Here is a 114,698-nt window from a genome sequence, read left to right as displayed (position 1 = left end):
GCCGAGGCGGCTGCCGGGCCCGGCGCGGTCTGGCTCTCCCGATCCCCGGCAGAAGGCGCCTCGATCCGGCCCTGGAACAGACGGAACAGGCCATCGAGCGCGGGGCGGGCGGTTTCGGGCCACTTCGCGGTGCACTCCTGGATCAGCGCCAACGCGGACAGCGTCCGTTCCAGCGGCTTGCCCGACAGGCCACTGACACGGTCGAGACGGCCCGTGAACGTATCCCCTGCCAGCCACTCCAGCGCGGCCTTGCGGCGCTCCGGCCGCGCCGGCAGCAATTGCTCGCCGAACCGCTCGACCAGCGCCGACAACAGCTCGAATGCCTCGGCCACGCCCTCCGCAACGTCCCGCCGCATCCGGCCGTAGGCGTAGTAGGCGGCCACCCGCGCGTCCTTGGCCGTCGATCTGAGCAGGCGCTGTGACAGATCGATGATCCGCGCGTCATCGACGTCCGACAGCTTCGCCACTTCGTCCTTGACGGCAAGGAAGTCGTCGTCGTAGGCCGGGTCGCTACCCACCGGCGCGTCGGCGCGGATCGGCTGCAGCCACGGTTCCCACCGGGCATGCCCCGCCCGCGCCAGCGCCGATGGGCTGTGTCCGCCAAACAGCGCCTTCAGGAGCTTCTGGAACATGCTATGGCTCCCGCCGCTGCGTCGCTGGCCGGGCAGGCGCCGGTACCGTCCTGCCCGCGAAGATCCGCTCGGGCATGCGCAGACCGCGCAGTTCAAGCAGTTCCAGCGGCCCTTTGCCGACCTCGGCGCGCAACTGGTACCGGATCGGATAAGGCGCCGCCGCCTCCCAGGTCAGCTGGAACGTGGCGCTGTCGAGCGGCTCGACGCGCGCACGTTCGAGCATGCGGACCAGGCCCCAGCGCCCCTTGAACTCAAGGGCGGCGCTCGTGCCTGCCTTCTCTGTCTGCCATTGCAGCAGCGTACCGGGCTCCTGCAGGTTGTCTGCTGGCCATGTCATCGTCTGCCAGGATTCCTTGTGGTTGAAGTAGTGCAGGCTCTGGTGATCGAGCCTGAGCACGGTGCCGGTCAACCCGGGCGTGGGGATCGGCTTCAGCTCGAAGCGATAGCGGGCATCGCCCTCGGACAACAGGTGCGCGCCCACACGCTGCAGTGTTTCGAGCGTGCGCAGGAACGCAGGATCGAAAGTAAGTCCCTGCTGTGACGTTACCGGCACCCACCGGTCCCCCCGCTGTTCGAGCACACCCGTCAGTTGTGCCTGCAGGAACATGTCGATCGTGCCGATGCGCGGCCGCAGATAGCGCGCCAGTTCGGCGACCGAGGCATCGTTGGCCGTGCTGGCGAAGGGATAGCGCCCCGCGAACGCCTGGTTCCAGGGCAGCGCGATCGCCTGCCGCCATGCCTCGTCGAGGCTGGCCTGCGCGGGTTGCAGCACGGTATGCGTCGCCTGCGCGATCGGCCGTACGAACAGGGCGTCGCCCATGCCGGCCCATTCGGCTCCAAGGCTCGCCGACATCAGTTGCGCGTAGCTCTGCGTCTCGGCCAGATCCGAACCCTTGCCCTGGAACAGCGCCAGCGCGATCTGCCTTGCCTGGGCGTCGGCGTCCGGGCTGTTGACCATCTGTTGCAGCCGCAGCCGCACCGCCGTGACGCGGTCCAGATACCGCTGCAGGCTCAATTCGCCGCTGGTCGCACCCGCCTGTTCCGACGCGCCGACCAGCCGCAGCACCGGGCCAAACGCCGCGCCAAGCGGTCCGGCGGGGTCCGGCTGCACCGCACCGGGCGCACCGTCGTCCTTGCCGATCAGCGTCTGTGCCCTGGCCACCAAAGCGTCCGACAGCGACCGCTTCCGAACACCGGCACCGCTCTGGTACGCCATCGACTTCATCAACGCGATGACGGGAGACTGGCGCGCATCGGCCATCAGCTTGAGTTGGTCGACCACGGCGGGCATGGTGGCCGCCGGCTCCCATTGCAGCCCGTTGGCGAACTGCTGCCAATGCTCGGCATAGTCGGCGAAGTACCGCTCGGCCAGCGCCTCGCGGAGCGCATCGACCGAGGCATCAGGGGCCATGCCGGGCTGCCCGGTCTGCCCCGCATGTCCATCGGCCAGTACCCAGTCGGACGCCACATCCTGCTGCCGTGACGCCTTCTCGATGGCCGCCTCCACGTAACCCTCGTACGCCTGACGGGTGAACACTCCATCCACGCCCCCTTGCGCCCGCATCAGCCCGCGCGGATCGGTACCCGCCGTCAGCGCAGCCAGCGACAGCGCCGGATAGCGCTCGCCCGCCCCGTCGAGCAGCGCCTGATAGATCGTGTCGACGGCATTGCGCTGGCCGATCACCGCCAGCAGGGTCTGGCGCGCACCAGCCACCAGGTCCGCTTTCGCGGCGATCCTCCACTCTGGATGAAACGTCAGCCGGTCGGCGTAGAAGCGCGCGAATCGCTCGGCCATGTCCAGCTTCTGCCCCGGCGTTACCCGCGCCGCGGTAGACCAGTGCTCCGCCAGTTGCCGTGCGAGCAGGTCGGACTCGACACGTTCGGGATGCGCCAGCATCAGGTAGGCGGTCAGCGCGTCGCGGCCGGACATCGCCCACTGGCCGGCCTCGCCGCCGACCTTGTCCGCCGGTAGCTGCGCGAGCGCCGCGAGCCGGGATTCGAGGGCTTCCATGGCCGGCTCGACCAGCATCGCGCGGCTTGACCGGGCATAGGGGGTCCACAGCGCCGCCAGCAGGTCGGCATCCCGATTGAGGCCGAAGCGCGTGTGCAGCGGCGACCGATGCTCGACGCGATACGCGTAGCGCTGGATCTGTTGCTGCAGCGAATCCAGCGCCTGCAACCGCGCGATGCCGTCCGGTGCGGACTGGAGCGCACTCGCGGCCTTGCTGACGGCGCGGATCTCGTGGGCGTTCGATAGCGCCGAGACCAGCATGCCAGCCGTCCAGAGGCCGGTCGCCGCCAACGCGACGCCGGTGCCGATCGCCAGCGGATGCGCGGGCGTCCGGCGGCCGGGCATCCGCCGCGCCGCATCGCCAAGGTAGCGCCACAAGGCATTGGCGCCCGGATCATCAGCGGCTGACAGGGCGGGCGTGAAGACGATGCCACGTACCGGCAGCCGGCCTCCCATGGCGCGCCTCAGCGTGGCCCACCGCTCGGCCAGAACGTGGCTGTCAGCGTCGAGACGCCGGGACAACTCGCCAAGATAGCGCTCGCGCGCTGTCAGGGGTAGCTGCGCAAGGCAGGCCGTCAGCAGCCGGTCACGCAGCGCCAGCAGCGCCGACACGATCCCGGCCGCCCTCGCGTCGGGCGCGATATCGCATCCCACCACGGGCACCTCGGGAATGGACATGGCCCAGGCTGGCATCGAGACATCCGCCACGAAGACGGGTGCGGACCAGTGCAGCTTTCCGGCTAGCTGGGCCAGCATCGCGGCAAACGGCAGCGGGCCGGCGCCCTGACCTGCGTCTGTCGCGGCCCCGACCACCTGCACCACGGCGTCGGCCGGCCCGCGCCGGCGCAGCCGGGCCAACTGTTTCAGCCACGCGTTATCGAGCCGGCCATCTTCGCCAGTCCTGGCCCACAGCACCACGGCGTCCGCCGTGAGCAGCCAGCAGGTCTCGCCCGCGTCAGGAAACAGGCGGGCGATGGCTGCATCGTCGCCAATCAGCAGCAACCAGGGCTGCCGATAGCGCCAACGCAGGCCGTAGCGCAACCGCAGCGTGGCCCTGAGCGTATCCAATTCGCCGGGCGCTTGCGGTCTTGCAGTTGCACGGGAGAGCATCCCCTGGGTTGTCGGCGCCGCCCGCTCCTGCCGCGCCAGCTTCCGCCACAGTCCGCGCATGACTTCGGACCAGCCGAGAAACCTGTCCAGCGACAGCAGCAGCGCTACCGCCAGCGTGCCGAGAGCGAGCCCGGACAGCCACCTGCCTTTCGCCTGTTCGGTGTCGATGCCGATCCTTTCGCCCCAGATGAGAATGCCGCTGGCCACCAGCAACGCCAGCGCCAGCAGGGCAACGATCTCGAGACGCACCTTGCTCATCGCGACGCTCCTCGGGACTGCGCAGGCGGGGACGCCCGGCACCGGGTGTCAGACATCCACATAGGACTCGAACTGTGAAGCCACCAGAAGCGGACGCCGTTCGCAGCGGCAGACACACCAATCCTCGCTGAGCGCCGCTTCCCGGCCGTCGGACCCCTTTGCCGGGATGCGCGGGCCGGTGCAGACGATCTTGCCCATCGACTTGCAGCCAGGGCACCACACCGGGTCATTTTCGAACGCCTGTGGGCGGCCGCCGATGATGTCGCGGGCGCTGCCGCCCTCGACGATGCCGCCGGCGGTCGTCCGGTCCCCTCTTCGTATGTCATAGCGTCTGACCAATTTGCTCTCCCTCTGGATTCAGGCCGGGCGTCGGCCGGGCCGTGCCACTTCGCACCACGCCTGCCACGGTGGCGCCCTCTTCTGCTGCCAGAACCACCTGGCACCCCCCGGGCACCGCGTCGATGGCGCACGCCAGCGCCAGCCACGGCGCTGCCATACCCGCATCCCCGGCCGTGTGGTCCAGGCAGGCGCTCTCCGCCGCGATGCCGAGCGACTGTCCGGCGATTCGGTAGCCCGAGGCCAGTACCACCAATGGCCGGGAGGCGGCGGCAAACACCGTCTCGCTGTACGCGCGGGCAGTTTCCGCGTACATATTCCGCCCCTCATAGTGGCTGTATCGACGCAAGACCACGAACAGCGCGACCATGACCGGCAGGAAGCCGACAGTCCACCAAAACTTCAGCGAGTCCTTCGGCTCGTCCTCCGGCCATGCCAGCACCCCGACGAGCGCGATCCCCGACACCATGGCGACGAACGCGACCGACCAGCGCACGGCGCTGGGACGCGGGATGTCTTCGACATCGGTGGAAGGAAGGAGAGAGAAATCGACTGCCATCTCAGGCGCGTGAACGCTCCGATGGCCATCGCCCGAAGCGGTGCCGCTTCTCGTTGGGCGATGGAAACACTTCGGTCGTAAGGTAATGCATGGCCTGCGCCACGGTCATCACCGGCCTTGATGCGGCAAGCGGCCCAGGCACCATCGATGCGATCGGCAATGCGCCGAGCGCCAGTAGCCAGCGACGTCTGGAAATCTTGTTCACACCGCCCCCGGTCGCAGTCGAATCGAATCAATCACGGCGTCCCACAGTGCCAGCGCCTCTTCGTCGCTGGCGAAAGACTCCGCGTTGGTGGTGTAGGCGCTCTCGCCCACCCGCAAGGAGACGTTGATCTGGGGCTCCGCCAACGATCTGGCCTTCCCCGGAGCTTCCCATTTGAAGCCATAGCCACGCTTGCCATCTTGTGTACTCGCCAGCAGGATTTCATCGCCTTCGATCGATCCGACTGGCCGCCGGCGGTTGCGCAAGCGCGACAATCCCGTTACCGATCCCAGCAGGCCGGCAAGGACGCCACCCGCACGCTCGCGCAGGCCCGGCTCCACGTCATACTGGACGAACGATTGGAGGATGAGCCAGACATCGGGCTTGCCGGCCAGGCGAATCGACATCCGCCAGCTTTCCGGGTTCATGTCGTTATCGGCAAGGATGGTGTCGTCTACGACGAAGCCGATGCCCGTCGGAATCTCTCCATCTGGAATCTGGCGCCATCTGTCGGCAAGCTCTTCAACGGTCGCCAAGGCGCTCGATCTACGATCTACCGTCACACCACCGGCATAGCTCACTATCCGGTCACCGGCACGGAAATAGGAATCAAAGAAGTATGAAAGCTGGCTGTATGTCGTCTTCCACGATATCAGGGTGACCGACCCCTTTGCATGGGCGACGCGCTCGACAAACATGCTGTCACCCCGTTCATTCCGGGCGGCGCTCAGCGAAAGTTCCCTTTCTGAAAGAAGCTTCTCGTAGGCCGCAGAGGAATCGATCTCCCCCAACACCTTGATTTTCACTTTGTTGAAAGAGTGTTCCTCGATCGCGATGGCATCCCTCGGCAAGTCCACCAGATGCCGCCCAATTGCGCGCGTTCGCATGTCCAAGTTCATGCCTTCTCCCGTCGATGCCAGTTGGCCCGCATGGCCGCTTCGTGTCGCAACTGCGCCTCCCACTGCGCACCATCGGCGTCCAGATGGTGCGTGCCGAAGGCGTATGGCTGGCCGTAGTTTCCGCGCTCCTGACGGGCAACGTTCGCCTCGGCCGTCAGACGTTCGAATGCGTGGGCCGGGTTGTAGTCCGCAACCAGGAACGATTCCGGAACGGCGCAGGCGTGGGTTTCCAGCGCGAAGACCGCCGCGCTGCCGGCGTCCAGCCCGGCGCGCTGCCGGTATGGCACACGCAGCTCGGGCTTATATAGATAGTGATCGATATCGTCCGCGACGGTGAACACGTCGCCGAACTGTGCCCCGAACTGTCCCGGCGTGAAGTAGCTGTACATCCCCTCCTGCTCCATCAGCAGGCGGACATAGTCCCAGTCCGTCATCTGGTACTGGAGACGGAACTTGTGCTCCGGGTACGCGCGGCGCAGCCTGAACGCAAACTGATGCCCTGCCAGGTCGTGACGCCGCAGGATCGACTCAATGATCTGCGGTGCGGTCTTGTCCAGGTACACGCGGCTGCTCCGGACCAGCTTCAAACGGGCCACCTTGGGGCACAGTTCCACCGTGTACGCCCGGAAATCCCGGGTCTCTCCGGTTTTCGAGAACCGGAAAATGCTTCCCGCGAACTGGCGGGGCGGGGTGCCGTCGCCCGGATCGATCACGAACGAAGCGTCCTTCTGCAGGAAATCGGAGCGCGGCAGGTTCTCCGGATGTGTCAGGCGCACCGTGACCCGATAAGGCTCACCGAGCCGCTCGACGGCGTCGAAGGACGCCACCGAGAGCCCGGATGCTCCCGCAGCGCCCGGGACTTCGAGAAAGTATGACTGCCTGCCCGGCAGCCAGGCGCGTGTCGACTCACCACCGGTCGCGCCCGATCCTGTATCCGGTCCAGCCTCGATTCCTCCGACATCGCGTACAGCCACAACAGACTCCCGAACGGTCCTTCACGTGACGACGAATTCCGCATTGCGCGTGGCACGTTACTCCATTCATGAGCGGTTTGAAATATCCGAAAAGCTATTTAAATAAACCACTATCCCCGCGATGAAGTAACCAAAATTTTTTAATAAATAAGAGAAATCCGATTCTTATAGCGGCCGCTTTCTGGCCCACTACATGCCGTGCACGCGACGGCCCGTTTGGAGCATGTCGTGGTGGCGAGATATCGAATCATTTAACTCAAGGTTAAAGGAAATTGAAGATGTCCGAGAGCTTCCAGAATGAAGTGCCCAAGGCGCGGGTCAACATCAAACTCGACCTCCACACCGGCGGCGCCCAGAAGAAGGTCGAGCTGCCGCTGAAGCTGCTGGTGATGGGCGACTTCGGCAACGGGCAGGACACGCGGGCGCTGGCGGAGCGCGACAAGGTTTCCATCAACAAGAACAACTTCGATGCCGTCCTCGGCAGCTTTCACCCGAAGGCGCGCATCGCCGTCGAGAACACGCTGGCCGGCGATGGCTCCGAGCTACCGGTCGACCTCGAGTTCACATCGATGGACGACTTCAAGCCCGAAACGGTGGCCAGCCGCGTACCGGAGCTGCGGGCCCTCATGGCGGCACGCAACCTGCTGCGCGACCTCAAGTCCAATCTGCTGGACAACGCCCGTTTCCGCCGCGAGCTGGAGAAGATCCTCAAGGACCCCGCCCTTTCCGACCGGCTCCGCGCCGATCTGCAGAAGATCGGCGGCAGCACCGCCACCGCCGAATAACGGAACTCCAGAGGAACGAACACCATGGACAAGCACGAGATCACTGCACGCGAGCATGAAGGCGGCCAGGCCGTCGTGATGGACGCACCGGGCAAGAGCGTCTACGAATCCCTTTGCGAGAAGATCAACCTGACACCGGTCACGCACACGCGGCCGGTGGAGTCGTTCCAGAGCGCCGATGCGCTGGCGGAATCGTCGCTGGACGAGCGCGTCGCACAGGCCATGCACGTGTTCCTGAAGATGATCCAGTCATCGTCGCAGCAGGTGGACCGCCTCGACAAGAGCCTGCTGGACTTCCACATCGAGCATCTGGACCAGCAGATCAGCCGGCAGCTCGACGCCGTGATGCACCATGAGACGTTCCAGGAGATCGAGTCAGCCTGGCGCGGCCTCAAGTTCCTGGTCGACCGCACGGATTTCCGCAAGAACGTGCGGATCGAACTGCTCGATGTCTCCAAGGAAGCGCTTCGACAGGATTTCGAGGACACGCCCGAGGTGATCCAGAGCGGGCTGTATCGCCACACCTATATCCAGGAGTACGACACACCGGGCGGCGAGCCGATTGGCTCGATCGTCTCCAACTATGCGTTCGACCGCAGTGCGCAGGACATTGCGCTGCTGCGCAATATCGCCAAGGTGTCGGCGGCGGCCCACATGCCGTTCGTCGGAGCCGTCTCCCCGCAGTTCTTCGGCAAGGACTCGATGGAGGAGGTGGCGAGCATCCGCGACATCGGCAACTATTTCGACCGTGCCGAGTATCTCAAATGGAAGAGCTTCCGCCAGTCGGATGACGCCCGCTACATCGGCCTGACGCTGCCGCGCTTCCTGGCGCGCCTGCCGTACGGTCCCGACACCGTGCCGGTGCGCGCGTTCAACTACACCGAAGCAGTCAAGGGCCCCGACCACCAGCGCTACCTGTGGGCCAATGCCTCGTTCGCATTCGCGGCCAACATGGTGCAGAGCTTCATCAAGAACGGCTGGTGCGTGCAGATCCGTGGTCCGCAGGCGGGCGGCCTCGTTGAGGACCTGCCGATCCACCTGTACGACCTGGGCACCGGCAACCAGGCCAAGATTCCCACCGAGGTGCTGATCCCGGAGACCCGCGAGTTCGAGTTTGCCAACCTCGGCTTCATCCCGCTCTCGTACTACAAGAACCACGATTTTGCGTGCTTCTTCTCCGCGCACTCGGCCCAGCAGCCCGCGCTGTATGACACCCGGGAGGCCACCGCCAACAGCCGCGTCAACGCGCGCCTGCCGTACATCTTCCTGCTGTCGCGCATTGCGCACTACCTGAAGCTGATCCAGCGCGAGAACATCGGCACGACCAAGGATCGCCGCGTGCTCGAACTCGAACTGAACACCTGGATCAAGACGCTGGTCACCGAGATGACCGATCCGGACGACGAACTTCAGGCGTCGCACCCATTGCGCGAGGCCCGCGTGGTCGTGGAGGACATCGAGGACAACCCCGGCTTCTTCCGCGTCAAGCTGTTCATCGTGCCGCACTTCCAGATCGAGGGAATGGACGTCAACCTGTCGCTGGTGTCGCAGATGCCGAAGGCCAAGAACTGAGCGCCGCGCCGACGCATCGACAACCATGAAAATCACGAGACCGCTGTGGGCCCAGGGCATCTTCATGACGCCGCAGCACTTCCAGCAGCAGGCGCTCTGGGAGCGGCACGCCGAGGCACTGGTGGCCCGCATGGCCTGCGCGGAGCCATGGGGCACGCTGCGGGTGGCGCTCAACGCGCAAGCGCTGTCGGTTGGCCGGCTGGCGCTCGATGCCCTGGCCGTGCGGCTGCCTGACGGCACCCTCATCGATACCGAAGTGGCAGACCGCTCGCCCGCCGCGCGCGATCTGGGCGACGTGCCGGCGCATGCCGACCGGGTCACGGTGCTGGTGGGCTTGCCGCTTATCGACGCGCAGGGCGGCAATTGCATCGAGGAAGGCGAGCAGCCCGCGCGGCCGCGCCGTTACCTGCGCGAGTACCGCGAGGTGGCCGACCTGCACGGCGAGGGCAAGGAGGAGATCAGCGTCGAACGGCATGCGCTGGCGCTGCTGTTCGATTTCGAGCAGCACGCGGATTATGTGACCTGCCCGATCGCGCGACTGGTTCGCACGTCGCAGGGGCGTTTCGAGGCCGATCCGACGTTCGTGCCGCCCTGCCTGCTGCTCTCGGCCAGCGCGCGCCTGCTGGACCGCATGCAGCGGCTGTCCGGCATTCTCGCCGCCAAGAGTGCAAGCCTGGCGGTACGCCGCCGCGAGCGCTCGGACCAGATCGCTGATTTCGCGGTGGCCGACGTGGCGCTGTTCTGGCTGCTGCACAGCGTCAACAGCAACTGGCCGGAACTGGCCCGCCTTTGCGCGGCCCCGGACCAGCACCCCGACCGCCTCTACGGAGTCATGGCCCGGCTCGCCGGCGCGCTGTTGACGTTCTCGACCACTGATTCCCTGCAGGCGATTCCGCCCTATGACCATCTGGCGCCCGAGCCGGCTTTTGCGGAACTGGAGGCGCTGATACGTGCCTTGCTCGATACCGTGATCCCGTCGCGCGTGGTGCCAGTCGAGCTGGAGCGGGTACGGCCCACCGTCTGGCGCGGCCAGTTGCACGACCAGCGTCTGGTGGAAGGTGCCGATTTCTATCTGTCGGTGCAGGCCGGCATCGCCGCGCACGCGTTGCTGGACCAGTTGCCGCGGCTCTGCAAGGCCGGCGCACCCGACGAGGTCGAGCAGATCGTCAATTCGGCGCTGCCCGGCATTCCGCTGCGCGCGATGTCGCGGCTGCCGGCCGCCATCCCGGTGCGGATCGAGAACCAGTACTTCGCGCTCGATGGCGCCCACCCCGCGTTTGCGCGCATGCTGGCGGCACGGACGTGCCAGTTCTATGTGCCGGCATCGATGCCAGACGTCTCCCTTGAACTGTTCGCGGTGTTGCCATCATGACAGGTTCCCATCCGATCGCTCCGCTGGCGCTGCGCGACACCGCGCTGATCGTGTCCGAACTGGCCGACGGCGCCACGACGGCGCAAGGGTTTTCCAGCTTCAGGCAGACCTGCCAGGGGTTGCTGGCACGGCTGCGCGAGGAAATGGCGGCGGCCGGTCACCCGGCCGCGGTTGTCCAGGACGCCGCGTATGCGCAATGCGCGCTGCTCGACGAGGTGGCGCTACAGCGGCTGGCCGGCGCCGACCGCGACGCCTGGGAGCGCGAGCCGCTCCAGGTGGCCGAGTTCAACACGCATCAGGCCGGCGAGGAACTGGTGGCGCGGATCGAGACGCGGCTGGCCGAACCCCAGCCCGTACTTCCGCTGCTCGTTGTATTCCAGACCGTACTGGGGCTCGGCTTCCAGGGACGCTTTGCACGCGACGGTGCCGGCGCACGCGAGGCGCTGATGCGCGCACTCGACGCACGTCTGGCTCCGGCCGATCATGCCGCCGACGCGCACGCCATCGTCGTGCCGTATGCCAGGGCGCGCGGCCTGCCGCAGGCCTCGCCGCTGGCCTGGGTGGTGGGATCGCTGGCGGGCGCGGGGCTGGTCTATCTGGCGCTCGACCGTTGGCTCGCGGCGTCGATCGCGCAGCTGGCTGGCTGACGGGGCGATCGTGTCGGCCTATCCCTATCGCTCCATGCTGGCCTGGATGGCCGCGCTCTCGCTGGGCTGGCTCGCGTTGAGCTCACCGCTGGACACCACCTGGAACTGGCTGTTCGCGGGATGCGTGGTGACCGCCGTCGCGGTGGCCATCGTGCTCGTGGGGCGACGCGCCAGAGCACGGCGCGATGCCGCGGCGGCCGTGCTCGCGGCCATCGACGCGTCGCTGGCCGCCCTGCCCGGCGACATCCGCAGCAATACGGCGTTGGTGCTGGTATTGGGCGACAGCCCGGACACACTCACCCGAGCCTTTGGCGATGCCGTGGTACGGATTACCGACGCCGCAATCTGGGTGCGCATCGACGCGTCGGATCGGCTGGCCGAAGTGGCTGCCGTATTGAAGCAATGGCGGCTCGGGCAAGGCCCGGAGGCGGTCGCTTGCCTGGTCAGCGCCGATCAGGCAGAGGTGTCGTCAACCGTGTCTCCGGCCCCCTCGCCAGCCCTGTCGCCAGCGATGGCGACCACGCTGTGGCAGTGGCGATCGACGATCGGGGCCGCCAGCCGCGCGGTCGGCTACCCGCTGCCAGCCTGCCTCGCGATCCAGACGGCCGAAGCCGATGGTCCGTCCGACGACTGTCCGTGGTTCCAGATTGCCACCACGCCCCAGGGCGGAGACATGCTCGACGCGCTGGCGCTTCAGTTGGCCAGCTACGCGGCCCAGGTGCAACCAGCAGACCGCGCGGCGCGGATGTACCGCGGCGCCCGGCTGGCAGCACTGGCCCGATGGACCATCGACACGGTGCTGCCGGCACTACAGCAGGATCAGCCGGACCGCCGCCACGCGGGACCGCCGCTTTCGCTCTGGGCCTGCGCCGTCATCGCTACCGCCGGCGCGCCCGTGGCCGGTTCGCGCCTGACGATGTATGTCACACGCCAGACCAGCCTTGCCCCGCAGACCCGGGACGGACGGCGCGCCGCGTTTCCGCTGCCTGACGCGCTTGCGCGTGGCCTTGCCGTCCGGCATGCGCAGTCCGTGCTGCCTCGCGCCCTGGCCCATGGATTCGCATGGCTCTGCGTGGCGTTCTGCGCCGCAGCGGCCGCTTCGGCCTGGCAGAACCGTGCGCTCGTGGCTCGGGTCATGGCTGACATGGCGCACTACGAGACGCTGACGGTCGAGCGGGATGCGGCGCGGCGTGACGCGCTGGCGGTCCTGCGGCGCGACCGCGAGGAACTCGACCGTCATGCGCGAAACGGCGTCCCGGTTCGGCTGGCGCTTGGCTTCTATCGCGGCGGCACGCTGCGCGAGCCGCTGGCGCGGCTGATCGACGGCTACCAGCCGCCCCCACCGCCGCCGGCCACGATCGAACTCGACAGCCTGTCGCTGTTCCGCAGCGGCAGCGCCACGCTGAATCCAGGCTCCAACCGCGTGCTGATCGGTGCGCTCGACATGATCAAGGCGCATCCCGACAAGCGCGTGCTCGTGGCCGGCCACACCGACTCCACCGGCAACGCGCAGGCCAATGTCAGGCTGTCCGAGGCGCGCGCCGCATCGGTGCGGGACTGGCTCGCCGACGCCGCCGCGTTGCCGCTCACCCACTTCGCGGTGCAGGGCTATGGCGCCACGCGTCCCAAGGCTTCGAACGACACGGTGGCGGGCCGCGCGGCCAACCGCCGCGTCGAGATCACGCTTGTGCCGGACTGCCGCGACGCACGTGGCGGCGATCCGGCTACCCCTGGCCACCCGGCCTGTTCATTCCCATCGAAGGAGTAAGACACCATGGCAATTCCCGCATACATGTGGATCAAGGACGATGGCGGCGCCGATATCAAGGGCTCCGTGACCGTATCGGGCCGCGAGGGCAGCGTGGAACTGGTGGCGTTCGAACACGGCGTCAACATTCCGACCGATTCGAACACCGGCAAGCTGACCGGCACGCGCGTGCACCGGCCCATCCTGTTCACGAAGGAAACCGATGCGTCGTCGCCGTACCTCTACAAGGCCGTCACGAGCGGCCAGACGCTGAAGTCGATCGAAATCAAGTGGTACCGGATCGACGATGCCGGCAAGGAGAAGGAGTACTTCAACACCAAGCTCGAAAACGTGAAGGTGGTGGGCGTCACGCCGCGCATGCTCGACATCAAGAACCCGGCGTTCGAGAAGCACAACCACCTCGAAGACATCGAACTGCGTTACGAAAAGATCACCTGGGCTTACAAGGACGGCAACATCATCCACGCGGACAGCTGGAACGAACGCTCCTGATCCGCAGGTAGCCAACGGGCGCCCGTCTGTCGCGCGGACGTGACGGGCTGCCCGCTTCCTTCGGCTTCCCCGCTGCCTCCCTGGCCACCGCTTCCTCCCTCCTTGCCTCCCCAGCCGCTGCCGATCGCCCATGAAAGCCCGAGACTACGCACCGCTCCTCCGCCGCCTCAACGCGCATTGCGCGCATGCGCTGGCCGAAGCCGCCAGCCTCTGCGAGACGCGGGCGCACCGCGATATCGAGGTGGAGCACTGGCTCATCAAGCTGCTGGAACCCGGGGACGGCGACCTGCACGCGATCCTGCGCCGCCATGACATCGATGTCGACGCCATCTGGACCGGGCTGCTGGCCGCCATCGAACACCTGCCGCATGACCTGCGCGGCAAACCGGGGCTGTCGCCGCGCGTGGGCCAATGGCTGGAAGCCGCGTGGCTCAAGGCATCGCTGGACGCCACGGCACCTGCGGGATCGATCCGCTCCGCGCACCTGCTGGCCGCGCTGGCCGATACCCCGGGTCTGCTGCGCGCGCCCGAAGCCTGGCCGCTGCTGAGCATTCCGTCGGCACAGGTACTGCAGGAGCTTTGCGAACTCGACGGCATCTCGGGCGAGCGCGATGCCGGGCCACCCGATTCCTCGCCGTCGCTACCGGCCGCCGCCGATTACGGCGTGCTGGCACGCTTCACGACCGACCTCACTGCCAAGGCCCGCGAAGGACGCATCGACCCCGTGTTCGGCCGCGAGGTGGAAATCCGGCAGATGGTCGATATCCTCGCGCGGCGCCGCAAGAACAATCCCATCCTCGTGGGCGAGCCCGGCGTCGGCAAGACGGCGCTGGTAGAAGGGCTGGCGCTGATGATCGCCGAGGGCGACGTGCCGGCGGTGATCCGCGACGTGGCCGTGCTGACACTCGATCTCGGGCTGCTGCAAGCCGGCGCGGGGGTCAAGGGCGAGTTCGAGCAACGGCTCCGGAACGTGATCGAGGCCGTGCAGCAGTCGCCCACGCCGATCCTGCTGTTCATCGACGAGGCGCACACGCTGATCGGCGCGGGCAACAGCGCTGGCGGCGCTGACGCCGCCAACCTGCTCAAGCCGGCGCTGGCACGCGGTGAACTGCGCACCATCGCGGCTACCACGTGGTCGGAGTACAAGCGCTACTTCGAGCGCGACGCGGCGCTGGAGCGGCGCTTCCAGATGGTCAAGGTCGATGAGCCCGACGACGCGGGCGCCTGCCTGATGCTGCGTGGCCTGAAGGACCGCTATGCGCAGCACCACGGCGTGCATGTGACCGATGCCGCCGTGGCCGCGGCCGTGCGCCTCTCGCGCCGCTATCTCACGGGACGCCAGTTGCCGGACAAGGCCGTGGACCTGCTCGACACCGCAGCGGCGCGCGTGCGCATGAGCCAGCAAACCCGGCCGATTGCGCTGCGCACGTGCGAGGCCCGGCAGGCCGCGCTGCAACGCGAGCGCCAAGCGCTCGAACATGACCAGTGCGTGACCGGCACACGCCAGGGCGAGCGGCTGGCATCGATCGACGCCGAACTGGCCGTGCTGGAAAGCGAGCGGCAACGGCTGGAAGCCGCGTTCGCCATGCAGCAGTCGGCCGTCGATGAACTGGTGACACTGCGTGAACGCTGGCAGGCGGCTGACGGGCCCGAGGCACGCGCAGCGCTGGAGACGACGATCGCGGCAAGGCACGCAACCCTCGCGGTCCCCGGCGAGGCGGCGCTGGTGCACGCGGAGATCGGCGAAAGCGCGGTGGCGCAGGTGATTGCAGACTGGACCGGGGTACCGGTCGACAGCCTGCTGGCCAACGAACTGGCCACGATACTCGAACTCGAAGCCCGGCTCGGCCAGGCCGTGGTGGGCCAGGACGACGCGCTGTCCGCCATCGCCATGCGGCTGCGCGCGGCCAAGGCCGGGCTCAATGGCGAGGAATCGCCGCTCGGCGTCTTCCTGTTGACCGGACCCTCGGGCACGGGCAAGACCGAAACGGCGCGCGCGCTGGCCGACGCGATGTTCGGCGGCGATCGCTCGCTGATCACCATCAATCTGTCCGAGTATCAGGAGGCGCATACCGTCTCGCAACTCAAGGGGTCGCCGCCGGGCTATGTCGGCTATGGCGAGGGCGGTATCCTGACCGAAGCCGTGCGCCAGCGGCCCTACAGCGTGGTGCTGCTCGACGAGGTCGAGAAGGCGCACCGCGACGTACTGAGCCTGTTCTATCAGGTGTTCGACCGCGGCTTCATGCGCGACGGCGAGGGGCGCGTGATCGATTTCCGCAATACGGTCATCGTCATGACGTCGAACCTGGGAGCCGGCGAAATCCTCGCGGCCAGCGAGGCCATGGAACAGGCGGGCGGCCGGACCACGCCCGCGATGCTGATGGAGGCCATCCGGCCCCGGCTGGCGGACCATTTCCAGCCGGCCCTGCTGGCGCGCTTCCAGACCGTGGTGTTCCAGCCGCTGGGCGCCGACGCCATGGCGACGATCGTCCGAATGAAGCTCTCCAAGGTGGAGGGGCGCATCGCGCGCCGGTTCGGCGTGCCGCTGGAATGCGACGACGCGCTGGTGACGGAGCTTGCGCGGGCCTGCCTGCTGCCCGATACGGGCGCGCGCAACATCGACAGCCTGCTCGACCAGCAGATCCTGCCGGTGCTGTCACGCGAACTGCTGGTGCGTGCCGGCCGGGGCGAAGCGCCCGGCGCGATCCGCCTGTCCTTCTCCGAGGCTGACGGCATCGGCGTCGAGTTTGCGGCGGAGGGCCGCTGATGCGCGGCGGGCCGGGGCTGTTCGAGGCCGTGACGGGCTACTTTGCCGATGGCGTGGCGATTGACGAATTCGATGCGGCCACGCAGACCTTCCTTTCCGTGCGCGACAACATCCAGCGCATCCTGAACAGCCGGCGCGGCGCTCTGGCCCATTTGCCGGATTACGGTCTGGGCGATCTGTCGCGGATTTATCGGCACCTGCCGGCATCCGCCCACACGCTCAAGCGCGAGATAGAAACCACGTTGCTGCGATACGAGCCGCGCCTCAAGGCGATCGACATCGTGATCGACGCGACCGAGCCCGGCATGCTGCTGAGCTTCACGATGAGTTGCCACCTGCATCAGGCCGGGCTGGTGCGTTTCGGCACCCATTTCACGCCTGATGGCAAGACCCGCCTGACGCTGCGCCGCGCGCAGCAAGACCGGCTCTGACCCTTCCAAGAGTAGGGACATTACGTTTTGTAGCGATCGATCTATAATCGCTCGCATGGTTTCATACCGATCGATACAAAACAAGGACCGCCATGGCTCGCCCCCGGCAGTTTGATGCGCAGACGGCACTGGCCGCCGCCCAGGAAACCTTCTGGGCCAAGGGCTACCAGGCCACCTCGACCCGCGAGCTGACGCAGGCCATGGGCCTGACGCAGCCCAGCCTTTACAACGCCTTTGGCGACAAGCGCCAGTTGTTCCTGCAGGCGCTCGATGACTACCTGAACCGCTCGCTGCGCGAACGCATGCTCCGGATCGAGGCGGGCTATCCGCCTGCGCAGGCGCTGGAGCAGTTTTTCGCCGAGAGCATCGAACGTGGCGCCCGCGAACTGCCCCATCGTGGCTGCATGCTGATCAATACGGCGCTCGAAGCCTCGCCCGACGATCCCGAGATGCAGGCGGCGGTGGCCACGGAACTGGCGATGCTGCGCGATTTCTTCGCGCGGCTGGTAACCGCCGCACAGGCCGACGGCAGTATCGCTCCCAGCCATGACGCCGACGACGTCGCGTCGATGCTGCTGTCCCTGCAGGTGGGCATGCGCGTGCTGTCGCGCGTGATGCCGGACCGGGCGCTGCTGGAAGCCACGGTGCGGCCCGCGCTGGCCGTGCTGAAACTGCGCGCCACGCATCACGGACCGGGCTGAAGCCCTTCTTCCTCCGTTGAATCCCTGACACCCGACACGCGGCCCGCGCCGCGTGGGGGTGCCGCTCGTCCCGCGCAAACAGAAGAATCGAGGACCGCCCCATGTCACAAGACGCCACTGTCAACACTTCCGGCGCACCCGCCCCGGCCGCCGCTGCCGAGACGCTCGACCGCCAGGCGCTGCACGCCGCGCTGGCCGGTCTCTGCGCGAGCCTGGTCGCCATCGGCCTGGCCCGCTTTGCCTACACGCCGCTGATTCCCGCACTGATCCAGGCGCACTGGTTCAGCGCATCCGACGCCGTGATGCTCGGCGCCGCCAACTTCGCCGGTTATCTTGCCGGCGCGTTGCTGGGACGGCCACTGGCCGCGCGGATGTCGAACCGCCACGCGCTGCGCTGGCTCATGGTGGCCGCCACGGCCGCGTTCTTCGCCTGCGCGGTGCCGCTTTCGGTCGGCTGGTTCTTCTTCTGGCGCTTTCTGTCGGGGCTGGCGGGCGGCGCGATCATGGTGCTGGTTGCCACGGCCATCCTGCCGCACATCGCACCGGCACGCCGCGCGTTCGTCAGCGGACTCATCTTTCTGGGGCTGGGGCTCGGCATCGCCGCGTCCGGCACGCTGGTGCCGGAGCTGCTCCGGCTCGGCCTGCAGGCCACATGGATCGGGCTCGGTGTCGTCTCACTGGTCCTGACCGCCGCGAGCTGGCCTGGCTGGCCGGCCAGCGACACGCCGCCCGGCATGCCGGCACCGTCGGCCACCGGCCACCACGCGGCGGACGGCGCGCTGGCCGCGCACCGCAATGCGCTGCGCGTGATCTACGTCCAGTACGCGGCCAATGCGCTCGGCCTGGTGCCGGCCATGGTGCTGCTGGTCGACTACGTGGCGCGCGGGCTGGGGCAAGGCGCGTCGGTAGGTGCCGGTTATTGGGTGCTGTATGGGCTGGCCGCCATCAGCGGGCCGCTGGTGAGCAGTTGGCTCGGCGCACGTGTGGGGTACCGCATCGGCTACCGCATCGCCATGGTGCTGCAGGGGCTGGCCGTGGGCTTGCTGGCCGTGTCCCACCATACGGCGGCGTTGTGGGCGGCCACGATCGTGCTGGGCGCGTTCACGCCCGGTATCGTGCCGATGGTACTGGGGCGGCTGCAGGACATGATGCCGCACGATCCCACCGCGCAGCGCGCCGCGTGGAGCCGCGCCACCGCGTCGTTCGCACTGTTCCAGGCGCTCGGCGGCTACGGTTACGCATGGCTGTTCTCGCATACGCACGAGAACTACGCGCTGATCTTCACCTGCGGCGCCGTGGCGATGGCCGTGGCGTTCGCGGCCGACTTCGTGGTGCCGCGGCGCGGCTGAGCGGCCTCTACTCGCCGTCGGCGAACTTCTGCAGCAGCCGCAGCAGTTCACGCAACTCATCGGACGAGAAATGCCGCAGGCGATGGTTCAGCACCTGCGGCGCGATCTCGGGAATGTTGCAGGCCACGGTGCGGCCCTTGTCGGTCAGGATCAGGTGCACCACGCGCCGGTCTTCGTCGCTGCGATGGCGCTGGAGCAGGCCCTTGTTTTCGAGCTTGTCCAGCATCCGCGTCATCAGGCCGGTGTCGATGCTCAGCGCGCGGCTGATTTCGAGTGGAGTACCGACCGAACCGCTCTTCAGCGACATCAGGATACCCATCTGCTGCCCGGTGATATCGAGCGGCCGCAGCGCCGCGTCCATCTCCATCAGCAGGCTGTTGCGGGCCCGGTTCAGATGGAACCCCACACTCTGCGTCGGTTGGAAGTTCTCGCGTGTGTAGTGTTTCACGGCAATTCAGACGAATCGGAACACCTCAATGTATCTGATCCATCAATAATTGCAAAGACCGAGATCAATCAGACGCGCGATGCCGCCGCACGCTGGCCATTTAGTACCGCCGTGACCTCCCTGGCCACGGCATCGCCCACGCGGCGGGCTTCGCCGCTGACGCTGTCGCGGCTCACGCCCGTGGCGCCGTGCACGCCGGCATCGGCCGCGGCGGACACCGCCACATGGCCGGCCAGCGCACCCACGCCGGCCGTTTCGGCCATGCCGGGCAGATGGCCGCTGTCGGCGTGCGTCTCGAACAGGGCCAGCGGCACGGCCTGGCCGTTGGCGGGCTGGTAGGAGACCTGCACGGCCGCCGTCACGTCGCTCTTGCCGGCGCCGAGGCCGATCAGCAGGCGGCGGCGCTGCTTGCCTTCGTCGATGGTCTCGAAGCGGCCTTCCACGACGAGGGCATTGGCGTCGGCCGGCACCGGGCCGTCGAGGCGCACCGCGTTCAGGCCCTGGGCCTGCAACTGCTTCACGATCTCGTCGGCGGCGGCGTTACGGGCATCCTGCGAATCCTTGTCCTGGCCGCTGGCCGTGCTGCCGCTGGCCATCGCGGCAATCCTCTTCATCATGCCGGTGTCCACCTTCACGTTGGCGTCGGCGGCGTCGAAGCCGCGCACGTAGATCACGTCGGGATGGATTGCCTGGGCCGACACGGGCGGCATCGGCTCCGAGATCATCGTCGTGGCGGAGGCGCAGCCGGACATCATCATCGACGAGGCAGCCAGGGCGGCAACGGCGGTCAGCTTGAGGCGGCGCGAGAGGGTCTTGAGGGTGGCGTGCATGATCGGGTCCTTTGGGTGTGGTCTGGTTTGGCACCGGACATCGGTGCCGGGCAGGACCCAGTATTGGAGATGGCCGGGCAACAAGCCAGGCAGGAACTATGTCGGGAAATGTCACGGCCGCAGGTCGCACCCGACAGGTCAGGCGGGCAGCGAGACCACGACCTCCAGGCCGCCCCCCTGGCGGGCACGGAATGCCAGCTCGCCGCCGTGCAGGCGCGCGATGCGCTCGACGATGGCCAGCCCGAGCCCCGTGCCGCTCGACCCGCGCGTGTTGCTGCCCCGGCTGAACGGCGCGCGCAACTGTTCGAGTTCGTCGAGGCCGATGCCGCTGCCGCGATCACAGATCGCCACGTGCACGGTGCCGCCCGCCTGCCAAGTGCGCACCAGCAGGCCGGTCTTGCCGTAGTGGATGGCGTTCTGCATCAGGTTCATCAGCATCCGCAGCATGCTCGTGGGACGGTATGGCACCGGCGGCAGCGGCTGCAGGTCGAGATCGAACACATGGCCCAGGCCCGCGAAATCGGCCGCCAGCTGCCCGACCAGCGCGTTGAGGTCGCCCGGCACCGGGACCTCGCGTTCGCCGCTGCCGGCGTAGTCCATGAACTGTTGGAGAATCGTGTCGATATGGTCGAGATAGCCTTCCACCGAGGCCACGAAGGCATCGTCGGCGCCACGCGGCAGCGCCATCGCCATGGCCAGCCGCAGCTTGGTCAGCGGCGTGCGGATGTCGTGCGAGACACCCGCCAGCATCAGCGCGCGGGTTTTCTCGGCCTGCCGGAGCGCCTCGGTCATGTCGTTGAACGCCTGGCTGACCGTGGCGATCTCGGTGGGCCCGTCCACCGGCAGCGGCTCCGGCAGCTCTCCCGCGTGGATCTTGCGCGCGGCGCGTTCCAGCTCGCGCAGCGGACGGTTCAGGTGCCGCTGCAGCAGGTAGCCGGCCAGCGCCGCCAGCAGGCCAAGCCCGGCCGAGAGCCCGATGGCCGCGCTGATGCCGCTGGCCTGCGAATCGGCGGTCATCGGCAGCGCGATCCACGCCGGCGCGCCGGCCACGTGGACGCTGATCCAGAGCTTTTCGTGATCGGCACTGCCCTGCCAGCGCACCTCGGTCTCGCGCGACAGGTCGCGTCGCAGCGCGCGCATGAAGGTGTCGCGCTGCCACGTGCGGAACGGGTGCGCGGCGTCGGCGCCGGCCGGCTCGTCGGGGGGCGGCTCGAACTGGCCGCCGATGCGCGCCAGCGCAGCCCGGCCGGCCTCGGGCGGCAGACCGGCCAGCGCGCTGTCCATCAGCGCGACGTAATGGGAGAACACGCCCGCCGCGCGCTCTACGCGCGGGCGCTGCACGAAGTGCAGCAGCACGAACAGCGAGCACGCCTGCGTGACGAACACCAGCATCACGAGCAGCGCGATATTGCGCGCCAGCAGCGAGCGGGGCATGAGCGCGCGGATCATCCCTCCACGCCCGCCACGAGCATGTAGCCCACCCCCCACACGGTCTTGATGAAACGCGGCTTGGACGGGTCTTCCTCGACGATCTGGCGCAGCCGGAGGATCTGCACGTCGATGCTGCGGTCCAGCGCTTCGTGGTCGCGGCCCCGGGCGCGCGCCAGCAGGTTCTCGCGGCTGACCGCGCGATTCGGCGAGGAACCCAGCGCGTGCAGCAGCAGCATCTGGGCCGAATGCACGTCGACGGGCGCGCCGTCGCGCGTGAGCGTCTGCTTGCCCACGTCGAAGCGGAAGGCACCGAAGCTCAGCGTCTGCGTGGAAACCGTGGGATCGCCCGCCGCAATCTTCTGGCGCCGCAGCAACGCGCGCAGGCGGGCCACCAGCTCATCGGGCAGGAAAGGCTTGGCCAGGTAGTCGTCGGCCCCGGTGTCGAGGCCCACGACGCGGTCGGCCGGCTCGCCCTTGGCCGTCAGCATCAGGATCGGGATGGTCTGGCCCTCGGCGCGCAAGCGCCGGCAGATCGTCAGGCCATCCTCGGGCTCCATCATCAGGTCCAGCACGAGCACGTCGTAGGGCTCGCGCTGCAGGTAGCGGGAAAGCTGCTTGCCGTCCGCCACGGCACGCACCTGGAAGCCGTGGCCGGTCAGGAAGCGCTGCAGCATGTTGCGTAGTTCCGCCTCGTCGTCGAGGACGATGATCCGGTTCACCTGCTCCATGCGCCCCTCCAGGGTTACGGGCTTGACGCATCAACGCTGCTTCATGCGCTGCGCCATGAACACCTCGATCTGCGGCAGCGTGATGTAGCCGTGGCGCTGCGTGTCGATCTCGTCGAAATGGCGTGCCACCATCGGCATGCCGGCCTGGGCCTGCTCGCGCGTCAGCTTGCCGTCGCGCGTGGTGTTGGCGGCCGCGAAACGCGTCTCCAACTGGGTCAGCACCTGCTCGGCACGCGCCGTGCGGTCGCCGCCGCCGGCCATCGGCATGCCCTGGGCGCTGGCGCCTGCAGAAACAATACACAAGATAAGTACAGCAATCATCTTCTTCATGATGAAACTCCGTGGGTTGGCCAACCAGGTCGCTTCGACCCGGGCTGGCCGGTTGGGGGAAATTGCGGAAATCAGGCGTAGTGCGTGGGAATCCAGACGCGGCCGACCCAGTGGCCGGGCACGACCACGGGACGCGGCGCCGTGACCACGACCATCGGCAGCGGCGCCACGCGCACCGGCGGCGGTGCAATCACCACCGGCGTCACCGGCACCGGGGCCGGGACGACCACCACCGGCGGCGGGGGCGGCGGCAGCACGGCCGGCACGGGCGCCACCACGGCCACCGGTACAGGCGGCGGCACATAGACCGGCGGCACGCCCACCACGACGGTGGTGCCCGTACTGACCGTCGCGCCGTGCACGACCGTCGTGCCGCCGGTGGTCACCACGCCGGACGAGACGCGGGTCGCGCTGCCCGAGTGGTTCACGGTGCCGCCATAGCTGCCGCTGACGGTGCCGGAGCGGTCACAGGTGCCCCAGGCGCAGGACGTCGATGCCGAATGGCCGTAAGTGTTGCCGTTGCCGGCGGTCACGGTGCCGGACGAGCTGTACTGGCCTGCGCCGTCGCGGGTGACGCTGCCGCTGGTCGAGGCCGAATGGCCGTTCGATCCGGTCATGTCGCCCGAGTGGCTGCAGGTGCCGCCGGCGCAGCTCGTGCTGCCATCGTGCTGTACCGAACGGCCGTTCGGGCCCACGGCGGTGCCGCTGTTCGAGAACTGTCCCGGCGCATTGCGGGTCACGGTACCGGTGTTCGTGGCCAGCCCGCCGTAGGGGCCCACCACGCCGCCGGCGTGGCCGCAACTGCCGCCACCGCACGACATGGCGTGGCCGCCACTGTAGGTGCCGCGCGGCGTATAGGCGTTGAAGTGGCCGCCGCTCCAGGCGAACGCGGAAGCGTTGACCAGCAGGAGCAGGGAGCCGGCGGCGGCGATCAGGATTCGGTTTGCCATGATGTTTTCCTTCGAGTTCGGTTTGCTTCGGGACGCTGCGTATCGCGTCGACGGGCTGAACTCTAGGATGCGCACGCCCAACTGTCGCCCCGCGAATCATGTCGGGATATGTCACGCGGAACCGCTGACATCGGGCGACATATTTGATTGCTGGAAGCCATCCGGGCGGCCCACTACATTGGCCTCACCGACGCAGCACTGCAGCGTCACCCCGAACCGAAACGCAGAGAAAGAGAGGCAAGCCATGTTGACTACCGGAACCATCGCAAGCGCCGTGACGGCGTTCATCGTCACCGTCTCACTCGTGGAGGCCGTGATCCTGTGGCGCCGCCGCCGCGGCACGGACAACCCATACTCGTGGAAGGAAGTGTGGCTCTCGCTGGCCGACCTGGCCGGCCGCAAGCTGTCGGTGCTATTGCCTCTGTCGCTGGCCACGCCGGTATTCCACCTTGCCTGGGAGCACCGCCTGTTCACGGTGACGCTGAACAGCGCGCTGATGGTGCTGCTGCTCTTCATCGGCCAGGAGTTCTGCTACTACTGGTACCACCGCGCCTCGCACCGCATCCGCTTCTTCTGGGCCACGCACGCCGTGCACCACTCGCCGAACCAGATGAGCCTGGCCTCGGCCTACCGCCTGGGCTGGACCGGCAAGATCACCGGCAGCGCCGTGTTCTTCGCCCCGCTGGTGCTGCTGGGAGTGCGGCCCGAGGTGGTGCTGGCCACGCTGTCGGCCAACCTGCTCTACCAGTTCTGGCTCCATAACGACTGGATGCCCAAGCTCGGCTGGCTCGAATACGTGTTCAACACCCCGTCGGCCCACCGCGTGCACCATGCGTCGAATGTGGACTACCTGGACGCCAACTACGGCGGCGTGCTGATCATCTTCGACCGCCTGTTCGGCACCTATGTGGAGGAACGCGCCGACGAGCCGGTACGCTACGGCCTGGTGCACCCCACCACCACGGCCAACCCGATCGTCAACCAGTTCGAGCATTGGATCAGCCTGTTCCGCGACATGGCCAACTCCCGCAAGCCGTGGCATGCACTGGGCTACCTGACGATGCCCCCGGGCTGGGCACCCGACGGCCAGGGCACCACGACCGAGGCCCTGCGCCTGGCCCAGCAGCAGCAGCGGCGCACCGCGCAGGCCGCCGAGTCTGCCGGCGCCGCCCCCGAGGGCACGCTGCAACAGGCATGAAGGCTGTCCCGCAGGTATGACACGACAGGCCACGGTGTGCGATCATCGTGGCCTGTTCGCCTTTCCGAGCGCCTCTCCCCATGCCCGAACGCATCAGCGAAGACATCACGTTCCGCAAGCTCGAAGCGCTGCTCGCCTTCATGGAGACCGGCAACCTGGCCAAGGCCGCCGAGGCGCTCGACGTCAGCACGGTCAGCGTGCACCGCGCGCTGCATTCGCTGGAGGAGGGATTGCGCTGCACGCTGTTCCGCCACGAGGGGCGCAATCTGCTGCCCACCGAGGCCGCCCATGTGCTGGCCGACGTGGCGCGCGACGTGCTCAAGACCATGGCCGACGGGGTGCGCGTCACGCGCGAGGCCGCCGGCTATTCGGCCGACCAGCTCAAGATCGGCTCGCTCTACTCGCTCACCGTGCGCACCGTGCCGCAGGTCGTCATCGGGATCAAGATGCGCCGGCCCGACCTGCAGACGGAACTGGTGCTGGGATCCAACGCCGACCTGCTCGACAAGCTGCGCCAGGGCACCATCGACGCCACGCTGATGGGCATGCCCGAACCTACCCCGGAGATCGAGTCGATCCCGATGTTCGAGGACGATATCTTCTTTGCCGCGCCGGCCGATTCGCACTACGCCCGCATGGACGCCGTGGACCTGCGCCAGTGCCGCGACGAGCCCTTTGTCTCGCTGGGCGACGGCTTCGTGACGTCGAGCGGCTTTGCCGAGGCATTCCGGATTGCCGACTTCCACCCGAACGTGGTGATGAAGGTGGGCGACATCTTCTCGCTGATGAACCTCGTGGGCGGGGGTATTGGCTACACGCTGCTGCCAGGGCGCGTGCGCGACGTGGTGGCGCGCAACGTGGCCTTCGTGCCGCTGACGGCCGACTACGGCATGAAGCAGACCATCGGCCTGAGCTTCCTGCGCCGCCGCGAGCGCGATCCCAACCTGCTGGCGCTGGCGGCGGTCTGCCGCATGATGACGCGCGAGCCGCGCTGAGCGGTTTCAGTCGGCCGAGGCCGGCGCCGGCGCGGCGCTGCCGCGCAGCGTGGTCTCGCGCAGGCGCGCCACGAAGAACGGCGCGATCAGCGAGACCCCCGCGCTCAGCAGGAACAGCAGCCGGAACGCACGCTCCGCGGCCACGCGCACCGCTTCCGCATCGGCCTGGTCGCCACCGGCCATCACGCGCCGGAACATGCTCATCAGCACATCCTCGCCGCCCTTGAGGTCGGACACCGCCACGCCGCTGTGGCGCAGCAGCGCGATCAGCACCGTGGTCAGCACGGCCACGCCCACCGCCCCGCCCAGAAGGCGCGCGAATGCGGTCAGCGCCGTGGCGATGCCAACCTGCTGGTGCGGCACCGCGTTCTGGGTGGCCACCAGGCCCGAAGGCAGTTGCAGGCCAATTGACAACCCGAGCGTGACCATGACGATGGCGGCCAGCAGCACCGCGTGCGGCGGCGTGAAGGCCAGCGCGACGATGGCTACCGGCGCCACCAGCGAGCCGGTCATCTGCAGCGGCTTGTAGCGGCCGCTCCAGGTCATCAGCCGGCCCGAGATGTAGGCGCCGAACGGGATCGCCAGCGTCAGCGGCACCAGCCGCAGCGCGGCGGTATCGGCATGGGCGCCGCCCACCACCTGGAAGCGCAGCGGCAGCAGCACCGACATCGCAATCAGTTGGAAGAAGCACAGGAACAGCGTCAGGCAGCAGATGGCCACCGTCGGCACGGCCAGCATGTTGAGCGGGATCACCGGGTCCACGGCGCGGCGCTCCTGCCAGACGAACAGCGCCATGCCGACCAGCCCCGCCGCCAGCAGTCCGATGGTCTGCGGCTCGAACGGCGCATGGCCCTGCCCCAGCCGGGTCAGGAACACCAGCACGCCCGAGAGGCCGCCACCGAACAGCAGCGCGCCCAGGTAGTCGATGCGGTGCCTGCGGCCGCTCACCGGCAGGTGGCGCAGCGCCCGGCGCACGACCACCAGGGCCAGCAGCGCCAGCGGGATGTTGATCCAGAAGATCCAGCGCCACGACAGGAAGTGCGCCAGATAGCCGCCGATCACCGGACCGGCCATGCTCGCCACGGCCCACACGCCGCTGACATAGCCCTGGTAGCGGCCTCGCTCGCGCAGTGGCACCACGTCGGCGATGGTCGCCTGCGACACCGAGATCAGCCCGCCGCCCCCGAGGCCCTGCAGGATGCGCGCGACGATCAGCATCGGCATCGTCGTGGCCATGGCGCAGGCAATCGACGCCAGCAGGAACAGCACGATGGCGAAGGTCAGCACCGCCCGGCGGCCCAGCACGTCGGACAGCTTGCCGTAGATCGGCGTCACCACCGTGGAGGCCACGAGGTAGGCGGAAATCACCCACGCCATGTCTTCGAAGCCGTTGAGCTGCAGCGCGATGTCGGGCAGCACCACGGCCACGATCGACTGTTCGAGCGCGCCGAGCAGGATGGCCAGCATCAGGCCGAAAATGACCTGCATGACCGGCACATCGGCCGGCGGCGAATCGGGAGAAGGCTTCACGGAGGGTGCAGCGGACATGAGGTGATGGCCTGCCTGGCAGAAGATCCCGGCAGGGATCGCCGCTGGTATGAATCGGAAGAGGCGACATTTTATGCGAGCGCTGAAAAGCTCGCCTGACGGTTTCCTTTCAATCGGCCTGCATCGAGGGAAAAAAAGCGGCGCAAGGATTACCTGCGCCGCTTCCGGGGCCATCGTCTCGATCACTCCCGCCGGGTCAGAACGTCTCCCAGTCTCCGCCATCGGCCATGGCCGGCGTCGGCGCGGCGGCAGGACGCCGGCGCGGCGCCGTGGCCAGGACCGGCTCCTTGCGCTGGTGCACGACCGGCGCACGCGACGCCACAGGCTTGGCGGCCTGGCGGGCCAGCACCGGCGCGGCGTCGGCCTTGCGCTGGACCGGCGGACGCACCGCAGCGGGCACGGCGGCGGCACGCTTCGACGCGGCAGCAGGGGCGGCCTTGGCAACCGCGCGGCGAGCCGGCACCGCCACTGCGGGAGCCCGGGGCGCCGGCAGTGCGCGTGCCGCCGGTGCAGCGGTGAGCGCGGCAACCGGCGTGGGGGCGCGGCGCGGGGCTTCGGCGGTGCCCTGCGCCAGTTCGAACCGGCCGGCCTCGTCCACCAGGCCGCTGGCCTGCTGGAGCAGGCTCTCGGCGGCGGCACTGGCCTCTTCCACGAGCGCGGCATTCTGCTGCGTGACCGATTCCATCTGCGTGATGGCCAGGCTGACTTGTTCGATGCCGGCGGTCTGCTCCTCGCTGGCGGCCGTGATCTCGCCCATGATGTCGGTCACGCGGCGCACGGCACCGACGATATCGTCCATGGTCTTGCCCGCCACTTCCACCTGCTTCGCGCCGTCCTGCACCTGGCGCACCGAGCCGTTGATCAGTTCGCCGATTTCCTTGGCGGCCGACGACGAGCGCTGGGCCAGGCTGCGAACCTCGGCAGCCACGACACTGAAGCCACGGCCCTGCTCGCCGGCACGGGCCGCTTCCACCGCGGCGTTCAGCGCCAGGATGTTGGTCTGGAAGGCGATGCCTTCGATCACGCCAATGATTTCCGCCACGCGCGCCGACGACTTGGAGATACCGTCCATCGTGTCCACCACGCTGCGCACCACGCGGCCGCCCTCGGTGGCCACGTCCGACGCGTTGACCGCCAGCTGGTTGGCCTGGCGCGCGTTCTCGGCATTCTGGCGTACGGTGGACGTCAGTTGCTCCATCGAGGCAGCGGTCTGTTCGAGCGACGCCGCCTGTTCCTCGGTGCGCTGCGAGAGGTCGCTGTTGCCGCTGGCGATCTCGCGAGCGGCGGTGTCGATCGACCCGGCCGCCTGCTGAATGCCGCGCACCAGGGTGCCAAGTTGGCCGAAGGCGCGTTCCAGCGCGCCGAGCATGCGGCCCATCTCGTCCTCGGTGCGGATGTCGATGGCATGGCCGAGCTGGCCCTGGGCCAGCGCCTCGGCGGCGTCGAGCGCCTGGCCGGCCGGGCGCGTGACCGAGCGCGCCAGCGCCACACCGAGCAGCGTGGCGATGATGGCGGCCACCACCGACAGGCCGATCAGCAGGTTGCGCGTGAAGACATACTGTCCGCTCGCGGCGTCCACGGCATCGGTTGCCAGCTTGCGGCCGATATCGGCAAAGGCGTCGAGCTTTTCGAAATAGGCGTTCTGCGCGGCCGGCAGCGTCACCACCAGCGCGGTGCGCGCGGCCGGGAAGTCGCCGGCGCGCAACTGGCCCAGCACCTGGTCGAGCTGCTGGTTGTAGGCGGCACGCACCTGCACCAGCGCCTCGAACCCGCCGATCGACTGCGCATTTGACGAACCTTGCAGGGCCTTGCCCAGCGCGTCGAGCGTGGCGCCGATCTGCTCGCGCAGCTTGACGATCTTCTCGGCATTCTGGGCGGCCAGTGCGGCATCCTCGGTCAGCGCGGCGTCGCGCAGCATGACACTGACCGTCAGCGTGCGCTCCTTGACCAGCTTCAGGTCCATCACGCGGATCAGGCGCAGCTCCACTGCCTCGTGGAGCACTTCGTTCATCACGCCCAGCGATCGCACCCCCAGCGCGGCCACCGCCCCGAGCAGCAGCACCACCACACAGAACGCCAGCGCCATCCGAGCGCCAATTCCCATCTTTCGCAAGCCCATCGCCTTACCCTTTTTGTCCGGTGTTGTTTGGTCGAGTCGAGCGGCATCCACCCGTGTCCGGGCGTCGCACAGGCCGGCTATCGGCGCGGATTTCGGGGGGCTTTAGCGAAAAAATGAATTGGGGGGAAAAGTCACCGCTCTTTCACAAATTGGCGGTGCGGACGGTGGCGTCTAATCTCATCCGTGCACTCCGATCCGCTGGAAACCGGCGGGCGCTGCAAGCCAGGGGACCGGCCGGCAGCGAAGGACGCGGGCTCAAAAAAAAGAAGCCCACGCGCGGGGTGCTCGTAGGCTTTCAGGACTGCTTTGCAAAAAGGAGCCGGCTGTACCCGGCCCGAATCCGGAATATAAACCCGCTTACATGAGGTGTAAATCGCGCTTCTATCAGGGTTTACCCATGTAGCGGGTGTAGTACAACCGGCACATGTATGCCAAAAGTGACGATATTGATCATATTTGGCCTTGTCGGTAGATAACGGACGATTGCCGGAAACCTTTAGCCGGCGCGGGTTTCAGGATGCGTCGACCGGCCCGGAAGCGCACGAATCAAAAAAGTGCTACATCAACCACAAAGTGCGCGCAACGAAATTAATAGAGAGATTCCTCTATACGTCGCGACCGCAACGATTCGTCAATGGTTGTAAAACTTTGTTACTCTCCGGCCTGAAGTATTCCCCTTCTCTCCTGGCATCGCCCGCATCGCTCGCGGGCTGGGCAGCGTCCTCCACTCGACCGAAGTACCTGCCCTTTCATGTGATTCATGATCGACATCAAGCCAGCGTCGAGAGCGAATGTTTCAAGTCTCGCCGCAAGCCGGCTGCCATCAACGTCACTTTTAGTGCGACATCCACCAAGGCAGCCGAACATGGGGCCGTTGTCAGCCGCCAGAACCCGCACGGGCTCTTCCGGAGAAGTTGTGAAGAAGGAAATCAAGGCTCCCCGCACCAGTCGCAAGCTGCAGCAGATGCAGTTCGCCGCGCACAGCGCCAGCCGCCTCGCAGTCATCGTCCACCTGTCGAACGGCACGCGGCTGAACGGCGTCGTCCTGGCGTCGGACAACTACATGATCCTGCTGGGCCGCAACGAGACGGATGCCACCCCCACGCTGATCTACAAGCGCGCGATCACGGTGGTCACGCCGGCACACGCGCCCGAGCAGGCCACGGATGTGCTGGATTCGGAGGCCGCGCCGGGTTTCGTCAAGCTCTACATCCCGCGCACCCGCAAGCGCCGCTGACCGCCGCGCGGCAGCCCCGGGCGCCGGCCACCGCACCTATATATATAGTGGCGCCCGGCAGCATGGCGGGGCGCCCCCAAACCCGGGCCATGGCCCAAAGCGCTACGCCCGCAACTCCCGCAAAAGTCACTCTAAAGTCTTCTCCCCATAGGTCGATAACCTTTGCAACGGAGGCACTCTACGCCCTGCAACGCAGGCAGCCAACGTTACGGCAACTGCCGGAATGCCTAAAACATTGCAAATAGGAGTCGTACCATGGCGCAAGTCATCAACACCAACATTCTGTCGCTGCAAACGCAGAGCAACCTGAACACGTCGCAATCGTCGCTGAACACCGCGATCCAACGTCTGTCGTCGGGTCTGCGCATCAACAGCGCCAAGGACGATGCAGCTGGCCAGGCCATCGCCAACCGCTTCACGGCAAACATCAAGGGCCTGACGCAAGCTTCGCGTAACGCCAACGACGGCATCTCGATCGCTCAAACGACCGAAGGCGCGCTGAGCGAAGTCAACAACAACCTGCAACGTATCCGTGAACTGGGCGTGCAGGCTTCGAACGGCACGAACTCGGGTTCGGACCTGAAGTCGATCCAGGACGAAATCAAGCAACGTCTGTCGGAAATCGACCGCGTGTCGGCCCAGACCCAGTTCAACGGCGTGAAGGTCCTGGCCAAGGATCAGAACATGTCGATCCAGGTTGGCGCCAACGACAGCGAAACCATCAGCATCGCGCTGAAGGAAATCACCTCGAAGACCCTGGGCGTTGCTGGCTTCAGCGTTGCCGGCCCGCAAGGCGCAACGGCTTCGATCGGTTCCGCAGCCGCTCAAACGGCTCTGGGTTCCGCTTCCCCGGTGACGGCTGCTTCGGCAACCGGCGTGGTCGCTGCTGACATCCAGCGCGCCCTGGGCCTGAACACGTCGGCTGCCGTGAACTCGCAGAGCGTGGTTGCCGATTCGAAGGGCAACTGGTTCGTGCAAGTGAGCATGACCGGCCTGACCGCCGCCGACAACGACGCCCTGGCTGCCAAGGGCTTCGCCGGCAACGGTACCGCCACGTCGACGACGATGTACATCGCCGTCAAGCCGACCGACGGCTCGGTCAACGGTTCGACCGTTGGCTTCACGCTGAAGGGTGGCTCGCTGCAGGCTTCGGACTTCCAGCAAACCGCCACGACCGACCCGCTGAAGACGCTGGACACGGCCCTGGCATCGGTTGACAACCTGCGTTCGAGCCTCGGTGCTGTGCAAAACCGCTTCGAGTCCACGATCAACAACCTGAGCACGACGATCAACAACCTGTCGGCTTCGCGTTCGCGCATCGAAGACGCTGACTACGCAACGGAAGTGTCGAACATGACCCGCGCGCAGATCCTGCAACAAGCTGGTACCTCGGTGCTGGCACAAGCCAACTCGACCACGCAAAACGTGATGTCGCTGCTGCGTTAATCGTAGCGCCGCAAGAAGGCCGGGCCGCAAGGTCCGGCTTTTTTGCCGGAGTGTTTCGCAGGCGGACCGCCGCCTGCAAAGCATTTCACCTTATCGCTGATCCTGCCCTACCGGACGGAGCCGACCATGGCGTTTTCCTCACCCGTTTCGCTGACGGCGGCACGCGTCACCGCCGACTTCGCGCAACCCGCCGCCGCCCAGGCCATGCCTGCCGCGGCGTCTTCGGCCGTCCCGGCCGCCTACGGCGTGCCGTCCCGCGAAGACGCCACCGCGCAGCTGCCGCCGGGAACGTCCGCCGACATGGCCGCCGCGGTGGGCGAACTGGTGGACGTGCTCAAGACCACCTCGATCGGCGTACGGTTCGAGATCGACCAGGACACCAACCGCGTGATCACCAAGGTGGTGGACAAGGAAACCGGCGAGCTGATCCGTCAGCTGCCGAGCGAAGAGGTGCTGCGCTTCGCGCGCGTCATCGACAAGCTCCAGGGGCTGTTCGTCAGCCAGAAGGCCTGACCGCGCGGGCGGTCATATCTCAAGCCCAAGTCAGTTGAAGTCATAACAACAGGTAAAAGAACATGGCACTCTCCTCCATTGGCGTCGGATCGAACCTCAACCTCGCCGATCTGCTCGACAGTCTCGAAACCAACGAGAAGGTCCAGCTCACCGCGATCGACAACCAGGCCAAGAGCTTCCAGGCCAAGCTGTCGGGCTATGGCACCATCAAGAGCGTGCTCGACGCCTACTCGGCCGCCGCCAAGACGCTGTCCACCGCCTCGACGTTCGCCGCCGTGAAGCCCTACGTGGCCACCGAGAGCGTGCTGACCGCTGCCGCCAACTCGAACGCGGTGGCCGGCACCTACACCATCAACGTTACCTCGGTGGCCGCGGCGCAGAGCCTGGTCTCGAAGGGCGTGGCCGACCAGAAAGCCGGCATCGGCGGCGGCACCATCAACATCGACTTCGGGCCGGACCTCGCCACTGGTGGCGCCCCGACCTCCAGCAAGACCGTGACGCTGGGTTCGGATACCTCGCTGGAAGGCATCCGCGACGCGATCAACAAGGCCGACGTGGGTGTCACCGCCAGCCTGGTCAACGATGGCAGCGGCACGCCGTATCACCTGGTGCTGACCTCGGAGAAGACCGGCACGAAGTCGCAGATGAAGATCAGCGCCAGCGATGCCGCCGTGGGCGACGTCGTCAACTTCGACCCGACCCAGGCCACCCAGCCGAACGGCCTGAAGGAAGTCGTCAAGGCCGCCGACGCCAAGATGACCGTCAACAGCATCGACATCGTCAGCCAGAGCAACACGATCGAGGAAGCTGCGCAGGGACTGACGCTGACGGTCAAGTCGACGGGCACCACGACGATGGCCGTGACGCGCGACGACACCGCGATCACCGCCGCCGTGAACGGCTTCGTCACCGCCTACAACAACGTGCTGTCCGCCGCCAAGACGCTGACCGCCTACGACACCGACGCCGGCACCAAGGCCGCGCTCAACGGCGACAGCACGCTGCGCAACATCCTGGCCAGCATGCGCTCGATGCTGAACACGTCGATCCCCAACGGCGCCGGCGGCAGCAACACGCTGTCGGACCTCGGCATCGAATTCAACGTCACCACCGAGAACGCCGGCCGCCTGGAAGTGGACGACGACAAGCTCAAGAAGGTGCTGTCCAGCAATTTCAAGGACCTGACCTCGTTCTTCACGGGCGCCAACGGTGCCACGGGCATGGGCAAGACCATCACCGACTACGTGGACGGCCTGAACGCCACGGGCGGTGCGCTGGACGCGGTGACCGATGGCGTGACCGATACCCTCAAGCAGCTGGAAGACAAGTACACCGCCACCTCGGACCGCATTGACGTGGTGATGCAACGCTATCGCGACCAGTTCACGCAGCTTGACCTGCTGGTGGCGAAGCTGAACAACACCAAGACGTACCTGACGCAGCAATTCGCCGCGTTGAACGGTTCGGGCAGCAGCAGCAAGTAACGGAGAGGTTGCCATGTTCGCGCGCCAAGGAATCAACGCCTATGCCCAGGTCGGCGTCCAGACCGGGGTCATGAGTGCCAGCCCGCACAAGCTGATCGTGATGCTGTACGACGGCGCGCGCTCGGCCATTGCAAAGGCCAAGTTCCACCTGGAGAACAACGAGCTGGAAGCGCGCGGCAACGCAATCTCGAAGGCGATCAACATCATCGACAACGGGCTGCGCGCGGTGCTCGATCACGAGGCGGGCGGCGAAATCTCCGCCAACCTCGAGGCGCTTTACGAATACATGACGCGTCGCCTGATGCTGGCGAACCTGCACAGCGACGCCGAACTGCTGAACGAAGTGGACGCCCTGCTCGAGAATCTGTCCTCGGCCTGGGCCGCGATCGATCCGGCAGCTCCCGCCGAGGCCATGCAGGCGTCGCAGGCGGGAGACGCTCAACCCGTCCTGCAGGACTCATGATGATGTTTGCCATGTCACCCATCGTTAGAAGCTATGAAGAGCTTCTGGTGCTGTCCGAGCAGATGTTCGAGGCAGCCCGCGCGTCAAACTGGGATGCGCTGACCGATCTGCAGAAGGTCTATATGGCCGAAGTGGAGCGCCTGCGCCTGCTGGACCACAGCGCACCATTCGCGGACGCCGAGCGCCTGCGCCGCTTCCAGCTGCTGGAACGGATCCTGGCGTACGATGCCCGGATCCGCGACCTGACCAACCCGCGCCTGGCCGAACTGGGCGCGCTGCTGAACAACTCGCGCCGCCAGCTCGAACTCTCGAACGCCTACGGCGCCTGAGCGCCTTATACTGCCTGCCCCCGCTTTTCGCGCGGCAGGCACGGGCGTTCTCCTTTGCGTCCTGCGTCCGCCGACCATCGCCGCCCTTCGCCCATAAGCGCCCATGACCGGCATCCAGATTCCCGCCGCGCTGATTCCGCATCAGTCTCCGGACCCGCAACTGTCCAGGCCCGCACTCGCCGTCGACAAGCTCGCCGCGCTGATGCCGGTGCAGGATGTGTCGCAGGGCGACGTGCAGTCGTCCACGGGCGAGACGGTACAGGCCCGCCAGCCCAATCCATTGCTGCCGGGCGCGGTCGACCCGCGCCTGGGCGGGCGCAACCTGTCCACGCGCGAGACGCTGAGCTTTGCCGCCCGGGCCATCCTCGACCTGTTCGACGATGCCGAGCCGCAACCGCTGCGCGGCGGCACACCGCTGACATCGGCGCCTCCGGCCGGCGCCGACGGCACCGCCACGCTCTCCACGGCGCTGGCGAAGCTGGTGGACCAGAGCGGGATGTTCTATGAATCGCACCTGGCGCAGTGGGTCAACGGCCAGCGGCCGCTGTCGTCGCTGCTGCAGGAGCCCCAGGCCGCGCTGCGCCATCCGGCACCGTCCCCCGCGCAGCAGGGCCAGCCGGCAGCGCAACCGGGGCAATCCGCCCCCGCGCCTGCCGCGCTGCTGCCTTATGCCGGCCCGGCCGCTCCGCCCACCACCGCGCCGCCCAGCGCCACGCTGCTGGCCGAGCTGACGCGCCCGGCGATCTATCCGCTGTCCACCGGCGTGCCTGCCAGTCCGGCCGCGCCGCATCAACGTCCCGGCGAAGCGGCGGGCCAGCCCGGCAATGGCGCGCCATCGCCGGGAGCCACGCCTCAGACGCCCGCCGCCGAGCAGCGCCGCGCGGCACACGCCAGCGCCGCCGCGCATGCCTACCAGGTGACGGCCGAGGTGTCGCACGAAGGCCACCACGTGGCCCAGGCGCAGCGGGCGGCCATCGTCGCCGCCTGGAACGCGCCGGAGAGCGCAACCCTCGCGCCGCCGCCCGATACTGGCCCGCCCATCCATCCGGCGAGCGAAGGCGCGGTGCGCCAGCAGCTGGAACTGCTCGCCACGCAGCAGTTCCGTGCCACCATCGACGCCTGGCCCGGCATGCCCGTGGACTGGGAGATCACGCGCGAACAACCGCGCGAGCACGACGCCCACGCGGGCGGCACCGAGGCCGCCAGCTGGAGCACCCGGCTGCGCCTGAACCTGCCGCAGCTGGGCAGCGTCGACGCGGTGCTCACGCTCGGCGCGCACGGCATCGAGGCGCGGCTGCTGGCCGACAGCCCCGATACCGCGGCGCGGCTGACCGGGGGCCGGGCCGATTTCCGCGCCCAGCTCGAAGCGCGGGGCCTTGCCCTGCTCAACATGAACGTATCGATCCAGGACGGCCCCGCCGCCCCGGATACCGCCGCCCTGCCAGCATGAGCGCCAGCCAACCCGACCGCGGCGCGGCCGTCGCACTCTCCTACCTGGCCGATGACAAGGCGCCCCGCGTGGTGGCCAAGGGCTACGGCATGTCCGCCGAAGCCATCATCGCCCGCGCCCGCGAAGCTGGCGTCTACGTGCACGGCTCCCCGGCGCTGGTCAACCTGCTGATGCAGGTGAACCTTGACAGCCAGATTCCTCCGCAACTCTACGTGGCAGTGGCGGAACTGCTGGCCTGGCTGCACCGGATGGAAGCGGGCGGCGAATCGCCCGCGCTGCTGTCGCAGCCCGCCGCCACGCGTCCCGCCTGACGCCGCGGCGCGGGATCTGCGCCCGGCAGGTGCCGCGCATGCCACAACGCGCCACGCCGCGCCGCTGCCTTTTGAAATAGCGCCAATTCCGGCCGGTTTTCCCGCCGTTGCCCGGCGGCGCCTCTTGTTAATGTGCTCTCCATCCTCGGCCCCATGCCGAGACAGCGTCAAACTGAGAGCACGACGTCATGAACAGAAAGGTAACGATTGACCCGACGCGCCGCACGCTACAGGCGGCGTGGACGGCCTACTACGCCGGCAACAATGCCGAGGCGCTGAAGCGCGCGCGCGCTGCCAAGCGCCTGGGCGCCGGCAATCCCGACCCCTACTATCTGGAAGCTCTCGCGCTTTCGGCCCTGAACCACAACGCCGAAGCACGCGAACTGGCGCAGGCCGGACGCAAGCGTTTTCCGCAGTACCACGGCTTTACCGGCATGCTGGGCACGCTGGAAGTCAACCTGGGCAACTTCCATGACGGCGTGGTCATGCTCAAGGAAGCGCTCGAACACCAGCCCGGCGCGGCCCACCTGTGGATGTCGCTGGGCAATGCCTACTTCTCGCTTGGCGAGTACGACGAGGCGCGCCTGGCGAATGCCCGGGCCGCCGAACTTCAGCCCAATGACGCCGCGGCGCTGGGCAACTACGCCGCCGCAGTGCGCGAATCGGGCTCGACCATCGAATCGATTCCGATCCTGCGCCGCGCCATCGCACTGGACCCGCTGCAGCGCGTCAACCGCTCGAACCTGCTGTTCTCGCTGCTTTATGACGAGCACGTCGGGGCGCAGGAACTGCGCCGCGAAGCCACGGACTGGGCCGAAACGCTTGCCCGCACGCCGGTCGATGCCCCCCCGATGCAGCCGAGCGAAGGCCACCGCATCCGGATTGGCGTCCTGTCGAACGACTTGCGCCGCCATGCGTGCGCCTATTACCTGATCCCGCTGCTGGCCAACCTCGATCGCGAGCGGTTCGAAGTCCACCTGTTCTCGCTCTCCGGCGTGACCGACAACGTCACCAGGAAGATCCAGCAGTACGCCGACAAGTTCCATGACGTCTTCGGCATGAACGAGCAGGCCGTGGTGCGCGCCGTGCGCGCCCAGCGCTGCGACGCGATGATCGACCTCGGCGGATACACCGGTGCGTCGCCGCTGCAGTACATGGTGCACCGCCTGGCGCCCGTACAGATCGCCTGGCTGGGCTATCCCAGCACCACCGGCATGAAGGAAGTGCAATACCGGATCACTGACATCATCGGAGATCCGGTCGGCTTCGAATCCAACTACACCGAGACGCTGCTGCGGGCGCCGCTGTTCTGCGCCTTCCACCCGCACGTCACGGCTCCGCTGGCGATCTACGAGCCACGCTACCGCGTGGTGCCGACGCCCGCGCTGCAGAACGGCTACATCACGTTCGGCTCCTGCAACCACATCGCCAAGCTCGGCCCCAAGACGATGCGGCTGTGGAGTGCGGTACTGGCGCGCTGCCCCGGCAGCAAGCTGCTGGTGGAGTCTGCCGGCGTGGAGCGCGCCACCGTCCGGGACATGGTCCTCAGACGCATGCAGGAGCACGGTATCGACACCGAGCGCGTGATCCTGGTGCCGCGCGACGGCGCGAACCAGTACGTGACGTACCACGGCATCGACATCGCCCTGGATACCGCGCCGGTCACGGGCGGCACCACCACCTGCGACGCCCTCTGGATGGGCGTGCCCGTGGTCACGCTGTCCGGCGACACGTTCCACCAGCGCGTGTCGGCGCCCTTCCTGCACATCACCGGCCTGAACGACCTGATCTGCGACACCGAGGAACGCTACGTCGAAGTGGCCTGCGCGCTGGCCGCCGATGTGCAGCAGCTCGACAACATCCGGCAGTCGCTCCGGCCGCAAGCCGAAGCGGGCCCCATGTTCGATGCCCCGGCCTTCGCCGGCTGGGTCGAGGACCAGCTCACCGAGATCTGCGCCGAGACCAAGCGCATTGCGCCGCGCACCGCGCCGCGCCAGGACGGCATCTTCTTTGGCGGCCGGCATTACACCGCCCAGGACCTGCTGATGTCCGTGGCCGCGCACATCCATCTTGGCGAGTGGAAGTCCGTCTACAACGTGCTCGAAAACCTGACGTCGACGTGGTACCGCCACTGGGCCGTGGCGTACGGCCTGGCCGAGTACAAGTATCACAACGGCGAGCCCGACCTGGCCATCGAGCTGCTCGTGGAAGCCATCGGCATGCGCCCGTACGCACTGGCGCTGTACCGCAAGCTGGCCCAGTGGCTGGCCGAGCGTGACCTGGACCGCTCCGCGCTGGCCGCCCTGCTCGAAGAGCAGTTTGGCCTGACGCTGGCCGCGCTCGAAGCCTCGCCCGCACCCAATGTCTTCGAGACGCTGGGCCTGGAACTGCCGGGCGCCGCCGTGGCCACCCGCACCGATGAAGAGGTCAACGCATGAAAGCCGTCATCCTGGCCGGTGGCCTGGGCACCCGCATCTCCGAGGAATCGCACCTGCGCCCCAAGCCGATGATCGAGATCGGCGGCAAGCCGATTCTCTGGCACATCATGAAGATGTACTCGGCCCACGGCGTGAACGAATTCGTGATCTGCCTGGGCTACAAGGGCTACGTCATCAAGGAATACTTCGCCAACTACTTCCTGCACATGTCCGACGTGACGTTCGACATGCGCGAGAACCGCATGGCCGTGCACCAGCGCAAGGCCGAGCCGTGGAGCGTGACGCTGGTGGACACCGGCGAGGATTCTATGACCGGCGGCCGCCTGCGCCGCGTGCGCGAGTACCTGACGCCCGGTGAGACGTTCTGCTTCACGTACGGCGACGGCGTGGCCGACATCGACATCAGCCGCGAGATCGCCTTCCACCGCTCGCAGGGCCGCCGCGCCACCGTGGCCGCCGTGCAGCCGCCGGGCCGTTACGGCGCGCTGGAGCGCGAGAACGACCGCGTCATCAGCTTCAAGGAGAAGCCGCGCGGCGATGGCAACTGGATCAATGGTGGCTTCTTCGTCCTGGAACCCGACGTCATCGACCTGATCGAGGACGACAGCATCGCCTGGGAGGAAGCGCCGATGCGCGCGCTGGCAAATGCCGGCCAGATGGCTGCCTTCGAGCACCGCGGCTTCTGGCAGCCGATGGATACGCTGCGCGAGAAGAACATGCTGGAAGAACTCTGGCAAACCGGCAAGGCACCGTGGAAGATCTGGTAAACCGCGGCGCCGCCGGCACCTTTGCCGCTTACCGTGGCAGGCGGGTCTTCATCACCGGCCACACCGGCTTCAAGGGCGCGTGGCTGGCGCTGCTGCTGGCACGCGCCGGCGCCCGCGTCAGCGGCTACGCACTGTCCCCGGCCACCACGCCGGCCCTGTTCGATGCCGCCGGCGTGGCGCCGGTACTGGCCGCCCACACCGTTGGCGACGTGCGCGACGCCGCCACGCTGGCGCAGGCCATGCAAGCCGCCGAGCCCGAGATCGTCTTCCATCTGGCCGCCCAGCCGCTGGTGCGCGCGAGCTACCGCGATCCGGCGCTGACGTGGTCGACCAACGTGATGGGCACCGTGAACGTGCTCGATGCCGTGCGCGCTTGCCCATCGGTGCGCGCCGTCATCGTGGTCACCACCGACAAGTGCTACGACAACAAGGAATGGCTCTGGGGCTATCGGGAAACCGATCCGCTGGGCGGCCATGACCCGTACAGCGCGAGCAAGGCCGGCACCGAACTGGTGGCCGCCAGCTACCGCAAATCATTCCTGGCCGAGCGCGGCGTACTGCTGGCCACCGCGCGAGCCGGCAACGTGATTGGCGGCGGAGACTGGTCCGAGGACCGGCTGATCCCCGACGCCGCCCGCGCCGCGGCCGCGGGCCGCGCGCTGGAAATCCGCAGCCCGCACGCCACGCGCCCGTGGCAGCACGTGCTCGAAGCGCTGCATGGCTATCTGCGGCTCGGCAACCGGCTGCTTGACGGCGATGCGGCGCTGGCCGACGCCTTCAACTTCGGGCCGGAGCCGCGCGACAACGTTTCCGTGGCCACCGTGCTCGGCGGCCTGCAGGCGCACTGGCCCGAGCTGCAATGGGCGCACTGCCCGCCGCCCGGCGCCGCCCCGCACGAGGCCCGCAACCTGTATCTGGACGCCGCGCGCGCGCACACCCTGCTGGGCTGGGCGCCGCGCTGGACGCTGGACGAAGCACTGGCCGCCACGGCGCAGTGGTATCGCACCGTGCAGTTCGCACCGGGCCAGGCCCGTGCCATCACCGAACAACAAATCGAGCAATTCTGCGCATGAACGCTCCCGCTAACGCCCACTGCCGCGCCTGCGGCACGCCGCTGACCCAGACCATGGTCGATCTCGGCCTGTCGCCGGTCTCCAATGCCTTCATCCGGCCCGAGCACATCGCGCAGGGCGAGATGTTCTATCCGCTGCATGCGATGGTGTGCGACGCCTGCTGGCTCGTGCAACTGCGCGACGCCACGCCGGCCGAGACGCACTTCCACGACGACTACGTCTATTTCTCGTCGTTCTCGACCTCGTGGCTCGAACACGCGCGCCGCTACGTGGAGGCGATGACCGCGCGCTTCGGCCTCGGCAAGCAGAGCCGTGTCATGGAGCTGGCCAGCAACGACGGCTACCTGCTGCAGTACTTCCACCAGGCCGGCGTGCCGTGCCTGGGTGTGGAGCCGTCGGCCAACACCGGCGAGGCCGCCCGCGCCAAGGGCATCGACAGCCGCGAACTGTTCTTCGGCGAGCGCACGGCCCGCGCGCTGTGCGTGGAAGGCTGGCAGGTGGATCTGCTGCTCGGCAATAACGTGCTGGCGCACGTGCCGGACATCAACGATTTCGTGGGCGGCATGCCGATCGTGCTGAAGCCCGAGGGCGTGATCACGCTGGAGTTCCCGCACCTGCTGCGCCTGCTGGAGCAGAACCAGTTCGACACGCTGTACCACGAGCACTATTCCTACCTGTCGCTGACCGCGCTGGTGCCGATCCTGGCACGCGCCGGGCTGCGCGTGTTCGATATCGAACACCTGCCCACGCATGGCGGCAGCCTGCGGATGTTTGCCTGCCACCAGAACGCGAGCCACGTGGCCACGCCGGCCGTGCAGGCCTGCCTGGACGAGGAAGCGCGTGGCGGCCTGGCATCGACCGAGCGCTACGCCGCGTTTGCGGAGGGCGTACGCCGCGCCCGCATCGACCTGCTGGCCTTCCTGATCGACGCCCGCCGCCAGGGCAAGCGCGTGGCGGCCTATGGGGCGGCCGCGAAGGGCAATACGCTCCTGAACTACTGCGGCATCGATACCGACCTGATCGAGTACGTGGTGGACCGCAATCCGGCCAAGCAGAACAAGCTGCTGCCCGGCTCGCGCATCCCGGTGCTGGCGCCCGAGGCCATCGACGCGCGGCGCCCCGACTACGTGGTGATCCTGCCGTGGAACCTGCGTGACGAGATTGCCGAACAGCTGGCGCATATCCGCCAGTGGGGCGGCAAGTTCGTCGTGCCGATCCCGCATGTGGAGTGCCTGTGAAATTCATCGGCACCGATATTCCGGGCGTCCACCTGGTGCAGCCGGAGCCGCTGCGCGACGAGCGCGGCTACTTCGCGCGTACCTGGTGCGCGCAGGAATTCGCCGACCACGGCCTCAATCCGGCGCTGGTCCAGTGCAACGTGTCTTTCACCGCGCAGCGCGGCACGTTGCGCGGCATGCATTACCAGACCGCGCCGCACGCCGAGGCCAAGCTGATCCGCGTACTGCGCGGGCGCATCCACGACGTGCTGCTGGACCTGCGCGAAGGCACGCCCGGCTTTGGCCGGTGGCAGGCGTTCGAACTGGACAGCGGCAACGCCACGATGCTCTACGTGCCGGAAGGCGTGGCGCACGGCTTCGTCACGCTGGCCGACAACACCGAGATGTTCTACCAGATGTCCACCGGCTACAGCGGCGCCCACGCCGCCGGCGTGCGGTGGAACGATCCGGCATTCAAGATCCAATGGCCGCTCGACAACCCCCGGTTATCGCCGCGCGACCAGCAACACCCCCTGTGGAACCAACCAACTGATTGTGGAGACCTGAAATGATTCCGATGTTCAAACCGCTCATCGAGGCCGAGGAAATCCAGGCCAGCCGCGAAGCCCTGGAACTGGGCTGGCTGGGCATGGGCAGCTACGTGTCCGCATTCGAAGAGGAAGTCAAGAAGGTCATCGGCAACGACAACAAGTACGTGGCCGCACTGAGCACCGGCACTGCCGGCCTGCACGTGGGCCTGCTCGTCGCCGGCGTGGGTCCGGGCGACGAAGTGATCGTGTCGTCGTTCAACTGCTCGGCGGACTTCCAGGTCATCACCCAGGTCGGCGCGGACATCGTTTTCTGCGACTGCGAGGACGATACGCTGTGCATCGACCTGAAGGCTGCCGAGAAGCTGGTGACGCCGCGCACCAAGGCCATCATCGTGATGGACTACGACTGCCTGCTGTGCGACCACGACGAAGTGGCCGCATTTGCCAAGCGCCACAACATCCGCGTGATCCATGACGCCGCCCACTCGTTCGGCTCCTACTACAAGGGCAAGCCGGTCGGCAGCTTCTCGGACATCACCGTGTTCAGCCATGACCCGGTCAAGACCGTGACCTGCCTGGACGGCGGCACGATCGTGGTCAGCTCGCCGGAAGACCTCAAGCTGGTGCACGAACTGCGCCTGCTTGGCATGCAGCAGCCGGCCGCCGTGATGTACAAGAACCAGCGCGCGTGGACGTTCGATGTCGAGCGCGTGGGCTTCCGTTACCACATGATCAACATGCACGGCGCCGTGGGCCTGGCCCAGATCCGCAAGCTGCCGGTCATCGCCGAATCGCGCCGCACCGCGTGCAAGGAATACAGCCGCCTGCTGGCCGGCATCGCACAGGTGCGTACGCCGAAGGCATCGTTCGAGGAAGTGAACCCGTTCCTGTACTACATCCGCGTGCCGGAAGCCCACCGCGACAACCTGCGCGCCTGGCTCAAGGAGAACGGCGTGGACACCGGCATCCACTGGCAGCCGGGCCACTGGTTCTCGCTGTGGAAGGATTGCAAGGCGGGGGACCTGTCAGTGACCAACCGCGTCGGCAAGGAAATCCTCTCGCTGCCGCTTTACTCCAAGATGGACCTGGCGATCGTGGCCGAGGTGGCCGCCAAGGTGCGCCAGTATTTCGAAACGCAGGTGTGACATGAGCGAACAGTCCTTCGGGCGCGCCCTGATCGCCGGGATCAAGGGCAGCGCGTCAACCAACCGCGTGTCGCTTTCGATCCCCGTCGGACGGCCGGTGCGCGCCATGCTGCGGCCCATCCCCACGCGGGAAGGCTGCATCTCCCAGATCGATCTCGAACTGCTCAGCGAGTGGCGCAACCGCTACGTGAAGTCGTTCCTGACCGAGTTCGTGGCGCATGCCACGCGCACGGAACGCTGGCTCGTCGATTACGTCCACGCCAACCCGTCCAAGCTGCTGTTCATGGTGGAAGACCTGGACGGCAAGCCGCTGGGGCACATCGGCATCGACTTCATCGACTGGGAAACCGGTTACGGTGAAGCCGACGCCATCGTCAGCGGCGGCGATTCGCCGCGCGGCCTGATGAAGGAAGCGCTGCGCACCATGCTGCAATGGGCCGAGGATCAGCTCGGGCTGACGCGGCTGGCCGTGCGGGTCCGCTCGGACAACACCGCGCTGGAGTTCTACCGCAAGGTTGGCTTCGTGGAGCAGAAGCGCGTGCCCCTGAACGTCGAGCGCACCGAGCACATGGTGCGCTGGTACGAGGACCCCGCCCTGAGCAACGCGGCGGCGTCCCTGGTGTACATGGACTACCACGCGCCGGCATGAACCTGATTGGAACCGATCGTTCCGGGCTGGTCAGCTACGTCAACGCGCAGCTGACCAACTATTTCCCGGATGGCGCGGACTGCCGCCCCACCATCGACCGCTACATCGACCATGCGCTGGCGCGAACCGGTCCCTGCGTGGACGCCGTGCGCATGTGGCGGCCCGGCCAGTTCAGCTACCTGCACTCCAGCCAGTACTGCACGTTCCTGTACTACCTGTCGAACTGCATCTGGCGCGACAAGGGCGACCTGAACGTTGCCACCAAGCTGTTCCTGCTGAACAAGGCGCTCAACGCCATCGACATGTTCTACGAGGTGGAGCTGCCCGAGGTCTTCCTGATCGGCCACTCGGTAGGCATCGTGCTGGCCAAGGCCACCTACGGCAACTACCTGGTGCTGTACCAGAACTCGACGGTCGGCAAGAACCATGGCGTCGCGCCCGTGATCGGCGACGGCGTGGTGATGTACCCGAACACGGCCATCATCGGCCGCAGCCATGTGCGCGACGGCTCCGTGGTGGCGCAGGGCGTCAGCGTGGTGAACCGCGATACGCCGGGCAACTGCCTGGTCTACAGCGGCCAGGCCGGCGATCTGCTCTGCAAGCCCGCCCGCGAGCGGGCCGCCGAGGAGTACTTCCGGCTCTGAGCCACCCCCAGCCTGCCTTCAGATGGAAAAAAGGCCATGCCGCTTGCCCAGCGGCATGGCCTTTTCGCCATTTTCGGAACGCGTCGGTATCAGACCGGCATGTTCATCATTTCCTGGTACGCGGCGGCCAGGCGGTTACGCACCTGCACGGCGGTCTGGAACGAGATGTTGGCTTTCTGCATGTCGATCATGACGTCGTTGAGCGCCACGCCGGGCTTGCCCAGTTCGAACGCCTCGGCCTTTCCGTAGGCGGATTCCTGGGTGGCGTTCAGGCGCTGCAGCGATTTCTGCAGTTCGCCGGAGAAGCCTCCGGCAACGGCCGTGGAGGCCTGGCTGGTGGTGCCGCCGCCAGCTGCCTGCGCCAGTCCGCGCAGTTGCTGGAGCATGCCTTCGATCGAGGAAATGGACATGGCTATCAGTAGTTGGAGGATTCGGTAACAGGCAAAAAGTGGCGAAATCATCGCCCACCGCCCTGTTTCAGCCCTCGCAATGTACCGGCGGCCTGCCTCCAACCAAAGGATGAATTCGGGGGGAAACCTTCCGCTATTCAGCCAATTGTCCTTCCGCCTTCTGACCGATGATCGCTACCGTGCCGGATCTGGCGGTTCGTGGCGTATTGCCCGTCCCGCCCACGGCACAAGGAACATCAACTATCGCGGGGAGTGCGCGTGTTTTGTCAGCAGCGTAATGTGAGCCGTGCCGGAATGATTAACGGCAGCCGAGGCCAGAATGGCAAGGGCAGGGTATGCCCGGCCCAGCCGGAGATGCGCGCATGAACGCGGCAGCTACCCTGCCCGCCGGCGGCGCGGCCGTGCTCGAGAAGCTCAAGGCCAATCCGCGCCTGCCCCTGATGCTGGGCGGCGCCGCGCTGGTTGCCGCCATCGCCGTGGGCGTGATGTGGTCGCGCCAGCCCGACTACAAGGTCCTGTACACCAACCTGTCCGAGCGTGACGGCGGTGCCGTGATCCAGGCACTGCAGCAGGCCAACGTGCCGTACAAGTTCGCCGAAGGCGGCGGTGCGGTCATGGTGCCGGCCGACAAGGTGCACGAGACGCGCCTGCGCCTGGCCAGCCAGGGCCTGCCCAAGAGCGGTACCACGGGCATGGAACTGATGGACAACCAGAAGTTCGGCATCAGCCAGTTTGCCGAGCAGGTCAACTACCAGCGCGGCCTGGAAGGCGAACTCGCCCGTTCGATCGAATCGATCGGTTCGGTACAGTCGGCCCGCGTGCACCTGGCCATCCCCAAGCCCACGCTGTTCGTGCGCGAGCGCCAGAAGCCCACCGCCTCGGTGGTGCTGCAGCTGTACCCGGGCCGGGCCGTCGATGAAGGCCAGGTGGCCGCCATCACGCACCTGGTGTCGTCGAGCGTGCCGGAACTGACGCCGAAGTCGATCTCGATCGTCGACCAGCACGGCAACCTGCTCTCGGGCAGCAGCGACCGCTCGATGGACGCCACGCAGCTCAAGTTCGTGCAGCAGGTGGAGCAGAGCTACGTCAAGCGCGTGGAGTCGATCCTGGCCCCGATCCTCGGCAAGGACAACGTCCACGCCCAGGTCACCGCCGACGTCGATTTCTCGTCGGTCGAGCACACCGACGAGAGCTTCAAGCCGAACCAGGACCCCACCCGCGCCGCCATCCGCAGCCAGCAGACCAGCGAGTCGAACCAGCAGGGCGGCTCCGCCGTGGGCGGCGTGCCGGGCGCGCTGTCGAACCAGCCGCCGGCCGCCGCCGTGGCCCCGGTGACCACGCCGCAGCCGCCGCGCCAGCCGGGCCAGCCCAATCCGCCGGCCCAGGCCAACCAGCAGGGCCAGGCCACGCAGACGGCCGAGAAGACCGGCCCGAGCAGCAGCCGCCGCGACGCCACCACCAACTACGAGCTGGACCGCTCCGTGCGCCACATCCAGCAGGCACCGGGTGGCGTGAAGCGCCTGTCGGTGGCCGTGGTCGTGAACTACCGCTCGAAGCTCGACGCCAAGGGCAAGCCGGTGACCGAGGCGCTGTCGGCCAAGGAACTGGCCCAGATCGAGAACCTGACCAAGGAAGCGATGGGCTTCTCGGCCGATCGCGGCGACTCCCTGAACGTGGTCAACAGCCCGTTCACCGCCGAGAACAACAAGGAACCGGAACTGCCGCTCTGGAAGCAGCCGCAGATGATCGACCTGGCCAAGACCGGCGTCGGCTACCTGCTGCTGGCCCTGCTGGCCGTGTTCCTGTGGTTCAAGGTGGCGCGTCCGGTGCTGCGCAAGTACACCGCGCCGCCGGTACCCGCCCTGGCGGAATCCACCGACGGCACCACCGCGGAAGCCGTGCTGCTGCCGCCGGAAGAGGAAACCAATCCGGAAGTGCTGCGCCTCGCCGCGAAATACGAAAGCGATCTCGCCCTGGTGCGCGACGCCGCGCAACGCGACCCGCGCCTGGTCGCCAGCGTAATCAAGACCTGGATGGCAAATGACGAAGGCTAACAAGGGAACGCCCGACAAGGGCGTGCAGAAGAGCGCCATCCTGATGATGGCCGTGGGCGAGGACGCCGCCGCCGAAGTCTTCAAGCACCTGTCGCCGCGCGAGGTACAGCAGCTCGGTTCGGCCATGGCCGGCCTGAATGCGGTGACCCGCGAGGAAATGGCCGAGGTGCTGGCCGAGTTCCGCGGCGAGACCGAGCAGTATCTGGCACTCAACGTCGACTCCAGCTCGTTCATCAAGAGCGTGCTGAACAAGGCGCTGGGCGAGGAACGTGCGCTGTCGGTGATCGAGGACATCCTCGAATCGCGCGATCCGGGCGGCGGCATCGATTCGCTGAACTGGATGGACGCCACCTCGGTGGCCGAGCTGATCAAGGACGAGCACCCGCAGATCATCGCCACGATCCTGATCCACCTGGACCGCCAGAAGTCGTCCGAGGTGCTGGGCTTCTTCACCGAACGCCTGCGCAACGACGTGATCCTGCGTATCGCCACGTTTGGCGGCGTGCAGCCGGGCGCGCTGCAGGAGCTGACCGACGTGCTGACCAAGCTGCTGGCCGGCCAGAGCCTGAAGCGCAGCCGCATGGGCGGCGTGCGCACGGCGGCCGAGATCATCAACCTGATGAGCACGGCCCACGAGGAAGCGGTGATCGACGGCGTGCGCACGCACGACGCCGACCTGGCCCAGAAGATCATCGACGAGATGTTCCTGTTCGAGAACCTGCTGGAAATCGACGAACGCGGCATCCAGCGCGTGCTCAAGGAAATCGCCACCGAATCGCTCATCGTCGCGCTCAAGGGCGCGCAGCAGGAACTGCGCGACAAGTTCATCCGCAACATGTCGACGCGTGCCGGCGAGATGCTGCGCGAGGACCTCGAAGCGCTGGGTCCGGTGCGTGTGTCGCAGGTCGAGGCCGAACAGAAGGCCATCCTGCAGGTGGTGAGACGCCTGGCCGAGTCCGGCGAAATCCAGATTGGCGGAGGAGACGATGCCTACGTTTGAACGCGGCTTTGCCGCCGGCCGGGGTCCCGGCCGTGGCGACCCCGGCTTCTTCGGCGCGCCCGGCGCGCCCGAGGGCACCGGCGAACCCTCGAACCCGCTCGCCCGGGACGATGGCTTCAAGAGCTTCGAGCGCCCCGCGCCCGGCCGCATGGACGGCGACGCGTGGAAGCGCTGGCAGATGGAATCGCTCGATCCGCGCGACCGGCTCCGCAAGGTGCTGGAAGCCCAGATCCCCGTGGAACCGGCTCCGCCGCCCGCCATCGACTTTGCCGCCCTCGACGCGATGCGCGAAGGCGCCCGCAAGGAAGGCTACGCGCAGGGCTACAGCCAGGGCCAGACCCAGGGCTATGGCGACGGCCACCGTGAAGGTTATGCGCGCGGCCTGGAAACCGCCCGCAACGAAGCGGCCCGCCTGCAGGAGCTGGCCGGCAACTTCCGCGACGCGCTGGGCCAGGTCGATGCCGAGATCTCCGACGCGCTGATCGGCCTGGCGCTCGACGTGGCTCGCCAGCTCGTGCGCAAGACGCTCGACCTCGACCCCGCCGCGCTGGTGCCTGCCGCCCGCGAACTGATCAACGCCGAGCCGCCGCTGGCCGGCGCGCCGTGCCTGCTGCTGAACCCGGCCGACGTGGAACTGGTGGAGATGCACCTGAAGGGTGAACTGCAGGCCGCCGGCTGGACCGTGCGCGCCGACGACACCGTGGCACGCGGCGGCTGCATCGCCAGCGCCGCCAGCGGCGAGCTTGACGCCACGCTGGCCACGCGCTGGGAGCGCGTGATCAAGGCCATGGGCCGCAACGATCCGTGGGAGCCGCCCCATGCATGACGCGCAAGCTGGCGCCCCGGCCGCCCCGGCGGCACCGATTCCGCCCGCCACCACCGCCGCATTGCACACGGGCCGCTGGCGCGAGGCGCTGGCATCGGCCTCGACCAGCATCGAGGAAGTCGACAGCAAGCGTACCTGCGGCCGCCTGACGCGCGCCGCCGGCCTGGTGCTCGAAGCAGTGGGCCTGCGCATGCCCGTGGGCAGCGACTGCCTGATCGAACTGCCCGCCGGCCAGCACTCGCATGGCGGCCCGCGCACGGCCGAAGCCGAAGTCGTGGGCTTCGGCGCCGACCGTTTGTTCCTGATGCCGCAATCCGACGTGGCCGGCCTGGTGCCGGGCGCGCGCGTCTATCCGCTCGAACCGTCGCCGCTGCCCAAGGGCGTGAGCGCGCCGCGCGAGCCGGGCTCGAAGCGCCTGCCGGTGGGCGATGGCCTGCTCGGGCGCGTGCTCGACGCCGCCGGCCGTCCGCTCGATGGCCTCGGCCCGATCACCGCCGCCAGCGAGGTGCCGCTGTCCGGCGCCCAGATCAATCCGCTGATGCGCGCCCCGATCGAGACCGTGCTCGATACCGGCGTGCGCGCCATCAACGGCATGCTGACCGTGGGCCGTGGCCAGCGCATGGGCCTGTTCGCGGGCTCGGGCGTCGGCAAGTCGGTGCTGCTCGGCATGATGGCCCGCTACACCAACGCCGACGTGATCGTGGTGGGCCTGATCGGCGAGCGCGGCCGCGAAGTGAAGGAATTCATCGAGAACATCCTCGGCGAGGAAGGCCGCAAGCGCTCGGTCGTGGTAGCCGCCCCGGCCGACTGCTCGCCGCTGCTGCGCATGCAGGGCGCCGCCTATGCCACGCGGCTGGCCGAGTATTTCCGCGACAAGGGCCAGCACGTGCTGCTGATCATGGACTCGCTGACCCGTTACGCAATGGCCCAGCGCGAGATTGCGCTGGCCATCGGCGAACCGCCCGCCACCAAGGGCTATCCGCCCTCGGTGTTCGCCAAGCTGCCCACGCTCGTCGAGCGCACCGGCAACGGCCCCGAAGGCGGCGGCTCGATCACCGCGTTCTATACGGTGCTGACCGAAGGCGACGACCAGCAGGACCCGATCGCCGATTCCGCGCGCGCCATCCTCGACGGCCACATCGTGCTGTCCCGGAGCCTGGCCGAAGCGGGCCACTACCCAGCCATCGACGTGGAAGCGTCGATCAGCCGTGCCATGACCGCACTGATCGAGCCGCCGCAGTTTGCCTCCGTACGGCGGTTCAAGCAGCTGATGTCGCGCTACCAGCGCAACCGCGACCTGATCAGCGTCGGCGCCTATGTGCCCGGCAACGATCCGGAGCTCGATCTCGCGATTCGCCTGCACCCGCGCATGGAAGCCTTCCTGCAGCAGGACATCCACGAGCGCGCCGGGTACGACGCCTCGATCGCCCAACTGCACGCGACCCTTGGAGTGAACCATGTCTAAGAACTCGCCGTTGACCACCCTGGCCGATCTGGCCCAGGACAGCACGGACAAGGCCGCCCGTGAACTGGGCCGCCTGCAGGGGCTGCGCACGCAGGCCGAGCAGCAGCTCAATGCGCTGACCGAGTACCGGCACGAGTACCGCGCCCGCATGCAGGCGATTGCCGCCGAAGGCATGACGTCGAGCCGCTGGCACGATTTCTCGCGCTTCCTGGACTCGCTCGACCACGCCATCCGCCAGCAGACCTCGGCGCTGGCCAAGGCCGAGGCCGACCTCGTGGCCGGCCGCGTCGACTGGCAGACCCAGAAGCGCCGCCAGAACTCGTTCGACACGCTGATCACGCGCGCCGAAGTGCGCGAGCAGCAGGTTGCCACGCGCCGCGAACAACGCGCCAACGACGAATACGCCGCCCGCATCACGCGCACGGCCCGCCAGCCGGCGACCGGCCAGAACTGAACCTGCCCAACCCACGATGATCGATATCAGCCAGATTGCCGGCAATGCCGCCGCCGCCCTGTCCAACCTGAAGTCGCCGGACCCCGCGCGCGGCAACGACGCGAACCTGTTCCAGGAAACCCTGTCGCGCGCCCGCCAGGACAACCAGGCCGCCACCACGGCGGTCAAGGTGCCGGCGAAGGACGGCAAGCAGGCCGAAGCCGGCAAGAACGGCAAGGGCGGCCATGATGCCGCCGCGCAGAAGCCCGCCGACAAGGCCCAGGCCAGCCCGAACAACGCGCTGCCGAAGCAGGACACCGGCAAGGTAGCGAAGTCCGACGGCTCCGCGAAGGATGCCGGCGCGCAGGACACGTCGGACGCGAAGGACGACGCCACCGCCTCGGCCGATGCCGCCGCCGTGGCTGCCGCGCTCGCCGCCGCCGCACTGCTTGCCCCCCTGCCGACGCCGCAACCGGCCAACCAGGCCGCCGGCGCTGCCGATGCCACCGCGCTCGCCGGCCTGCCGGCGCTGCCGGGCCAGCCCGCCCCGGCCGTTGCCACCGCCGCGCCGCTCGTCGCCACGCCTGCCGCAGCCGCCGATGCCGCCGCCGACGCCGCCGCACTGCAGGCCCAGGCCGATGCGAACAAGCCCGCCGGCATCGTCACCGAAGCCCCCAAGGGTTCGGTGCCCAACGTCGCCGATACGCTGGCGCTGATCGCCCAGCAACGCGCGGCCCTGCAGAACAACACGCCAACCGCCGCCGACAAGCTCGCCGCCGCGGCCACGGCCGCCACGCCGCCGGCCACGCAGAACGCCGGCGGCCAGGGCGCCGGCCAGCAGCAGGCCAACCTCGGCCAGTCGGGCCAGCCGGCGCTGCCGCAGGGCGATGTCCAGGCCACCCAGACCGCGCCGTCGGCCACGCCGTTCGCGGCCGCCCAGGCCAGCGTCCGCACCGGCGAAGCTGCCGACACCGGTGCCACCAATGCCAGCAGCGCCGCGACGATGGCTTCGGCACTGGCCGCGCAGAGCGCGACGCAGCATGCCAGCGCCAGCGCCGCCACCGCCGCTGCCCGCGCGGCCATCGCGCCGCATATGGCCGACAGCCAGTGGTCGCAGGCGCTCGGCCAGCAGATGGTGCGCCTGTCCACGCAAGGCGCGCAGACCGCCGAACTCGATCTCAACCCGCCCAACCTCGGCCCGCTCAAGGTGGTGCTGAACGTGGTCAACGACCAGGCCCAGGCCCAGTTCGTCTCGCCGCACCAGGCCGTGCGCGCCGCCGTGGAAGCCGCGCTGCCGCAACTGCGTACGTCGATGGCCGAAGCCGGCATCCAGCTCGGCCACACCTCGGTGGGCGCCGACAGCTTCGCCCAGGCCGGCAACAACGGCCAGCAGCAGCAGCAACCGCAACGCCAGTCCGGCAACGGTTTCGGCCAGGCCATGGGCTTCGGCAGCGAGCCGGCTGCCCCGGCACCGGCCACGCCGCGCGCTCCCCGCGTGCTGGCGCGCGGTGAAGTGGATACGTTTGCCTGATGCACTGACACGTCTTCCACGCCCGCCTTCCTGGCTCCCCTCTCCCGCCGTACAGACATACGTACCGGAGAGGGGCGCAAACCCCGGAACTTCCCCACCCTCGCCATGGTCAGTCGTGCGACACCTTCGTCACACGCCCTCCTCCGACCATGCGCCAACTCCGCCCCCTGCTGTTTGCCGCGCTCACGCTGACCGCATCCTTCGCCAGCGCCGCCGACGATGTCCCTGCCTACGGCCCCGAGCTGGAAGGCTTCGACTACCCCTATCCGGTCCAGCACTACAAGTTCACCTCGCAGGGCCAGCCGCTGCAGATGGCGTTCATGGATATCCAGCCGCAACAGCCCAACGGCCGGACCGTGGTGCTGCTGCACGGCAAGAACTTCTGCGGGGCAACCTGGCAGGAAACCATCCGCCAGCTTGGCGGCGCCGGCTACCGCGTGATCGCCCCGGACCAGGTCGGCTTCTGCAAGTCGACCAAGCCCGCCCACTATCAGTACACGTTCCAGCAGCTCGCGCGGAACACCCATGACCTGCTGGCCTCAATCGGCGTGCGCGACGTGACCGTGATGGGCCACTCCACCGGCGGCATGCTGGCGATGCGCTACGCGCTGATGTACCCCGCGGAAACGAAACAGCTGGTGCTGGTGAACCCGATCGGGCTCGAAGACTGGAAGGCCAAAGGTGTGCCTTCACTCTCCGTGGACCAGTGGTACACCCGCGAACTGGCCACCACGGCCGACAAGGTGCGCAACTACGAGCGGAACACCTACTACGGCGGCCAGTGGAAGCCCGAGTACGAGATCTGGGTCAGGATGCTGGCCGGCATGTACCAGGGCCCCGGCAAGCCGGCCGTGGCGTGGAATTCGGCCCTGCTCTACGACATGATCTATACCCAGCCGGTGGTCTACGAAATGGGCGCCATCAAGGCCCCGACGCTGCTGATGATCGGCCTGACCGACACCACGGCCATCGGCAAGGACCTGGCCCCGCCCGAGATCCGCCCGACGCTGGGCCGCTACCCGGAACTCGCCAGGCTCACGGCCAAGGCCATCCCGAACACCACGCTGGTGGAATTCCCCACACTCGGCCACGCACCACAGATGCAGGACCCGAAGGGTTTCCACCGGGCGTTGCTGGAGGGGTTGGGGAAGTAGGGGGCACTTCCTTCGCAGTGGCAGGACCGTGGCTCGCTTGATATGCCAGCGATGGCGCAAAAATCGTTACCATGCCTGCCAGGAATCCGCATGACCTTCGACCTCTTCGATCCCCTCCCGCCTGACGCCGACGTGCCGGCCAGCGAGCCTCTTGGCCCCGGCGCCGTGGTGCTGCGGGCCTTTGCCAGGGAAGTCGCCCCCTCGCTGCTCGCGGCGGTGGGCGAAGTCAGCGCAAGCTCACCGTTCCGGCATCTGGTGACGCCGGGCGGGCTGCGGATGTCGGTGGCGATGACCAATTGCGGGGAGCGCGGATGGGTGTCGGACCGGACCGGATACCGGTATGACGCGCTCGATCCGGAATCGGGTCGGCCCTGGCCAGTGATGCCGACGTCATTTCTCGATCTGGCGGTGCGGGCCGCCGACGCCGCCGGATACCCTGCGTTCGCCCCCGATGCGTGCCTGATCAACCGATATCTGCCCGGTACCCGCCTTTCGCTCCATCAGGACCGGGACGAACTCGACCTGCGGGCGCCGATCGTCTCGGTATCGCTGGGGCTGCCGGCGGTGTTCCTGTGGGGCGGGCTGCGGCGTGCGGACCGGCCGGCGCGGGTAAGGCTGGCGCATGGCGACGTGGTGGTGTGGGGCGGGCCGTCGCGGCTCGTGTTCCATGGCATCGCGCCATTGGCGGCAGGTGACCACCCACTCACCGGCCGCGAGCGCATCAACCTGACGTTCCGCAAGACTCGTTAGCCAGCGGCACCAGGGCGGCCCCTCGTCGCCGCAGTTGCCTGCAACGTAAGACAACCCTACGATAGCGGCTCAGATGGCGGCTCAGTCGCGCCGCTCATAAAAACACCGGTCCCATGCGGCCGGGACCAGACGAGACAACACCCGATGTCAGCCACTCCCGGCCGTGCCGACGCACGTCCCGACCTCCCGGACAACCCGCCCACACCGCCCGTCCCGCCAGCGCCGCCGCCCAGGCCCGCGCCGCTGGCCGGCAATCCGCGCGATTCGGTGCGTGCGGCGCTGCTGATCGGCGCGTGCATTGGCGCGGTGTGGCTGGCCGGCACCGCGCTGCATGCGCCGCCCGCGCTGATCTGGGCGGCCGCGCTGGTGCTGTCCACAGTCTGTTGCTGGGCGGTCGGCGTGCTGCCCGAGCCCACCGCCACGCTGCTGTTCTTCCTGTGCGCCGTGGTCTTCCATATCGCGCCGCCTACCGTGGTGTTCTCGGGCTTCACGTCCACGGCATGGTGGCTGATGTTCGGCGGTGCGGTGACCGGGGTGGCGCTGCGCAACACCGGGCTGGCGCTGCGGCTGGCCGACATCATCTTCCACAAGCGTGTGGGCACTTACCCCCAGGTCATTGCAACAGTGGCGGGCAGTGCCGTGGGGCTGGCGTTCCTGATGCCGTCCACCACGGGGCGCGTGCTGCTGCTGATGCCGATCGTGCTGGCGCTGTCGGACCGGCTGGGCTTCGCGCCGGGATCGAACGGCCGCATCGGCATGGTCATGACCGTGGCGTTGGCCAGCTACATGCCGCCCACCACGATCCTGCCCGCCAACATCCCCAACAGTGTGCTGCTGGGCGCGGCGAATTCGCTGTACCACATCAACCTGAGCTACGGCAGCTACCTGCTGCTGCATTTCCCGGTGCTTGGCGCGCTGAAGACCGTGGTGCTGATCTGGATGATCTGCAAGCTGTTTCCGGAAAAAGGGCCGATGGCGCCGCAACCGGCCACGGTGCGCACCGCCATGGGCGCGCAGGAGCGCGTGCTGGCGGTGATCTTGGCGCTCGCCGTGGCCGGGTTCGCCACCGACGCGTGGCACGGTATCTCGCCGGCGTGGATCTCGCTGGCGGCCTGCATCATCTGCCTGCTGCCGGGCGTGGGGCTCGTGCCGCCCAAGGCGCTGGCCGAGCAGGTGCATCTGGTGCCGCTGATCTACGTGGCGGGGTTTCTCGGGCTCGGCGCGGTGGTGGAATCCACCGGCCTCGGCAGCGCCATCAGTGCGGGGCTGCTGCAAGTGCTGCCGCTCGCGCCGGGCCAGACGGCGGCCAATGTCGGCACGATCGGGGCGATGGGCGCCGTGCTGGGCCTGCTGTCCACGCTGCCCGCGCTGCCGGCCGTGCTCACGCCGCTGGCGCGCGACCTGGCCACGGCCACGGGGCTGCCGCTGGAATCGGTGCTGATGCTGCAGGTGCCGGTCTTCTCGACCGTGTTCTTCCCGTACCAGTCTCCGCCCATCGTGATCGCGATGCAGCTCGGTGGCGTGGGATTGCGCCACGGCACGCGACTGTGCCTGGCGATGGCGGCGGTCACGCTGGTGGTGCTGCTGCCGCTGGACTATGTCTGGTGGAAACTGCTCGGCTATCTGCCCTGACCGGGGTCAGCCCGTCCTACCAGTCGAGCTTCTCCAGCAACTTGTCACGCACGGCGCGCGGCTCGATCACGAGGTCGAGCTCGTAGGCGCCGAGCAGCGCCAGCAACTGGGCCACGCTGATCGTGTCGGGGTTCAGTTCCATATGGGAGACGCGGCTCTGGCTGATGGCCAGCCGCGTGGCAGCCTCGGCCTGGGTCAGGCCCGCGATCTTGCGCGCGCCCTGGAGTACTTGCCCCAGTTGGTCGCTGGTAGTAATCGTGACTCTGGCTGACATCGCAGGCTACCGGAAAGTAAACATCCTGCAATCTATCAATCCTGGCTGCTGATCGACAAATTCTCTGCAAGTGTTTTGATCGCCAACGCTCGCAATACCCACCGGATAGGTAGATCGGGACCGGGACGTTGCCAAAATCAAACGCCCGGCCGGTTCCGCGCCGGAAATTACCGCAGGTAGTCGCGATAGCGGGATCGTATTTCGTCCACGTTGGCGAGCGTCCCCGACAGATGCTGGCGCAGGGCGGCCTCGGCCTGGTCCGGATGGGCGGAGGCAATGGCGTCGACGATGGCCTTGTGGTCGCGCAGCACCGCGTTGGCCTTGCCGGGAATCGGCAGGTGCAGCCGGCGCAGGCGGTCCAGATGGCCGCTTTGCCGGCGCACCAGCGCGAAAAGGTCGGGCACGGCGGCCGCCTCGTACATCTGGCGATGGAAAAGCTGGTCGTTGGCGGTGAACTCGGCCAGGTCGTTCAGTTCCAGCATGTGCTGCTGGCGCGTGACCGTGGCGCGCAGACGCTCGACCAGCCCCGCGTCGGCGGCGGCGGCCAGCGTTCGGACGATCTCCAGTTCCACCGAACGGCGCAGGAAATGCGCCTGCCGCGCCAGTGCCACGTCGATGCGGCTCACCCGCGTGGCGTGCTGCGGAAAGACATCGACCAGCCCCTCCTCGGCCAGCCGCATCAGCGCGTCGCGCACCGGCGTCTGGCTGATGCCGTAGTGCAGCGCCAGCTCCGGGCGCGACAGCACCGTGCCGGGCGGCAGCACCAGCGACAGGATCTGGTCGCGCATGTGCTCGAACACCTGCGGCGCCGCCTGGCGCGTGCGGTCGAACTGGAAATGTGACGAGGAAGGGTTGGGAAGCGTGGCTGCCATCGGAGTGAGCGAGGATATTGGGCGCGATTCTAGCCGAAACGCCCCGGGAATCTGCTGCGTTGACGTACTAATATATTAGTGCTTTAATTCCCGAACCAGTAGTCGTCGTACAACCGCAAAGGTGGCGACGGCCGCGATGCAGGTTTCACGGTGGAAGAGACAACCATGACGGCACAGAAGAAAACGCCGGACCAGCTGCGCAGCGCGCGCTGGTTCGCCCCGGACGACCTCCGCTCGTCCGGGCACCGCTCCCGGATCATGCAGATGGGCTACGCGCCCGATGAATGGATGGGCAAGCCGCTCATCGCCATCATCAACACCTGGTCCGACATCAACCCGTGCCACGCGCACTTCAGGCAGCGCGTGGAAGACGTCAAGCGCGGCATCCTGCAGGCCGGTGGGTTCCCCGTGGAGCTGCCGGCCATTTCCTTGTCCGAAAGCTCGGTCAAGCCCACCACCATGCTGTACCGCAACCTGCTCGCCATCGAGACCGAGGAACTGATCCGCTCCCACCCGATCGATGGCGCCGTGCTGATGGGCGGCTGCGACAAGACCACGCCGGGCCTGCTGATGGGTGCCACCAGCGCCGGCGTGCCGGCCATCTATGTGCCCGCCGGGCCGATGCTGCGCGGCAACTACAAGGGCCAGGTGCTCGGTTCGGGCTCCGACGCCTGGAAGTTCTGGGACGAGCGCCGCGCCGGCAACATCAGCAAGACCGAGTGGATCGGCATCGAGGGTGGCATTGCGCGCAGCCACGGCACCTGCATGACCATGGGCACGGCCAGCACGATGACGGCCATTGCCGAAACCATCGGCATGACGCTGCCGGGCGCGTCGTCGATCCCGGCGGCCGACGCCAACCACATCCGCATGTGCTCCGAGGCCGGACGCCGCATCGTCGGCATGGTCTGGGAAGACCTGACGCCGGCGCGCATCCAGACCCGTGCCTCGTTCGAGAACGCGATTGCCGTGGCCATGGCCATGGGCTGCTCCACCAACGCGATCATCCACGTCATTGCGATGGCGCGCCGCGCCGGCCACGACATCGGCCTCGACGATTTCGACCGCGCCAGCCGCCACGTGCCCGTCATCGCCAATATCCGGCCCAGCGGCGACAAGTATCTGATGGAGGATTTCTTCTACGCGGGCGGCCTGCCGGCGCTGATGACGCGCATCCGCGACAAGCTCCGGCTCGACGCCCTGACCGTCACGGGCCGCACGCTCGGCGAGAACATCGCCGGGGCCGAGGTGCACAACGACGACGTGATCCGCACCTGCGAGAACGCGCTGTACCAGGAGGGCGCGCTGGCCGTCCTGCGCGGCAACATCGCCCCCGATGGCTGCGTGATCAAGCCCAGCGCCTGCGAACGCCGCTTCTTCAGGCACACCGGGCCGGCACTGGTGTTCGACGACTACCCGTCGATGAAGGCTGCCGTCGAGAACGAGGATCTCGACGTCACCGCCGACCACATCCTGATCCTGCGCAACGCCGGCCCCCAGGGCGGCCCCGGCATGCCGGAGTGGGGCATGCTGCCGATCCCGAAGAAGCTCGTGAAGCAGGGCGTGCGCGACATGCTGCGGATGTCCGATGCCCGCATGAGCGGCACGAGCTATGGCGCCTGCATCCTGCACGTGGCCCCCGAGGCGTACGTGGGCGGTCCGTTCGCGCTGGTCCGCACCGGCGACCTGATCTCGGTCGACATCGACCAGCGCAGCATCCACCTGGAAGTATCCGACGAGGAACTGGCCGCACGCCGCGCGGCATGGACGCCCCTGCCCCCGCGCTACATGCGCGGCTACGGCTACATGTTCTCGAAGCACGTGCGGCAGGCCAACGACGGCTGCGATTTCGACTTCCTGCAAACCGACTTTGGCGACGCCGTGGGCGAGCCGAGCATCTACTGACACCGAGGCCCTCCCATGACCGAACTCAGCCCCGCCCTGCGTGACGCCCTGAAGACCGTCAGCACCGCCACGCTCTGCACGGCACTGTTCAAGCGCGGCCTGCGCAACCAGTTCATCCAGGATGTGCGTCCGCTGCAGGCCAACCCCGGCAACATGGTCGGCCAGGCATTCACGCTGCGCTACATCCCGGCGCGCGAGGACCTGAACCCGATCACCGTGTTCCAGGACGCCAACCATCCGCAGCGCCAGGCCATCGAGCAATGCCCGCCGGGCGCGGTACTGGTGATCGACAGCCGCAAGGACGCCCGCGCGGCGTCTGCCGGCTCGATTCTCGTCACGCGGCTGATGCAGCGCGGCGGCGCCGGCATCGTCACCGATGGCGGTTTCCGCGATTCGCCCGAGATCGCACAGATGGCCATGCCCGCGTATCACCATCGGCCTTCGGCACCGACCAATCTCACGTTGCACCAGGCGCTCGAATTCAACGTGCCGATCGGCTGCGGTGATGTGGCCGTGTTCCCCGGCGATGTCATCGTGGGCGATGGCGAGGGCGTGGTCGTCATCCCCCAGCACATGGCCGAGGAAATTGCAGCGGAGGCCGTGGAAATGACGGCCTTCGAGGATTTCGTTACCGAGGAAGTGCAGAAAGGCCGCTCGATCATCGGACTGTACCCGCCGACGACGGAGCAGGCGAAGGAGGATTTTGCGGTGTGGAGGAAAGAGAAGGGGCGGTGAGTTTTCACACACTCCTTGTTTTCTCCCCCAACCCCTCTCCCGCCTTGCGGGCGAGGGGGGCAAACCAAAAAGCAGTGCACACACAAGCAGGAGACACCCATGACCCAAACCACCCGCACCCTCGCCGCCATTGCCCTCGCCGCCTTCACCCTCACCGCTCACGCCCAGGGTGAATGGCCGGCCAAGCCCGTCACGATCATCGTCCCCTTCACCCCTGGCGGCGGTACCGATATCGGCACGCGGCTCGTGGCGCAGCGGCTGTCGCAGTTGTGGAGCCAGCCGGTGGTGGTGGACAACCGCCCCGGCGCGGCCGGCAACGTGGGGCTGGAACTGACCTCGCGCGCCAAGCCGGACGGCTACACGCTCGTGGCCGGCAACGTGGGCACGCAGTCGATCAACCCGTTCCTGTACAAGAAGCTCAACTACAAGCCGGACAGCTTCGTGCCGGTCTCGCTGATGGCCGAACTGCCGTTCGCGCTGGTGGTCACGCCGGGCCTGCCGGCCAAGACCCCGAAGGAACTGGTGGCGCTGGCCAAGGCCAAGCCGGGCAAGCTCACGTTCGCCAGTTCGGGCACCGGCGGCTCGCCGCACCTGTCCGGCGAGATCTTCAAGGCCGCCACCGGCACCGACATGCTGCACGTGCCGTACAAGGGCGGCGGCGCGGCGATGACCGACCTGATGGCGGGCAACGTCGACATGCTGTTCGCGTCGATCCTGGAAACCACGGGCCATGTGAAGGCCGGCAAGCTGCGCGCGCTGGCCGTGACGGGCACCGTGCGCTCGCCGTCGATGCCCGATGTGCCCACGCTGGCCGAGGCCGGCATCCAGAACGCCGAGTCGGGCTCGTGGGTGGGCCTGCTGGCGCCGGCCGGCACGCCCAAGGAGGTGGTGGACAAGATCGCGGCCGACGTGAAGAAGGTGGTGGCCATGCCAGACGTGAAAAAGCAGCTCGTGGAACAGGGCGCGATTCCCGTGGGCAGCACGCCGCAGGAGTTCGCGCAGATCATCGCCAATGACCGCAAGCGGTACGCAAGGATCATCGCCGATAATCACCTGAGCGCGGACTGACGCGCCCCAGGACTGGCATTCGCCCTCCCAGAACAAGAAAGGACTCTTCTCGCATGAAACCACGCCTCCTGCAGCACGGCCGGCTCCCGGAACAGACCGAAGCCCGCCTGGCCGAGCATTTCGATGTCCACCCGCTCTGGGCCGAAAGCGACCCCGCCGGCTACCTCGCGCAGCACGGCGGCGAGTTCGTGGCGATGACCACGCGCGCCGCCACCGGCGTTGACGCCGGCATGCTCGGCGCCCTGCCCAACCTGCGCGTGATCTCCAGCTTCGGCGTCGGCCTCGACAAGCTCGACCTCGACACCGCACGCGCACGCGGCATCGCCGTGGGCTACACGCCAGACGTGCTCAACGACTGCGTGGCCGATACCGCCTTCGCGCTGCTGATGGACGCGGCGCGCCAGGTCAGCGCCGCTGACCGCTACGTGCGGCGCGGCGAGTGGCTCAAGGGCCCGTACCCGCTGACCACGCGCGTCAGCGGCAAGCGCCTCGGCATCGTCGGCATGGGCCGGATCGGCCGCGTCATCGCCAAACGGTCGGGCGGCTTCGACATGGAGGTGCGCTACTTTGGCCGCAAGGCGCAGGACGGCGTGCCCTACGGCTTCGAACCCTCGCTGGAAGCACTGGCCAAGTGGGCCGACTTCCTCGTCATCGCGGCCTCGGGCGGCCCGGAGACCCGCCACATGGTCTCGGCCAGCGTGCTCGACGCACTCGGGCCGCAGGGCTACCTGATCAACATCGCACGCGGCACCGTGGTGGACGAGGCGGCGCTGGTCGATGCGCTGGCCGGCAAGCGCATCGCGGGTGCCGGGCTCGACGTGTTCGAGGACGAACCGCGCGTGCCCGAGGCGCTGTTCGGCCTCGACAACGTCGTGCTGCTCCCCCACGTGGCCAGCGGCACCCACGAGACACGCGCCGCCATGGCCGGCCTCGTGTTCGACAACCTGCAGAGCTTCTTCGCCACCGGCGCGGTGCTGAAGTCGGCGGTCTGACCGCCCTGGGCGGGCGCCATCACAGGGTGTAGCCGGGCCGACACAGACCCGAAACACTGGGCGCGCCGCCCGGCAGTACACTGGGCGTCCCCATTCCTTACCGGAGCGAGCGATGCCCGCAAACCCCGCGCGGCCGCCATCCGCGTCGCGTCGCCGGCACCTGCTGGCCATGGGACTCGGTGGCGCCGCCCTCGCCACGCTGTCGCGCACGGCGCCGGCCGCTGCCCAGACCCCTGCCGCCCCACTGCCGCTGACCGCGCCGACCACCGAAGGCCCGTTCTACTTTGACCCGGGCAAGGTGCGCCAGGACATCACCGAAGGCCAGCCCGGCGTGCCGCTCGAAGTGCGCTTCACCGTGGTAGACACCGCCGGCCGGCCGCTACCCGGCACGCGCGTCGATCTCTGGCACTGCAACGCCGCCGGCGTGTACTCCGGCTACGCGGGCCAGGTCGACGACCATGACCGGCGCGTCTCCACGCGCGGGCAGACCTTCCTGCGCGGCAGCCAGCCCGCCGGCGCCGACGGTGTGGCCGTGTTCCAGACCATCTACCCGGGCTGGTACGTGGGCCGCGCCACCCACCTGCACATGAAGGTCATCGACGGCAACCGCACGATGCTGACCACGCAGTGCTTCCTTCCCGACGCGCTCAGCGAGTATCTGTATACGCAGCTGCCCGCCTACCGCCGCCGGCGCGTGCGCCAGACGCTGAACAGCAACGACGGCATCGCGCTGCGCGCCGGCGACACCACGCTCGGCGCCGTACGCGAGGCCAGCGGGCGGTACATCGCCACGCTGACGCTGGTGGTGGACCCGGCGGCGCTGCCGCGCAGCGAGGCGTTCCCGCCGGGCGCGCCGCCCGGGCCGCCGCCCGACCGGGGCCAGATGGCCTCGCTGGACGGAGCAGCGCGCGTGGCTGCCATCGTGCCCGGCACGAAACTCTGAAAACGCCCGGACTTCCGTTCGCTACCCCACCGACCTCCCCCCAACCGCGATTTCGGGCGTAAAGCAATCGCTTTACCCTGTGGCGATGCCTGCGCGCATGGTCGGCGCGCGGTGGCCCGAATCTGTCAAAAAATGCGAGAAGTCGCAGACATGATCGGCCAATGTTCGCTATGCTCTTCGGGGCACAACAGGTAGAGCCAGCCCTGACTGGCCAGACATGACGGGTTGGGACGGCGCCGCACGCCAGGGCGCCGCGTGCGGCGTAGTCTCCCGAGGGCTCCTGATGCAGCGCAGCTGGTTCCTGTTGGTGACCATTCTGCTGGCCATGCTCGCGACACTGTTTCCGGTGGGAATCGGCGTTTTCATGGCCCAACTGGAAGCGAACCGGCGCGAGTCCGAGCAACTGAGCATCTTTGCCGATGCCGCCGTGGGCCGCGCCGAGGCCGTCATGACCCAGGCGCTCAATGCGCTGCTCGATCTCGAATCGCTGCGTGACGAACCGTGCTCACCCTCGCAGCTCGTCGAGATGCGGCGTATCACCTACACCTACCGCCATATCCAGGACGCCGGCATCTACCGCGGCGGCAAGCGGCTGTGCTCGGCGCTGCTGGGGCCGATCCAGGCCGACCAGCTCGCGCTGCCGCCGCCCGACTGGCGCACGCGCGACAACCTCGATTTCTGGTTCGACCAGCCCAACCCGTTTGCCGCCCCGCGCCGCACGCTGCTGATCGGCCGCAATGGCAACTACGTGGCCGTCGATCCGCAAAACTTCGTCGACGTGGTGGACCGCGAGTCGCGCAGGCTGGCCGTGGTCAATACCGATGCCGGCCGGATCTTCGCGGTGTCGCAGGGCGCCAGCCTGCCCCGCCTGCAACGGGCCTATGCCGACCACGCCTACGGCTCAGGCGGCGAGACACTGCGCGATGACGATGCGTCCATCGTGCTGCGCAGATCGCGCACGATGCCGCTGGCCGTGCTGGTGCTGGCCCCGCGCGCCGCGCTGCTGGCCAACTGGAAGGCGCTGCTGGCAGGCGGCCTGCTGGTGGGCCTGGCGGCTGGCGTACCGCTGGGCATCCTGGTGTGGCGGCGCGCCACGCGGCGCTTCAGCCTCGAAGGCGAGTTGCGCGGGGCCGTGCGGCGCCACGAGATGGCCGTGCACTACCAGCCAATCGTCTCGCTGGCCGACAACCGCTGCGTGGGCGTGGAGGCGCTGGTGCGCTGGCGCCGCCAGGGCCGGCTGGTGCGCCCCAACCTGTTCATCCCGATGGCCGAGAACGCCGGGCTGATCCAGCAGATCACCGACCAGGTGCTCGATATCGTGCTGACCGAACTGGGCACGCTGCTGCGGCGACATCCGTCGTTCTACGTGTCGATCAATGTCGGCGTGGAAGACCTCAAGAGCCGGCGCTTCCTGGGCGTGCTGGCGTCGCGGCTGCGCGGCACCGGCATCGCGCCCGGGCAGATCCGCATCGAAGCCACCGAGCGGGGCTTCCTGGAGCCCGACGTGGCGCGCGACACGATCCAGGCGTTCCGCGACGCCGGGCATCCGGTCTACATCGACGACTTCGGCACCGGCTATTCAAGCCTGTCGTACCTGCAGAGCTTCAAGGTCGACGCGCTCAAGATCGACAAATCGTTCGTCGACACCATCGGCCAGGAAGCCGCGTCGAGCACGGTGGCCCCCCACATCATCGCCATGGCCCAGTCGCTGGGCCTGCAGATCGTGGCCGAAGGCATCGAGGACAGCACCCAGGCCGACTTCCTGCGCGAGCAGGGCGTGGACTACGGCCAGGGGTGGCTGTTCGGGCGCCCGGTGCCGGCCGTGGAACTGGCCCAGTTGCTGGCGCGTGCCACGCCGCAGGCGGCATAGCAGACGACACCGCAGACGGCATAACGGGCTGGATGGCGTTGCCGTCACAACGGGTATTCAGCGGTTGACCCGCGCTGCAACATGAATGACGATGTGGAGGTCGTTCTCCGCCGCCGGGCCAGTGTGCTCCCGAAGCCATCACAGCCGTTCCACGCGCCCGGCAACGCATTTTGCGGCGCGTACGCCCCCAGCTTGCCCTTGTCCACTGGTCCAACCACCGGAGCTATTCGCATGCCAGGCAATCCTTCGACCTCGTTCCCCACCTTCCCCGGTTTCCCCGCCTTTCCGTTCGCGCCGGTGTCGGCTTTCACGCCGTTTGCGCCTTTTGCGCCCTTTGCGTCGCTGGCGTCTTTCAATCCGCTTGCCCAGCTGCCCCAGTTCGCCACGCTCGACCAGGACGTGGTCAAGAGCTGGTACAAGTTTGTGGGCCTGAATACCGACTTCACGAAATCGATGACCGAGGAAGCGCAGTTCGACTGGGCCTCCTGGTTCGTCCCGCAGGACCCGGAAGAGATGGTGGCGCGCCAGTGGACGAGCCAGATGCCGTTCCTGTCGATTCCGCTGCACTACGCAACGTCAATGATGGAATTGGGCGCCGCCACCCAGCGTGCCTGGATGGACGCCTGGGGACGCATGCTGAACGTGCCGGGCCTGGCGGCCGAGGCAGGCGAAGCCGTCGGGGAAGCCGCCGATGCCATCACGGATGTGCCTGCATCGAGCATCCGTGAGACGCCGAAGCCACGCAAGGACCGCGCACATTGACGCATGGCCTGCGCATTTGGGTGACAGGGAGTATCCTGAACAAAGATCGCGAAGACAGCCGACAAGGCTTGCCCAAGCCGTCCGCCCGATAGCAACGTGGGCGCAGTCGGGCGGCTCCCTGAATCGCGCCCCATCTGGCGAGGTATTCATGAGCAAGACCATCCTATCCAGCCTGATCGTCGCCGCGGCCGCCGTGGCCCTGGCGCCGCTGGCTCAGGCCCAGACCAAGCAGTACGACCCGTACAGCCAGGGTGCCCGCAGCGGCAAGGCGGACCCGTACACCGACGGTGCCAAGGCCGGCAAGTTCGACCCCTATACCGACGGCGCGAAGTCCTCCACCCGCACCGACCTGGCCCCGACCGCCAAGGCGGACCCGTACACGGACGGCGCCCGCACCGGCCCGCGCGATCCGTATTCGGATGGCGCACGGACCGGCAAACCCGACCCATACACGGACGGGGCGAAGTCGGACAAGTACAACCCCTACACGGACGGCGCCAAGTCCAGCAAGTAATCCGGAACCGGGGCACGGCGTCAGCGTCGCGCCGGCGCCCCCGCTTTCAGCCACGGCAGGAAACCATGCAGGAAGCGCGACGCGGCCGGCATGAAGTAACTGCCATGGTGATAGCAAGGGTCGAGCGTCGCCACGATGCGGCGCCCGGGTCCGCTGACCGCATCGTCATACAGTACCGAACGCCCCTCCAGCGTATCCACCACCGACACCGCGCCCGGCGGCGTGGCGAGATCGCCATGGCGGTGCCACGTGGCGTCGGCCAGCCCGATCCGCGCGAACAGCCCGTGGTGCGCGTCACCGACGCGCAGACCGGAATCCGCCCCCGGCTCCAGCCACCACCAGAAGTTCGTCTCGCCAGGGCGCCACTGCACGCCGTCCAGCCATAGATCGGGGCGCGTTTCTCCGAGCGCCACGACCAGCTTGCCCGCAGCGAGAAAATCCGCGATGGCCTGCCGCGCCGCGATCAGGTCCACCGGATTCTGCCGACTGGCCACGTACAGGCAATCGACCTGCGACAGATCGGCATGCACCAGTTCCGGCGCATGGATGTTCAGATCGAACGTCCCGCGCAGCGCGGGGTCGTTGAACGTTGCATGGTGGTAGTACGTGCCACCGTCCACGAATGCGATACGCATGGCTTATGCCTCCGGTGCGTGCGCCATGGCCGGCGCGCCGGCCTCGATCCAGTCCAGCAGTTGTGGCGCGATGCGCGCGGCGCTGGTCTGGTCCCCGACATACATCCAGCAACTGTTGCCGCCGTGCATGAAGATCTGCCCGCCACCGGGCCGGCGCCATACCCAGTCCAGCGGCGAGCCGTCCTGCCGGAGCCGATGCAGCACCACGGCGCCGGACGGAGCCGGATTGGCGCCACGGCCATAAAAGCCCGCCACGCCACGGCGGAAGCTCAGGTCCTCGCACGACACCCCGTCGAACACCGGATGCGCATGCACCCGCTCGACGATGAGGTCCCGCACGCCCCGGCCCTCCGCCACACGGTACGGGTCCAGTTCGTCGAACAGCGGATAGACCAGGTGGCCGTTGAACACCAGCGTCCCGCCGGCATCGAGGTGCGTGCGCAGGGCCGCGCGGTGAGCCAGCATCGCGCGCTGGTCGATATGCGCCTCGATCAGGATCGCCGACCGGCCACGAAGATCGTCACCGGTCAGCTCGCGCAGCGAGCGCGATGCCATGCCGCGCGCCTGCAGCATGGCGATGAACGCCGGCATCTCGTGCGAGACGGCGCGGATATGCAATACGTTGTGCGTCACGATCAGTCCCTCTCCATCGTGGGTTGCGAAAAAACCGGCACCGCCGTGCCGGCGTGGGGCAGCGCGTCCAGGCGCACGCGGCGTACCGGCACGCGGTAGAGCCGCGTGAGCGCGGCCTCGTGCATGATCCGGTCCGGCGCGCCGAACGCGTGGTCGCCCCCGGCAAACAGCAGCGCCGCATGGCTGGCGAATTCGAGCGCGTGCTGTGGCGCATGCGTGCTGAACACGACGGTGATGCCCGTCGCCGCCAGTTCGGCCAGCAGGCGCAGCGTGACCGCCTGGTTGTGCCAGTCCATGGCGGCGCAGGGCTCGTCCAGCAGCAGCACGTCCGCCTCGGCGGCCAGCGCGCGGGCCAGCACCACCAGTTGGCGCTCGCCACCTGACAGCGACAGGAAGGCGCGGTCGGCCAGATGGACGGCCTCCACGCGCGCCAGCGCCGCACGCGCGGCGGCATAGTCGGCACGGCCGGGCGCGCGCAGCAGCGAGACCCCGCCGGCCCGGCCCAGCAGCACCATTTCCAGTACGCCGATCGGCAACGCTGGAAGGACTTCCTGCGGCACGAAGCCCATGCGGCCGCGCCGGGTGACCTGCCCGGCGGCAGGCGCAAGCTGGCCCGCGAGGATCTTCAGCAGCGTCGATTTGCCGGCGCCGTTGGCACCCATCAGCGCGCACAGCGCACCCCGGGGAAGCGCCAGCGAGAGGTTGCGCAGCACGGACCGCCCGCCGTAGTGATGCCCGATGCCGTGGCACTGCAAGGCGAAGTCAGCCATGCGACCCCGCTCCGAGCCGGCGGATCAGGAATGCGAACAACGGCGCGCCGAACAGCGCCGTCAATGCGCCCAGCGGAATCTCCATCTGCGTGAGCGTGCGCGCCAGCGTATCCACCAGCACGAGGTAAGCCGCACCGGCCAGCACGGCCCGGATCAGGAAGTGCCGATGATCGCCGCCGCAGCTCATGCGTACCAGATGCGGCACCACCAGCCCCACCCACCCCACCACGCCGCACACGGCCACGCTCGATGCGGCGATCATGCCAACCGCCAATAGCGCCAGCACGCGTACGCGCCGGACCGGCACACCCAGGCTGCGTGCATCGGCCTCGCCCACGGCCAGCGCCATCAGGTGAAAACGCAGGCCGTAGAGCAGCAGCAGGCTCAGCCCGATGCAGGGCAGCGTGAGCCACAGCCTCGCGTAATCCGCCGCGGCCAGGCTGCCCATCAGCCAGAACACGATGGCGGGAAGCTGGTTCTGCGGGTCGGCCATCACCTTGATCAGCGAGACGCCCGACGCAAACACCGCGTTGACCACGATGCCGGCCAGCACCAGCAGCACCGTGCCGCCCTCGCCCTTCCGGGCACCCGCCAGCCAGTAGACCGCGAGCAACGACAGCAGGCCCCAGACCAGCGCCCCGGACACGACGGGCCAGCCATCGCCGAGCCACAACAGCGCCAGCACGCCGCCAAATGCGGCGCCGGACGACACCCCAAGCAGTTGCGGCTCCGCCAGCGGGTTGCGGAACAGCGCCTGGAGCGCCGCGCCGGCGCCCGCCAGCCCGGCGCCCACCACGGCGGCCAGCAGCACGCGGGGGAGCCGCACGCCCTGCACCACGCTCTGCTGGATCGGGTTCCAATCGCCCGCGCCCAGCAGCGGCGCGGCCAGGATGCGCAGTACCGTGCCGGGCGCGATGGCGTAGCGGCCAGCGCCCATCGCCAGGATCAGCACGAGCGGCAGCGCGGCGGCGAGGATCAGCGTGGCCGGCATGCGGCGCGGCATCACGACCCATCCCCTTTGCCGAACAGCGCGCGGTAGTGGGCGCTGCCGCCGTTCGCGTCGAGCTTGAGCAGGTCGTCGGTATCGCGCTCGCTGATCTGGTAGCCGTAGAGATCGCGGTAGGCGTCGGCGATGCGCAGCCTGAAACCCGGCTCGGCACGCTGCGGGTGGAACAGGCTGGAAAGCCAGTCCAGCGTCAGCGGCGTCTCCTGGCTGGGCGGGTCCCAGCGGAAGCCGCCATGCGGATAGCTGTAGATACGCTGCCCGCGAACGGCCGCCAGGCCCTGCAGGCGCGGGTCGCGGTAGAGGTCGGCCGGCGCCAGCCCCGGCTCGAAGTTGTTCAGCAGCACGATCTGCGGGTCCCAGGCCAGCAACTGCTCGACGTCCACCTGTGCAAATCCGGGCACGCCGGCCGCGACGTTGGTGCCGCCGGACAGGCGGATATCGCCGTCCATGCTGGTACCCTTGCCGGCCGCGCGCAGGCCGGAGCGGGCGCGCTGCAGGTAGACCACGCGCGGGCGCTGCGCGTCGGGGATGGCCCGCATGCGTTCGTCGATGGCTGCGCGGCGCGTTTCGAACCAGCGCGCCAGATGCTCTCCGCGTTCCGCCTTGCCCAGCGACGCGCCCACCAGCCGCAGCCATCCGGCCGCCAGCGCGCTGTCGCCATAGCGAAGCGTGATGACCGGCAGGCCGAGATCGCGGATTGGCCGCACGATGTCGTCGCCCCGGTCGCCCCACTGGATGACGACATCGGCGCGGGTGGCCGCCAGCGCCTCGACGTTCGGCACGAAGCCCTCGCCTGAGACCTGCGTCGGCAGCCGGGCCGCAGCGGGGAACATGCGTCCGAGCAGGCCGAGTTCGAAGTCGGCGCGGCTGGCGCCGTGCATGCCGGCCAGCCGCTGCGCGCCACCATCGACGGCCATGACCATCGACGCAACCGGGATCGGGATGACGGCCACGCGGTCTACCCGCTCCGGGATGGCAACGGTACGGCCCATCTGGTCGGTCACGTCGGCTGCCCGGGCGGCCGTGGCGGCCGTGCAGCCGAACAGGCATGCCAGCAGGAGGGAAGGCAATCCGCGCATCAGTACGTCCCCACCAGCTTGAGCACCACGGACCGGCCCGGCTCCACGAGCGGATTGCCGACCAGCGTGTTCGGGTAGGACAGGTTCTCCGTGACGGTCGGGTTGCGGCCTACCTGGTTGAACACGTTCTCCACGCCCGCCAGCACCTTCCAGTCGCGCCAGCCGCTGCCCAGCACGCGGTCCATGTCGAGGCCGAAGAACAGGTCGAGCATGCCGTAGCCGGCAGTCCGGCGCTCCTGCGTGGGATCGATGTCGGTCTTGGCCTTGAAGGCGCGCAGCACGCCCTCGCCATGCCAGCCGGCACCGTCGTAGCGCAGTGAAGCGTTGGCCGTCAGCGGTGCCACGTACGGCAGCGGCTCGCCCGAGATGTCGTTGCGCGCATGGGTGTAGGTGGCGGACAGGCCGGCGCTCCAGCGCGGGGTGATGCGGGCGCGCGCTTCCAGTTCAACCCCGCGGATCGTGGCCCGGCCCAGATTCTGGCGCTGGTACAGGTTCGGAGCGACCAGGCGCTGCGTGATCAGGTCCCTGTACTTGCTCTGGTAGGCGGTCAGCCGGAACCAGCTGCCGGCGCCGTGCCAGCGCAGCCCTGCCTCGGCGGTCAGGTTGGTCTCGGGCGACAGGTCCGGCGACGGCAGCGTGGGCTGGGTGCCGGCGATGCTGGCGATCGTCAGGTTCATGCCCGAAGGCGCCCGGAAGCCCCGGCTCAGGTTGCCCACCAGTTGCCAGGCCGGCGCGAACTCGTAGAGCGCGCCCACCCCGCCGGTCACGGCGTAGTGGCGCGGCCTGGTCTTGCCCTGGTACGCCTGCGTCAGTGCCGGCGATTCGCCCGGGTAGGTGTCCCCGATCCGGACATCCACGATGTCGCCGCGCAGCGAGCCGGACAGCGTCCACTTCTCGCCCACGTGCCAGTTGTCGTTGATGAACAGGCCCAGGTTGGTCTGGTCGGCGCCGCGCTCCATCTGTTTCCACCCGGTGCTGCCGACCAGCGCACCGGTGCTGTTGCTGTAGCGGTCCACGTTGTTCACCCGGCCCGCAAAACTCTCGGTGAAGAAGTCTCCGCCATAGCTCAGCGCATGGCTGCCGAGCCGCTTCATGGCCGTCAGGTGGCCGCCCCAGACCGTTGGCGTGTAGACCTTGATGTGGTTGTAGAGCGTCACGGCCGGAGACCGGCTGTTGCGCTGGTAGATGTCGGTATCGAAATCGCGCACATAGACGCTGGCGTCGATGCTGTCGGCCCAGCTGCCCACCTTGCGGCCCTCCCAGGCCAGCCGCAGGTAGCGTTCGATGATGGGGTCCTCGCGCACGCTGAGCCACGGCTCGCCCGGCGCGGCGCCCAGCCCGCCCGCGCGCCGGCTGACCACGCGCTGGTAGCGGCCGGACAACTCCCAGCGCGAGTCGGTGCTCGGCGAGAAGCCCACGGCGAGGTCCGCGCCGGTCGAGTTGAAGCCGCTGTTCAGGGCGTCGCCGATTGGCGTGGCATAGTCGCCGCCCTGCCGGTGGTTGACGCCCAGCATGACGTCGAAACCGTTGCCGCCGCCGAGCAGTTCGACACGCCCGCCGACCATGTCGTTGACACTGTTCCACTCCAGCGCGCGCAGCTTTGGTCGGAGCGTGAAAGGCTGATCTGGATCAACCTTGGCGCGGCGCGTCACGATATTGACCACGCCCGCCATGGCGTCGGAGCCGTAGATTGCCGACGCCGGTCCCCGGATGACTTCGATCCGCTCGACCGAGTTCGGGTCGATCATGTTGTATTCGAGCGTGCTGCGGCCCCGGTAGCGGTCGCCGTCGATGGCCATGATCGACCGGCCCGCATTGGTATTGAAGCCGCGCATCACGAGCTGGCCGCCAAGCCCGCCCGTGCGGGCGAAGGCGATGCCGGGCACATCGGCCAGCAACCCCTGGATACCACCGCTGCCCACGCGGTCCCGGATTTCCTCGCCCGTGATGACCGTCACGGCACGCGGGGTTTCCTCGATCGAATCGGCGGTGCGCGTGGCGCTGACCGTCACGCCTTCCAGATCATGAATCCGTTCCGGCTCCCCGGCCGCACCCGCGCACGGCCATCCCAACCCCAGCACACCGCCTGCGACGCAGGCCACGACATTACGCTTCACTTTGACTTCCCCGGTGGCGGCCCTCTTGTCAGACAGCCTTGTTTTCGCGAATGATTATCATTTGCGAATTATTCGCAGCCCGGGGCGAACCACCAATGAGAAATATCAAGACCACGCGAACGAGCCTGGACGAGGCCCGGAGGCTGCTCGCCAGCCATCCGCTATCGATTCGGAACGTGCTGAGCGACTGCCTGCTCGCGCAGGCGTCGGTGGAGGACCTCGACAAAGGGGATTGCGTGTTCCGCCAGGGAGAGCAGGCGAATTACTGGTACCTGGTGATGGACGGGCGGATCGACACGCTGCGCCTGGGCATCGACGGGGAGGACCGGATAGTCCATCACATACCGCCGGGCCAGTTGCTGGCCTCCATCGTCATGTTCATGCCCGATCGGAAATATCCGGTCGAAGCCCGCGCCGCGGTGGCCAGCACGCTGTGCAGGTTCCATCGCGACAGCCTCCATCGGGCGTGTCTCGCCCATCCGCCGCTGGCGGTCGGTATGCTGAGCCTGGCGGCCGACGTGCTGCACCAGCGCATCGACGACGTGGATACCCTGGCCAGTACGAGCGCCCCGCAGCGGCTGGCCGCCTACCTGCTCAGGCTGGCGGGAAACACCGGGGAACAGGTGGAATTGCCCCTGAGCCAACGGCAACTGGCGGCCAAGCTCGGTGTGCGGGCGGAAACCCTGAACCGGCTGCTGGCCGAGTGGCAGCGGATTGGCTATCTGGAGGGAGGCGGCCGCGCGTGGCGGATCGTGGCGCCCGGCCAGCTCGACACCGTGGCGCGCGGGCTGCCATGAAAAAACCCCGCAGGCGCTTGCACGCCTGCGGGGTTCCAGAGCCTTCAGGTGATTCCCTGCCCATGCCGGCGCAGGGAACCGTCCGGCTTATACCGACACCGTATCGGCAACTTCCTTGAAGTCCTCGATCTGGTCGAAGTTCATGTACTTGTAGATCTTGTCGCCATTGGCGGTCAGCACGCCCATGTCGGCCATGTACTCTTCCTTGGTCGGGATACGGCCCAGGCGCGAGCAGATGGCAGCCAGTTCGGCCGAGCCCAGGTACACATTCGTGTTCTTGCCCAGGCGGTTCGGGAAGTTACGCGTCGACGTGGACATCACCGTGGCGCCTTCGCGCACCTGTGCCTGGTTGCCCATGCACAGCGAGCAGCCCGGCATTTCGGTACGGGCACCGGCCGTGCCGAACACGCCGTAGTGGCCTTCCTCGGTCAGCTGCTTCTGGTCCATCTTGGTCGGCGGGGCGACCCACAGCTTCACGGGGATGTCGCGCTTGCCTTCCAGCAGCTTGGACGCGGCACGGAAGTGGCCGATGTTGGTCATGCACGAACCGATGAACACTTCGTCGATCACGGCGCCAGCCACGTCCGACAGCGTCTTCACGTCGTCAGGATCGTTCGGGCAGGCCACGATCGGCTCGTGCACGTCGGCCAGGTCGATCTCGATCACGGCGGCGTACTCGGCATCGGCGTCCGGCTGCAGCAGCTGCGGGTCGGCCAGCCATGCTTCCATGGCCTTGATCCGGCGCTGCAGGCTGCGCGGGTCTTGATAACCCTCGGCGATCATCCACTTCAGCAGCGTGATGTTGCTGTTGATGTACTCGATGATCGGTTCCTTGTTCAGGCGCACCGTGCAGCCGGCGGCCGAGCGTTCGGCCGAAGCGTCCGACAGTTCGAAAGCCTGTTCCACCTTCAGGTCGGGCAGGCCCTCGATTTCGAGGATGCGGCCCGAGAAGATGTTCTTCTTGCCCTGCTTGGCCACGGTCAGCATGTCCTGCTTGATCGCGTACAGCGGAATGGCGTTGACCAGGTCACGCAGCGTCACGCCGGGCTGCATCTTGCCCTTGAAGCGGACCAGTACCGATTCCGGCATGTCCAGCGGCATCACGCCCGTGGCGGCGGCAAAGGCCACCAGGCCCGAACCGGCCGGGAAGCTGATGCCGATCGGGAAGCGGGTGTGCGAATCGCCGCCGGTACCCACGGTGTCGGGCAGCAGCATGCGGTTCAGCCACGAGTGGATCACGCCGTCGCCCGGGCGCAGCGAGATGCCGCCACGGGTGCTGATGAACTGCGGCAGCGTGTGGTGCGTCTTCACGTCCACCGGCTTCGGGTAGGCGGCGGTGTGGCAGAACGACTGCATCACGAGGTCGGCCGAAAAGCCCAGGCAGGCCAGGTCCTTCAGCTCGTCGCGCGTCATCGGGCCGGTGGTGTCCTGCGAGCCCACCGAGGTCATCTTCGGTTCGCAGTACGTGCCCGGACGGATGCCCTGGCCTTCTTCCAGGCCGCAGGCGCGACCCACCATCTTCTGGGCCAGCGTGAAGCCCTTGCCCGTGTCCACCGGGTTCTGCGGCAGGCGGAACAGCGTCGACGGGGCCAGGCCCAGCGATTCACGGGCCTTGGCGGTCAGGCCGCGGCCCACGATCAGCGGAATGCGGCCGCCGGCGCGCACTTCGTCGAACAGCACGTCGGACTTGACCTTGAACTCGGCGATGACCTGGCCGTTCTTCAGTGCCTTGCCTTCGTACGGACGCAGTTCGACCACGTCGCCCATTTCCATCTGCGACACGTCCAGCTCGATCGGCAGCGCGCCGGCATCTTCCATCGTGTTGTAGAAGATCGGGGCGATCTTGCTGCCCAGGCATACGCCGCCGAAGCGCTTGTTCGGCACGAACGGGATGTCTTCGCCGGTGAACCACAGCACCGAGTTGGTGGCCGACTTGCGGCTCGAACCCGTGCCGACCACGTCGCCGACGTAGGCCACCAGGTGGCCCTTCTCTGCCAGCGATTCAATGAACTTGACCGGGCCGCGCTTGCCGTCTTCTTCGGGCTGGAACGCCGCGCCTTCGCGCTTGTTCTTCAGCATGGCCAGCGCGTGCATCGGGATGTCCGGGCGCGTGGTGGCGTCGGGGGCGGGCGACAGGTCGTCGGTGTTGGTTTCGCCGGGCACCTTGAACACGGTGATCGTCAGCGATTCCGGCAGGGCCGGGCGGCTCGTGAACCACTCGGCGTCGGCCCAGCTCTGCAGCACGGCCTTGGCATTGGCGTTGCCCTTGTCGGCCTTTTCCTTCACGTCGTGGAAGGCGTCGAACATCAGCAGCGTCTTCTTGAGCGCATCGGCGGCGACGGTGCCCACTTCGGCATCGTCCAGCAGTTCGATCAGCGGCGAGATGTTGTAGCCGCCCAGCATCGTGCCCAGCAGTTCGGTGGCGCGGGCGCGCGAGATCAGCGCGGTCTTTTCCGAGCCCAGGGCCACGGCGGCCAGGTACGAGGCCTTGACCTTGGCGGCGTCATCCACGCCGGCCGGCACGCGGTAGGTGATCAGGTCCACCAGGGCCTGCTCCTCGCCCGCCGGCGGGTTCTTGATCAGTTCGATCAGCTCGGCGGTCTGCTTGGCGGTCAGCGGCAGAGGAGGAATGCCAAGCGCGGCGCGTTCGGCAACATGGGCGCGATAGGTATCAAGCATGGGAACCTGCTGTTAATTGGGTTGTAACGGTACGGCTTAGTCTCTTGTGGACCAGCGGCGCGAGACCACCAGTTGCGCGTGATTGTAATCCCAACCGGGCGCCGAATCAAACGTCTTATATCTTATATAAGACTTAAACGAGACAGAGTGAGGCGCGGCAACGCCTGGCAGCCGGCCCTCCGCGCAGGGCCGACAGGCGGCGCCCGCGCGAGATGCGCCTCGTACGCAACATCCGTGCAGATGGGCGGCGCGCCGGGCCGCGCACGCCTTAAGTTCCGCCGCCCCCTTTCGTTAACCAACTAGCAGGCGCAAATGGCGCGCCGTCGCGCCCCTGCGTCCGATGCCCGGTCAGCTCAAACGGCCAAGCTGAACGGGTTTCCCCCTTTTTATCGGCCCTTTGCTTGCCTGCGATTCGGGAAGAATGGCAGGCATTCCGACACAGGCATCTCATGGCGAACACGCTTTCCCCCTCCCAGAACGGCGGCACTTCCAGCAAGCGCGGCCGGCTGATGCTGATCGGCGGCGGCGTGCTGGTAGTGGCGCTGGCCGCTGGCGGCTTCTTCCTGGGCAGTGTCCTCAGTGGCAATCGCGCTCCGGCGGCTCCGGCCGCACCGGTGCTGCCGCCGCCGATCTTCGTGCCGCTGGATGCGTTCACCGTCAACCTCAAGAGCGAGGATGGCGACCGCTTCCTGCACACCGGCCTGTCGCTGAAGGTGGCGGATCCGGAAACGCAGGCACGCCTGGCGCAGTACCAGCCCGAAGCCCGCAGCCGCATTCTGCTGCTGCTTTCGGCACGCCAGCCGGCGGAGCTTGCCACCGTGGAAGGCAAGCGCAAGCTCGCGCAGGACGTCCAGGCTGCCATCAGCCAGCCGTTCGCGCCCAGCCTGCCGCCGCAGAAGATCCTGGACGTCTTGTTTACATCGTTCGTGGTGCAGTAAGCCGCATCCTGCACCGCGAACCCAGAGCCAAACCCTTATGAAACCGTCCGCCGTCCTCCTCTCCCGCCGTCGCGCCCCGCGCGCCGACTGAAGCCGGACATGGACCGTTTCATTCTCACAGCCGTTCACGGGGCAGGACACTAGATGGCCTACGACAAGTTCCTCTCGCAGGACGAGGTTGACGAACTACTGAAAGGCGTCTCGGGTGAAACCGATACGCCGGCGGCGGCCGCTCCAGCCGTCGAGGAAGGCGGCGTGCGGCCGTACAACCTGGCCAACCAGGAACGTATCGTCCGCGGCCGCCTGCACACGCTCGAAATCATCAACGAGCGCTTTGCCCGCGCGCTGCGCACGGCGCTGTTCAACTTCATCCGCCGTGGCGCCGACATCTCGGTAGGCTCGGTCAGGATCGAGAAGTACGGCGATTTCGTGCGCAACCTGCCCGTGCCGACCAACCTGAACCTGGTCCACATGAAGCCGCTGCGGGGCACCGCGCTGTTCGTGTACGACCCGAACCTCGTGTTCCTGGTGGTCGACAACCTGTTTGGCGGCGACGGCCGCTTCCACACCCGTGTGGAAGGCCGCGACTTCACGCAGACCGAGCAGCGCATCATCCGCCGCATGCTCGACCTGACGCTGAACAGCTACAGCCAGGCATGGGGCACCGTGCATCCGATCGAGTTCGACTATGTCCGCTCGGAGATGCACACCAAGTTCGCCAACGTGGCCGGTCCGAACGACGCCGTGGTGACCACCGCGTTCCATATCGAACTGGGCGCCGTGGGCGGGCAACTGCACATCTGCATTCCCTTCTCGATGATCGAACCGCTGCGCGATCTGCTGATGAATCCGCTGCAGGACGAGGTCGAGGTGGACAAGCGCTGGCTCGGCCAGCTTTCCAACCAGTTGCGTGCCGCCGAGGTTGACCTGGTGGCCGAGTTCGCACACATCCGCAGCACCGTGGCCGAGGTCCTGGCCATGCGCGAAGGCGACGTGCTGCCGATCGACCTGCCCGAGAAGATCTTCGGCAAGGTCGATGGCGTACCCGTCATGCAGTGCGGCTTCGGCACGATGAACGGCCAGTACGCACTGCGCGTGGAACGAATGATCAACTACCAAGACAGCGATTCCAACAAGGAAACCGATCATGACTGACGGCACTCAGGACAAGCCGGTCGATCCGATGGACGATTGGGCCAGCGCCCTCGCGGAGCAGACCAGCTCCGAGCAGGCAGCGCCTGCTGCCGCTCCGGCGGCGGCCACCGCGGCGCCGATGGCAACGGCACCGACCCCGGCTGCGCAGCCGATGGCAACCGCCACGCCGGCGGCTTCCACCGTGTTCCCGCCGCTGGCGCAGGAAGCCACCGCCGGCTTCCACAACGACATCGGGATGATCCTCGATATCCCGGTGCAGCTGACCGTGGAACTGGGCCGCACCAAGGTGCCCATCAAGAACCTGCTGCAACTGGCGCAGGGCTCGGTGGTGGAACTCGACGGCCTGGCCGGCGAACCGATGGACGTGCTCGTCAACGGCTACCTGATCGCCCAGGGCGAAGTGGTGGTGGTCAATGACAAGTTCGGCATCCGCCTGACGGACATCATCACGCCGTCCGAACGTATCCGGAAGCTCAACAAATGACAGCCGATGTCGTGCTCGGCACAGCGCAGGCGGCGCAGGCCGCCAGCGGTGCGAGCGCATCCGCCGGCTACCTGGCCGCGGGCAGTGCCCCGGCCATCAGCAGCGGCGGCAGCCTGGCGCAGGCGGGCCTCGGCCTGTTTGCGGTCATTGCGCTGATCCTGGGCATGGCCTGGCTGGCGCGGCGCGTCGGCCTGGTCCGCCACGGTACCGGCAACGCCTCGATCAAGGTTGTGAACAGCCTGATGCTGGGCGCGCGCCAGAAGATCGTGACCGTGGAAGTGGGCGACACCTGGCTCGTGCTCGGTGTCTCGTCCAACGAAATCCGTCCGCTTCATACGATGCCGGCCCAGCCCGATACCGGCGCGCCCGCGGCATCGCATCCGGCCCAGCCCATGCAGGGCGGCTTTGGCGAGCGCCTGATGCGCGCCATGCAGGAAAACCTCAAGAAATGAACACGCTGCGTGCCGCCGCTGTCGAGCGGCAACCGATGCCCCACGTGCGTCCGGCGCACCCGTGGCGCGCCGCCGGCGCTGCCCTGCTGGCGCTGCTGCCGCTCGCGCTGTGCCTCGCGCCCGACTCCGCGCTGGCCCAGTCGCTGCCCGGCGTGACCAGCAAGCCGGCGCCCGGCGGCGGCCAGACCTGGTCGCTGTCGATCCAGACGCTGGTCCTGCTGACCTCGCTGTCGTTCCTGCCGGCGGCCATGCTGATGATGACGGGGTTCACCCGCATCATCATCGTGCTTGGCCTCTTGCGCAACGCCATGGGCACGGCATCTTCTCCGCCTAATCAGGTTATCGTCGGATTGTCGCTTTTCCTGACCTTTTTCGTGATGTCGCCCGTCTTCGACAAGGTCTACACCGACGCGTACAAGCCGCTCTCCGAGAACCGCATCAGCCTGGAAACCGCCGCCTCGCGCGCCGCGGTGCCGGTGCGTGCGTTCATGCTCAAGCAGACCCGCGAGAAGGATCTCGCGCTGTTCGCCCAGATGGCCAAGACGCCCGAGATGCAGGGCCCGGACGACGTGCCGTTCTCGGTGCTGGTGCCGGCCTTCGTCACCAGCGAACTGAAGACCGCGTTCCAGATCGGCTTCACGATCTTCATCCCGTTCCTCATCATCGACCTTGTCGTGGCCAGCGTGCTGATGGCGATGGGCATGATGATGGTGCCGCCCGCCACCATTTCGCTGCCGTTCAAGCTGATGCTGTTCGTGCTGGTCGATGGCTGGCAACTGCTGCTGGGTTCCCTGGCGCAGAGCTTCCTGAACTGAGCGGAGCCCCGACATGACACCGGAAATGGTGATGACCATCGCCACGCAGGCGATGAAGATGACGCTGATGCTCTCGGCGCCGCTGCTGCTGGTGGCGCTGGCCGCCGGCCTGGTGGTGAGCCTGTTCCAGGCCGCCACGCAGATCAACGAAATGACGCTGACATTCATTCCCAAGCTTGTCGCGCTGTTCGTGACGATGGTGCTGGTGGGTCCGTGGATGATCAACACGTTCGTCGACTACATGCGCGAGGTGTTCCAGGGCATCCCCGCCCTGGCGCACTGAGCCGCCCTCTTGCAGCCAACGCCGAGCCGGGCCGACTGACGTGTTCGAAGTCACCTCCGATCAGATCTATGGGTGGATTGCCACCTTCCTGTGGCCGATGTTCCGGCTGCTGGCGCTGATCGCCACCGCGCCGATCTTCAGCGAATCGACGATTCCGCGCCGCGCCAAGATCCTGCTCGCCGCCGCGCTCTCGACGATCGTCTCGCCGACGATCGGCCACATTCCCACCGCGCCCGTCTACTCGTACGAGGGTCTGTTCGTGATCCTGAACGAGGTGGCCATCGGCATCGCCATGGGCTTCTCGATGCGGCTCGTGTTCGCGGCCGTGCAGATGGCCGGCGAAGTGATCGGCCTGCAGATGGGCCTGTCGTTCGCGGCGTTCTACGACCGCTCGGCCGGTGGCCAGACCATGGTGCTGTCCCGCTTCCTCAACATCGTGGCCACGCTGATGTTCCTGGCGCTGGACGGCCACCTGATGATGCTGGCCGCGCTGGTGGACAGCTTCCAGGGCGTACCCATCGCCGCGCTGCCGCTGTCCGGCCACGGCTGGGGCGTGCTGGCGCGCGCCGGGTCGATGGTGTTTGCCACGGGCACGCTGTTGTCGCTGCCGATGATCGCGGCGCTGCTGACGCTGAACCTGGCCATGGGTATCCTGAACCGCGCGTCGCCGCAGCTCTCGATCTTCGCCGTGGGCTTCCCGGTGACGTTGCTCGGCGGCATGCTGGTGCTGATGCTCTGCATGCCGCAGATGGGTGTCTACATGCAGGGGCTGGTCGATATCGGCCTGCGCACGGCCGGCTCGGTGCTCGACCAGCTGGCGCCGAACTAGCGTCCGGCGCCGCGCGTGGGCCGGTCAGGGCAGCGCGCCCACCTGCCGGAGCATCGCCCGGGCAATTTCCTGGCGCCGCGCGCCGAGTTCCGGGCGCGGCATGTCGAGGTTCAGCGCGAAGACCCACGTGTCCGCGCCGCGCGTGACCCAGCCCACCCACCAGCCCACGTCTGCCTTCGCATCGCCCGAGGCATCCCAGCCCGTCTTGGCGCGCAGCGTGTAGTCGGCCGTCTTCTCGATGGTCAGGATGTCGTCCAGCGCCTCGAAGCTGCGTGCCGAGATCAGCGGTACCTGGTGTGCCGCCGCGTCGCGCAGGAACGCCACCTGCTGCAATGCGGTGATCTTCAGGTGGCCGTTGAGCCAGAAGCGGTCCACCGGACCCTCCACGTCGGCATTGCCGAAGTGCGCCGCTGTCAGGTACTTGCGGTACTGCACGGTGCCCACGCGCCGCGCCAGTGCCTGATAGGCCGGCACGCACGAGTTCGGCAGCGCCGCGCGCAGCGCCACGTCACCATTGCAGACTGCCGGCAGGATCGGCTTGCCGTGGTGCATCCAGACCTTGCCATCCCACGGCAGCTTGTCGTGATCGACATCGGCCACGGCTCCGGTTTCCAGCCCGATCAACGTGTTGAAGATCTTGAAGGTCGAAGCCGGCGAATAGGCGGTGGCGGCACGCTTCGGGTTGTAGACGAGCGTGCGCTGCTCGCGCACGTTGTGGATGACCATCGTGCCGTCGGTGCCGGCCGCATCGAACAGCGGCCGGGCGTCGAGCGGACCGGTCTGCGGTGCCGCGTGGGCCGTACCGGCCACCAGTGCCGTGGCGAGCAGCAGCCGGGCAAGGCGCTGGGGAACATTGCGATGGGAAAAGCCGTTCTGCATATCCATACCCTCTTGTGGTTTTTCGTTGATGGGTTGGCGTCGCGCTGACGCCAGGCAATCCAGGCCCGGATCGTGGTGCGCAGCATAGGCAATGCGCCGCCAGGCGCCAACCGGCCGCGCTGTAACACGCGTAACATGGCATCCATGCCTCGCGCCCCCATCCTCGTCGACCTTTCGCCGTCCCTGCGCGTTGCCGGTGCACCGGCCCGCTACCAGTCCGTCTGGATGCTTGCGCGGATCTGGCTTGCTGCCACGCGCGACCGCGAGACGCTTTCCGCGGCCACCCTGCGCACGCGCTTTACCGATGCGGCAGACGTGCGCATGATCGTGTCACGGGCCTTCGCTGATTTCGCGCGCTGGGAGGTGGCGGTGGGATGGGGCAGCGATGCCGGCGCCAACACCGCCAGCCTGCGCGCGAATCACCGCAGCCGCGGACCGTTCTGGATGACGCCGGCCACGGCCCGGCGCTTGCGCTTCATGCTCGACGGCAAGCCGCTGGGGCCGGCCGGGCTGGCACGCTGGCTTGGGCAGGCGCCCGGCGAGAAGGCCGACACCCCGCGTGACTCGGAAGATGGGCTGCAGTACGCGATGCGCGACATGGCGTTCTGGCGCCACCTGACCCAGGCCATGCGCGGTGCGCAGGACGGCTTTGCCGGCACGCTCGATCACGGCGTGGCCGAGTCGTTTCGCGCCGCCCAGCGTACCGCCGCCGACGATTTCCAGCTCGCGCTGTCGTTGCTCAAGGAGAGCCTGGCCTGGCGGCGCAGCGACCGCCTGGACCGCAGCCGGGCAGCCCTGCGCCGCTTCCAGCGCATCGTGGTCTCCGGTGGCGTCAACGCCGCGCTGCCCACGTTCGCGGCCATGGCCCACGTGGTGCGCGCGTGGGAACACTACGCCCGCGCCGACCTCGACGCCGCGCAACGTGAACTCGCGCGGCTGACGGACGACGCCGAACTGCGGCCCGTGGTGCGCTACAACCCGCGCGTGCGATTTGAGACGCTCAACCTCGACGCGCTGGTGCACAAGAGCCGCGCGCTGCGGCCCGGAGAGGACCCGTCCGCGCCGCCACGCCAGCAGGCGGCACGCCAGGCCATGGAATCGTTCTCGGGCGCGCTGCAGGCCGCGTACGAAGCCGATTCGGTGGACGCCGTGCAGCACGCGGCCGCCAACCTGGGATGGTCGCTCTGGCTGTTCTGGCAATACCGGCTGGTCGATGCGGCGCGCGCCATGGCAGCCGGCGACGTGCAGCGGCAGGCCATGCGCTGGCTCGGGTTGTCGGAGTGGATCTGCGACCGGTTCGGGGTAGGTGGCGGATCCGCCTGGAATGCCATCTTCCTGTTGCGCGTGGCGCGCGGGCACCTTGCGGAAGATGCGTCGGCATCGCTGAAGGCGTTCCGCGCCCAGCAGCCGCTGACCGTGGCCGCCGCCATCGACGCACTGCGGCCCTTCCATGCCCCCTTTGCCCCCGCCAAGGGCTTCGTGCGCTGGTCATCGGTGGCCGCGTTCGCGCTGGAGGAGCACGACACCGGCCGGGTGCGCTACAACGCGCTGCAGCTTGCCAACCTGCTGCTGGAAGCCGCCTGGTACCTCACGCACGAGCAAGGCGCATCGGCGCAGGCGTATGAGGCCGTGGAGCGGTTGTCGCGGCAACTGGGCGCGTTGCGCGCCAGCGAGCGCGGGTTCTTTCACGCGGGGATAAAGGGGCTGCCGCCGGAACTGCGGGCGGCGGCAACCCTGCGCTCCCCTTCGCCCTGAATTGGGCGAGGGGAACGGGAACTTCAGGCGTACGCGATCCTCGTGGCAACACCAACGCGGTGATCCGCCGTCACGGCCCGGCTTCCGGCCGACGGCACCTTGAAGAACGCCACGGCCTCCGTCAGCAGCCGGCCCTGCTCCTCGAGCGATTTCGATGCCGTGGCGGCTTCGTGCACCAGCGACGCGTTCTGCTGCGTGACCTGATCGATCTGCACGATGGCCTGGTTGACCTGCTCGATGCCGCGGTTCTGCTCGGCCGATGCCGCCGCAATCTCGTTCACGATGTTGGTCACGCGCGCCACGGCGTCGGTCACTTCCGACATGGTCTGGCCCGCCTCGCCCGCCAGCGTGGAGCCGGCCTGGACCTGTGCCACCGACGCCTCGATCAGTTCCTTGATTTCCTTGGCCGCGTTCGACGAGCGCTGCGCCAGGCTGCGCACCTCGCTGGCCACCACCGCAAACCCGCGGCCCTGCTCGCCCGCGCGTGCGGCTTCCACGGCAGCGTTGAGCGCCAGGATGTTGGTCTGGAACGCAATGCTCTCGATGATGCCCGTGATGTCGGCAATGCGGGCCGAGCTGGCGCTGATGCCTGCCATCGTCTCCACCACCCGACTGACGGTGCCGCTGCCCTGCTGGGCGACCTCCGCCGCGTTACGGGCCAGTTCGCTGGCCTGGCGCGCGTTCTCGGTGTTGTGGCGCACGGTGGCCGTCAGTTCCTCCATGCTCGCCGCGGTTTCCTCCAGCGACGCCGCCTGCTGCTCGGTGCGGCTCGACAGGTCCATGTTGCCATTGGCAATCTCGCCCGTGGCCACCTCGATGTTCGAGCTGCTGGCACGCACGCGCGTCACGGTCTCGGTCAGCCGGTCGTTCATGTCGCGCAGCGCACCCAGCAGGCGGCCCGTCTCGTCCTTCGAATCGACCACGATCAGCGAACCCAGCTCGCCACGGGCGACGGTGCGCGCCACGTCCACCGCGCGCTGGATCGGCGTGGTGATGGCACGGGTCAGCAGCAGGCCGCCGATGATGCCGAACGCCACGGCGGCCACGGCCACGACGATCAGCAGCAGGCGCTGCCGCTCGTAGTCGTCGTTCAGGCGGGCCACCATCTCGGTCTGGCGCTCGCGCGTGAACCCGGCATAGTCTTCCGTGGCCTTGACCAGCGCCGCCAGCAGCGGCCGGCACTCGGCGTTCATCTTCGCCACGGCGGCTTCCATCTTCTTGTCGAGAGCCAGCCCGACGATGTCGGTAGCCACCTTGCTGTACTGGGTCTCGATGCGGTCCATTTCGGCCACGAGCCTGCGCGCCGATTCGCTCACGCCCTCGGCCTGGATCATCTGCTTGAGCTTGCTGAGGTTCTGCTGGACGTTGCCATGCGCCCTGAACACCTCGTCCTTTTCGAGGGCGAGGTCTGCCGGCGTGGTCACCAGCACGAGGTTGCGCGCGGCGATGGCGCGCTGGTCCACGGCGGAGCGCACCTGCGCGGCCACGTCGGCGCGTGCGTTGAGGCCGTTGATGTAGGCGTCGAAGCCTTCGGTGGACGCGTTCAACGCACGTAGCGACAGCCCGGACACGGCCAGCACCACGCATGCCAGTGTGCCGAATCCGGCAAGCAGTCTGGTCTTGATAGACAGATCTCGGAATTTCACGGTTATCCCCTCTGTTTCCCGATTGAATGGCCGAACGGCGAGGCCACATGACGATCGCGCCACGATGGGTATCGCGGAGCAGGTGTCGCTGAAGAGAACCCGTTCCTGAAGAATACCGGCGTGCCGTGAGCCTGCCGGGTGACCCGGCGGGCGCTGGCAGGCGTTCCTGACGCCTTGCTCTATATGTATTTCCGCAGGCTAACGGCACGCCGCAAGAGAATTGACCCCTCCTCCCGAGGGGTCGGGACGTCTAAACGTCTGAGTACTTTCAGGTATGTTGTCGATGAGGCACGCAGGACACTTTTTAAATTGCATTTGATTTGCATCTTTTCTAGAATCGAGTGCGTCCCACCGTTCATCAGCCTCCGGGCGCCCCGCGCCGCCGACCATGTCCGTCCTGCTGCAGATCTCCCCTCCCTCCCGCTCCCCCGCCTACCGGGGCCTGCCCGTGCTGGCGCTCGGATTTCGTCCGTTCTACCTGCTCGCCGCGGCATTCGGTGCGCTCTCCATCACTGCGTGGGTGACGATGTACCTCGGCTGGTGGCAGCCCGCCACGCAACCATGGCTGGGGGCGATGCTCTGGCACGCCCACGAGATGGTGTTCGGATTCGCGGCGGCCGTGGTGGTGGGTTTCCTGTTCACGGCCGGGCGCAACTGGACCGGCCTGCAGACCCCGCAAGGCACCTGGCTCGGCGTGCTCGCGGGCCTGTGGCTGCTGGCGCGGGTATTGATGTGGACCGGCCCGGCGTGGGCTGCCATCGCCGTCGACGTCGTGTTCCTGCCACTGTGCAGCGCGAGCTTCTTCGTGATCCTGCGGCGCGCGCGCAGCCAGCGCAACTACGGGCTGGCAGTGGCGCTGGGCCTGATGGGAGCCCTCAACATCGGGTTCCATGGCGCCGCGCTGGCGCGGCGTTTCGACTGGTCGCTCCATGCGGCCGAGGCTGCCACGGGCCTCGTCGTGATTTTTGTCACCGTGATCGGCGGGCGGGTGATCCCGATGTTCACGGCCAATGCAATTCCGGGCGTGCGCATCCGCCGCTGGGCCGCCGTGGAACGGTCGGTCATCGTGCTGACGCTGCTGGCCACGCTGGCGGCGGCGTTCCAGGCGCCGGCCCTGCTGACGGCACTCCTGGCGGTGGGCGCGGCAATCGCGCACGGCGTGCGGCTCGCGGGCTGGGACCCACTACGCACGCTGCGCAAGCCGATCGTCAGCATTCTCCACGTGGCCTACGCCTTCCTGCCGCTGGGCTTCCTGCTGATCGCCGCCGCCTGCTTCGGCTGGCTCGACCGCTCCACCGCATTGCATGCGTTGACGGTCGGGGTCATCGGCTGCGCGATCATCGCCATGGTCACCCGCACGGCACTGGGCCATACCGGGCGCCGGCTCGAAACCGGGCGGATGGAACACCTCGCCTACCTGTTCATGACGCTTGCGGCCGTGGTGCGGGTGGCCGGCCCCATCGCCATGCCGGACGCCAAGCCGGAAGCGATTGCAGCCGCCGGCGCGCTCTGGTCGCTGTCGCTGTTGCTCTATCTGGTCAAGTACACCCCTTTCCTGATGCGTCCGCGCATCGACGGCAAGGAGGGGTGACCGGCCCCCTCGCGTGTTGTCTCGCCGCCGCAACCCCCGTTGCGGTTTGCCTTGCCTGTGATACGATGACTTACAACTTGACGCGTCAAGGCTGGCGCGTTGAGTTGCCCATCCAACACCGAGCATCGAACAAGAATTCGGGAGACATCATGCGCAAGATCCGCGCGGCGCTGGGCGCCGCTGCCCTGCTGGCCTTCGTGGCCGTTCCGGCCCTGGCCCAATCGAATGAGACGCAGAATGTCACGGCAGCCGCCGAGAAACTGCGTGCCGCCATGGTCGATCCGGACCAGGCGGCGCTGTCGGGACTGGTGGCGGACTCGTTGAGCTATGGCCATTCCGGCGGCCGTATCGACACGCGAGCCAGCTTCATCGGCGATCTGCTGGACAAGAAATCAGATTTCGTCAGCATCAGCATCACCGACCAGACTGTCAATGTGTCGGGCGACGTGGCGGTGATCCGCCACACGCTGGCCGGCGAGACGCTCGACAGCGGCAAGCCCGGCACGGTGCAGCTCAAGGTGCTGCAGGTCTGGCAGAAGCAGGGCGGCCACTGGAAGCTGATTGCCCGCCAGGCAGTCAAGGCTGCCGCGTAAGCAGCAACTTGCCTGTCTGGAAATGCAGACATTCATAGGATGTCTGATCTCTTAGGGCAGGTTCGGAGGTAAAAAAGGGCGCCGCGATGGCGCCCTTTTTCGTTGTTCTCGTTGGCCCGGCACGTCAGTCGAAGATTTCGTACAGCCAGGATTTCTTGCGCTTGTCGTGCTTGTCATACCGGTCGTAGCTGTCGCGGCGATCGTAGCCGCGGTGGTCGCGGTCGCCATGATGATGCGACGGCGGGGGCGCGGACTGGCGGGGAGCGGCGGCCTGCGCGGGCGGCGGGGCCGATTCGGACCGCTCCAGGATCTTGTCCAGTTCACCGCGGTCGAGCCATACGCCACGGCATTGCGGGCAATAGTCGATCTCCACGCCCTGGCGTTCTGCCATGACCAGCGTGGCTTCGGGGCAAGTCGGACACTTCATCGGGGCTACTCCAAAACAACTGCGCACCAGGCGCGACGGGCCCATTCTATGGGCGGCCTTCAGGCGGGTCGGTCACATGGCGCAAATGTCATGGGCCGGTCATCGCGGCGGCATGAGGGGCCGCTTTCCCCGGGGCCGGCACGTCGGCGTTCACTCTCACCGCATGGCACTTCCTGTACCATGAGGGCTTGATACGCCCCCCGCCGCCCTGCCCCCAGGCGCGGCGTGCCATGCGTTTGCGGATTCATCACCTACGTGACTGAACACTCCTCGCCCTCTTCCGATGTGCTCGCTTCGCTGCGAGCCGCCACGTCCGAGCGCCACGCCGTTCTGGATCGTGCAATGCCGCTGGCCCAGCCTGCGCCGACACTGTCCGACTATCGCGACCACCTGCTGATCCTGCGCGCCTGGCTGGCGCCGCTGGAACAATGGCTGGCACATTTCGACGATGGCCCGCAGGACCCGCAGCGGCTGCCGCAGGTGGCCCGCGTCGGCATCCTGCGCGACGACCTGGCCGATCCCGCCACGCCGGCCGGCAGCGTGGCCGTCTCCGACATCGAGGTTGCCACGCTGCGCACCGAGCCGGCTTACCGCTGGGGCCTGTGCTACGTGATCGAAGGTTCGCAGCTCGGCGGGGCGGTGCTGTACCGGCATCTGGCCGAAAGCCTGGCGCCGCATCCGCTGCGCTACCTCGGCGCGGGCGCGTCGCCGGGACCGCGCTGGCAGCAGTTCCTCCAGGCACTGCGCGCCAACGTATCGGCCGATGCCGATATCGCGCTGGCCTGCGCGGGCGCGCAGCGCGCGTTCGACGACCTGCTGGCGCGCGTGCCCCCGGCCGCGCAGGGCGTCCATTGACCGCTCGGGACGATTCCATGTCAGGTGCCGTGCCCGGACTCCCCACAGATATGACGGTCGACAGCACTGCGCTGTTCGACGCGCTGCCAGACGCCTATCTCGTCCTGAACGGCCGTGACGAGGTGATCCACGCCAACGCCTGCTATCTCGAAATGTCGGGACGCCGGGCCGAGGAAGTCCTCGGCAAATCGATCTACGACATCAATCCCACGTTGTCCGCGCCGCAGATGGCCGCGCGGCGCGACTGGCTGCTGGCCACGCTGGACGCGCTCGACATCGGCGAGTCGCGTCTGTCGCCGCTGATCCGCTACGACGGCCATCCCGCCGGCAATGGCGACGGCGAGCGCTACTGGCAGGCGCGCGCCACGCGGCTGGCCGGCGTGGGCACGGCGGCGCCCGTGGTGGTGCTGCGTATCAACGATGTCACCGACCAGATCGTGCAGTCCGAGCAGAGCCGCCGCGAGCACGCCAAGCTGCGCTCGCAGGCGCGGCTGCGCAAGCTGCTGGTGGATGAAGCCAACGCCGCGCTGCAAACCCACCGCGAACGGCTCGAGGAACTGCTGGCCTTCGCCAAGGTGGGCGCCTGGGAACTCGATATCGCCACCGGCTTCATGGCCTGCACCGACCAGTGCAAGGCCAACATGGGCCTGCCCCCGAGCGAGACCATCGACGAGTCGCGCGTGTTTGGCGAACTAATGCACGAGGCCGACCGCCAAGACGTGCGGGCGGCCATGGACCGCGCCATCGCCTCCCACGCTCACTTCGAGGTCGAGTACCGCGTGGTCTGGCGGGACGGGACCATGCGCTGGCTGATGTCGCGCGGCGCCGCCCGCTATCTGCAGGATGGCTCGCCGCAGTCGGTGATCGGCTTCACGATCGATATCACGGCGCGCAAGGCGTCGGAGCTGCACTACCGGGCCATTGCCGAGGAAGAACAGCGCGCCCGCGAGATCAGCGAACGCGGCGCCCAGGCGATGGACCACTTCGTGGCCGCCGTCAGCCACGAGCTGCGCTCGCCGCTGCACGCCATCCTGTGGTGGACCACGCTGCTGGAGCGCGGCACCGATCCAGCCCACGTCAGCCGCGCCGCCGAGGTCATCGAACGCAATACGCGCCAGTTGGCGCGCATGGTGGACGACCTGCTCGACAGCGGCGCGATCGCCACAGGCAAGCTATCGGTGGAATTGCGTCCGCTGGACATGGCCGCCCTGGCCGCCACGGTGGCCGAAGACCTGCGGCTCGATGCCGAATCGCGCCACGTCACGCTGGTGGTGACGGCGCCCGCGCCGTGCATGGTCCATGCTGACGAGAACCGGCTCAAGCAGGTGGTGCTGAACCTGCTCACCAACGCGCTGAAGTTCGCCGAGCGCGGCAATGTGGAAGTCACCGTGGCCCTGAACGGCCAGTGCGCCGAGCTCTCGGTGAGCGATTCGGGGGTGGGGATTGCGCCGGAAGCGCTCGAACGGATTTTCGAGCGGTTCGAGCAGGCCCATCAGGACCGCGCGCAACGCGTGCCGGGGCTGGGCCTGGGGCTCTGGATGGTGAAGAACCTGGTGATGCTGCACAACGGCACGGTCACCGCCCACAGTGACGGGCTCGGCAAGGGCGCCACGTTCCGCGTCTGCCTGCCCGCGGTGGCAGCCTAGCTGCCGTAGGGCGGCGGCTCGTTCAGGACCGCCCAGAACACGCCAAGGTCGTTGATCGCGGCCATGAAGTCGTCGAACTCCACCGGCTTGACCACATAGGCGTTGACGCCCAGGTCATAGCTCCTGAGCAGGTCGCGCTCCTCGCGCGACGACGTCAGCATCACCACCGGCACCCGGCGCAGGCGCTCATCGGCGCGTACCTCGCGCAGCACCTCGTGGCCGTCGATCTTGGGCAGCTTCTTGTCCAGCAGGATCACCGCCGGGTTTTCTTCCGTGCGATTGGCATAGGCGCCTTCACGGCGCAGGAAGTCCAGCGCCTCGGCGCCATCGCGCACCGACACCACCGGATTGGCCAGGCGGCTCTTCTCCAGTGCGATCAGTGTGAGTTCGATATCGTCAGGATTGTCCTCGACCAGCAGGATCGGTCTCAACGCACTCATTCTCAGTACCTTTCAAATCTTTGAACACCGGCTTGTACGGTTGCCCCGAGGATACCGCAGCCAGCCGGGAGGCGGCTTCCGCCGCGGTCTCGTTGACGCCGGCCGTGCCTTCGGGCACGAAATCGCGGGGTAGCGAGAACCAGATGGTGGCCCCCCGGTCCGGCTCGGCATGCGCCCAGGTAGTGCCGCCATGGCGCTCCACGATGCGGCGCACGCTGGCCAGCCCGATGCCCGTGCCGGGAAACTCCTCCACCCGGTGCAGGCGCTGGAACACGCCGAACAGCTTGTCGGCATAGCGCATGTCGAAACCCACGCCATTGTCGCGCACATAGAACACGTCATGCCCGGCCAGCGGACCGGTCCCGGCCTCCATGCCCACTTCCACCCGCGCCGGCGCGCCCTCGGCATCGAGGCCGCGCTGGCCCGTGAATTTTATCGCGTTCGCGATCAGGTTACGCAACACCACGTCCATCAGCACCGGGTCGGCATGGACTTCGCACAGTTCGCCCACCTGCGTCTCCAGGCGGCGGGTGCCGATTTCGCGCGATTCCTCGTCCACCAGCCGTTCCGCCAGCCTGCGCATGTCCACCTGCTGCGGCCGCAGCGCCGCGCGCCCCATCTGCGAGAACGCCAGCAGATCGTCCACGAGCTTGCCGCCGAAACGGGCCTGCGCAATGATCCGCTCGATGAAATGCTTGCCGCGGTCCGACAGCCGGCCGTAATCCATTTCGCGCAGCAGGTCGGCAAAGCCGACGATATGGCGCAGCGGCGCGCGCAGGTCGTGCGAGACCGTGTACGAGAACCCTTCGAGCTCGCGGTTGACGCGGCCCAGTTCGAGCGCCAGTTGCGCCAGTTCCTCTGCGCGGCGCAGCACGATGCCCAGCAGCGCGGTCCGGAACTCGGTGCCCACCTCGATCTCGGCCTGGCGCCACGGCTGCGAGCGGCCCCGCACGGTCTGCGTCCAGACCTCGAAGCTCTCGCGCGGCGATAGCGTGGTCGAGAGCCCCGAAAGCTTGGCTCGCGGATCACCGGCCCAGCGGATGGTACGCACCACCTCGGCGCGGAACCAGATCACGTAGTTGCGGAACAGGCGCGACAGCGACACCACCAGCATGCCGGCCGCCTCGGGGCCCACGCCGTGGGCGGCCGCGCCGGGCCAGGCCCGGGCCAGGTCGTCGGTGGCAAAGACCTCCTCGCCCTGCGTGTCGAGCCATGCCAGCAGGGCCTCGATGGCCGCGTCACCCGGCGCCTCGCCCACCCGCACGATACGGCCTTCGAAGATCGCCACGGCGCCCGTGGCACCCACCAGGTCGAGCAGGCTCGCGGTATCGGAACCGATCGACTCGACGAAATCCTCGGTGTTGGCCATGGCCGCTAGCAGGCGGGTCTGGGTGCGGCGCAGCGCCAGCCGGTAATCGGCCTCGGCGTGGTCCTCCTTGGCCTCCACCTGCAGCGACAGCACCTCGGCGATGTGTTCGCACGCGGTACGCACCTCGAACGAGGGTACGCGTGCCGTGTCATGGTGGCACGAGATCAGGCCCCAGAGGCGGCCGCGCACGACGATGGACATCGACATCGACGCCCACGTGCCCATGTTTTTCATGTACTGCACATGGACCGGCGAAATGCTGCGCAGCGACGCGTAGGTCAGGTCGGTAGGCCGGCCGGTGGCCGGATGCAGCGCGGGCACGAGCGGCGCCGCCACGTAATCGGCATCGGCGATCAGGCGGATGCGGTTGCGTACGTAGAGCGCCCGCGCCTGTGCCGGGATGTCGGACGCCGGGAAACGCTGGCCCAGATAGCCCCGGTATCCCGGCTCCATCGATTCGGCGATCACGTGGCCATGGCCCTCCTCGTCGAACGAATAGACCATGGTGCGGCCGAAGCCGGTAATCCGGTGAATCTCGCGCGCAGCCAGTTCGGCCAGTCCGGCCACGTCGCCGGCATGCTGCAGGCTGTTGATGAAGGTGCGCACGAGCGGGTACATCGAGGCGAATACTTCGGCCTTGGCGCGCGCCGGCTCGAACTCGACGATGCGCACCCCCTGGTGGCGGTGCACGACGATGGCCAGCGGGGGATGGGATGAAGGCTGGCCCGGCGTGTCGCGCGGATCGTCGATCGACCCGGCGTAGAGCGGAATGCCCTCGGCCTCCAGGCTGTCCAGCGCGCGCAGCGCCAGCCCGGCCGCTTCGGCGCCGGCCAGCACTGCCAGCGGCTGGCCGAGCAGCGCATCGATGGCTCCGCCGGCCAGTTCGGCGGCGTTGCGGCTCGCCTGCACGACCACGCCATCAGCGTCGACGCTCACGAGGTACCCGTGCGGCTGGATGCCTCCGGGGATATGGATGGGTTCCCGGGCGCAATCGTCAGACGATGCGGTCACCAGGGACTGGGAGTCTTGGGACATGCGTGCTCCGCCGGTAGGCATGGCGGGAATTCTCGCACAGCCCGCGTGACAATGCCGGGTTAGGACCGAAATCGATGGCATCCGGGCGCGGCGGGTAAGAACTACAACGCCGTCGGCGCTTCGGCACGGGCATTGCTTGGTGGGTGCTTCCCTGCCGATCCTGCCCATCCATGACCGCCGCCATGCACCTCAAGCTGATCAACCCAAACACCACGCAAAGCATGACCGACAAGATCGGGGCCTGCGCGCGCGCCGTGGCCCAGCCCGGGACGCGCATCGCGGCGGTCAGCCCGCGCATGGGTCCCGCCTCGATCGAAAGCCACTATGACGAAGCCCTGAGCGTGCCCGGCATCCTCGACGAAATCCTGGCCGGCGAGCGCGAGGGGGTGGACGCCTACGTCATCGCCTGCTTTGGCGACCCCGGCCTGTACGCGGCGCGCGAGCTGGCGCGCGGCCCGGTGATCGGTATCGCCGAGGCCGCGATGCATGCGGCCAGCTTCATCGGCACGAGCTTCAGCGTGGTCACCACGCTGGGCCGCACCTGCAATCTCGCCCGGCATCTGGCCGAGCGCTACGGCATGGACCGCTTCTGCCGCAACGTGCGTGCCACCGACCTGCCTGTGCTCGACCTGGAGAAACCCGGCTCCGACGCGCGCCGCATCATCACGGAGGCCTGCCGCCAGGCGCTGGCCGAAGACCGCAGCGACTGCATCGTACTGGGCTGCGCCGGCATGGCCGACCTCTGCGGCGACATCGCCGACGCCGTCGGCGCGCCGGTCATCGACGGCGTGACATGCGCCGTCAAGCTGGCCGAAGCGCTGGTCTCGCTGCGCCTGCCCACCAGCAAGCGCGGCGACTGGGCGCGGCCGTTGCCGAAGGCTTACTCCGGCATGCTGTCGCCGTTCGCGCTGCACGGCTGAGGGTCGCCCGCAACCGGTGCGCCTGCACCGGCCGGGTGCCACATTCTGCAGCGGCAGATTCGCGTGGCAGGCGGCGTCATGATCCATTTGACTTCGCCCGCCCGTTTCATAGAATCAGGTCGCCGCCGATTCCAGCCGCACCGCCGCCCCGCTTCGCGCACGCCGCCGCAGTATCGGACTGTCGAGTTACCGCACGCCGGAGGGCTGCCGATGAAAGCCGTACTCGCCCACATCCTGCGCCACAAGGCCGCCTATGCGCGCCTGCCGCTGTTCGCCCGCATGCGCGACGACACCCTGCCGCCCGCGGCGCGGCTGGCTTTCATGGAAGGCTTCGCGTTCTTCATCATGGCGTTCGGCGATCTCAACCGCTACGTCCTGCGCCAGGAGCCGGCGCGCGATGACCACCAGCAGCAGGTCAACGCCCACACCTACGAGGACGACCACCACTGGCCCTGGTTCCTCGAAGACATCGAGACACTCGGCTGGAACCGCTCCACCACAACCACCGATGCACTGCGCACGCTGTGGCGCGACGACACGCACCGCAGCCGCGTGCTCATGTACGACCTCTGCGCCATCATCGCGGGCACCAGCGGCGCCGAGCGGCTGGCCGTGATCGAGGCCATCGAGGAAACCGGCAATGTGCTGTTTGGCCTGACCACACCGCTGGCGGGGACGCTGCAGCCCGGTCTCGACGCCGAACTGCGCTACCCGGGCGCCTACCACTTCGCGCTCGAATCGGGCCACGCGCAAGGCACCGAGCATCAGATGCTGGCCGCCATCGCGCTGGACGACGACGAGCGCCAGCGCTGCGTGGCCCTGGTCGACCGGGTCTTCGAAACCTTCACCGCCTGGACCCACGAGGCCGCCGCCCAGATCGACCGCGCGGCGGGTGAGCTGGCCTGAATCGTTGAAATATCAACGAAAATAGACTAACAATCGTTGACATTTCACCTATTTCACGATGGCAGCCTTCAGAACGGCTGGCGCCTGTCGCCTGCGTTCGATATCACGCCGGCCCTGGCCAGGACACCAGAGCCACTCGACACCGGTCCCGCGCTGGCCATGGCAACGGGCAAGGACGGCTCCGCCATGACAGGCGCGCAACGGCTGGTCGGGGCAGCGGCCCATTTCGGTGTCGATAGGGACGATGCCACGAGGTGGTTGTTTGCCACGGCAGAACTCGTTGCAAACAGATGGGAAGCCATGCTGCGCCAGGCCGGCCGCTGGCGGCCGATGCCGCACGCACAGACCAGGTTTTGGCTGATGCCCGAGCGGCCTTTGCCTACGGCGAATGGCTCGCGAGCCACCCCTAGCCAAAAACGCCCGCCGTTCAACGGCATCACCATGAAAGCCCGCGCCGCGTGCTACGCTCCGGTCGTGGCGCCCTCGCGCACCCTCCTGGAGCTTTCATGGTCACGCCCCGACGTCTGCTGCCGCTTGCGGCGCTGCTGGTCCTGATTCCTGGTAGTTCGGTCTGGGCACAAGCCCAGGGCACCTCGGGCGCGGCGGCGGCCATTTCCGATGCGGTACAGGAGGGCTCGAATCCTTATCGTCCGCCTTCAGCGCCCAATCCCAACGACAAGACCAATGCCAGCTACGAGGACCAGCGCCGCGCGCGTTGCGATCAGTTGCTGCGGGATATCAACGAGACGTCGAACCAGCGCTCCTACAAGTCGCCGGGCACGGCTACCACCAATGCACAAGGCGGCGCCGTGCCGAAGCTCGAACGCGACAAGACGCTCAAGCGGCTGCAGCAGAGCTACCGCGACAACTGCTCCTGAGAGTGACGAAGGCGGGTCAGGCGGCGGCTGGCGCCAGTTCGAGCCGGTTGCCGCCCAGCGACTTGGCCCGGTAGAGGGCCCGGTCGGCGGCGGCCAGCCCTTCGGAAAGCGTCGGCACCTCGCTGCCGTACTGGGCCAGCCCGACGCTGACCGTGGCGGGAATGCCGGCACTGGCATGGCGGTGCGAGGCGGCCTCGGCGAAGCGGGTGGCCACGGCCTGGCCCAGCAGCGGCGCGCGCTGCGCAGGCTCGCCCGACAGCAGCGCGGCGAACTCCTCGCCCCCGATGCGCGCGATCAGCGCGTCTTGCCCCATCACGCCTCGCGCGATTTCCGCGAAAGACTTCAGCACCTCGTCGCCACGCTGGTGGCCATGCTGGTCGTTGATCGACTTGAAATGGTCGAGATCGAAGGCCAGTACCGCCACCGGTGCGCGGCCGCGGGCGCCGTCGATTTCGCGGGCGCCCTGCTCGAAGAACCAGCGGCGGTTGCCGAGCCGGGTCAGGTAGTCCGTCTGGGATTCGCGCAGCAACTGGCCGTGGGTTTCGTCACGGATCAGCTTCAGCAGCGTCATCGGCAGGATCACCGAGTACAGCACCCCCTCGTAGATCGTGATCTTGCTGGCCAGCGACTGGATGGCCGAGCCGTTCTCGGCCACCAGCCACGGCAGCACCAGCGCCCGGGCGACATACAACACGGCGTGGATGCCGGCCACGGCCACCACGATGTTGCGGGCGCGCGAGCGCATGGTGGTGCAGCGGAACATCTCCCACGCGGTCAGCGCCGCCACCAGCCCGATCGGGAACGCGCTCACATGGGCCCAGATCACGTCGAGCCATTGTGATCCCCAGATCGCCCAGATGCCCGCCATGACGGCGAGCAGCGCGATCGAGCCCACCCGGTACTGGCGTCCGCTGAGCGCGGCCACGCCGGCCAGCACCATCAGGTAGCCGCTCAGGATCAAAAGATTGCTGAGTGCCGAGCCCAGCACGCCCGGCAGGTCGCGACGGAACAGCACGGCCGAGCAGCCGATGGCCAGGATCGTGAAGCCGGTTGCCAGCAGGCGCAGTTCTCGGCTGCGCGTGGGGTGGGTCCGGTACTCCCAGAACATCATGCCCGCGCTGGCCAGCAGCGTGCCAATGGCAAGTAGATAAAGAGTGACGAGGTCGACGTGCATCCAGATTTCAAGACAGTGCGCCGATACATCACGGCGGCCAGCCGAATTCTACGTGGGAAACCCGGTGGATCATGGGAATCCCCCGGCCCGGCGCTCGCTGTACCGGGAGGGGCGCAGGAGCACGTATCAAGGCTATCGGCTGTTCCGCCCCCACTCATGAGGGGCAGGTTTGCGCGGGACTCGCCCGGCGGTTACGTGGCGTGACGCTTCAGACGCCTGTGACGCGCAGGCCGGCAAGCACGGCCACGAGGACCGCCAGCGCAAGCGACAGCGCTTGCCAGAAGCGCAGCGGATTGCGCTCGATCAGCGGGCGCGCGAGCCGCTGCACCGCGTGGGGGCCGGGCGCACGCAGCGCCTCCACGAACTCGGAAAGCGCCTCGTGCCGCCGGGCGGCATCGGGGTGAAGAGCCTTGCGCAGGACGGTGTCCACCCATGGCGGCAGGTCCGGGCGGCGCTCCCGGAGCGGCACATAGCGCAGGCGGCGCAGGTCGGCCCGGCTGCGCAGCTGCGTGACCTGCAGCCCGTACGGCAGGTGGCCGGTCAGCATCTGGTAGGCCAGCACGGCCAGCGAAAAGAGGTCGGACGCCGCCGTACCGCCCTCGCCCACGAAGTACTCGGGCGCGGCGTATTGCAGCGTGCCGACCGGCAGCGTAGCGAGCGGGCTGCGCGTGCCTTCGGCCAGACCCGCCACGTGGACGGTGGCGAAGTCCATGATCCGTGCCGTGCCGGCCCGGTCGATGATCACGTTTTCCGGGCGCAGGTCCTGGTGCAGCATCTCGCGCCGATGGAACGCCCGCAGCCCCGCGGCGAGCTGGGCGACGATGGCCCGCACGGCGTCGAGTCCCGGCTGGCGATGGTCGATCATCCATTGGGCCAGCGTCTGGCCCTCGACGTACTCCATCGCCACGTAGAGATGGCGGCGCGGCCGGTCCACCGCGTGCGGGCGCAGCACATGCTGGTTGTCGATGCGCCGCGCCACCCATTCTTCCAGCAGGAAGCCGTCGAGATGGGCGACATCTTCGTGGCGATCCACGGCCGGCGTCTTCAGCGCCACGTACTGGCCGGTGAGGTCGTCCACGGCCAGGTGCACGTGGCTGCGCGCGCTGGCATGGAGTTGCCGGACGATCGTATAGCCCTCGAACTGCATGCGCGGCGCCAGCGGTGGCGGCAGGGCCAGCCGCCCGCCCTGCGCCAGCACGCCGGGGGCGTCGGGATCGGGCAGGTTGTCCACGCGTGCGATCTGCAGCGTGGCGTTGTCCGGGCTGCCGCGCTCCAGCGCCATCGCCACGAGGTGTCGCGCCGCGCCGTCGAGGTCATCGCCATGGGCCGCCAGCGCCTGCCGGACATCGGCGGCATCGAGATACGCGTAGGCGCCGTCCGTCGCCAGCAGGTAGATCTCGCCCGGCTCGACTTCCCAGCTACGGTAGTCGATCTCGATCGCCGGCCCCGCCCCGAGAGCGCGGCTCAGATAAGACTCGGCGGACGACACCTGCACGCGATGGTCGTCGGTCAGTTGTTCGAGCTGCTGGGGATGCAGGCGAAAGATGCGCGCGTCGCCCACATGGAGCATGTGGGCCTCGCGCGCCTTGAAGATCAGCGCGCTGAAGGTGCAGACGTAGCCCCGGTCGAGATCGAAGCGGGCATCGCTGCGGCGCGTCTGCGCGTGGAGCCAGGCGTTGACGGCGGCCAGCACCCGCTGGGCCGCGCGGCGCACGGTCCACGCTTCGGCGGTGCAGTAGTAGTCTTCGAGGAACGTGCGCACGGCCGCCGCGCTGGCCACCTGGCTGACCGCGCTGGAGCTGATCCCGTCGGCCAGTGCCAGCGCGATGCCCTTGCTCGCCAGTTGCTGGCCGCCTGGCTGCACCACGCCGTGGAAGTCCTGGTTGACCGCCTTGCGGCCCGCCTCGGAATGCTGGCCGACACTGACCGCGAGCCTGCCGCCCATGCGCCCGCTCCGCCGTGCCCGGACTCAGCCGATCACGCGCCTGGGCGCGGTCTTGTAGTGCGTGCTGTAGAGCGTGGCGCCCACGAAGGTCAGACCGCCCACCAGGTTGCCGAGCACGGTCGGGATCTCATTCCAGATCATGTAGTCCATCAGCGTGAAGTTGCCGCCCAGCATCAAACCCGAGGGAAACAGGAACATGTTCACGATGGAGTGTTCGAAGCCCATGTAGAAGAACAGCGTGATCGGCATCCACATGCCGATGACCTTGCCCGACACCGACGTCGACATCATCGCCGCCACCACGCCCGTGGAGACCATCCAGTTGCACATCACCGCGCGGATGAACAGCGTCAGCATGCCTGCGGCGCCATGGGCGGCATAGCCAACCGTGCGCCCTTCGCCGATATGGCCGATCTTCTGGCCCACCGCGTTGGGTGCCTCCGAGAAGCCGAACGTGAAGATGATCGCCATGAACAATGCCACGGTGATGGCTCCGCCGAGGTTGCCGAGGAACACCAGCGACCAGTTGCGCATCACGCCGCCCCATGTGGCGCCCGGGCGGCGGTCGAGCACGGCCAGCGGCGCCAGCGTGAACACGCCGGTCAGCAGGTCGAAGCCGAGCAGGTAGAGCATGCAGAAGCCCACCGGGAACAGCAGCGCGCCCACCAGCGCGTTGCCGGTGTTGACCGTGATGGTCACGGCAAACGCGGCGGACAGCGCCAGGATGGCGCCGGCCATGTAGGAGCGGATCAGCGTATCGCGCGTGGACATCAACAGCTTCGACTCTCCGGCATCGACCATCTTGGTCACGAACTCGGCGGGGGCGAGATAGGCCATGGTTTTTCCTCGTTCTCTTGTTGGCGTGAAGGCGATCGGCAATAAAAAAACGACGCCCTCTCCCGTCACGGCGGCTCACCGTGCGGGACAGGACGTCGTTATCCGGTCTGGGTGTTGCGTCGCACGAACCATGCCCGTCCGCGCGCCGGCTCTCGCCGGCTGGCAGCTGCCGCCGCCCCCCGTTGCGGTGCACAAAACTCCCGGTTTTGGTGCTCCGGCGGCGCCACCGTCAATCGTGGTGCGTGCCGCCGCGCGCCGGCAGCGCAATCTCGCCCAGCGCAAGTGTGGCCTCCGCCACGTCTGCCAGGCGCCGGTTGTTGTCCATCGATGCCTTCTGCAGCGTGCGGAACGCCGCGTCCTCGCTCATGCCGGTGCGCGCCATCAGCGCGGTCTTGGCTCGCTCGATCACCTTGCGCTCCTTGAGCGCGCGCCGCGCGGCATCGAGTTCGACCTCGGTCCGCGTCAGCCGGGACGCCTGCTTCTGCAGCAGGCCCTTGAGCGAGGCCACCGTGGCGGCATCGACGCTGCCCGGCGTACCGTCGGGCATGCCGGGCAGGACCGGCGCGGCGTCGGGATGCCCGGCAGCGTCGAAGAACAGTTCCACGGCATGGGTGTGCGGCGGCGGATTGTCGAGCAGGCGGCGCAGCAGGCCGGCCGAATCCTGCAGGTCAGCCTGCGACGACCGGATCTCGGCCTCGCACGCCGCGCGCAGCTCCTGCACCAGTTGCCCCTGCAAGCGCCACATGCCCGCGATCACCTGGCTGCATACCCCGAACCACCGCTCGCTGCGTTCGGCGTCAAGCGCGCTGCCTGGCGCTGCGGCCAGCAGCACGTGGCGCATCTGTTCGAGATCGGCCACGGCCGGGCTTCGCTCCTGCCGCTGCCAGGCGGCCAGCAGCGGCGGATCGGCAAATTGTTCGAGCACCCGGAAGCTGCGCCGCTGGGCCTCCACCAGATGCAGCACGCGCTGCTGCTGGATCTCGGCGCAGATGCCCGACGCAAACATCTGCGCGCCCACCGCACGCTCCTGTCCGGCGGCCTCCTTGCCCTGCAGCAGGTAGACCAACGCCACCAGCGGCCGGGAGATGCCGGGGTACATCGCCACATCGGCCAGATGGAAGATCAGTTCGAGCAGCGCGGCGATCAGCCGGCTGAACCCTGCCACGGCATCGAGCGCACTGGCCTGGCAGCAGGCGATGCTGGCGCGCAGACCGGCCAGCGTGGCGAGGTCGAGCTGCACCCATGCCATCAGCGAAACCATCGATGCGCTGCCCTTGTGCGAGGCGTCGAGCTGGGCGGCGAAACGCTCGGCCAGGCGCTGTTCGAGCCGCATGGAGTCGTCCATCGCCGCCGCACGCTCGGTGGCCAGCCGCTGCCCGCCCGACGCCAGAAAGACGCTGCTGGCCCCTCGTTCGCGCTGCAGGGCGTGGATCAGCTGGCCGATCAGGTCGGCCAGGTCCACCCGACTCGCCATCAGGCGGACCGCCTCGATTTCGAGTTGCTTGGCGTGGAGAACGAGTTGGGAGGCGGACAGGGCCATCGGAAAAAATGCGGTGCGGCGCGTGCGGGGGACCGGTGCTTTCTGCAAGCTCCATGCCACACCACGGCAGCGTGGCGTGCACACCACTGGAATCCACAGCGTATTGCGAATCATTATCATCCAGACATACAATGGCGGCCTTCTGTTGCCACCTTCCACCGCAGTACCCGTCTGTCATGCCCACCGCCGAGCGCCCGCTCACCGATGAAATCCGCTCGCTGTATGTCGACCATCACGGCTGGCTGAAGGGGTGGCTGCGCCGGCGCGTCGGCAGCGCGGGTGACGCAGCGGATCTGGCCCACGACACCTTTCTGCGCTTGCTGGCACGCGAGACACCGCTGGCAGCCCGTGAGCCGCGTGCCTTTCTCGCCACTGTCGCGCTGGGGCTGGTCAGCAACTTCTATCGGCGCCAGCAGATCGAGAATGCCTACCTGGACGCCGTGGGAGCGCTTCCCGAGGCCGAGGCACCCGACCCGGAGACCCGCGCGCTGATCCTGGAAACGCTGATCGAGATCGACCGGCGCCTCGGAACGCTGCCGTTGCCGGTGCGCCGGGCCTTCCTGCTGTTCCAGGTCGATGGCCTGCCGCAGGCCGAGATCGCCGCAGAACTTTCCATATCGATCGCCACCGTGCAGCGCCATATCGTCAAGGCGCTGCACCTGTGCTGCTTCGCGGCCTGACCCGATGATTCACACCGCGCTGCCCGCCCCGCCCTGTCCGCCGATCGACGCCGCCGTGACCCTGCGCGCCACCGAATGGATGGTGGCGCTGCTCGGCGCCGACGCCACCGCGCAGGCCCGGGCCGACTGCGCGAACTGGCGGGCCGAGCATCCCGACCACGAGCGCGCCTGGCAGCACCTGCACGCTTTTTCCGCGGCGCTCGGCAACGTTCCGACCGCCGTGGCGCGCTCGGCGCTGGACCGTTCTGGGCCGTCGCATCCGGCCCGGCGCCGCGCCCTGATGCTTGCCGTGGCCACGCTCGGCGCCGCCGGCGCCTGGCAACTGCAACGCGCGATGCCGCTGCCGACCTGGGGTGCCGATCACGTCACTGGCATTGGCGAGCGCCGGCAAGTGCGGCTGGCCGATGGCACGCGCGTGGACCTCGATACCGGCTCGGCCATCGCCGTCGACTACAGCGACACCGAGCGCCGCGTGACCCTGCGCGCTGGCGCCATCGCCATCGAAACGGGGTCGGACCCGCGCCAGCGTCCCTTCCGCGTGGCCACCGCCCAAGGTCTGCTGCGGGCGCTGGGCACACGCTTCACGGTGCGCCAGGAAGACGGCATCACGGCCGTCAGCGTGCAGCACGGCGCAGTGGAAGTGCGGCCGACCGATGCGCCGGACGTCGTGGCCGTGCTGCGCGCGGGCGAGCGGACCCGCTTCACGCGCCTCCATATCGATACCCCCGAACCGGCGGACAGCGCCGATGCGGCCTGGACCCAGGGCATGCTGGCCGTCTACGACATGCGGCTCGACGCCTTCCTCACCGAGCTGTCCCGCTACCGGCGCGGGCGGCTGGCCTGCAACGAGGCCGCTGCCGGGCTGCGCATTTCGGGCGTGTTTCCGCTCGACGACACCGACCGCATCGTCGCCGCCCTGCCGCATCTGCTGCCGGTGGATGTCCAGATGTGGACGCGCTACTGGGTGTTGGTGCGGGGTTGATACGACCTGAAACTATCGATCCTGAATAGCCGATAGAAACATTTGCGAGCTGTGCCTGAGGGGTTTTCGCTTTTCGGGTGGCCTACGGGATGAACGACTCATTCCGAGCGATATACCTGAAAGGAACTGCTTCTCATGGGCACACGCTTCGCGCTCACCGCCATCGCGGCTTCCCTGCCGCTGTTCTCGCATGCCGCCATCGCCGCCGAAGTCGCGGCCGCGCCGGCCGCCGCCCGCAGCTATGCGATTCCCGCCGGGCCGCTGCAACCCGCACTGACGCGCTTTGGCCTGGAGGCGGGCGTGATGATCTCGTACACGCCCGGCGACGTCGCCGGCCGCCAGACTGGGGGCCTGCAGGGACGCCATGGCGCGTCGGACGGACTGGCCGCGCTGCTGCGCGGCACCGGCCTGCAGGCGGTGGCCGTGCCGAACGGCTTCGCCGTGCGGGCGGCCTCCGCACCGGCTGGCGACGCAGCAGTCATGCTGCCCGAAGTCACCGTGGCGGCTGGCCGGATCGACGCCGAGGCGTTGCCTGCCCCGTACGCCGGCGGACAGGTGGCACGCGGCTCGCGGCTCGGGCTGCTCGGCAACACCGACGTGATGGACTCGCCGTACAGCAGCATGTCGTACACGGCCAAGACCATCGAGGACCAGCAGGCCAAGACCATCGGCGACGTGCTCGCCAACGATCCGACCGTGCGCTTCACCACCTCGGCCGGCCACCTGTACGAGAACTACACGGTGCGCGGCTTCGATATCTCGTCGAGCGACCTCGCCTGGAACGGCATGTACGGGCTGGCGCCCTACGGCCACTCGCCCACCGAGTTCGTCGAGCGCGTGGAACTGCTGCGCGGCCCCACTGCGCTGCTGACGGGCATGTCGCCCAGCGGCGCGGTCGGTGGCGTGATCAATATCGTGCCCAAACGCGCCACGGCGGACCCGATCAACCGCTTCACCGCCAACTATGTGTCCGAGGGCAACGTGGGCGGTGCCGTTGACCTGGGGCGCCGCTTCGGTCCGGACAACGCGTTCGGCGTGCGCTTCAACGGCGCCTATGACGACGGCCGCACCGGCGTGGACGGCCAGTCGAAGAAGCGCGCGCTCGGCGCCGTCGCACTGGACTATGCCGGCGAGCGCGTGCGCGCCTCGCTCGACGCCTATGCCAACGAGGAAGACGTCCGCAACGGCAGCGCGTGGATGGCATCGTTTACGCGCACCGTGCCAGAGCCGCCCAAGGCCGGCACCAACATCCTGCCCGGCGCCTGGGGCAAGCTGCGCAACCGCGCCTTCGTGGCGCGCGGCGAGGTGGACATCACGCAGGACTGGACGGCCTACGCCGGCCTGGGATCGCTGCACTACGAGTACAGCGGCTTCATCAACGGCACGCGCGCCAACAACGTGCAGCCCAACGGCAACTACACGGGCTACACCTATAACCAGAAGGGCTTCACGGACACCTTCTCCGCCGAAACCGGCGTGCGCGGCAACGTGCGCACCGGCCCGGTGACGCACAAGCTGGTGCTGGGCTATACCTACCTTGGCCTGCGCACCGGCACGATCAACGTGACGAGCCCGGCGTTCATCTCGAACATCTACAGCCCGATCACGCCGCCGCTGGCCACGCCACCGTCCGCCGCGCCGAAGACCAACGACACCACGCTGACCAGCCTGGCGCTGGCCGACACGCTCGGCTTCCTCGACGACCGCGTGCAACTGACGCTCGGCGTGCGCCACCAGCGCGTGCAGGCGAAGAATTTCAACGCCACGGGCGCCATCACCGCAGACTACGACGAAAGCGCGCTGACGCCCACTCTCGGTCTCGTGGTCAAGCCGTGGGGACCGCAATGGTCGCTCTACGGCAACTATGTCGAGGGCCTGAGCCAGGGCGATACTGTGACGGACATCTCGGCCGCCAACTATCGCCAGACTTTTGCGCCGTACAAGACCAGGCAGATGGAGGCCGGCGTCAAGTGGGACAGCGGCCGCCTGACGCAGACGCTGAGCGTATTCCAGATCAAGCGCCCCAGCCTGATCAAGGACACCGCGAGCAACACCTACAATCCCGACGGCGAGCGCCGCCATCGTGGCGTGGAGTGGAACGTCTACGGCGAAGTGCTGCGCGGCACGCGCGTGCTCGGCGGGCTGGCCTACACGCGTGCGGTGCTGACGCACACGGCCGGCGGCGCCTACGACGGCAACACCGCATTCGGCTCGCCCACGTGGTCGGGTAATCTTGGCCTGGAATGGGACCTCCCCTGGCTGCCCGCGCTGACGCTGACGGGCCGCGTCACCTACACCGGATCGCAATTCGTGAATACCGCCAATACTCAGAAAATCGACAGCTGGACGCGCTACGACATCGGCGCGCGCTACGTGACAAGGATTCAGGGCAAGCGCGTGGGCTTCTACGCCAGCGTGGAAAACCTGCTCAACAAGAGCTACTGGGCCGGGTCGTTCAACGACGGCTACGTGACGCAGAACGCGCCGCGCACGTTCAAGCTCTCGACCACGGTGGACTTCTGATGCGCCGCGCCCTGCTTCCGCTCGCCGGCTGCATCGCCGCACTCTGCGCCGCCACCGCGCTGGCGTCGCCCGCGGACACCGCCCTCACCATCGGCACACCGGCGCGCGCCGTCTGGACGCCGGGCGTGCCGATGACGTTCACGTTCGCGCTCGAACGCGGCGATTTCGTACAGGGTTCGCTCGACGGCCCGGCCGCCACCCTGACGCTGGCCGACACGCAGGGCCGGCCCGTACGCCGTCTGCTCGGCCCCACCTCGCTCTCGCGCGATTTCATGTTCGTGGCACCGGCCAGCGGCCAGTACCGCTTCGTGGTCGAGGCCGGCCATGGCGACGTGCCGGGCGCGGTCGGCGGCCAACCCACGCCCGGGGCCGCCTATGCGCTGCGCCTGGCGCGCGTGATTCCTGCCGCTGCGCAGCAGGCCGTGTCCGACGTGCCCGAGAGCCCGGCCATCCTCGCGCTGTCGCGTACGCTCGCAGCCGGCGGTAACACCGGCGCCTTCTGGCGCGATGCTGCAGCGCGCGGCACGCCGCTGGTGGAGCCGCTGCCCCAGCGCAAAGGCGCCGAGGCAGAGGTACTGCTGACCTTCGTGTGGCGCGGCGCCCAGCGCAATGTCCGCCTGCTCGGCAGCCCGGCCGGGGACCACGACGCGCTGACGCAACTGGCGGGCAGCGACGTCTGGTACCACAGCTACCGCGTGCCGGCCACCACGCGCATGAGCTACCAGCTTGCCCCGGACGTGCCGCAGGCCGGCGACACCCCGCAGCAGCAACGCCGCGCCATCCTTGCCACGATCCAGCGCGATCCGCTCAACCCGAACAGCTTCCCCGCAGGCGCGCCCGACGCCTTCGCGCAGAAATCGGTCGTCGAACTGCCCGGCGCGCCGCCGCAACCGTGGATCACGCCGCGCGCCGGCGTGCCGGCGGGAACGGTCACGCCGTTCACGCTCGACAGCCGCATCCTCGGCGAGCCGCGCGACGTCTACCTGTACCGCCCCGCTGGCGCGAAGCCAACCGCCCTGCTGGTGGTATTCGACGCGCAGGCCTACCTGTCGCTCGTCCCCACCCAGACCATCCTCGACAACCTGATCGCCGAAGGCCGCATCCCGCCCACCGCCGCGCTCGTTGTCGCCAACCCCAGTGCCGCCGCCCGGGGCGCCCAGTTGCCGCCGAACCCGAAGTTCAGCGATTTCCTGGCCAATGAACTGATGCCGTGGGCCGAGCGCCAGGGCCTGCCGGCACGCGCCGACCGGACCGTGGTGGCCGGATCGAGCTACGGCGGGCTGGCGGCGGCCTATGCGGGGATGACGCATCCCGAGCGCTTCGGCCTGGTACTGAGCCAGTCGGGTTCGTACTGGTGGGGTCCGGGCGGCGCGCCCGACCAGCCCCCCACGACGGGCGGCTGGATGATGCGCGAGTTCGCCCAGCGCCCGCGCCTGCCGCTGCGTTTCTATCTGGAAGCCGGTCTGTTCGAGCAGGGCCGTGGCCCCATCAACATCACGGCCACCACCCGCAGCCTGCGCGACGTGCTGGTCGCCAAGGGCTACCCGGTCACGCACGCCGAATTCGCCAGCGGCCACGACTACCTGCAATGGCGTGGCACGCTGGCGTGCGGGCTGATGGTGCTGCTCGGCAAGAAGGGCCCCGCCGATCCGGTACGGCAGGCGGCTTGCCCGGTGCTGTCATCGGACGAGCCTCAGTCCTGACGGGCCCCGCGCCGCCGAGCCGCTAGTCAAGCATGGTCACGATCTGGGCCACGACATGGCCCAGTTCCAGCGAAGGCGGCGGGGGCGGCGGATAGGGCGATCCGTAGAACCGCTGGACTGCCTCGATATCGGTGCCGCTGAGCCGGCCCTCGTTGTTCCACCGGGGATTGCAGTAGTTCATCACGGACTCGATGTCCCAGTTGCCAACCGGCGTGTCGCCCTGCGTGCCCTGCTTCGGTTCCGTGCAGGACGCCGGGGTATCGGTGCGGTTCTGCTCGTGGGCGAAGCCCAGCACATGGCCGAACTCGTGAACGGCGATCCATGCCACGCAACGGTCGTAGTTCTGCGGCGTGGATTGGCACTGGCTGCTTGAGAAGTGGTTGAACGTGAAGTTCAGCACCATGCCCGCCGGGCGATTGTTCAGGCGTCGGCCCAAATCCTTGACGTGGGGATTCTCATCGGCCACGGCAATGTGGATCCGCTGCGGGCGTCTGGTGCCGTCGCACATGTCCCAGCCCTTGAAACGGACTTTCGAGGCCGCCTCCCATGTCGAAGCGATGGCTGAAGAGACCAGCGTGCGCTGACGCTCGGTCGCCGCGAACGTCGATCCGTCCATTTCCCAGCACACCTCTATGTCGGGATCAGTCCAGGTCACCCTTGACAGCACGAAGGCTTCATTGACCTCCCGGTCCGCAAGCCTGGCCCGGATGGCAGGTGCGCTCGCCGATGTGTCCGCGCCCACTGCCCCCGGCGCTGATGCGGAGTGTCGGGCCTGCCCGCCCGAAGGGCTGGGTGCCCCGTTCGGATTCGGGACAGGATCATCCAGTCCGTGTGCCTCCTTCATGATGTTCCAGACCTCGGGTTCCCCGCCGTTGTCGTCGCCGCCCCCGCATCCCACGACGGCCGCGGCGGCCACGAGTGACGCCAGCGCCCGCCACCTCTTGCGCCGGTCCATGACCTGCTCCCATCCGCGAGGGGCGCTCATTGCAGCGCCACGTTGAACGCGTCCTCGCCATCGGACCACTTCGTGCATTGGCCCGCGCCCTCTACCCACACCGGCCGGCCGGTCGCCTTGGCCAGCATCAGCAGTGCAATCTGCTGCTTGCCCGACGTAGAGTTCTCGTCCTTGATCATGTAGTACGTTGTCCCGGACGCGCAGGCGGGACGATTGACGTTGCTGCCATTGATGGCGAAGTAGGTCAGGTTGGGCCGGGCCGTGATGTAGGCGACGGTGCCGCCGACACTGCCTGCGAAAGCCGGTGCGGCAGCCAGCGTGGCATTGACGGCGAGTGCCGCGACAACCAGACGAACAGCGCTTTTCTTCTGCATGACCATTTCTCCTGTTTTCAGATCGTGAATGCCGCACCGGTTCGTGCGACACACCGACCTTAGGCGCAGGGCAGGAGAGTCTCCATGAGAAACGTCACTTCTTGCGGGCGGAAATTTCCGTTTTCGCCGCGTCTCATGACATTGCGCAACGGCTTGCGCCCGCCCCGATCGTGGCGGCGTTCGCCTGACCTCGTAATTCAACGAATTGTTCAACCACGCCCGGTCATCGGTTGACCCGTAAATGAGAATGATTTACGTTTGCGTGCCGTCGATGATTCCAAAAGCTTCACTACTCCGCCCTCCTTCGACAGACCTCAAAAGCCTCGTCCGAAGTCAAAGCTGGAGTATTCCGTGCAGCAACGCATTCTTTCGTCGTCGATCCACGCCCTGGTGTCAGGTGCAGCCCGAACGGGCACCGCGCTGACCATGTCCGCCCTGCCTTTCGTGGCGCACGCCCAGGCACCGGGCGGTACGTCGCGCCCCGCCGCGCCACCGGCGCCGGCCATGGCGGTCCTGCCGCCGGTCACGGTCACCGGCACGCAGCCCGGCAATACCAACGACGCCACCACCGGCATTGCGCGGCTTCCCGAAACGGTCAGGGAAACGCCGAAGACCGTGCTCGTCATCCCGAAGGAAATCCTCGCGCAGCAACAGGTGACCTCGCTCGAACAGGCGCTGCGCAACGTGCCCGGCATCACGATCTCGGCGGGCGAAGGCAACGGCGGCCAGAACGGCGACCAGTTCCGGATCCGCGGCCTGTCGGCCAAGGGCGATATCTACGTCGATGGCATGCGCGATTTCGGCGCCTACCGGCGCGACATCTTCAACACGGAGAGCGTGGAAGTCATCAAGGGGCCGGCCGGCGAGAGCTTCGGCGTGGGTGGCGTCGGCGGCCTGATCAACCAGACCACGAAGAAGGCCGGCAAGGGCACGCGCACGAGCATCGACCAGAGCGTGGGCGCGGGCGCCACGTACCGCACCACGGTCGACAGCAATATTGCGCTGACGGAAACCTCCGCCGTGCGGCTCAACGGCATGTTCCAGGAAGGCAAGGTGCCGGGCCGCGACCATGTGGAAGACGACCGGCGCGGCATCGCCATCGACTTCGGCACCGGGCTCGGCACCAGCACCACCTGGCACCTCAACTACGCCTATCTGCACCGCAGCGGCCCGCCCGACTACGGCCAGCCGATGGCCCAGGGCGCCGACGGCCTCTACCAGCCGATCGGCGAGTACGGCGTACCCGGCCTCGGCCCGAGCACATCCTACGTGCGCAACACCGACCGCGACACCAGTAACGCCCACATCGTGACCTCGGCGTTCCAGACGGCACTGGGCGGACTTACCGTCAACAACGACACGAGATTCAGTTACTACCAGCGCGACTTCTCGGGCACCAACCCGGCCGGCGTGCCGTACGGCACGCTCAAGACGCTGCTGGCCGGTGGCAACGCGCCCCTGCGCTACGGGGCGCGCGGCGGCATGACGTACCTGCAGCGCGGCTGGGGGGTGCAGAACGTGACCACCGTGCGCGGCGAGTTCCACACGGGCAGCCTGCGGCACCGCGCGATGGCGGGCCTGGACCTGAGCTACCAGCGCGACCACCGCGACCGCGGACTCTGGACCGGGCGGCTCAACAACCAGACCGTGGTCAATCCGGCCTTCGACGCCAGCAAGAACGCCTCGGTGAGCTATGTGGACGGCACGCGCGACGCCAACGCGATCGATGCCGGCGTCTTCGTCAGCGACCGCGTCTGGTTCAGCGAACAGTTCTCGCTGCTGGGCGCGCTGCGCTGGGATTACTTCCGCAGCGAATTCGCCACGAGCGCGTCGAGCATGGGCGGCTCGGCCGATTCGCGCAAGCTGAGCCCCGCCATCAGCGCGATGTGGGAGCCGACGAAGAACGCCATGCTTTACGCGTCGTTCTCGCGCACCTATCGGCCGGTGGGCACAGACATCGGGCTGGCCGTGGGCGGCGTGCAGACCGAGGTGCCGCAGGACGGTGTCTCCAGCGAACCCGAACGCGCCGATACCGTGGAGATCGGCGCCAAGCTCGACCTGCTGGAGCGCCGCCTCGGCGTGACCGGTGCGCTGTTCCAGATCCGCAAGGCCAATGCGTACACGATCGATCCCGCCACCGGCGAGGTCACGAACGGCTTCGGCGAGAGTGGCGAAGGCCGGCTGATCCGGGGCGTGGAACTGGGCGCGAACGGCTGGCTCACGCCGGCATGGTCGGTCAGCCTGGCGTACGCCTACCTCGACGGCGAGGTCAGCAACGCCACGCTGCAGGCACTGGTGGGCAACGTGGCGCCCGGCGTGCCGCACCACAACCTTTCGCTCTGGACCACCTACACCGTGCCGCACACGCTGGTGCCGCTGCCGGGCAAGCTGACCATGGGCGGCGGCATCCGGTATGCATCGGGCTACTGGGCAGATTCGGCCAACACCGCGCAGGTGCCGGACACCCTCTCGCTCGACGCGATGGTGTCGTACGAACAGGGCAAGTACCGGATCTCCCTGAACGGCTACAACCTGACCGACAGCCGCAACTACAGTTCGTCGTTCAATGCCTCGCGGGCGGTGCCGGCATCCGGGCGGACCGTGCTGGTCAATGTCGGCATGACGTTCTGAGGAGGCTGCCATGCTGATCCAGATTCCCGACATCCTGACGCCCGACGAGATCCGCGATTTCAGGCAGCGCCTGGAAGCGAGCATCTGGGTCGATGGCCGCGTCACGGCCGGCGATCTCGCGGTGCAGTGCAAGCACAACATGCAGTTGCCCGTCGACAGTCCCGTGGCGATCGAGCTGGGCGAGCGGGTACTGCACGCGCTCGGCGCCGCGCCGGCCTACCACTCGGCGGCGCTGCCGCTGCGGGTGTTGCCGCCGATGTTCAACCGCTACGAGGCCGGCATGACGTTCGGCGCCCATGTCGACAACGCGATCCGCACCGTGCCCGGCACGGGCGGCGCGCGCCTGCGGGCCGATGTCTCGACCACGCTGTTCCTGTCCGACCCCGACGAGTACGAGGGCGGCGAACTGGTCATCCGGGACACGTTCGGCACCCAGGCCGTGAAGCTGCCGGCCGGGCATATCGTGGTCTATCCGTCGTCATCGCTCCATCACGTGACGCCGGTGACGCGAGGGTGCCGCTGGGCGTCGTTCTTCTGGGCGCAATCGATGGTCAAGGACGACGGCCAGCGCACGATGCTCCATGAGCTGGACCTCGCCATCATCGACGTGCGCGTGCGGCTGGGCGACGACAACCCCGCCGTGCTGGCACTCGCCAACCACTATCACAACCTGCTGCGGCGCTGGGCGGAGCTTTGACCGATGATTCCGCCCGATACCGTCGCGCTGTGCGACTACGAGCGCCATTTCCATGCGCGGGTCGATCCGGCAATCGCCGCCTACGTCGCGGGCGCGGCGGCCGATGGCCACACGCAGCGCGACAACCGTGCGGCGTTCGCGCGGCTGCGGCTGCTGCCCCGCGCGCTGGCCGACCTGTCGGCGCCGTCGGCGCGCAAGATGCTGTTCGGAGAGGCACTGGCCTATCCGATCCTGATCGCACCTTCGGCCTATCATCGACTGGTGCATCCCGAAGGGGAACTGGCGACAGTGCATGCGGCGTCGCTGACGCGCACCTGGATGACGGTCAGCACACAGGCCAGCGTGACGCTGGAGGAGATCGCGCGTCGCGCGACCACGCCGCTGTGGTTCCAACTCTATTTCCAGCCGCGCCGCGAACACACGCTGGCGTTGGTGCGGCGGGCCGAGCAGGCTGGCTACCGGGCGCTGGTGGTCACGCTCGACGCCACGGTCAGCGGTGTCCGCAATGCCGAGCAGCGGGCGGGCTTCCGCCTGCCGGCCGGCGTCAGCGCCGTGAACCTTGACGGGCTGCCGCCGCTGCCGGCAGGCGATACCCGCCGCGGCAGCCCGGTGTTCCGCGACATGCTGCGCGATGCTCCCACATGGCGCGACCTCGACTGGCTCTGCGGCCAGACCCGGCTACCGGTGCTGGTCAAGGGCCTGCTGCATCCCGCCGATGTACCGCTTGCCCTCGATGCGGGCGTGGCCGGGATCATCGTGTCCAACCATGGCGGCCGCACCCTGGACACCGTGCCGGCCACGATCGACGCGTTGCCGGCCGTGGTGCAGGCGGTGGCGGGCGCCGTCCCGGTACTGGTCGATGGCGGCATCCGGCGCGGGACCGATATCGTCAAGGCCATCGCGCTCGGCGCCAGTGCGGTGATGGTGGGGCAGCCGATCCTGCATGCCTTGGCGGTAGGCGGCATGCCCGGGGTAGCCCACGCGTTGACGCTGCTGCAAACGGAACTGGAAATAGCGATGGCGCTGACAGGGCGGGTCCGGCTGGAAACGCTGGAGCCGGATGTACTGATGCGCTGAGGCGCCGAGGCGGGTGGAACCGCTGCTCAGATCATCCGGCGGCGCCACTGGCCGGGCGTCGCGCCCGTGGCGCGCGAGAACGCGCGGGTGAAATGGCTCTGGTCGGCGAATCCGCAGGTCACGGCCACCTCGGCCAGCGGCAGCGATGCATCGCGCAGCAGTGCACAGGCCCGCTCGATGCGCTGCGACAGCAGCCACTGGTACGGCGTCTGGCCGGTGGTATCGCGGAAGGCACGGGTGAAATGGCTGCGCGACATGTGGCAGGCATCGGCCACCTCGGCAATCGAGACATCGCCGTCGAGCCGCGCCACGAGCATCTCGCGCGCCCGCGACAGCGCGCGCGCCGAGAGCAGCCGGTTGGTCTTGGGCGATGCCACGCTGCCATCGCCGTACTGGCAGACCAGGTGCGCGCCAATCGCCATCGAGAGCTGGTCGACGAACAACCGCGAAACCTGCTGGGGCTGCCTGAGCGCCGGCGCCATCGCATGGGCCAGATGGGCCAGCACCGCGTCCTGCTCGCCGGCAATCTCGCGCAGGCTGCGCAGCCGGGTGCGGCCCAGTTCGGTGCTGGTGCGTTCGATCAGCCCGCGCGGCAGCTCCATCAGGATGAAGTCGAAGCGCGCCTGGAAATCGGCTCTGTAATCCTCGGCGAGATTGCGGATGTAAATGGCGCCCGGTTCGAAGTGGTGCAGGGTGGCGCGCTGTCCGCGAAAGATCCGGCGGCGATGGCCGGCCTGCATCGAGACGCCCACGACAAAGCCGCGCTCGGTGGCGGGCATGACGAACTGGCCTGACGGCTGCGCGGAGATCTTGCGATAAAAGTGGATGTCACTGCCGGCCAGCGCCTGATCGGCGTGAAGCAGCCCTGCGGCGCAACCGAACGCGTCGCACGGGCCTGGCTTCGGAGCGGATTGGGGCGAAAGGGCCGACATGGTTTCATCCGTGAAATTCCACGAGCGTGTCGCATGTCAGGGGGCGCGACGCGTGCGCGCAGGATAGCATGCCAGCCCGATTCGCCGCACACGCCCACCGGCGTGTCAGCTTTGCACCGGGGCGCGCAGCGCGAGATTCAGCTGATCGACCATCTCCGCCCAGTCGGCGTCCTCGACAAACTCGTCGCGCAGCAGCGAGGCCTGCGCGGGTGTCCAGAACGGGGCTTCCCACAACTCCTTGTCCTGCGGCAGCGGCGAGTGCTGCGCGATGAAGGCGCGGATATCGGCCTCTTCGGAAGGCAGGCCAAGTTGGGCGAAAAGGTCGGAGAACTGGTGAAAGGGGGCGTCCATTGGCGGTTCCGGTAAGAAAGTCCTGATTGCAGAGTAGCGCAAGTCCGCCCGGATTGCAGGCGGCGTTGTGCTGTCAGGCGCCAGGAACCGCGCAAGGTTCCCGGCGGGTACTGTCTCAGTACTCGATCACCGGCGCATGGACCGGCGCCACCGACTCATGCTGGGTCTGCGTGCGCTGGGCGGCCTTGTGGACCATCGTGTAGGCGTAGTCGATGCCCATGCCGTAGGCGCCCGAGTGTTCCTTGGCCAGGCCGGTCACGGCGTCGTACGTTTCCTTGTTCTTCCAGTCGCGCTGCCATTCGAGCAGCACCTGCTGCCACGTCACCGGCACCACGC

The 114,698-nt window shown here is 67.9% G+C and carries 106 protein-coding genes and 1 pseudogene (1 of these 107 running past the window's edge); 68 read left to right on the top strand and 39 right to left on the bottom strand.

The genetic code is table 11. The annotated features are described in order from the left end of the window. The 7 genes in view from tssA to vgrG are tightly spaced (at most 48 nt apart) and all read right to left on the bottom strand, a layout consistent with a single transcriptional unit that may run on beyond the window. Positions 1–632 carry the start of a type VI secretion system protein TssA gene (gene tssA / locus EV147_RS23380; protein ID WP_130393602.1) on the bottom strand. It extends 937 nt beyond the left edge of the window, so 632 of the gene's 1,569 nt are visible here — the first part of the coding sequence; the start codon lies at positions 630–632; the stop codon falls past the left edge of the window. 1 nt (position 633) lies between these two features. Further along, entirely contained in the window at positions 634–4,011 is a 3,378-nt protein-coding gene (locus EV147_RS23375) for an ImcF-related family protein (RefSeq protein WP_130393601.1), read from the bottom strand. A gap of 48 nt (positions 4,012–4,059) precedes the next feature. After that, complete coding sequence (locus tag EV147_RS23370) at positions 4,060–4,350, bottom strand: PAAR domain-containing protein (RefSeq protein ID WP_130393600.1); 291 nt, start codon at positions 4,348–4,350, stop codon at positions 4,060–4,062. After that, positions 4,334–4,906 carry a hypothetical protein gene (locus EV147_RS23365; RefSeq protein ID WP_130393599.1) on the bottom strand — a complete coding sequence of 191 codons (573 nt, stop codon included), beginning with the start codon at positions 4,904–4,906 and terminating at the stop codon, positions 4,334–4,336. The genes EV147_RS23370 and EV147_RS23365 overlap by 17 nt, the downstream gene beginning before the upstream one ends. A 1-nt stretch (position 4,907) precedes the next feature. Further along, a complete protein-coding gene (locus tag EV147_RS23360; RefSeq protein ID WP_130393598.1) occupies positions 4,908–5,111 on the bottom strand; it encodes a hypothetical protein in 204 nt (67 codons plus the stop codon). Then, on the bottom strand, positions 5,108–6,007 hold the full coding sequence (locus tag EV147_RS26025) for a T6SS immunity protein Tli4 family protein (RefSeq protein WP_235844971.1): 900 nt from the start codon (positions 6,005–6,007) through the stop codon (positions 5,108–5,110). The genes EV147_RS23360 and EV147_RS26025 overlap by 4 nt, the downstream gene beginning before the upstream one ends. Beyond that, entirely contained in the window at positions 6,004–6,981 is a 978-nt protein-coding gene (gene vgrG, locus EV147_RS23350) for a phage late control D family protein (RefSeq protein ID WP_328591157.1), read from the bottom strand. Before vgrG ends, EV147_RS26025 begins: the two co-directional genes overlap by 4 nt. 278 nt (positions 6,982–7,259) lie before the next feature. On the opposite strand from vgrG, the gene tssB reads away from it, so the two are divergent. The 10 genes from tssB (at position 7,260) to EV147_RS23300 (ending at position 18,865) form a co-directional block, all read left to right on the top strand. Beyond that, the gene (gene tssB, locus EV147_RS23345; protein WP_130393597.1) at positions 7,260–7,766 is read left to right on the top strand and encodes a type VI secretion system contractile sheath small subunit; all 507 of its coding nucleotides are present in this window, start codon (positions 7,260–7,262) and stop codon (positions 7,764–7,766) included. Positions 7,767–7,844: 78 nt separating this feature from the next. Further along, the gene (gene tssC / locus EV147_RS23340) at positions 7,845–9,338 is read left to right on the top strand and encodes a type VI secretion system contractile sheath large subunit (protein WP_130393644.1); all 1,494 of its coding nucleotides are present in this window, start codon (positions 7,845–7,847) and stop codon (positions 9,336–9,338) included. 25 nt (positions 9,339–9,363) lie between these two features. Continuing rightward, a complete protein-coding gene (gene tssK / locus EV147_RS23335) occupies positions 9,364–10,710 on the top strand; it encodes a type VI secretion system baseplate subunit TssK (RefSeq protein WP_130393596.1) in 1,347 nt (448 codons plus the stop codon). Beyond that, positions 10,707–11,357: a DotU/TssL family secretion system protein gene (locus EV147_RS23330; protein ID WP_130393595.1), complete on the top strand. Its 651-nt coding sequence runs from the start codon at positions 10,707–10,709 to the stop codon at positions 11,355–11,357. The genes tssK and EV147_RS23330 overlap by 4 nt, the downstream gene beginning before the upstream one ends. A gap of 10 nt (positions 11,358–11,367) precedes the next feature. Further along, entirely contained in the window at positions 11,368–13,125 is a 1,758-nt protein-coding gene (locus EV147_RS23325) for an OmpA family protein (protein WP_130393594.1), read from the top strand. Positions 13,126–13,131: 6 nt separating this feature from the next. After that, on the top strand, positions 13,132–13,617 hold the full coding sequence (locus tag EV147_RS23320) for an Hcp family type VI secretion system effector (protein WP_130393593.1): 486 nt from the start codon (positions 13,132–13,134) through the stop codon (positions 13,615–13,617). A 130-nt stretch (positions 13,618–13,747) separates the two neighbouring features. Next, positions 13,748–16,384 carry a type VI secretion system ATPase TssH gene (gene tssH, locus EV147_RS23315; RefSeq protein ID WP_130393592.1) on the top strand — a complete coding sequence of 879 codons (2,637 nt, stop codon included), beginning with the start codon at positions 13,748–13,750 and terminating at the stop codon, positions 16,382–16,384. Then, positions 16,384–16,815, top strand: coding sequence for a type VI secretion system baseplate subunit TssE (tssE, locus tag EV147_RS23310; protein ID WP_198680343.1), 432 nt, complete (start codon positions 16,384–16,386; stop codon positions 16,813–16,815). Before tssH ends, tssE begins: the two co-directional genes overlap by 1 nt. A gap of 92 nt (positions 16,816–16,907) precedes the next feature. Beyond that, on the top strand, positions 16,908–17,516 hold the full coding sequence (locus EV147_RS23305) for a TetR/AcrR family transcriptional regulator (protein WP_130393590.1): 609 nt from the start codon (positions 16,908–16,910) through the stop codon (positions 17,514–17,516). A 101-nt stretch (positions 17,517–17,617) separates the two neighbouring features. Then, a complete protein-coding gene (locus tag EV147_RS23300) occupies positions 17,618–18,865 on the top strand; it encodes a YbfB/YjiJ family MFS transporter (RefSeq protein ID WP_130393589.1) in 1,248 nt (415 codons plus the stop codon). 7 nt (positions 18,866–18,872) lie between these two features. Here the strand turns inward: EV147_RS23300 and EV147_RS23295 are convergent, their stop codons facing one another. The 6 genes from EV147_RS23295 to EV147_RS23270 form a co-directional block, all read right to left on the bottom strand. Further along, the gene (locus EV147_RS23295; RefSeq protein ID WP_130393588.1) at positions 18,873–19,313 is read right to left on the bottom strand and encodes a MarR family winged helix-turn-helix transcriptional regulator; all 441 of its coding nucleotides are present in this window, start codon (positions 19,311–19,313) and stop codon (positions 18,873–18,875) included. Positions 19,314–19,381: 68 nt separating this feature from the next. Beyond that, positions 19,382–20,143 (bottom strand): DUF4410 domain-containing protein, encoded by a 762-nt coding sequence (locus EV147_RS23290; RefSeq protein WP_130393587.1) that lies wholly within the window; start codon positions 20,141–20,143, stop codon positions 19,382–19,384. Positions 20,144–20,281: 138 nt separating this feature from the next. Further along, on the bottom strand, positions 20,282–21,589 hold the full coding sequence (locus EV147_RS23285; RefSeq protein WP_130393643.1) for an ATP-binding protein: 1,308 nt from the start codon (positions 21,587–21,589) through the stop codon (positions 20,282–20,284). Then, entirely contained in the window at positions 21,589–22,302 is a 714-nt protein-coding gene (locus EV147_RS23280; RefSeq protein ID WP_130393586.1) for a response regulator, read from the bottom strand. The genes EV147_RS23285 and EV147_RS23280 overlap by 1 nt, the downstream gene beginning before the upstream one ends. Before the next feature lie 30 nt (positions 22,303–22,332). Then, positions 22,333–22,632, bottom strand: coding sequence for an EF-hand domain-containing protein (locus tag EV147_RS23275; protein WP_130393585.1), 300 nt, complete (start codon positions 22,630–22,632; stop codon positions 22,333–22,335). Positions 22,633–22,703: 71 nt separating this feature from the next. Further along, complete coding sequence (locus tag EV147_RS23270; RefSeq protein ID WP_130393584.1) at positions 22,704–23,582, bottom strand: hypothetical protein; 879 nt, start codon at positions 23,580–23,582, stop codon at positions 22,704–22,706. A gap of 244 nt (positions 23,583–23,826) precedes the next feature. On the opposite strand from EV147_RS23270, the gene EV147_RS23265 reads away from it, so the two are divergent. Both EV147_RS23265 and EV147_RS23260 read left to right on the top strand, forming a co-directional pair. Beyond that, complete coding sequence (locus EV147_RS23265; protein ID WP_130393583.1) at positions 23,827–24,780, top strand: sterol desaturase family protein; 954 nt, start codon at positions 23,827–23,829, stop codon at positions 24,778–24,780. An 80-nt stretch (positions 24,781–24,860) separates the two neighbouring features. Next, positions 24,861–25,775: a LysR family transcriptional regulator gene (locus EV147_RS23260; protein ID WP_130393582.1), complete on the top strand. Its 915-nt coding sequence runs from the start codon at positions 24,861–24,863 to the stop codon at positions 25,773–25,775. 6 nt (positions 25,776–25,781) lie between these two features. Here the strand turns inward: EV147_RS23260 and EV147_RS23255 are convergent, their stop codons facing one another. Continuing rightward, a complete protein-coding gene (locus EV147_RS23255) occupies positions 25,782–27,323 on the bottom strand; it encodes an MDR family MFS transporter (protein WP_130393581.1) in 1,542 nt (513 codons plus the stop codon). A 196-nt stretch (positions 27,324–27,519) separates the two neighbouring features. Beyond that, the gene (locus tag EV147_RS23250; RefSeq protein WP_235844954.1) at positions 27,520–29,427 is read right to left on the bottom strand and encodes a methyl-accepting chemotaxis protein; all 1,908 of its coding nucleotides are present in this window, start codon (positions 29,425–29,427) and stop codon (positions 27,520–27,522) included. 931 nt (positions 29,428–30,358) lie between these two features. Between EV147_RS23250 and EV147_RS23245 the strand changes: the two genes are divergently transcribed. From EV147_RS23245 to EV147_RS23170, 16 genes are all read left to right on the top strand, one after another. Beyond that, positions 30,359–30,679, top strand: a complete 321-nt coding sequence (locus tag EV147_RS23245; protein WP_130393579.1) for an RNA chaperone Hfq — start codon at positions 30,359–30,361, stop codon at positions 30,677–30,679. Positions 30,680–30,934: 255 nt separating this feature from the next. Beyond that, positions 30,935–32,125: a FliC/FljB family flagellin gene (locus EV147_RS23240; protein WP_130393578.1), complete on the top strand. Its 1,191-nt coding sequence runs from the start codon at positions 30,935–30,937 to the stop codon at positions 32,123–32,125. A 126-nt stretch (positions 32,126–32,251) separates the two neighbouring features. Then, entirely contained in the window at positions 32,252–32,638 is a 387-nt protein-coding gene (locus EV147_RS23235) for a flagellar protein FlaG (RefSeq protein WP_130393577.1), read from the top strand. 62 nt (positions 32,639–32,700) lie between these two features. Then, a complete protein-coding gene (gene fliD, locus EV147_RS23230; protein WP_130393576.1) occupies positions 32,701–34,122 on the top strand; it encodes a flagellar filament capping protein FliD in 1,422 nt (473 codons plus the stop codon). 13 nt (positions 34,123–34,135) lie between these two features. Further along, positions 34,136–34,585, top strand: coding sequence for a flagellar export chaperone FliS (gene fliS / locus EV147_RS23225; protein WP_130393575.1), 450 nt, complete (start codon positions 34,136–34,138; stop codon positions 34,583–34,585). A gap of 2 nt (positions 34,586–34,587) precedes the next feature. Next, positions 34,588–34,914 (top strand): flagellar protein FliT, encoded by a 327-nt coding sequence (locus tag EV147_RS23220; RefSeq protein ID WP_130393642.1) that lies wholly within the window; start codon positions 34,588–34,590, stop codon positions 34,912–34,914. Positions 34,915–35,017: 103 nt separating this feature from the next. After that, a complete protein-coding gene (locus EV147_RS23215) occupies positions 35,018–36,364 on the top strand; it encodes a flagellar hook-length control protein FliK (protein WP_130393574.1) in 1,347 nt (448 codons plus the stop codon). Beyond that, positions 36,361–36,675 carry an EscU/YscU/HrcU family type III secretion system export apparatus switch protein gene (locus tag EV147_RS23210; RefSeq protein WP_130393573.1) on the top strand — a complete coding sequence of 105 codons (315 nt, stop codon included), beginning with the start codon at positions 36,361–36,363 and terminating at the stop codon, positions 36,673–36,675. Before EV147_RS23215 ends, EV147_RS23210 begins: the two co-directional genes overlap by 4 nt. A 188-nt stretch (positions 36,676–36,863) precedes the next feature. Next, a complete protein-coding gene (locus tag EV147_RS23205) occupies positions 36,864–39,113 on the top strand; it encodes an O-linked N-acetylglucosamine transferase family protein (protein ID WP_130393572.1) in 2,250 nt (749 codons plus the stop codon). Next, positions 39,110–39,880: a glucose-1-phosphate cytidylyltransferase gene (gene rfbF, locus EV147_RS23200; protein ID WP_130393571.1), complete on the top strand. Its 771-nt coding sequence runs from the start codon at positions 39,110–39,112 to the stop codon at positions 39,878–39,880. Before EV147_RS23205 ends, rfbF begins: the two co-directional genes overlap by 4 nt. After that, a complete protein-coding gene (rfbG, locus tag EV147_RS23195; protein WP_235844951.1) occupies positions 39,865–40,953 on the top strand; it encodes a CDP-glucose 4,6-dehydratase in 1,089 nt (362 codons plus the stop codon). The genes rfbF and rfbG overlap by 16 nt, the downstream gene beginning before the upstream one ends. Further along, positions 40,950–42,191, top strand: a complete 1,242-nt coding sequence (locus EV147_RS23190) for a class I SAM-dependent methyltransferase (RefSeq protein ID WP_130393570.1) — start codon at positions 40,950–40,952, stop codon at positions 42,189–42,191. The genes rfbG and EV147_RS23190 overlap by 4 nt, the downstream gene beginning before the upstream one ends. Continuing rightward, positions 42,188–42,742 (top strand): dTDP-4-dehydrorhamnose 3,5-epimerase, encoded by a 555-nt coding sequence (gene rfbC / locus EV147_RS23185; protein WP_130393569.1) that lies wholly within the window; start codon positions 42,188–42,190, stop codon positions 42,740–42,742. The genes EV147_RS23190 and rfbC overlap by 4 nt, the downstream gene beginning before the upstream one ends. A gap of 5 nt (positions 42,743–42,747) precedes the next feature. After that, a complete protein-coding gene (locus EV147_RS23180) occupies positions 42,748–43,866 on the top strand; it encodes a DegT/DnrJ/EryC1/StrS family aminotransferase (protein WP_235844944.1) in 1,119 nt (372 codons plus the stop codon). A gap of 1 nt (position 43,867) precedes the next feature. After that, positions 43,868–44,515 (top strand): GNAT family N-acetyltransferase, encoded by a 648-nt coding sequence (locus EV147_RS23175; protein WP_130393567.1) that lies wholly within the window; start codon positions 43,868–43,870, stop codon positions 44,513–44,515. Continuing rightward, a complete protein-coding gene (locus EV147_RS23170) occupies positions 44,512–45,159 on the top strand; it encodes an LbetaH domain-containing protein (RefSeq protein ID WP_130393566.1) in 648 nt (215 codons plus the stop codon). The genes EV147_RS23175 and EV147_RS23170 overlap by 4 nt, the downstream gene beginning before the upstream one ends. 89 nt (positions 45,160–45,248) lie before the next feature. Here EV147_RS23170 and fliE read toward each other — a convergent pair whose 3' ends face one another. Next, positions 45,249–45,569, bottom strand: coding sequence for a flagellar hook-basal body complex protein FliE (gene fliE, locus EV147_RS23165; protein WP_130393565.1), 321 nt, complete (start codon positions 45,567–45,569; stop codon positions 45,249–45,251). A gap of 362 nt (positions 45,570–45,931) precedes the next feature. Between fliE and fliF the strand changes: the two genes are divergently transcribed. The 9 genes from fliF to EV147_RS23120 all read left to right on the top strand — a co-directional run bounded on the left by fliF (position 45,932) and on the right by EV147_RS23120 (position 56,414). Then, entirely contained in the window at positions 45,932–47,623 is a 1,692-nt protein-coding gene (gene fliF, locus EV147_RS23160; protein ID WP_130393564.1) for a flagellar basal-body MS-ring/collar protein FliF, read from the top strand. Next, a complete protein-coding gene (gene fliG / locus EV147_RS23155) occupies positions 47,610–48,623 on the top strand; it encodes a flagellar motor switch protein FliG (RefSeq protein WP_130393563.1) in 1,014 nt (337 codons plus the stop codon). The genes fliF and fliG overlap by 14 nt, the downstream gene beginning before the upstream one ends. Further along, positions 48,610–49,449 (top strand): flagellar assembly protein FliH, encoded by an 840-nt coding sequence (gene fliH, locus EV147_RS23150; protein WP_130393562.1) that lies wholly within the window; start codon positions 48,610–48,612, stop codon positions 49,447–49,449. The genes fliG and fliH overlap by 14 nt, the downstream gene beginning before the upstream one ends. Next, positions 49,442–50,914, top strand: a complete 1,473-nt coding sequence (gene fliI, locus EV147_RS23145) for a flagellar protein export ATPase FliI (protein WP_130393561.1) — start codon at positions 49,442–49,444, stop codon at positions 50,912–50,914. The genes fliH and fliI overlap by 8 nt, the downstream gene beginning before the upstream one ends. Then, on the top strand, positions 50,907–51,368 hold the full coding sequence (fliJ, locus tag EV147_RS23140; RefSeq protein WP_130393560.1) for a flagellar export protein FliJ: 462 nt from the start codon (positions 50,907–50,909) through the stop codon (positions 51,366–51,368). Before fliI ends, fliJ begins: the two co-directional genes overlap by 8 nt. A gap of 16 nt (positions 51,369–51,384) precedes the next feature. After that, positions 51,385–52,878, top strand: a complete 1,494-nt coding sequence (locus EV147_RS23135) for a flagellar hook-length control protein FliK (protein ID WP_130393559.1) — start codon at positions 51,385–51,387, stop codon at positions 52,876–52,878. 149 nt (positions 52,879–53,027) lie between these two features. Continuing rightward, positions 53,028–54,032, top strand: a complete 1,005-nt coding sequence (locus tag EV147_RS23130; RefSeq protein WP_130393558.1) for an alpha/beta fold hydrolase — start codon at positions 53,028–53,030, stop codon at positions 54,030–54,032. A 90-nt stretch (positions 54,033–54,122) separates the two neighbouring features. Next, a complete protein-coding gene (gene alkB, locus EV147_RS23125; RefSeq protein WP_130393557.1) occupies positions 54,123–54,782 on the top strand; it encodes a DNA oxidative demethylase AlkB in 660 nt (219 codons plus the stop codon). A 144-nt stretch (positions 54,783–54,926) separates the two neighbouring features. Next, complete coding sequence (locus tag EV147_RS23120; RefSeq protein ID WP_130393556.1) at positions 54,927–56,414, top strand: SLC13 family permease; 1,488 nt, start codon at positions 54,927–54,929, stop codon at positions 56,412–56,414. Between the two features lie 16 nt (positions 56,415–56,430). Here EV147_RS23120 and EV147_RS23115 read toward each other — a convergent pair whose 3' ends face one another. Continuing rightward, complete coding sequence (locus EV147_RS23115; protein WP_130393555.1) at positions 56,431–56,688, bottom strand: helix-turn-helix domain-containing protein; 258 nt, start codon at positions 56,686–56,688, stop codon at positions 56,431–56,433. 167 nt (positions 56,689–56,855) lie between these two features. Continuing rightward, the gene (locus EV147_RS23110) at positions 56,856–57,560 is read right to left on the bottom strand and encodes a GntR family transcriptional regulator (protein ID WP_130393554.1); all 705 of its coding nucleotides are present in this window, start codon (positions 57,558–57,560) and stop codon (positions 56,856–56,858) included. 165 nt (positions 57,561–57,725) lie between these two features. Here EV147_RS23110 and araD point away from each other — a divergent pair, with 165 nt between their 5' ends. The 8 genes from araD to EV147_RS23070 all read left to right on the top strand — a co-directional run bounded on the left by araD (position 57,726) and on the right by EV147_RS23070 (position 66,349). Beyond that, positions 57,726–59,465: an L-arabinonate dehydratase gene (araD, locus tag EV147_RS23105; protein ID WP_130393553.1), complete on the top strand. Its 1,740-nt coding sequence runs from the start codon at positions 57,726–57,728 to the stop codon at positions 59,463–59,465. Between the two features lie 15 nt (positions 59,466–59,480). Further along, positions 59,481–60,200: a ribonuclease activity regulator RraA gene (locus EV147_RS23100; protein WP_130393552.1), complete on the top strand. Its 720-nt coding sequence runs from the start codon at positions 59,481–59,483 to the stop codon at positions 60,198–60,200. Between the two features lie 99 nt (positions 60,201–60,299). Beyond that, on the top strand, positions 60,300–61,268 hold the full coding sequence (locus EV147_RS23095) for a Bug family tripartite tricarboxylate transporter substrate binding protein (RefSeq protein WP_130393551.1): 969 nt from the start codon (positions 60,300–60,302) through the stop codon (positions 61,266–61,268). 53 nt (positions 61,269–61,321) lie between these two features. Next, positions 61,322–62,260: a 2-hydroxyacid dehydrogenase gene (locus EV147_RS23090; protein ID WP_130393550.1), complete on the top strand. Its 939-nt coding sequence runs from the start codon at positions 61,322–61,324 to the stop codon at positions 62,258–62,260. 112 nt (positions 62,261–62,372) lie between these two features. After that, the gene (locus EV147_RS23085) at positions 62,373–63,203 is read left to right on the top strand and encodes an intradiol ring-cleavage dioxygenase (RefSeq protein WP_130393549.1); all 831 of its coding nucleotides are present in this window, start codon (positions 62,373–62,375) and stop codon (positions 63,201–63,203) included. Between the two features lie 283 nt (positions 63,204–63,486). Further along, positions 63,487–65,073: an EAL domain-containing protein gene (locus tag EV147_RS23080; RefSeq protein ID WP_130393548.1), complete on the top strand. Its 1,587-nt coding sequence runs from the start codon at positions 63,487–63,489 to the stop codon at positions 65,071–65,073. A 231-nt stretch (positions 65,074–65,304) separates the two neighbouring features. Next, positions 65,305–65,835, top strand: coding sequence for a polyhydroxyalkanoate granule-associated phasin (locus tag EV147_RS23075; protein ID WP_130393547.1), 531 nt, complete (start codon positions 65,305–65,307; stop codon positions 65,833–65,835). 148 nt (positions 65,836–65,983) lie between these two features. After that, on the top strand, positions 65,984–66,349 hold the full coding sequence (locus tag EV147_RS23070; protein WP_130393546.1) for a hypothetical protein: 366 nt from the start codon (positions 65,984–65,986) through the stop codon (positions 66,347–66,349). A 20-nt stretch (positions 66,350–66,369) separates the two neighbouring features. Here the strand turns inward: EV147_RS23070 and EV147_RS23065 are convergent, their stop codons facing one another. From EV147_RS23065 to EV147_RS23040, 6 genes are read right to left on the bottom strand one after another with little or no spacing between them, the layout of a single operon-like run. Next, a complete protein-coding gene (locus EV147_RS23065; protein ID WP_130393545.1) occupies positions 66,370–66,984 on the bottom strand; it encodes a hypothetical protein in 615 nt (204 codons plus the stop codon). A gap of 3 nt (positions 66,985–66,987) precedes the next feature. Beyond that, the gene (locus tag EV147_RS23060; RefSeq protein WP_130393544.1) at positions 66,988–67,617 is read right to left on the bottom strand and encodes a hypothetical protein; all 630 of its coding nucleotides are present in this window, start codon (positions 67,615–67,617) and stop codon (positions 66,988–66,990) included. A gap of 2 nt (positions 67,618–67,619) precedes the next feature. Next, positions 67,620–68,387, bottom strand: coding sequence for an ABC transporter ATP-binding protein (locus tag EV147_RS23055; RefSeq protein WP_130393543.1), 768 nt, complete (start codon positions 68,385–68,387; stop codon positions 67,620–67,622). Next, on the bottom strand, positions 68,380–69,390 hold the full coding sequence (locus tag EV147_RS23050; protein ID WP_235844969.1) for a FecCD family ABC transporter permease: 1,011 nt from the start codon (positions 69,388–69,390) through the stop codon (positions 68,380–68,382). Before EV147_RS23050 ends, EV147_RS23055 begins: the two co-directional genes overlap by 8 nt. Then, positions 69,390–70,463 (bottom strand): ABC transporter substrate-binding protein, encoded by a 1,074-nt coding sequence (locus EV147_RS23045; RefSeq protein WP_157994720.1) that lies wholly within the window; start codon positions 70,461–70,463, stop codon positions 69,390–69,392. The genes EV147_RS23050 and EV147_RS23045 overlap by 1 nt, the downstream gene beginning before the upstream one ends. Before the next feature lie 8 nt (positions 70,464–70,471). Continuing rightward, positions 70,472–72,589, bottom strand: coding sequence for a TonB-dependent receptor (locus EV147_RS23040; RefSeq protein WP_198680341.1), 2,118 nt, complete (start codon positions 72,587–72,589; stop codon positions 70,472–70,474). 95 nt (positions 72,590–72,684) lie between these two features. On the opposite strand from EV147_RS23040, the gene EV147_RS23035 reads away from it, so the two are divergent. Then, entirely contained in the window at positions 72,685–73,386 is a 702-nt protein-coding gene (locus tag EV147_RS23035) for a Crp/Fnr family transcriptional regulator (protein WP_198680340.1), read from the top strand. 87 nt (positions 73,387–73,473) lie between these two features. On the opposite strand, the gene acnB is transcribed toward EV147_RS23035, so the two are convergent. Beyond that, complete coding sequence (acnB, locus tag EV147_RS23030) at positions 73,474–76,065, bottom strand: bifunctional aconitate hydratase 2/2-methylisocitrate dehydratase (RefSeq protein ID WP_130393539.1); 2,592 nt, start codon at positions 76,063–76,065, stop codon at positions 73,474–73,476. Positions 76,066–76,514: 449 nt separating this feature from the next. On the opposite strand from acnB, the gene fliL reads away from it, so the two are divergent. The 7 genes from fliL (at position 76,515) to fliR (ending at position 81,021) form a co-directional block, all read left to right on the top strand. Continuing rightward, positions 76,515–77,003 (top strand): flagellar basal body-associated protein FliL, encoded by a 489-nt coding sequence (gene fliL, locus EV147_RS23025; RefSeq protein ID WP_130393538.1) that lies wholly within the window; start codon positions 76,515–76,517, stop codon positions 77,001–77,003. A 144-nt stretch (positions 77,004–77,147) separates the two neighbouring features. Then, entirely contained in the window at positions 77,148–78,158 is a 1,011-nt protein-coding gene (gene fliM / locus EV147_RS23020; protein ID WP_130393537.1) for a flagellar motor switch protein FliM, read from the top strand. Further along, a complete protein-coding gene (fliN, locus tag EV147_RS23015) occupies positions 78,151–78,642 on the top strand; it encodes a flagellar motor switch protein FliN (RefSeq protein WP_130393536.1) in 492 nt (163 codons plus the stop codon). Before fliM ends, fliN begins: the two co-directional genes overlap by 8 nt. Then, positions 78,639–79,094, top strand: coding sequence for a flagellar biosynthetic protein FliO (gene fliO / locus EV147_RS23010; RefSeq protein ID WP_130393535.1), 456 nt, complete (start codon positions 78,639–78,641; stop codon positions 79,092–79,094). Before fliN ends, fliO begins: the two co-directional genes overlap by 4 nt. Beyond that, positions 79,091–79,909, top strand: a complete 819-nt coding sequence (gene fliP, locus EV147_RS23005) for a flagellar type III secretion system pore protein FliP (protein ID WP_130393534.1) — start codon at positions 79,091–79,093, stop codon at positions 79,907–79,909. Before fliO ends, fliP begins: the two co-directional genes overlap by 4 nt. A 13-nt stretch (positions 79,910–79,922) precedes the next feature. Further along, complete coding sequence (gene fliQ, locus EV147_RS23000; RefSeq protein ID WP_061958832.1) at positions 79,923–80,192, top strand: flagellar biosynthesis protein FliQ; 270 nt, start codon at positions 79,923–79,925, stop codon at positions 80,190–80,192. A gap of 40 nt (positions 80,193–80,232) precedes the next feature. Further along, entirely contained in the window at positions 80,233–81,021 is a 789-nt protein-coding gene (gene fliR, locus EV147_RS22995) for a flagellar biosynthetic protein FliR (protein ID WP_130393533.1), read from the top strand. 24 nt (positions 81,022–81,045) lie between these two features. Here the strand turns inward: fliR and blaOXA are convergent, their stop codons facing one another. Continuing rightward, the gene (gene blaOXA, locus EV147_RS22990) at positions 81,046–81,900 is read right to left on the bottom strand and encodes an OXA-1206 family carbapenem-hydrolyzing class D beta-lactamase (RefSeq protein ID WP_130393639.1); all 855 of its coding nucleotides are present in this window, start codon (positions 81,898–81,900) and stop codon (positions 81,046–81,048) included. A 144-nt stretch (positions 81,901–82,044) separates the two neighbouring features. Between blaOXA and EV147_RS22985 the strand changes: the two genes are divergently transcribed. Further along, complete coding sequence (locus tag EV147_RS22985) at positions 82,045–83,655, top strand: hypothetical protein (protein WP_328591154.1); 1,611 nt, start codon at positions 82,045–82,047, stop codon at positions 83,653–83,655. Positions 83,656–83,678: 23 nt separating this feature from the next. On the opposite strand, the gene EV147_RS22980 is transcribed toward EV147_RS22985, so the two are convergent. Continuing rightward, positions 83,679–85,301, bottom strand: coding sequence for a methyl-accepting chemotaxis protein (locus tag EV147_RS22980; RefSeq protein WP_130393531.1), 1,623 nt, complete (start codon positions 85,299–85,301; stop codon positions 83,679–83,681). Between the two features lie 388 nt (positions 85,302–85,689). Here EV147_RS22980 and EV147_RS22975 point away from each other — a divergent pair, with 388 nt between their 5' ends. After that, on the top strand, positions 85,690–86,892 hold the full coding sequence (locus tag EV147_RS22975) for an NnrS family protein (RefSeq protein ID WP_130393530.1): 1,203 nt from the start codon (positions 85,690–85,692) through the stop codon (positions 86,890–86,892). Positions 86,893–87,041: 149 nt separating this feature from the next. Then, positions 87,042–87,485 carry a nuclear transport factor 2 family protein gene (locus EV147_RS22970; RefSeq protein ID WP_130393529.1) on the top strand — a complete coding sequence of 148 codons (444 nt, stop codon included), beginning with the start codon at positions 87,042–87,044 and terminating at the stop codon, positions 87,483–87,485. 124 nt (positions 87,486–87,609) lie between these two features. On the opposite strand, the gene EV147_RS22965 is transcribed toward EV147_RS22970, so the two are convergent. Next, the gene (locus EV147_RS22965) at positions 87,610–87,912 is read right to left on the bottom strand and encodes a TFIIB-type zinc ribbon-containing protein (RefSeq protein ID WP_130393528.1); all 303 of its coding nucleotides are present in this window, start codon (positions 87,910–87,912) and stop codon (positions 87,610–87,612) included. 255 nt (positions 87,913–88,167) lie between these two features. Between EV147_RS22965 and EV147_RS22960 the strand changes: the two genes are divergently transcribed. Both EV147_RS22960 and EV147_RS22955 read left to right on the top strand, forming a co-directional pair. Then, the gene (locus EV147_RS22960; protein WP_198680339.1) at positions 88,168–88,767 is read left to right on the top strand and encodes a biliverdin-producing heme oxygenase; all 600 of its coding nucleotides are present in this window, start codon (positions 88,168–88,170) and stop codon (positions 88,765–88,767) included. 50 nt (positions 88,768–88,817) lie between these two features. Continuing rightward, a complete protein-coding gene (locus tag EV147_RS22955; RefSeq protein ID WP_235844936.1) occupies positions 88,818–90,413 on the top strand; it encodes a sensor histidine kinase in 1,596 nt (531 codons plus the stop codon). Here EV147_RS22955 and EV147_RS22950 read toward each other — a convergent pair. Both EV147_RS22950 and EV147_RS22945 read right to left on the bottom strand, forming a co-directional pair. Continuing rightward, positions 90,410–90,853: a response regulator gene (locus tag EV147_RS22950; RefSeq protein ID WP_130393526.1), complete on the bottom strand. Its 444-nt coding sequence runs from the start codon at positions 90,851–90,853 to the stop codon at positions 90,410–90,412. The two genes, EV147_RS22955 and EV147_RS22950, sit on opposite strands and share 4 nt — an antisense overlap. Next, positions 90,810–93,257, bottom strand: coding sequence for an ATP-binding protein (locus EV147_RS22945; RefSeq protein ID WP_130393525.1), 2,448 nt, complete (start codon positions 93,255–93,257; stop codon positions 90,810–90,812). Before EV147_RS22945 ends, EV147_RS22950 begins: the two co-directional genes overlap by 44 nt. Before the next feature lie 182 nt (positions 93,258–93,439). Here EV147_RS22945 and EV147_RS22940 point away from each other — a divergent pair, with 182 nt between their 5' ends. From EV147_RS22940 to EV147_RS22925, 3 genes are all read left to right on the top strand, one after another. After that, positions 93,440–94,177, top strand: coding sequence for an aspartate/glutamate racemase family protein (locus tag EV147_RS22940; protein ID WP_130393637.1), 738 nt, complete (start codon positions 93,440–93,442; stop codon positions 94,175–94,177). A 210-nt stretch (positions 94,178–94,387) separates the two neighbouring features. Further along, a complete protein-coding gene (locus tag EV147_RS22935) occupies positions 94,388–95,083 on the top strand; it encodes a hypothetical protein (RefSeq protein WP_130393524.1) in 696 nt (231 codons plus the stop codon). Between the two features lie 506 nt (positions 95,084–95,589). Continuing rightward, the gene (locus tag EV147_RS22925; protein WP_130393522.1) at positions 95,590–95,961 is read left to right on the top strand and encodes a hypothetical protein; all 372 of its coding nucleotides are present in this window, start codon (positions 95,590–95,592) and stop codon (positions 95,959–95,961) included. Positions 95,962–95,977: 16 nt separating this feature from the next. Here EV147_RS22925 and EV147_RS22920 read toward each other — a convergent pair whose 3' ends face one another. The 4 genes from EV147_RS22920 to EV147_RS22905 form a co-directional block, all read right to left on the bottom strand. Continuing rightward, the gene (locus EV147_RS22920; RefSeq protein ID WP_130393521.1) at positions 95,978–97,135 is read right to left on the bottom strand and encodes a GGDEF domain-containing protein; all 1,158 of its coding nucleotides are present in this window, start codon (positions 97,133–97,135) and stop codon (positions 95,978–95,980) included. A gap of 208 nt (positions 97,136–97,343) precedes the next feature. After that, positions 97,344–99,080: a bifunctional protein-serine/threonine kinase/phosphatase gene (locus EV147_RS22915; RefSeq protein WP_130393520.1), complete on the bottom strand. Its 1,737-nt coding sequence runs from the start codon at positions 99,078–99,080 to the stop codon at positions 97,344–97,346. Between the two features lie 24 nt (positions 99,081–99,104). After that, a complete protein-coding gene (locus EV147_RS22910) occupies positions 99,105–99,917 on the bottom strand; it encodes a formate/nitrite transporter family protein (RefSeq protein WP_130393519.1) in 813 nt (270 codons plus the stop codon). 229 nt (positions 99,918–100,146) lie between these two features. Further along, positions 100,147–101,457 (bottom strand): nitrate- and nitrite sensing domain-containing protein, encoded by a 1,311-nt coding sequence (locus tag EV147_RS22905; protein ID WP_130393518.1) that lies wholly within the window; start codon positions 101,455–101,457, stop codon positions 100,147–100,149. A gap of 176 nt (positions 101,458–101,633) precedes the next feature. On the opposite strand from EV147_RS22905, the gene EV147_RS22900 reads away from it, so the two are divergent. The 4 genes from EV147_RS22900 to EV147_RS22885 all read left to right on the top strand — a co-directional run bounded on the left by EV147_RS22900 (position 101,634) and on the right by EV147_RS22885 (position 107,345). Continuing rightward, a complete protein-coding gene (locus EV147_RS22900) occupies positions 101,634–102,137 on the top strand; it encodes a sigma-70 family RNA polymerase sigma factor (protein WP_130393517.1) in 504 nt (167 codons plus the stop codon). Between the two features lie 4 nt (positions 102,138–102,141). Further along, positions 102,142–103,119: a FecR domain-containing protein gene (locus tag EV147_RS22895; protein WP_198680338.1), complete on the top strand. Its 978-nt coding sequence runs from the start codon at positions 102,142–102,144 to the stop codon at positions 103,117–103,119. Positions 103,120–103,254: 135 nt separating this feature from the next. Further along, positions 103,255–105,642 carry a TonB-dependent receptor gene (locus tag EV147_RS22890; protein ID WP_130393515.1) on the top strand — a complete coding sequence of 796 codons (2,388 nt, stop codon included), beginning with the start codon at positions 103,255–103,257 and terminating at the stop codon, positions 105,640–105,642. Beyond that, positions 105,642–107,345 carry an enterochelin esterase domain-containing protein gene (locus EV147_RS22885; protein WP_130393514.1) on the top strand — a complete coding sequence of 568 codons (1,704 nt, stop codon included), beginning with the start codon at positions 105,642–105,644 and terminating at the stop codon, positions 107,343–107,345. The genes EV147_RS22890 and EV147_RS22885 overlap by 1 nt, the downstream gene beginning before the upstream one ends. 22 nt (positions 107,346–107,367) lie before the next feature. On the opposite strand, the gene EV147_RS22880 is transcribed toward EV147_RS22885, so the two are convergent. Both EV147_RS22880 and EV147_RS22875 read right to left on the bottom strand, forming a co-directional pair. Beyond that, the gene (locus tag EV147_RS22880; RefSeq protein WP_198680337.1) at positions 107,368–108,300 is read right to left on the bottom strand and encodes a M57 family metalloprotease; all 933 of its coding nucleotides are present in this window, start codon (positions 108,298–108,300) and stop codon (positions 107,368–107,370) included. A 26-nt stretch (positions 108,301–108,326) separates the two neighbouring features. Continuing rightward, the gene (locus EV147_RS22875; protein ID WP_198680336.1) at positions 108,327–108,674 is read right to left on the bottom strand and encodes a hypothetical protein; all 348 of its coding nucleotides are present in this window, start codon (positions 108,672–108,674) and stop codon (positions 108,327–108,329) included. 351 nt (positions 108,675–109,025) lie between these two features. On the opposite strand from EV147_RS22875, the gene EV147_RS22870 reads away from it, so the two are divergent. The 3 genes from EV147_RS22870 to EV147_RS22860 are packed head-to-tail and all read left to right on the top strand — an operon-like array spanning position 109,026 to position 113,079. Then, entirely contained in the window at positions 109,026–111,305 is a 2,280-nt protein-coding gene (locus tag EV147_RS22870) for a TonB-dependent receptor (RefSeq protein ID WP_235844935.1), read from the top strand. A 10-nt stretch (positions 111,306–111,315) separates the two neighbouring features. Then, positions 111,316–112,002 (top strand): Fe2+-dependent dioxygenase, encoded by a 687-nt coding sequence (locus tag EV147_RS22865; protein ID WP_130393513.1) that lies wholly within the window; start codon positions 111,316–111,318, stop codon positions 112,000–112,002. A gap of 3 nt (positions 112,003–112,005) precedes the next feature. Next, a complete protein-coding gene (locus EV147_RS22860; RefSeq protein WP_130393512.1) occupies positions 112,006–113,079 on the top strand; it encodes an alpha-hydroxy acid oxidase in 1,074 nt (357 codons plus the stop codon). A 26-nt stretch (positions 113,080–113,105) separates the two neighbouring features. Here EV147_RS22860 and EV147_RS22855 read toward each other — a convergent pair whose 3' ends face one another. The 3 genes and pseudogenes from EV147_RS22855 to EV147_RS22845 form a co-directional block, all read right to left on the bottom strand. Next, positions 113,106–114,011, bottom strand: coding sequence for an AraC family transcriptional regulator (locus EV147_RS22855; protein WP_130393511.1), 906 nt, complete (start codon positions 114,009–114,011; stop codon positions 113,106–113,108). A 105-nt stretch (positions 114,012–114,116) separates the two neighbouring features. After that, on the bottom strand, positions 114,117–114,362 hold the full coding sequence (locus EV147_RS22850; RefSeq protein WP_130393510.1) for a DUF2789 domain-containing protein: 246 nt from the start codon (positions 114,360–114,362) through the stop codon (positions 114,117–114,119). 115 nt (positions 114,363–114,477) lie between these two features. Continuing rightward, positions 114,478–114,698, bottom strand: a pseudogene (locus tag EV147_RS22845) (hydrolase); the annotation flags it as partial.

The organism is Cupriavidus agavae, assembly GCF_004217045.1.
GTDB classification, from domain to species: domain Bacteria; phylum Pseudomonadota; class Gammaproteobacteria; order Burkholderiales; family Burkholderiaceae; genus Cupriavidus; species Cupriavidus agavae.
This window is presented reverse-complemented; position numbering and strand designations above follow the sequence as displayed.

Coding starts and splice junctions, on each gene's coding strand:
- EV147_RS23375 (WP_130393601.1), bottom strand. CDS start 4,011: ATGAGCAAGGTGCGTCTCGAGATCGTTGCCCTGCTGGCGCTGGCGTTG.
- EV147_RS23365 (WP_130393599.1), bottom strand. CDS start 4,906: ATGGCAGTCGATTTCTCTCTCCTTCCTTCCACCGATGTCGAAGACATC.
- EV147_RS26025 (WP_235844971.1), bottom strand. CDS start 6,007: ATGAACTTGGACATGCGAACGCGCGCAATTGGGCGGCATCTGGTGGAC.
- tssB (WP_130393597.1), top strand. CDS start 7,260: ATGTCCGAGAGCTTCCAGAATGAAGTGCCCAAGGCGCGGGTCAACATC.
- tssC (WP_130393644.1), top strand. CDS start 7,845: ATGGACGCACCGGGCAAGAGCGTCTACGAATCCCTTTGCGAGAAGATC.
- tssK (WP_130393596.1), top strand. CDS start 9,364: ATGAAAATCACGAGACCGCTGTGGGCCCAGGGCATCTTCATGACGCCG.
- EV147_RS23330 (WP_130393595.1), top strand. CDS start 10,707: ATGACAGGTTCCCATCCGATCGCTCCGCTGGCGCTGCGCGACACCGCG.
- EV147_RS23320 (WP_130393593.1), top strand. CDS start 13,132: ATGGCAATTCCCGCATACATGTGGATCAAGGACGATGGCGGCGCCGAT.
- tssH (WP_130393592.1), top strand. CDS start 13,748: ATGAAAGCCCGAGACTACGCACCGCTCCTCCGCCGCCTCAACGCGCAT.
- tssE (WP_198680343.1), top strand. CDS start 16,384: ATGCGCGGCGGGCCGGGGCTGTTCGAGGCCGTGACGGGCTACTTTGCC.
- EV147_RS23305 (WP_130393590.1), top strand. CDS start 16,908: ATGGCTCGCCCCCGGCAGTTTGATGCGCAGACGGCACTGGCCGCCGCC.
- EV147_RS23300 (WP_130393589.1), top strand. CDS start 17,618: ATGTCACAAGACGCCACTGTCAACACTTCCGGCGCACCCGCCCCGGCC.
- EV147_RS23290 (WP_130393587.1), bottom strand. CDS start 20,143: ATGCACGCCACCCTCAAGACCCTCTCGCGCCGCCTCAAGCTGACCGCC.
- EV147_RS23280 (WP_130393586.1), bottom strand. CDS start 22,302: ATGGAGCAGGTGAACCGGATCATCGTCCTCGACGACGAGGCGGAACTA.
- EV147_RS23275 (WP_130393585.1), bottom strand. CDS start 22,632: ATGAAGAAGATGATTGCTGTACTTATCTTGTGTATTGTTTCTGCAGGC.
- EV147_RS23270 (WP_130393584.1), bottom strand. CDS start 23,582: ATGGCAAACCGAATCCTGATCGCCGCCGCCGGCTCCCTGCTCCTGCTG.
- EV147_RS23265 (WP_130393583.1), top strand. CDS start 23,827: ATGTTGACTACCGGAACCATCGCAAGCGCCGTGACGGCGTTCATCGTC.
- EV147_RS23260 (WP_130393582.1), top strand. CDS start 24,861: ATGCCCGAACGCATCAGCGAAGACATCACGTTCCGCAAGCTCGAAGCG.
- EV147_RS23255 (WP_130393581.1), bottom strand. CDS start 27,323: ATGTCCGCTGCACCCTCCGTGAAGCCTTCTCCCGATTCGCCGCCGGCC.
- EV147_RS23250 (WP_235844954.1), bottom strand. CDS start 29,427: ATGGGAATTGGCGCTCGGATGGCGCTGGCGTTCTGTGTGGTGGTGCTG.
- EV147_RS23240 (WP_130393578.1), top strand. CDS start 30,935: ATGGCGCAAGTCATCAACACCAACATTCTGTCGCTGCAAACGCAGAGC.
- EV147_RS23235 (WP_130393577.1), top strand. CDS start 32,252: ATGGCGTTTTCCTCACCCGTTTCGCTGACGGCGGCACGCGTCACCGCC.
- fliD (WP_130393576.1), top strand. CDS start 32,701: ATGGCACTCTCCTCCATTGGCGTCGGATCGAACCTCAACCTCGCCGAT.
- fliS (WP_130393575.1), top strand. CDS start 34,136: ATGTTCGCGCGCCAAGGAATCAACGCCTATGCCCAGGTCGGCGTCCAG.
- EV147_RS23220 (WP_130393642.1), top strand. CDS start 34,588: ATGTTTGCCATGTCACCCATCGTTAGAAGCTATGAAGAGCTTCTGGTG.
- EV147_RS23215 (WP_130393574.1), top strand. CDS start 35,018: ATGACCGGCATCCAGATTCCCGCCGCGCTGATTCCGCATCAGTCTCCG.
- EV147_RS23210 (WP_130393573.1), top strand. CDS start 36,361: ATGAGCGCCAGCCAACCCGACCGCGGCGCGGCCGTCGCACTCTCCTAC.
- EV147_RS23205 (WP_130393572.1), top strand. CDS start 36,864: ATGAACAGAAAGGTAACGATTGACCCGACGCGCCGCACGCTACAGGCG.
- rfbF (WP_130393571.1), top strand. CDS start 39,110: ATGAAAGCCGTCATCCTGGCCGGTGGCCTGGGCACCCGCATCTCCGAG.
- EV147_RS23190 (WP_130393570.1), top strand. CDS start 40,950: ATGAACGCTCCCGCTAACGCCCACTGCCGCGCCTGCGGCACGCCGCTG.
- EV147_RS23180 (WP_235844944.1), top strand. CDS start 42,748: ATGTTCAAACCGCTCATCGAGGCCGAGGAAATCCAGGCCAGCCGCGAA.
- EV147_RS23175 (WP_130393567.1), top strand. CDS start 43,868: ATGAGCGAACAGTCCTTCGGGCGCGCCCTGATCGCCGGGATCAAGGGC.
- EV147_RS23170 (WP_130393566.1), top strand. CDS start 44,512: ATGAACCTGATTGGAACCGATCGTTCCGGGCTGGTCAGCTACGTCAAC.
- fliE (WP_130393565.1), bottom strand. CDS start 45,569: ATGTCCATTTCCTCGATCGAAGGCATGCTCCAGCAACTGCGCGGACTG.
- fliF (WP_130393564.1), top strand. CDS start 45,932: ATGAACGCGGCAGCTACCCTGCCCGCCGGCGGCGCGGCCGTGCTCGAG.
- fliG (WP_130393563.1), top strand. CDS start 47,610: ATGACGAAGGCTAACAAGGGAACGCCCGACAAGGGCGTGCAGAAGAGC.
- fliH (WP_130393562.1), top strand. CDS start 48,610: ATGCCTACGTTTGAACGCGGCTTTGCCGCCGGCCGGGGTCCCGGCCGT.
- fliI (WP_130393561.1), top strand. CDS start 49,442: ATGCATGACGCGCAAGCTGGCGCCCCGGCCGCCCCGGCGGCACCGATT.
- fliJ (WP_130393560.1), top strand. CDS start 50,907: ATGTCTAAGAACTCGCCGTTGACCACCCTGGCCGATCTGGCCCAGGAC.
- EV147_RS23135 (WP_130393559.1), top strand. CDS start 51,385: ATGATCGATATCAGCCAGATTGCCGGCAATGCCGCCGCCGCCCTGTCC.
- EV147_RS23130 (WP_130393558.1), top strand. CDS start 53,028: ATGCGCCAACTCCGCCCCCTGCTGTTTGCCGCGCTCACGCTGACCGCA.
- alkB (WP_130393557.1), top strand. CDS start 54,123: ATGACCTTCGACCTCTTCGATCCCCTCCCGCCTGACGCCGACGTGCCG.
- EV147_RS23120 (WP_130393556.1), top strand. CDS start 54,927: ATGTCAGCCACTCCCGGCCGTGCCGACGCACGTCCCGACCTCCCGGAC.
- EV147_RS23115 (WP_130393555.1), bottom strand. CDS start 56,688: ATGTCAGCCAGAGTCACGATTACTACCAGCGACCAACTGGGGCAAGTA.
- EV147_RS23110 (WP_130393554.1), bottom strand. CDS start 57,560: ATGGCAGCCACGCTTCCCAACCCTTCCTCGTCACATTTCCAGTTCGAC.
- araD (WP_130393553.1), top strand. CDS start 57,726: ATGACGGCACAGAAGAAAACGCCGGACCAGCTGCGCAGCGCGCGCTGG.
- EV147_RS23100 (WP_130393552.1), top strand. CDS start 59,481: ATGACCGAACTCAGCCCCGCCCTGCGTGACGCCCTGAAGACCGTCAGC.
- EV147_RS23095 (WP_130393551.1), top strand. CDS start 60,300: ATGACCCAAACCACCCGCACCCTCGCCGCCATTGCCCTCGCCGCCTTC.
- EV147_RS23090 (WP_130393550.1), top strand. CDS start 61,322: ATGAAACCACGCCTCCTGCAGCACGGCCGGCTCCCGGAACAGACCGAA.
- EV147_RS23085 (WP_130393549.1), top strand. CDS start 62,373: ATGCCCGCAAACCCCGCGCGGCCGCCATCCGCGTCGCGTCGCCGGCAC.
- EV147_RS23080 (WP_130393548.1), top strand. CDS start 63,487: ATGCAGCGCAGCTGGTTCCTGTTGGTGACCATTCTGCTGGCCATGCTC.
- EV147_RS23075 (WP_130393547.1), top strand. CDS start 65,305: ATGCCAGGCAATCCTTCGACCTCGTTCCCCACCTTCCCCGGTTTCCCC.
- EV147_RS23070 (WP_130393546.1), top strand. CDS start 65,984: ATGAGCAAGACCATCCTATCCAGCCTGATCGTCGCCGCGGCCGCCGTG.
- EV147_RS23065 (WP_130393545.1), bottom strand. CDS start 66,984: ATGCGTATCGCATTCGTGGACGGTGGCACGTACTACCACCATGCAACG.
- EV147_RS23055 (WP_130393543.1), bottom strand. CDS start 68,387: ATGGCTGACTTCGCCTTGCAGTGCCACGGCATCGGGCATCACTACGGC.
- EV147_RS23050 (WP_235844969.1), bottom strand. CDS start 69,390: ATGCCGCGCCGCATGCCGGCCACGCTGATCCTCGCCGCCGCGCTGCCG.
- EV147_RS23035 (WP_198680340.1), top strand. CDS start 72,685: ATGAGAAATATCAAGACCACGCGAACGAGCCTGGACGAGGCCCGGAGG.
- acnB (WP_130393539.1), bottom strand. CDS start 76,065: ATGCTTGATACCTATCGCGCCCATGTTGCCGAACGCGCCGCGCTTGGC.
- fliL (WP_130393538.1), top strand. CDS start 76,515: ATGGCGAACACGCTTTCCCCCTCCCAGAACGGCGGCACTTCCAGCAAG.
- fliM (WP_130393537.1), top strand. CDS start 77,148: ATGGCCTACGACAAGTTCCTCTCGCAGGACGAGGTTGACGAACTACTG.
- fliN (WP_130393536.1), top strand. CDS start 78,151: ATGACTGACGGCACTCAGGACAAGCCGGTCGATCCGATGGACGATTGG.
- fliO (WP_130393535.1), top strand. CDS start 78,639: ATGACAGCCGATGTCGTGCTCGGCACAGCGCAGGCGGCGCAGGCCGCC.
- fliP (WP_130393534.1), top strand. CDS start 79,091: ATGAACACGCTGCGTGCCGCCGCTGTCGAGCGGCAACCGATGCCCCAC.
- fliQ (WP_061958832.1), top strand. CDS start 79,923: ATGACACCGGAAATGGTGATGACCATCGCCACGCAGGCGATGAAGATG.
- blaOXA (WP_130393639.1), bottom strand. CDS start 81,900: ATGCAGAACGGCTTTTCCCATCGCAATGTTCCCCAGCGCCTTGCCCGG.
- EV147_RS22985 (WP_328591154.1), top strand. CDS start 82,045: ATGCCTCGCGCCCCCATCCTCGTCGACCTTTCGCCGTCCCTGCGCGTT.
- EV147_RS22975 (WP_130393530.1), top strand. CDS start 85,690: ATGTCCGTCCTGCTGCAGATCTCCCCTCCCTCCCGCTCCCCCGCCTAC.
- EV147_RS22970 (WP_130393529.1), top strand. CDS start 87,042: ATGCGCAAGATCCGCGCGGCGCTGGGCGCCGCTGCCCTGCTGGCCTTC.
- EV147_RS22965 (WP_130393528.1), bottom strand. CDS start 87,912: ATGAAGTGTCCGACTTGCCCCGAAGCCACGCTGGTCATGGCAGAACGC.
- EV147_RS22955 (WP_235844936.1), top strand. CDS start 88,818: ATGACGGTCGACAGCACTGCGCTGTTCGACGCGCTGCCAGACGCCTAT.
- EV147_RS22950 (WP_130393526.1), bottom strand. CDS start 90,853: ATGAGTGCGTTGAGACCGATCCTGCTGGTCGAGGACAATCCTGACGAT.
- EV147_RS22945 (WP_130393525.1), bottom strand. CDS start 93,257: ATGTCCCAAGACTCCCAGTCCCTGGTGACCGCATCGTCTGACGATTGC.
- EV147_RS22940 (WP_130393637.1), top strand. CDS start 93,440: ATGCACCTCAAGCTGATCAACCCAAACACCACGCAAAGCATGACCGAC.
- EV147_RS22935 (WP_130393524.1), top strand. CDS start 94,388: ATGAAAGCCGTACTCGCCCACATCCTGCGCCACAAGGCCGCCTATGCG.
- EV147_RS22925 (WP_130393522.1), top strand. CDS start 95,590: ATGGTCACGCCCCGACGTCTGCTGCCGCTTGCGGCGCTGCTGGTCCTG.
- EV147_RS22920 (WP_130393521.1), bottom strand. CDS start 97,135: ATGCACGTCGACCTCGTCACTCTTTATCTACTTGCCATTGGCACGCTG.
- EV147_RS22915 (WP_130393520.1), bottom strand. CDS start 99,080: ATGGGCGGCAGGCTCGCGGTCAGTGTCGGCCAGCATTCCGAGGCGGGC.
- EV147_RS22910 (WP_130393519.1), bottom strand. CDS start 99,917: ATGGCCTATCTCGCCCCCGCCGAGTTCGTGACCAAGATGGTCGATGCC.
- EV147_RS22905 (WP_130393518.1), bottom strand. CDS start 101,457: ATGGCCCTGTCCGCCTCCCAACTCGTTCTCCACGCCAAGCAACTCGAA.
- EV147_RS22900 (WP_130393517.1), top strand. CDS start 101,634: ATGCCCACCGCCGAGCGCCCGCTCACCGATGAAATCCGCTCGCTGTAT.
- EV147_RS22895 (WP_198680338.1), top strand. CDS start 102,142: ATGATTCACACCGCGCTGCCCGCCCCGCCCTGTCCGCCGATCGACGCC.
- EV147_RS22890 (WP_130393515.1), top strand. CDS start 103,255: ATGGGCACACGCTTCGCGCTCACCGCCATCGCGGCTTCCCTGCCGCTG.
- EV147_RS22885 (WP_130393514.1), top strand. CDS start 105,642: ATGCGCCGCGCCCTGCTTCCGCTCGCCGGCTGCATCGCCGCACTCTGC.
- EV147_RS22880 (WP_198680337.1), bottom strand. CDS start 108,300: ATGGACCGGCGCAAGAGGTGGCGGGCGCTGGCGTCACTCGTGGCCGCC.
- EV147_RS22875 (WP_198680336.1), bottom strand. CDS start 108,674: ATGCAGAAGAAAAGCGCTGTTCGTCTGGTTGTCGCGGCACTCGCCGTC.
- EV147_RS22865 (WP_130393513.1), top strand. CDS start 111,316: ATGCTGATCCAGATTCCCGACATCCTGACGCCCGACGAGATCCGCGAT.
- EV147_RS22860 (WP_130393512.1), top strand. CDS start 112,006: ATGATTCCGCCCGATACCGTCGCGCTGTGCGACTACGAGCGCCATTTC.
- EV147_RS22855 (WP_130393511.1), bottom strand. CDS start 114,011: ATGTCGGCCCTTTCGCCCCAATCCGCTCCGAAGCCAGGCCCGTGCGAC.
- EV147_RS22850 (WP_130393510.1), bottom strand. CDS start 114,362: ATGGACGCCCCCTTTCACCAGTTCTCCGACCTTTTCGCCCAACTTGGC.